This window comes from Saccharopolyspora sp. NPDC050642 (genome assembly GCF_040654735.1).
In the GTDB taxonomy this organism is placed as follows: domain Bacteria; phylum Actinomycetota; class Actinomycetes; order Mycobacteriales; family Pseudonocardiaceae; genus Saccharopolyspora; species Saccharopolyspora elongata.
The window spans coordinates 285,320-370,422 of the sequence record NZ_JBFAIN010000005.1 but is presented as its reverse complement, the minus strand read 5'-3'; the positions used below and the strand labels follow the sequence as shown (position 1 = coordinate 370,422).

The window sequence follows — 85,103 nt, the reverse complement described above, 5'->3', positions numbered from 1 at the left end:
GCTGTCCGCGCAGGCCGATTTTGACCGGCGGGTCCGTGAGATCGATGGCCGCGACCCCGACACCGGCCGTCACCTCCCGGAACCAGACATCGCGGCGCTCGCCTCGCGCACCTTCTCGTCGGCGTTCTTCCCGCCCTCGGACAGCGCCTCGGCGACGCAGTGCTTGAGGTGCTCGTCCAGCAGCCGCAGCGACACCGCCTGCAGGCCCTTGGTGGCCGCGGAGATCTGCGTCAGGATGTCGATGCAGTACTTGTCCTCCTCGATCATCCGGGCCAAGCCGCGGACCTGCCCCTCGATGCGCGCCAAGCGCTTCAGGTAGTTGTCCTTGTCCCCGGTGTATCCGTGCATCTCCGCTCCCATCGCCGCCGGTCCGGACTAGAGAGTACCCCCGACCGGTAGCAGGGCGGACGGCTCGACAGGACCGTCCACTGTGCACATCCGACCTGTTGGCCGGGTACGCGAACGATCAAGTGAATCCCGCTCGATCTTCCCGGCGGCACGTGTGCCGGGACGCCGACCTGGGTAGGGCGACTGAGTGCCGGCGAAAGCGAGATCACCGGAGGTGGTAGCAGTGGCCGCAACAGCTCGGTTGCCCAAACCGGTCAGCGAAGCCTGGCACTGGCAGCTCCAGGCCGCCTGCCGCGACGTCAAGGCGAGCAGGTTCTTCCATCCGGAGAACGAACGCGGCAGCGCCCGCGAGAACCGCGAACGGCGGGCGAAGCGCATCTGCGAGGGTTGCCCGGTCATGCGGCAGTGCCGGGCCCATGCGCTGAAGGCCCGCGAGCCCTACGGGATCTGGGGCGGCTTGGGCGAACGCGAGCGGCGGGACCTCATCGCGAGCAGCAGAGCCGCCTAGCGAGGGCGATTTCGCGCGAAATCAGCGGTCCCCCCTCGCCGATTTCGCGCGAAATCGCCGCCGGATCGACCCGGTGTTTCGGCACCGTTTCGCCCCTGGAAATTCATTTGACATTTTCCCAAATCTGCATTTAGGTCCACAATGGATATTTAGCGACCCTAACATAAATCGGTCGAAATCCGGCACCAGCCAACGAATTCCAGGACGACCACGACCGATGTAGCCCGCATCACAGCGAATTCGTCGCGACAGCGGGAACAAACGGATCGACGTGATCGCTGAAGCCCGCGTCAGATTCCCTGAAATCTTCCGCGGTGAATTCGAAAGGCAATGATGGACAACGTTGCGGTGCAGAGCCCACCGGAGGCACACCGTGCGCGCCCGGTGACCGAAGAGCCGACCGGACTCGAACGATTCCGGGTGATCCTCGTGCTGGGGGCGCTCATCGCCCTCGGCCCCCTGACCATCGACATGTACCTGCCGGCGCTGCCGGCGATCGGCAACGACCTGCAGGCCTCCGCGTCCACCGTGCAGCTCACCCTCACCGGCACGCTGCTCGGGCTCGGCTTCGGCCAGCTGCTGATCGGGCCGTTCTCCGACATCGTCGGTCGGCGGATCCCGCTGATCGCGGGCACGGCCGTGCACATCGCGGCGTCGGTGTCCTGCCTCTTCGCGCCGAACGTGGCGGTCCTGGGCGTCCTGCGCGCGCTCCAGGGCGTCGGCGCGGCGGCCACCATGGTCGTCGCGCTGGCCGTGGTGCGCGACCTGTTCACCGGTCGCACAGCGGCCACCGCGATGTCCCGCCTGATGCTGGTGATGGGTGTCGCGCCGATCCTCGCGCCGACGCTGGGCGGCGCCATCCTGCTGGCCGGGTCGTGGCGCGGCGTGTTCGGCGCGCTGGCGATCATCGGCGCGGGCCTGCTGGTCGTCGCCATCTTCGCGCTGAAGGAGACGCTGCCGCCGGAGCGCCGCCAGGTCGCGGAGTTCCGGCCGGTGCTGCGCACCTACCGGACGCTGCTCACCGACCGCGACTTCGTGCTGCTGGCGATCGTGGCGGCGCTGGCGATGTCGGCGCTGTTCTCCTACATCTCCGGCTCGTCGTTCGTGCTGCAGGAGCAGTTCGGCCTCAACCAGCAGGCGTTCGGGCTGGTCTTCGGCATCGGCGCGGTGGCGCTCATCGGGGCGTCCCAGTTCAACGTCGTGCTGCTGAACCGGTACACGCCGAAGCAGATCGTCACCGGCGCGCTGGTGGCCGCGACCGTCGCCGGCCTGGTGCTGACGGCGCTGACCACCACCGGGACCGGCGGGCTGTACGGGTTCATCGTGCCGCTGTGGCTGGTGCTGGGGGCGATGGGCTTCGTGCTGCCGAACGCCCCGGCGCTCGCGCTGTCCCGGCACGGCGAGGCCGCCGGGACCGCCGCCGCGCTGCTCGGCGCCGGGCAGTTCGGCCTCGGCGCGCTGATCGCGCCGCTGGTCGGCGTCCTCGGCAACGACGGCCCGGCGATGGCGATCACCATGACCGGCGGCGCGGCGGTCGCCCTGGTGGCCCTCGGCGTCGTGGTCAAGCTCGACCGGCGCGCCGGAGCCGCGGCGTGATCTCCGCGGCCGGCCTTGGAGACAGGACATAACGGGCGGGGTTAGCATCACGGCTGGGTGGCGGGTGGCGTCACCCAGCCGTGAGGAGGACCGGATGCCGCAGACGCCGACCGAGCCGGAGAGCATCGATCTCGAGAAGCCCAACGCGGCCCGGGTCTACGACTACTACCTCGGCGGCAACCACAACTTCGCGATCGACCGCCAGATGGCCGAGGAGGCCATCCGGATGTGGCCGGAGCTGCCGCTGATCATGCAGGCCAACCGCGCCTTCCTGCGGCGGGCCGTGCAGCACTGCGCCGAGCAGGGCATCCGCCAGTTCCTCGACCTCGGCTCGGGCATCCCGACGGTCGGCAACGTGCACGAGGTCGCCCAGCAGGCGGCGCCGGGCGCCCGCGTGGTCTACGTGGACACCGATCCGGTCGCGGTGGCCTACAGCAAGAACCTGCTGCGGGACAACCCGAACGCCTCGATCATCCGCGCGGACCTGCGCGACCCGGGCGCGGTGCTCGACTCCCCCGAGGTCGCCGACCTGCTCGACCTCAGCCAGCCGGTGGCGCTGATGATGGTCGCGGTGCTGCACTTCGTCGGCGACGAGGCCCGGCCGTACGAGATCGTCGCCAGCTACCGGGACGCTCTCGCGCCCGGCAGCTTCCTGGTCCTCTCGCACGCAGCCCCCGAGGGCCGGCCCGACGTGGCGTCGTCCCACGCCGACCTCTACCGCCAGCGCACGGCGACCCCGATGACCATGCGTCACAAGTCCGACGTCAAGGCGTTCTTCGAGGGCTTCGAGCTGCTGGAGCCGGGCGTGGTGCCGCTGCCGCTGTGGCGCCCGGCGGCCAAGGCGGACGTCGACGAACACCCGGAGCGCTTCACCGGCCTCGCCGGGGTCGGCCGCAAGCCCTGATCACGCCGGCGCCAGCACCGCTCCGCCGCGACGGCCGGTGGCGCCGCCGTCGAGCAGCGCCGGCACGCCGTTGACCAGCACCGCCGAGCAGCCCGTCGCCAGTTGCCACGGCTGCTCGAAGGTCGAGTTGTCGATGATCGCGCCGGGATCGAACACGGCGATGTCGGCGGCCTTGCCCGCCGCCAGCACGCCCCGGTCGGCCAGCCGGGCGCGGGAGGCGGGCAGGGCGGTCATCTTCCGCACCGCTTCCTCGATGGGCAGCACCCCGCGCTCGCGCACGTAGCGCCCGAGCACCCGCGCGTACGTGCCGAAGCTGCGCGGGTGCGGGCGGCCCTCGCCCTGCTCGGACAGGGTCCAGCCGTCGCTGGCCACCGACACCCACGGGTGCCGGAGCACCGTTTCGACATCCGCCTCGCTCATCGCGTGGTTCACGATCGCCACGTTCGCCGCGTGCTCCTCCAGCACCCGCAGCGCCGCCTCGGCGGGATCGGTACCCGCTCGGCGGCCGATCTCCGCGATCGACAACCCCATGTGCGGGCTTTCCGCGCCGATCGGCAGGTCGGCGATGATCACGCCTTCCGGATCGATGTCGCGGCCGAACCTCGCGCGCAGCTCGGCGGCGATGCGCTCGCGGACGGCGGCGTCGGCGAGCCGCGCCAGGAGCGCGTCCTTGCCGCCGTCGACCGCCCACGCCGACAGCCGGGACACCAGCGAGGTGCTGGAGGCGGTGTACGGGTAGACGTCGGCGGCGACGTCCACTCCCCGCTCGCGTGCCGCGTCGATGAGCGCGAGGGCTTCGACGACCTTGCCGTGGTTCTCCGGCCCCATCGCCTTGAGGTGCGAGATCTCCAGCCGCGCACCGGAAAGCTCCGCGGCCTCGATCGCTTCGCGCACCGCGTCGAGCAACGTCGCCGCCTCGTTTCGCATGTGCGTCGAGTACAGCAGGCCGGCCGATGCCGCCGCGGCGACCAGCGCGCGCACCTCGGCGGCGTCGGCGAACACCCCCGGCGCGTAGATCAGGCCGGTGGAGAAGCCCACGACTCCTTGCTGCGCGGCGGTTTTCACCAGCGCGCACATCCGCGCCAGCTCGTCTTCGTCCGGCGCGCGGTCGACGTCGCCGAGCACCGCGAGGCGCACCGCGTTGTGCCCGACCTGGAGTCCGACGTTCAGGGCGGCGCCGTCGACGATCTCGCGGAAACCGGCCGCGTCGCGCCAGTTCCAGCTCAGCGCGCGGTCGTCGATGATGCTCGCCCGGCGGATCAGGTCCGGATCGGTGAACGGGAAGGGCGAGTGCCCGCAGTTGCCGGTGATCAGCGTCGTGACGCCCTGGTGGATCTGCGTGGCGGCGCCGGGATGTCCTTCGAGGGTGTAGTCGGCGTGCGAGTGCAGGTCGATGAAGCCCGGCGCGACGACCTGCCCGGTGGCGTCGATCTCCCGCTTCCCGGCCAGCTTCGCGGTGCTGACCTCGGCGATCCGGTCGCCGACGACGCCCACGTTGCCGCGCCGTCGCGGCGCGCCGGTCCCGTCGACGACGTCGCCGCCGTTGATCACGATGTCGAACATGGAGCCTCTCCCGGTCAGCTGGTTTCGAAGTACAGGATCGCGGCGTACATCAGGCAGCACGGCACGAGCAGCGCGAAACCGGTCAGCAGCGTGTTCTTCAGGTTGGTGGAACGCGCCAGGCTCATCGCGCTGACCATGTTGGCGTTGGGGAACGGCCCGTAGGTGTCCGCCTTGGACGCGAACAGCAGCACCACGACCCAGGCGCCGGTGGTGACCCCGACGCTGGCCGCGAGCTCGCCGAAGACCTTGTCCAGCAACACCACCTGCGCCGCGGTGGCACCGGGCACGCCGACCCAGCCGAGCGCGGCGATCACCAGCGCGAACACGAACGGCGGCAGGCCCTGCAGGTCGGCGCCGTAGGTGTCGAGGACGACCTGGAACGGCTGCAGCTCGTCGATCGCGGCGAACAGCACCGCCAGCAGCCAGAACAGCAGGAACACGTTCACCAGCCGCGCCGCGCCCCGGTACATCTGGGTGGCGATCTCCACCGGCCCGAGCCCGCCGGCCAGCCCGGCCACGATGCCCAGCACCGGCAGCGCGAGCAGCGGGAACGTGGTGCCCGCGCCCGAGACGATCGCGTACGCGACGCTGGCGACCAGGACGATGCCGAACGCCGCGGTCGCACGGCCGCTGCCGCGCATCGGCTTCTCGTCGGTGGCGCCGAGATCGGCCGCGTCGTACTCGTCGCCGGTGCCCTCGGTGCGCCGCTGCATCCACGGCACGATCAGCAACCCGGCGACCAGCGACAGCACCGCCAGCGGCCCCGCCCCGTACAGCAGGTACTGCAGGTAGCCGACCTCGGCCGCGCTCATGATGGCGACGTTGGAACCGGCGAACGGCGCGAGCGCGAGGCCCGCGCAGCCGCCGATGAACATCATCGAGGCGGTCGCGGAGCGGGTGAAGCCGAGCCGGGCGACGATCGGCAGCAGCAGCGGAGCGGCGATGGCCAGCGCACCGGCGAGGGTGCCGAGGCTGGCGACGAGGATGAGGCAGGAGATCATCACGCCGAGCGTCGCGGCGGTGCGGCTGCGGTCGCCGACCACGCGCATCACGCCGCGCACGATGGTCGCCGCGATGCCGGTGGCGCGCAGGATCTCGCCGACCCCGGCGCCGAGCATGATCACCAGGCCGATCACGGTGACCTGCTCGCCGAGCGATTCGCCGAGCAGCTCGCCGACCGCGGCGGGCGTCGGCAGCATGATCAGCAGCGCGGAGATCACCGCCACGACGGTCGCCACGATGATGTCCATGCCGATGAGCGCGAGCACCGCGTAGAGCACGATCGGCACCAGCCCCCACAGCGTCGGTGCCTGCGCGAACGGTCCGACGGCCGCGGACAGCACGAGTCCGGCGATGGCACTGCAGGTGATGGTCAGGGACCGGGCGCGGGACCGTCCGGCGGGGGCGGCCGCGCCCGGCGAGGCGTCGGCACTGTCCACATTGCTCATGAGGACTGCTTTCTGTGGGTCTGGTGGCTGTGCTGGGCGATGAAGTCCTCGTCGACCTCGACGCCGAGCCCCGGGGTGGTGGGCACGGCGACGGCCCCGTGCTGCGCGACCAGCGGCGGGAACACCACGTCGCGGGCGTAGTACTTGTCGGACGCCGAAACGTCCGATGGCAGCGTGAAACCGGGCAGGCTGGACAGCGCGACGTTGGCGATGCGGCCGATGCCGAACTCGTGCATCCCGCCGCACCACACCGGCCAGCCCGCGTCGCGGGCCAGGTCGTGCGCGGCGACCGCAGTGGTCAGCCCGCCCATCCGGGACGCCTTGATGTTGAGGATGCGCCCGGCCCGCAGTGCGATCGCGGTGCGCAGATCGTCCAGGGTGTCGACGGATTCGTCAAGGCAGACGGGGGTTTCGATGCTCTCCTGCAGCTGCGCGGACGGCAGCAGCGCGCGCGGCGCGAACGGCTGCTCGATCATGGCGAGCTCGAAGTTGTCCAGCTCGCGCAGCAGCGCCCGGTGTTCCGGGATGTCGAGGTAGGCGCCGTTGGCGTCGACGTGCAGGTTCAGCGCCGGGAACGCGGCGCGGACCTGCTTCACCGGTTCGACGTCCCAGCCCGGCGCGATCTTCAGCTTCACCCGCGGATACCCGGCGTCGACCTGCCGCTGCACCTGTTCGAGCAGCTCGTCGATGGTGCGCTCGATGCCCAGCGACACCCCGGCCACCACGGTTTCCCGTTCGCCGCCAAGCGCTTTCGCGAGCGGCACGCCCCGCAACCGGCTCCACAGCGCCCATCCGGCGGCGTCGACGCCTGCGGCGGCGAAGCGGTGCCCGCGCACCTTGCCGTAGAGCTCGCCGAGCCGGGCCGGGTGTTCGACCTCGCGGCCGAGGATGGCGGGCAGCAGGTATTCGGTGGCGATCAGCCAGCTGGTCTCGACGGTGTCGGGCGCGTAGAACGGGTCGGACGGGGAGGCGATCTCGCCCCAGCCCACCGCGCCGGTCTCGTCGGTGAGCCGCACCAGGACGTGCTCCAGGTGGTCCTTGCGGTGCGAGCTGGTCTGGAAGCTGTGCTTCAGCGGAAGCCGAACGCGGTGCAGCGTCGCGCTGTCGATCTTCACGGGTTCTCCGATTCGGGGTTGTCGGCCTCGTCCAGGTAGATGCCCAGGGAACGGGAGAAGCGGTCCCGCTCGCCGAGGCGGCGCTGGGCGCCCTTGGCGCTCGCGGTGGTCAGGGTGGCCAGCACGTGCGCGACGGCGGCGACGGCGGTCGGCGAGTCCGAATAGGACGCGCTCTCGGTGGGCACGACGATCACCGCGTCGGCAACGGCGGACAGCGGCGCGTCCTCGGCGTCGGTGACCACCACCAGCGCACCGCCGGCGGCGGCGAACTGGCGGGCCACCTCGACGCTTTCGCGGCGGTAGCGGCGCAGCGAGAAGACGACCAGCACGTCGCTGGAGCGCACCTCGGTCAGCACGTCGATGGCCTGCACGATCCGGCCGTCGATGGTGGTCACGTTCGACAGCGACGCGCCCAGGTCGGCGGCCAGCAGGCACGCGTAGCCGAAGGACTTGCCCGCGCCCAGGATGAACCGGCGGCGGGCGCCGACCACCAGCGCGGCGGCCCGCTCCACCGATCCGTCGTGGCCGATCGACGCCATCGCCGCGTCCAGCGACCGGATCTCCTGCTCGACGACGCGCTGTTGCAGGACGGCCGCCGAGCGGCGCTGCACCCGCGCGTCGAAGCGCTGGCGGGGGCTGGCGAGGTCGCGGTTGGCGTTGCGGGCGGTCACGTTCGGCTCCGATCGTCGGTCGGTGGGGCGAACCAGTAAACCGAGGTCTCCGCCGAGACCTGGCGGCAGGACCGGGCGACGAGCCCCCGTGCCAGGAACTCGTGGAAACCCGCGCGCACCGCGGCACGCACCTCGGCGTCCTCGGCCGGGTCCAGCAGCGTCGGATCGGTCGGCAGCGCGAGCCAGCCGTGCGCGCCCCGCTGCTGCCGGCGGCCCCAGTCGGCGCGGGTGGCGGACGGGTTCGGGCCGGTCGCCGCGGCCGGGGTGGGCGGCCGTTCGAGATCCCACTCGACGACCACCCGGTCCGAGCGCTCGTGCAGGTAGAAGTCGTCGACGTACCAGCGGCCGAGCGCGCCGAGGACGTCCAGGTTGAAGTGCGCGTTGCGGGAGATCAGCGGGTCGTAGGACCAGCGCATGAAGCGCATGCCGGTGTCGCGCGCGACGGCCGCCTGCGCCAGCTTCAGCCGGCGGCCCAGCCCGAGGCCCTGGCTCTCCGGCGCGACGACCGCTGCCTGCGAGTAGTGGTACATGCCTTCTCCGTCACCGCCTCGCATCCCGTAGGCGAAGCCGAGCAAGGTGCCGTCGGCGGCGACGGCGCCGACGGCGGAGCCGCCGTTGCGCAGCAGCCCGGTCAACAGCGGCGGGCTCAGCCCGACGTCGGGATTCTGGTAACCGAAGACGCGCCGGTACAGCGCGGCGGCCTGCCGCTGCAGCTCGGCGGTGTCCAGGTTCTGCACGACGAAGTCGCCGGCCAGGACAGCCGATTCCGGTCCGCGCCCCACGACTCCTCCTCGCCCGCCGCATCGGGATGAACACCCGCTGCAACCGAACATATGAAACGTAACCCGGACAACATGAGCCGCTAAATCCGTTTTGTCAACAGGGTTGCCTCGCCGGAGTTCGGGTTATACGTTCCGTATCCGTGACTGATGCGTTGATCGATGCCCGGCCCGCCGACGCCGCGCGGATGCGCGACCGGCTGCACCGCTACGTCCGGCTGGAGACGCCGAGCGGGCAGGCGCCCGCGCTCGACGCCCTGCTCGACCTCCTGGAGCAGCGCTACGCCGAGCTCGGCGCCCGCACCGAACGACGCGCGCACGCCACCGGCGCGAACCTGCTCGCGCACTTCCCCGGCACCGGCGGCAGGCAGGGCGAGCGGCCGATCCTGTGCCTGGGCCACCACGACACGGTGTGGCCGGCCGGCACGCTCGACGGGGCGGTGCCGTGGCTGGAGCGCGACGGCCGGATCCACGGGCCGGGCGTCTACGACATGAAGGGCGGGCTCGTCGTCTTCGAAACCGCCGTGGAGATGATCGCCCGGGCAGACCACCGGCCGATCACGATGATCGTGGTGGCCGACGAGGAGGTCGGGTCGCCATCGGCCCGCGAACTGATCGCCGAGCACTGCGCGAACGCGGTGGCGGCGCTCGGCTTCGAGCCGCCGCACCCGGATGGCGCGGTGAAGACCGCCCGCTGGGGCAGCACCCGCGCGCGCATCAGCGTGACCGGCCGGGAATCGCACGCGGCGCTGGCGCCGGAGGACGGCGCGTCGGCGATCGAGGAGCTGATCGACCAGTTGCTGGCCGTGCGCCGGATCGCGGCGGCGCACCCGGACATGCTGTGCAACGTCGGCACCATCGCCGGCGGCGGCCGGACCAACGTGGTCCCGGGAGAGGCGTGGTGCGAGATCGGCATGCGCTTCACCGACACCTCGACCGAACGCGCCGTGCTGGCGGCCCTGCGCGACCTGAGCCCGATCCGCCCCGGCACCACCGTCGCCGCGGACATCCTCACCAGCCGTCCGGTGTGGACGGATCCGGGGCCCGGCGAACTCGCCGAAACGCTGGCCCGCGCGGCACGAGCGGTCGGGCAGGAGGCCGCGGGCCGCCCGGCCTCGGGAGCGGCGGACACCAACCTGACGGGATCCCTCGGCGTTCCCAGCCTCGACGGCCTCGGCCCGGTCGGCCGCGGCGCCCACGCCCCGGACGAGCAGATCGTCGCGGCCTCCCTACCCGAACGAGCGGCCCTCGTGGCATCACTCCTCACCCACCTGTGACTCGTGGGGTGCCAGTTTCAATTGAAACTGGCACCCCACGAGGGTCGTGCCCCGCCAGGTGGTCGTTTCGCAGTTCGAGGTCAGTGGCCGCGGAACACCGCCGATCGCTTCTCCAGGAACGCCGCTACGCCTTCCCGTGCGTCATCGGTGGTGTAGAGCCAGGACAACACCTGCTGCTCGCGGGTCAGCGCGGCGGCCAACCCGGTCTCCAGCCCGTCGTCGACCAGCCGCTTGCCCTCCCGCACCGCCAGCGGCGCCTGCCCGGCGATCGTCGTGGCGAGCTCGACCGCGCGCGGGACCAGCTCGTCCGGCTCCACCAACCCCGTGAGCAATCCGAGGCGTTGCGCCTCGTCAGGCTTCATCCGTCGACCGGTGAGCACGAGTTCCTTCGTGACGCGCGCCCCGACCGCCCGGGCCAGCCGCACCGTGCCGCCACCACCGGGCAGCAGGCCGAGCGACACCTCCGGCAACCCGAACCGGGCCGCGGTGGAAGCGACGATGAAGTCGCAGCACAGCGCCACCTCGAAGCCGCCACCGAGCGCGTAGCCGTTGACCGCCGCGATCGTCGGCTGCGGCAGCGCGGCGAGCTGGTCGAACACGCCGCGCGAGAGCTTCTGGTAGTCGTCGAAGGCGGTGCGGCCGACGCCGGAGTACTCGTTGATGTCCGCCCCGGCGATGAACCCGCGCCCGGTGCCGGTGAGCACCAGCACCCGCACCTCGTCGTCCGAGCGCAGGCGCACGAGGTACTCCCCCAGCGCCTCGACCATGCCGCGCGACAGCGCGCCGAGCGCGCTTTCCCGGTCGATGCGCAGCACGGCGACGCCGTCCTGCCGCGTTTCCACCAGGTTCTCGTGCACCTTCATGCCACGGCTCCGTCCGCGCGCAGCCGCTCGATCTGCTCGGCGCTGAGCACCTCGCCGAGGACGTCGCTGGTGTGCTCCCCCACCGCCGGCGGCGCGTAGCGCAGCTGCCACGGCGTCTCGGACAGCCGGATCGGGCAGCCGATCAGCTCGATGTCCCCGGCCTTCGCGTGCCGGGTGCGCACGATCAGGTCCGAGCCGTCCGCCCGCAGCTCGTCCACCGCTTCCTTCGTGCTGCGCACCCGCGCGCACCACACGCCCGCGGGCAGCAGCGCGTCCAGCCAGTCCTGCGTGGGCCGCTGCGCGGTGCGGGCTTCCAGGATCCGCTTCACCTCGTCGCGGTCCGCCCACGCGTCCAGCTCCGCGACCTGCGGCGCGCCGGACAGCGGGCCGACCACGTCCAGCGGCGCCATCGCCACGGCCAGCCAGCCGTCCGCGGTGCGGTAGATCCCGAACGGCGCATCCAGCCACGCCTGGCCGACGCCTTCGGTCGAGCGCTCGAACTCCGCGCCCTGGTTGACCATCGACGAGATCTCCTGGCACTGCAAGGAGATCGCCGTCGAGTACAGGTCCACCTCGACGCGCTGGCCGACGCCGTGGCGCAGCCGGGCCACCAGGGCGGCGAGGATGCCGTTGGCCAGGTTCAGCGCGGTGGCCGCGTCCACGATCGCGGTGCCGGCCGGGGTCGGCGGGTCGCCCGCCCGGCCGCCGTTGGCCGCGAGCCCGGACATCGACTGGATCAGCAGGTCCTGGCCGGGCCGGTTCTCCCTGGCGTAGCGGGTGTCCTGGCCCCAGCCGGAGCCGGAGCAGTAGATGATGTCCGGCTTCACCCGGCGGAAGTCCTCGAAGCCGAGGCCCCGGCGGGCCAGCACGCCGGGCCGGAAGTTCTCCACCACCACGTCGCAGGTCCCGCCGATCTCCAGCAGCGCGTCGCGCACCGCATCGGAGCGCAGGTCCACCGCCACCGACCGCTTGTTGCGGTTCATCGCCAGGAACGCCGCCGAGTCGCCGCCGACGAGCTCGCCCTGCATGTGCAGGCCGCGCTCCCATTCGCCGTCGAGCCGCTCGACCTTGATGACGTCGGCGCCGAGGTCGGCCAGCAGCTGGGTGCCGTAAGGACCGAGCATCATCTGGGTGAAGTCGAGGACGCGGATCCCCTGCAATGCCTGCTCCGGCATGACTTTCGCACCTGCCTTTCGGTTTCGGGGTCAGCTGAAGGCGGCGCGGAGCCGCTTGCGGTCGGGCTTGCCGGTGCTGGTCTGCGGCAGCTCGGGCAGGAACACGACGCGCCGGGGTTTCTTGTACCCGGCGAGCCGACTCGCACAGGCCCGCCGAACGTCCTCTTCGGACACTTCGCTGCCCGGCCTGCGGACGACGGCGGCGGAAACGGCCTCGCCCCAGCGGGCGTCCGGCACGCCGAGCACGGCGACCTCGGCGACGCCGTCCAGCGCGGCGATGGCCTGCTCGACCTCCGCCGGGTGGACGTTGAAGCCGCCGGTCACGATCAGCTCGCTGCGCCGCCCGGCCAGGTGGACGCGTCCGGCGGCGTCGAGGTGGCCGAGGTCGCCGGTGCGGAACCAGCCGTCCCGCAGCGGCTCGCCGCCCCAGTAGCCGGGCATGATCTGCGGCCCGCGAACGGCGATCTCACCATCCACGATGGACAGTTCGACCGAGTCCACCGGCCGTCCGATGGAGGAGAGCACCTGCGGGTCACCGGTGGCGTGGTCGGCCGCGGAGAGCACGGTCAGCGGCGCGAGCGCTTCGCTCAGCCCGTAGAACTGGTACAGCACCGTCCCAAGCGCCTGCTGCGCGCGGCGCATCGCCGGGACCGAGATCGGGGCCGCGCCGTAGACGACGGCGCGCAGGCTCGTCGGCCGGTCGACGACCTCGGCGAGCCGTTCGAGCATGGTCGGCACGAGCGTCACGGCGGTCACCCGGTGCCGCTCGATGACCTCGACCGGCCCGACCGCGTCGAACCTGGTCAGCGGCACCGCCGCCGCGCCCGCCAGGGTGTAGGCGGAGCCCACGGAGCCGCTGAAGTGGCTCATCGGCGCGACGTGCAGCACGACGTCGTCCGGCCCGATCGTCGGCAGCTCCTGCCACATCGCCTCCACCATCGCGACCCACGCCCCGCTGGTCACTCGCGCGCCCTTGGGGCGTCCCGTGCTGCCCGAGGTGTACATCAGCGCGGCGAGCTCGTCCGGGTCGCGGCGCGGCTCGAAGTCGTCGGCCGGGCCGGCGAACAGCTCCGCGCCCGGCGCGATCACCCGGTGCCCCGGCACGTCGAGCTCGGTCACGATCGCGGCGGCAGCGCAGTCTTCGGCGATCGCGGCGATCTCGGCCGGGTGCAACCGGGTGCTCACCGCGACGCGCACGAATCCGCCCAGCCACAGCGCGTGTTCCAGCGCGAGCACCTCCGGCCGGTTGTCCAGCGCGATCAGCACCCGGTCGCCCGGCCGCAGGCCGAGCCGCCGCAACGCCGTCGCCGCGGCCCGGGCCTGCGCGCCCAGGTCGCCGAAGGTCAGCGCGCCGACGGCAGGGCACGCGGCGAAGGTCCGGTGCGCGGCGGCGACCAGCTCGGCGAGCGTCGTCACGGCTCCAGCTCCGCGTACGTGGCCGCGCAGACCTCGTTGAAACGGCGCACGATCTCCCCGGCCGTCGTCCCACGCCGGACCAGCGGGTGGATCTCCTCGGCCGCCCGGCGGTGCACCACCGGGTAGGCGATGTGCCGGGGCCGCACGAAGGCCCGGTCCAGCGTCCGCAGCGTCGCGGAGTAGAACCCGCCCGACGCCGCGTCCACCGCCGGATCGGTCCATGCCGCCCGGTTGCCCGGCTGGCCGCCGGCCGCCGCGTACTCGCCGCGCTGGCACTCCGGGCTGACGACGTGCGACAGGAACCGCGCCGCCGCAACGGGTTCCGCGCACTTCGCCGAGATCGCCAGGCCGACGCCGCCGAGCAGCGATCCGGCCGGCGCACCGTCCGGCGACGGGATGTCGGCGAAGCGGACCACGTGGTCTCGCGCGTAGTTCACGTAGCCGAACACCATCGGCGAGTAGGCCACGTCGCCGGCGGACATCGCGGTCAGCGCCTCGATCGGGTCGAGGTCCAGCGACCGCGCGTCGACCAGCGCCAGCAGGCCCAGCAGCCGCTCGGCCGCGGGCACCGCCACCTCCGGGTCGAGCCCGGCCCGGTCCAGCCAGCCGCTCCCCCCGATCTGCGAGCACAGCGTCAGCAGGCCGCAGAGCAGGTGCGTCGGGTTCGCGGGCAGCACCGCCCGGTGCCGGGGCAGCTCCTGCAGGCAGGCCGTCACGTCCTCCCAGGACGTCGGCACCGCGTCGAGCACTTCCGGGCGGTAGGCCGAAACCTGGGCCGCGGCGTCCATCGCCACCGCCCACTGGCTGCCCGCCCAGGCGTAGCTCGCGAAGCTCGGACCGGTGCTGTTCTCCCGCTGCTGCGCCAGGAACGACTCCGGAAGCAGTTCTTCCAGCGGCACCAAGGCGGCATTGGCGTGCGCCTGACCGACGTACGGGTGGTCCATCGCGATCAGGTCGTACCGGGCGGCCAGCTCGACGATCGGCACGTCCTCGAACTCCCGCAGAGACCGCGAGTCCCAGCTGATCCGCACCCCGGGATGCCGCCGCTCGTACGCGGCCGAAACCTCCCGCAGGCAGCCGACGCCGCGCTGGTGGCCCCACGCCATGCCGTGCAACACCGTCATCGAGCGGCCTCCTCGGTTCGAGGACCTCATCGTCCCGATCTCCTCAGGGCGTCCGGAATGGTCGGTAAATCGGTTTACCTTGCCGGTATGCTTACCTCCGTGTCCGAGAGCTGTCAACCCGCCGATCCGCCGACACCGGTCACCGGCCGGGCCAAGATGAGCGATGTGGCCCGGATCGCCGGCGTCAGCCAGGCGGTGGTCTCACGCCTGCTCCGAGGCGACGAAACGCTGCGGATCAGGGAGGAGACGCGCAACCGCGTCCTGGAGGTGGCGGCGCAGCTGCGGTACACGCCCAACGAGGTCGCGCGGGCGCTGCGCCGCGCTGAGTCGGGCATCCTCGGGATGGCGGTGCACGACACCAGCAACCCGGTGTACAGCGAGATCATGGCGGGCGCGCAAGAGGAGGCCAGTGCCTCCGGCTACGCCCTGCTGCTCGCGGACGCCGACGAACTGGCCCGCAGCGACCGGACCTTCGAGCGCATCGTGCGGGGCAACCGCATCGACGGCCTCCTCCTGCAGCGCGGCAGCAGCACGGCGGACGAGACGATCGCCAAGATCGCGGCCACCCGGCTCCCCCTGTTGCTGGTCAACGACCGCACGCGCGGCGAGATCGGCAGCGTGGCGCTGGACGACGACGACGCGACGTACCTCGCGACACGGCACTTGGTCGAGCTCGGGCACACCTCGATCGCGCATCTCAAGCTGGGCAACCCGAAGGCCCGATCCGAAGCGCGCACGCGTGGCTGGCGGCGAGCGCTGCACGAGGCCGGACTACCGGATGGCCCGCAGCTGCGAGGCGGCCACACGCCCGAGGAGGGTGCAGCGGCGCTGCCCCGCCTGCTGGCCAGCGGAACGGCGCCGACGGGCGTCGTGGTGAGCAACGTGCTGGCGGCAGTGGGCGCCATGACGGCGGCGCGCGAAGCGGGCCTGCGAATCCCGGAAGACCTGTCCATTGTGGCCGTGCACGACGTGTTCTTCGCCCGGCACCTGTCGCCGCCGCTGACGGTGGTCCGCCTCCCGCTGCGCGAACTGGGCCGCCGCTCGGTGGCGGCGATCCTCCGCCAGCTCGAAGGAGCCCCGGCCCGCCACGAGATCATCACGGAACTGGCCCCGGAACTCATCGTCCGAGGCTCGACCGCGAGCAGGAAACAACGGAATCGCGACTAGCCACGGTCGGAGCTTGGTCCTCTCGGCCTCTGCAAGCGCCCTCCACCGCGGGCTGTCAGTAGAGGTAAACGTCTACGAGGAACGCCGCGACCCCCGCGAGCAGTGTCAGTGCTGCGGCCGTGCGTGCTGGGAGCGACCCGAGCGGCCCCAGTCCGAGCAGAAGCGCGGTCGCGGCGATCGCGAACACCCCAGAGCCGGTGTCCTGCCAACTGGCCGGGATTGCGCGCACAGGAGCATCGACGAAGAACTGGTGCGCACTGGTGGCATGCAGGATCGCGTTCCACGCGAAGGGGCCGATGAACGCCCCCGCAGCAGCGCCGAGCGCGGCACGCACACGTACCTCACGGGCCGCGAGAAAGACCGCGATACCTGCGAGCAGAGCGGAAAGGATGGCCCCGTAGGCGATGGTCGTCCAGGCAAGCATGGCTCCCCCTCGAACCTGCATTTGAACGGAACGCCGCAAAGCGCTCAGTACCAGCTTGGCCGAGGAGATGAGCGGTGTCGATGCGCAGCAACACCGGCTGGCCGCAGGGTCGTGAGTGGTTTGGGCCGCTATGGCGGACCAAAGTGCTCACGACTCTGCGATAGTCGGCCTTGTGATCGATTTGCTCGGCCATCGGGATCCCGCTCAGCGGCATGAGGCTCGGCTGCTCTGGGCCAGCCGGCCCGCGCTGTACCTGCTGCTCCGGCTCTCCTCTCGGGGCGGGCCGATCCGGCGGGTGCCCCGGCTCGGTTGGGTGGTCAACGATCCCGTCGTCGCTCGCCGGATCCTCAACGACGGCGCGCACTTCACGCTGCTCGGCGAGGGTGGCGTCGGGCATCTCTGGGCCCAGGTTCTCGGCGACTACGTCTACCGCATCTTCGACGGTCCCGGGCACGCCGACCTTCGCTCGCGGGCTCGCGACCTGTTCACCGACGCCACCGCCCGTCCGCTGGTGCGGCGGGTCTTCGATCCGGCGTTGCAGCCCGCCGTGGAGCGGCTTCGGGCCGGTGAAGTCGTCGATCTCGCCGACCTGTCCCGGGTGCTGGTCGGGCGGATGATGGCCGATCTGCTCGGGCTCGACCTGCCCCCGGAGGACGAGCACTACCGCGCCGTGTTCGGCACCGGGGAGCGGCTGGCGAAGCTCGCGCTGGGCAGTGCCGCGTCGACCGAGCTGCCGCCGGAGGTCGTCGCGCAGGCCAAGCCGATCATCGCCGACCTCACCCGCAATGTACCCACGGCGTTCGCCGAGGCTCCCGCCGAGACGCTGCTGGGCCGCTGCCGGGAACTGGGCCTGTCGCTGGAGGAGACCTCGGGGATCGCCGCGCTGCTCATGGTCGCCGGCACCGAAACGGCCGCCACCGCGATGGCCCGCACTGTCGCGCTGCTGCACGACACCGGCCAGCAGCACCGGTTGCGCGAGTCGCCCGAGCTGTTGCCCGACGCCGTGCGGGAGGGCCTGCGGGTGACCACGCCCGCGCCGCTGATCGGGCGCAGCGTCAGCACCGACGTGACCGTGGACGGGGCCGCGATGCGGGCCGGTGAGCGCGTGATGCTGTTGACCTACGTCGCCAACAACCGGGTCGGGCGCTTCGACATCGACCGGCCCTACGTGCCCGAGACCCGGCAGCTCTGGTTCGGCGCCGGGCGGCACCTCTGCCTCGGTGCCGCGCTGGCCCGGGCGGAGATTTCCCACCTGCTGCAGGCGATCCTGGACGCCGGGCCGATCCGGGTGGTGTCCCGGCGGCCCGCTCGCGGCGTGCTGATCCCGTCCTACGCCGAGCTCGGCATCACCACCGCGCCGCCCCGGTGAACGACGTCGGCTCCGGCCGGTAGCCGAGGTCGCGGCGCGCCGCGGTGATGTCCAGGGTGCGCTCGAACCCGAGGTGGCTCACCGCGTAGCGGCTCAGCTGGGCCAGCCTCGGCGGCCGCCAGGTGTTCTCGGCGATGGCCGCGAGGTTCCAGGCCAGCCGCACCGGGAGGTGGCGGACGCGCACCCGGAGGCCGCGCTCGCGGAACATCTCCCGCAGCGCGTCCTCCAGGGCCACCGGCTCGGCGTCGGCGATGTTGTAGGTGCCGGGTTTTCCGGTGCAGGCCAGCAGGACCGCGTTGGTGAGGTTGTCGATCGATGTCAGCGAATGCCGCGTGCGGCCGTCGCCGACGATCATCAGGTTGCGTCCCCGGATCGCGTCGAGCAGCCGCGGCAGCAGCGTCGTGTCGCCGGGCCCGTACACGGCGTGCGGGCGCAGCACGACGGTGTTGGGCCGGTAGGTGAGCAGGCGTTCGGCGGCGGCCTTGGATTCGCCGTAGGCGTTGAGGTACCGCGCGACCGGCGCCGCCGTCTCGTCGGCATCGACCGTCGCGGTGAACGGGTCGTAGACGCTCGCGGTCGAGATGTGCACCAGGCGCGCGCCTGGGAAGGTGTCCGCCACGTGCCGCGTACCGTCCACATTGGTCCGCCACATCTCCGCCGACGCCGTCTCGTCGGCGACCGCCGCGGCCGCGTGCACGACCGCGTCGACCTCGGGCGGGTCCGCGAGCGGGCCGCTCGCGATGTCCCAGTGGCGCACGCCCGGCCGCCTGCCGAAGGCGTGCACCTCCCAGCCTTCGGCAACTGCGGCGCGGCACACGGCGGCGCCGACGAATCCGGTCGCGCCGGTCACCGCGATCCTCATCCGGCCACCATCTTCCGCAGCGCGTCCCGGTCCAGCTTCCGGGTCCGCCCGGACACCGGGAGCTCCGGCACCACCACGACCTCGTCCGGCAGCGCCGCCGCGTCGATGAGCCGCGGCAGCTCCGCCCGCACCGATTCCGCCAGTCCCGGCCGCGTTCCGGCCACGACGAGCACGATCCGCTCGTCGCCGATCTCGTCCGGCACCCCGATCATCGCCGCGCCCTCGACGCTCGGCAGCGCGGCGATCGACGGCTCGTAGAGCCCGGGGTACACGTTGGTCTTGCCGCGCAGGATCATGTCCTTCTTCCGGCCGACCAGCACGATCGAGCCGTTCTCGATGCGCGCGAGGTCGCCCGTCGCGTGCTCGGTCAACGGCGGCTGCCCGAGATATCCGCGGCACATGTTCGGCCCGGAGACGAACAGCTCGCCGTCGTCGGCGACGCGCGCGCGGACCCCGGGCAGCGGCTTGCCGAGCAGGTCGCCGTCGTGCGCGAGCTTCTCCTCTGCAGTGGCCACCGCGATGGGCAGGACCTCGGTCATGCCGTAGATCGCCAGGAACTCGGTGCCGGGAAGCGCGGCTTCGGCCCGCCGCAGCAGCGGCGGCAGCACCGGGGCCGCACCGAGCCACACCTGGCGCAGCGAGCCCGGCAGCGCCACCTCCCCGCGCTCGGCGGCGTCGAGCAGTGCGGCCAGATCCGCCGGGACGAAGAAGGTGTGCGTGGCTTCCGAAAGTCCGCTCGCCACCGAGGAAAGGTCCGCGGTGGGTGAGAAGCCGAAGCGCGGCATCGTCCAATGTGCACCGGCCACGAGGCTCGGCAATCCGAGCAGGAACTGGTCGGTGTGCACCCGCGCGCCGGGCGCGAGCGCGCAGCACGTGGCCAGCACTTCCAGGGCTGCACCGAGCGAACCCCGGGTGTGCACAACGGCTTTCGGGTCGCTCGTGGTTCCGGCCGTGAACACCACGACGGCGTCCTGGTCCGGCGCGGGAGACCAGTCCGCCCACGGTTCGGCCGGTTTGGCCAGCGCTTTCGCCGACACGGCGCGCAGCGGGACGCCGGGCAGCCACGGCCCGGACCGCACGTGCCGGACCGGCAGCGCCGAGTAGTCCGGCAGCAGCACGCCGCGACGCCGGGCCAGCGCCCGGCCTGGCCCGGGCGCGCTCGCCGCGTACAGCAGCGATTCCGCGGCCGCCCACGCGGGCCGGGCCATGTCGAGCCTGCTGGTGAACAGCTCCGGACCGGAACCCGGGTCTATGAACACGACGGTGCCGCCCGCCGCCACGGTCCCCAGGGCCAGCACGACGGCCTCCGGCCCGGGGCGGACCGAGAACAGCATCCGGTCGCCGGGACGAAAACCCTTGTCGTGCAGTCGATCCGCGGTCGCCGTGACGCGCCGGGACAGGTCCGCGTACGTCAGCGGTCGGCCCGACGGCCCGGTGAGCGCCGGTGCGTCGCCGTACCGGCGGCCGGCGTCGAGGACTTGTGCGAGCAGGTCAGCCACGGCGCACCACCAGGCTCCGGTAGGCGGGGATCAGCACTCGGCGGGCGACCTTCCGGTCCACGACGGCCGCGCCACCCGCGGCGAGCACGGTGTCCAGCACCGTCCGGATCTCCGCGCCGGCCAACGGCATTCCGAGGCAGAAGTGGGGGCCCGCCCCGAACCACAGCCGCTGCACCTCCGGCGGGTGCGGGCGATCGGGGTCGAAGCCGCCGAGGCCCTTGGCGGCGGAGATCGTCGCGATCACCACCCGGTCCCCCGGCCGCACCCGCACGTCGCCGATCGTGCGCTCGGCGGCGACGCTGCGCAGCATCACCGGCGACGGCACGGTGAACCGCAGGGCCTCCGACACCACGTCGTCGGCGCGCTCCGGCTCGGCGACCAGGCGGGGCAGCCAGCCGGTGTCGTGCGCCAGGGCGATCAGCCGCGGCACGTAGGAGACGAGCGTTTCGGTGCCGGTGAGCACGAAGGCCGCTACCGCGCCCAAAGCCTCCTGCTCGGACAGGCCGAGCTCGCGCATCTGGCCCGGAACCGACTCCGGGTCGCCGTGCGCGAACGCCTCGGCGGCGGGTCCGGTCAGCTCCGACAAGGCCTTCCGCCCGCGCGCCACCTGCGCCGGGGTGAGCCGCGAACGCCCCAGCCGCACCATCGACGTCACCGCCGTCGCCGCGGCGAAGGCCCGGGCGAAGTCCGCCCGGTCGGCCCGCAGGCCGACGAGCTCGCAGATCACCGCGCCGGCCAGGTCGCGCACCACGGGCACCAGGTCCACGGCGCGTCCCGCGGCCAGCTCCGCGCGCAGCGCCGCCATCGGCTCCGCCGCCACGCGCGCGCACAGCTGGTCGACGAAGCGCGGCGTGAACAGCCCGGACAGCTTCCGGCGCAGCCGGGCGTGGTCGTCGCCTTCCATGTTCAGCAGCACCGACGGCCCCACCACCGGCGTCCACAGGTCCGCCGGGGAACCCGGCCCGGTCTTGGTGAAGCCCTCGGTGTCGGTGAGCACCTGTCGGGCCGGCGCGGCTTCGCTGACCACCACGCCGACGCGCGGCACCCGCACCACCGGCCCGATCCGCCCGATGCCGCGCACCAGCGGGTACGCCAGCGGGTGCGCGCCGAGCTGCACCCGCCGCTCCCACCTCGCGGCGGTCACCTGATGTCCACCAGCTCCGGCCGGTAGCGGTGATCCGCGTACCAGGCGAGGGTTTTCAGCAGCCCCCAGGCACGCACCCGCCGCACCGAGCCGCGCACCACGACGTCGCGCCGCAGGCCGTAGTCGGCGGTGAGCAGCCGCACGGCGTTGACCAGGGCGCGGTCCTCGTGCACGTCTTCGATCTTGGTGCGCGGGAATCCGCCGGCCTGCAAGTAGAGCTCGCCGGTGATGGCCATGTTGCAGCCCGGCGCCATCACGTACGGGCCCCGGTAGCGCGGATCGCGGTTGCCGGGCCGGATCTTGCCGAACGCGCCGGCCACCTCGACGGCGCCGACCAGCAGCGACCGCTGCCAGGCGGGCACGCCCTCGTCGGTGCGCGGCAGCAGTTGCCCGGCCACCATGCGCAACCCCGACGCGAACGCCGCGTTGATCCGCCGGGTCCAGTCCGGCGCGGGCAGGCAGTCGGCGTCGGTGCGGGCCAGCCGGACCGCGCCCCGCTCCACCGCGAAGCGCATGCCGGTGTCCGCGGCCGCCCCCGTGCCCTTCTCCGGCTCGTGCACCAGGTGGACCCACGGGCGCGTCCGGCCGAAGTCCGCGACGACGGCCGCCGTCGCGTCCGTCGACCCGTTGTCCACCACGACCAGGTCGAAGTCCGAATCCCGTTGCACGTCAAGCGCTTCCAGCGTCGCCGTGATGCCGTTCGCCTCGTTGTAGGCGGGCACCACCACCCACAGCCCGCTCACAGCCGGATCACCACGATTCCCAGGCTGACCCCGCCGGCCATGCCCACCAGCGCCACCAGATCCCCCGGCCCGCAGCGGCCGAGCTGCTGCGCGACGGCCAGCTGCAGCGGCAGGCTGGCGGAGGCGACGTTGCCGTGCTCGCAGATCGTCACCACCAGCTTGTCAGCGGGCACCCCGGCCCGCTCGGCGAAGACGTCCAGGTACGGCAGGGAAACCTGGTGCACGCACACGACGGCGAAGTCCTGCCAGCCGAGCCCGAGCCGCGCCAGCGTCTCGTCCAGCACGCCGGTGCCCAGCCGCAGGAACGCCGACTTCAGCCGACCGCCGTCCATCGCGAAGTAGCTGTACTCGGGATCGCGCGGATGCGCCGATCCTCCGCACGGCAGCGTTCCGACGTCCCACTGCGACGAATCGGCGCTGAACCCGCTGCCGAGCACCCCGGCGGGCCCGTCCGTCAGCAGCATCGCGGCACCCGCGTCGGAGAGCGTGTAGCCGGGGAAGGCGCGCAGGAACGTCCCGATGTCGGGCACGTTCCACCGGATCGCCCGGGACGGCGACTCGCCGCTGACCAGCAGCACCCGCCGGTACCGGCCCGCGCCGATCAGCGCGTCGGCGACCTCGATGCCGTTGAGCACGCTGTTGCAGGCGTTCTTGACGTCCATCACCGGGCAGCGCAGGCCCAGCTTGGCGGCCACGATGTGCGCGGTGGCGGGCTCGACCATGTCCTGGCTGGCCGAGGCGAACAGCAGCAGGTCGACGTCGTCGGCCGAGGTGCCGGTCTCGGCGAGCAGCTTGCGCGCCGCGGCCGCGGCCAGGTCGGAGGCCTGCTCCTCGTCGCCGAGCACGTGCCGCGACTCGATGCCGGTCAGCCGCCGGATGATCCCGGCCGGTGGCACGAACGCCGCGCTCTCCGCCGCGATCCGCCGCTCCACCGCCGCGGTGCCGACCTCCCGCTCCGGCAGGTGCACGGCAACCCCGGCCAAGTGCGCACTCATGAAGTCGGTCCTTCCCTAAACCCGGGCGACCGTATAACGCCGAGCGCGCATCGCTCCTGAGTAGGGCTACTCAACTCCGTCGGGTGACGCCTCGGCTACGACGTGGAGATCGGGACCGTCGGTGCCCGCTGGCAGGATGCGCACCCTGAGCGCAGTCCCCAGATCGACGAGGACCCGACCATGCCCGAACCCTCATCCGTACGCCTCAACCACGTCGAGCGGGGCGCCGGAACCCCGGTGCTGGCCCTGCACGGCTGGGGGCCCGACCACCGCCTGGTGCTCGGCTGCCTGGAGCCGGTCTTCGCCGACCGCGCGGGATACCGGCGGCTGTACCCGGACCTGCCCGGCATGGGCAAGACGCCCGCACCCGTCTCCTTCGCGAGCTCCGACGATCTGCTCGCCGCCGTGCAGGACTTCGTGGACGACACCATCGGCGACGCGCCGTTCCTGCTGGTCGGCGAGTCCTACGGCGGATACCTCGCCCGCGCGCTCACCCGGTCCCGCCCCGGGCAGGTGCTCGGCCTGGCGTTGATCTGCCCGGTGGGCACCAAGCTGGAGCACGCCGAACGCACGGTGCCCGAACACCAGGTGCTCCGCCCCGATCCGGCACTGCTCGACTCGCTGGACGACGAGCTCGCCGAGCTGGTCCGGGACAACGTGGTCGTGCACACGCCGGAAACGGTGCGCCGGTTCCGCGAGGAGATCCTGACCGGCGTCGACCTCCTCGACACCGAGGCGATCGCCCGCATCCGGCTGCGCTGGGAGCTCACCGAAGACCCCGAGGGCGACGCGCCGTTCGACCGCCCGGCGCTGGTCCTCACCGGACGGCAGGACGGCGCGGTCGGCTACCTCGATCAGTTCGCGCTGCTCCCGCATTACCCGCGGGCGACGTTCGCCGCGGTCGACGTGGCCGGGCACAACCTCCAGATCGACCAGCCCGAGCTGTTCAACGCGCTGATGTGGAACTGGCTCGACCGCGTCGCCGCCGAATCCTGAGCGGGTCCACCGGGCGGGCGACACGCCGAACGTAGACTCGTGGCCAGGAATGGTCTCGCGGAGGTGGATGGGGCATGTGGGAGCGGCTGTCACCGGGGTCGGTCGCCAACCAGGTCGAGCAGCAGATCACGCAAGCGATCGAATCGGGCCGGTACAGCCCGGGCGACCGGCTTCCGCCGGAGCGCGAGTTCGCCGAGCTGCTCGGGGTGAGCCGGCCGACGGTGCGCGAGGCGATCGGCGCGCTGAAGGCCAGGGGCGTGCTGCGGGTCGTGCACGGCCGCGGCGTCTTCATCGCCGAGCCCGAGACCGCCCGGGAACTCCGCGAGGCCCTGGCCACGCAACGGCATTCGATCAGCGAGCTGTTCGCGATGCGCGAGGTGCTCGAAGTCCCCGCCGCGGGCTGGGCCGCCGAGCGGCAGGATGCCGAGGCGCTGCAACGGGTTTCGAGCGTCCTGCAGAGCATGGTCGAGGCCACCGAGCAGGTGCCGCGCGACTTCGAGCGCCTGCAGCAGCTCGACGAGGCGTTCCACCTGGCCATCGTGGAAGCGGCCGGCAACAAGTTCCTGCAGCAGACCCTCGGCGTCCTGCAGCAGATCCTGCACCAGGGCATGCAGACCACGTTGATGGTGCCCGGCAGGGTCGAGGCGGCGCGCGAAGACCACCAGCGGATCCTCGACGCGCTGCTCGCGGGCGATTCCGAAGCGGCCCGCCAAGCCGCCCTGCACCACGTGCACTCAGCCCGCGCGACCGCCATGCAGCGCTTGGAGGAACGCGCCGAGAGCGAAGCGTCGACGGTGTCCTAGCTCGCGAACGGTCACTCGCGACAGGCTTCGGGGGCCGGTGGGGCCGCCCGGGCGCGATCCAGCAGGCTGTGCACTCCGGCCACGATGTCGGCGTCGCGATCGGCGAGCCAGGTCAGCATCGCGTGGTCGGCGCTGTCCAGGTCGACGCCGTTGAGCGGGGCCCGCAACAGCGCCAGGTTCACCGCGGTTCGGCGGGACCGGGCGTCCCGCAATCCTTTCACCTCGTCCCGCACCCACGGCCGGTCGGCGACCTGGACCAGTCGGCGTCCGCTCGCGCCGGTCGGCCACGCATCCAGCGAATTGTTCACGACACCGTCCATGGCAGACTCTCCCGCGCGATTCGATCCGGCCACATTTCCGTGAGTACCACCGCTTCCGGAGGGTTCAAGGGGCGAAAGTCCCGCCGACCGGGTGCACTCCAGACCGCGGTGATGCTGCCGCTTTCGCGCGCCGCTGACCACACCCCGGCCCAGCAAGATCCGGAACGCTCCTGTTCATGGCGCGACTCCTGTGACCAAGGACCACCCATGTGGGTGATGTTGAAGGGTGCTGAACATCCGTTGCAGCGCTTAGACTTCCGCCCCGTGACTGCAGTACCGCACTCCTCGACCGAGGCAGCCCTGCGCGACGCGGTGGACACAGCACTGATCGACCTACTCACCGCGCAGCACAATCCCGCCGACCGAGCCCACCGCGAGCTGGCCCGCGCGGTCGGTCTCCTCGACCAGCACCCGCACATCGAGATCCCCGCCGACGCCGCGAACGCGGTCCGCACCGCCGCCGATCGCCTGGCCCAGGGATCTCGCGACGACGCCCGCACCGCCCTGGTGACCGCCCGCAGCCAACTCGCCGCCCCAGGCTCCCGCCTGAACTCCCGCAACACCGGCTGAACCGCGGATCCGGCGCGGCATCCCCGTGATCCCGCACGGGTCGTTCGACTCTGCCCGTCTCCGGGCGGCCCTGGCAGCGTTGCCGTCGAGGAGTCGACATGCGACCGAGGAGTCGACATGCGACGGTTTCCCGCTGTTTTCGATCTCGTACCGGACCAGGTCGCGCAGGTCGTCCAGCTGGCCGGCCTCGCCCCCTCGCCGCGCAACAGCCAGCCGTGGCGGTTCCGCGTGCTGCCACACGTCATCGAACTGCACGCCGGTCCCTCCCACCAGCTGCCTGCCGATGATCCCGCGGCCCACGACCTGCGGCTGGCCTGCGGCGCTGCGCTGCTGAACCTCCGGCTCGCGCTGGCGCACGCCGGCGTCCGGCCGGTTGTGACGCTGCTGCCGCAGCTGTCGTCCCCGAGCGTGCTGGCGGAGATCCGCAGCGGCGGCCACCAGCGCCCCGATGCCGAGCAAATCGCGCTGTACGAGGCGATTCCGGAACGCCGCACGCAGCGGCGCCCGCTCCAGCCGACCGCCGTCGCGGCCTCGACCCAGCACGCCCTCCGGGTCGCGGCACGCGCCGAAGGCGCCTGGCTGCACCTCGTCCGGACCGCCGAGCACGACGAGCTGGCGGGCTTGCTGCGCCGGCTGCCGGCCGACGCCGAACCCGCGCCACTGCTGGCCGTGCTCTGCACACCGGGCAGCGGTGCGAAGAGCGAACTCGAAGCCGGGCAGGCCTGGCAGCGGGTGTGGCTGACCGCCACCGCGCGCGGGTTGGCCGCCACGCCGCTGCCGCTCACCGAAGGCCAGGGCATCCGCGACGCCCTGAGCCGGCTGCTCGGCGACGCGCCCCATCCGCAGGCATGGCTGCTGATCGGCTACGGCGAGCCGGCTCCGGCGACGCCGCGCCGGGACCCCGGCGAACTGCTCATCGACGCGGTCCCGAACTCCGGCCACGGCTGACCGTCACCGCGGAACCGGTTCGGGCCGCGGCAGTTCGTCGCGGCGCACCCCCTGTCTGAGCCGGTCGGCCAGTTCGTCCAGGAACCAGTCCAGCACCGACTCCGCCGCCTCTACGTCGGCGATCGCGCCCCGGCCCAATGCCTCCTTGCGCGCCCGCCCGGCAATCCGGATCTCCTCGCACAACTGCTCGTACGGGAGGTCGCTGCACCTCGTAAGCAGATCCATTTAAGACCACTCCCGTGGCCATCGAGCGACCGGGAACCCGCGCATGGCGCGAATCCCCGATCCCTCGCCCCCATTTTTTGGTCCCCGAATCGGATCGGGGAAGTCTGCCGATCGACATCTTCGTGCGCACGTGCCCAAACCATATCGCCCGGCGCCAAGTTTTTCCTCACCCATTCGGGGAAATGTTGGAAATTCACCAGCTCGTCGCAGCCAGCGGTCACAAATTGACGACGCCGACCGGAGCCGGCACCGCGGGCCGGGCCGGCGGCATAGGCTGCGGACCGGAACTTGATCATGGCAGGCCACTCGGCAAGGAGTCACGAGGATGACCACCGAAACCTCCGAGCTCTACATCAGCGACGAGTTCACCCCGCTCCGCCAACGGCTGGCCGAGCTCGGCCCGCTGCTGGCCGACCACGCCGACCGCAGCGACGAATCCGGCCGCCTCGCCGACGAGGTGGTGCGGGCCCTGCACGACTCCGGCGTGCTGAAGACCGGCATCCCGCGAGAACTCGGCGGCTACGAGTTCTCGCCCACCCAGCAACTGGAAACGGTCAGACAACTGTCCTATCTGGACGCTTCGGTGGCCTGGACGTGCATGGCGCTGCAACTGGTGACCGGCACGACCGCGGCCTACGTCGCCCCCGACGCCGCGGCGGAGCTGTTCCCCGACGTCGACGGCGGCCGGTTCGCGTTGATAGCAGGGCAGGGCACCCGGCTCGGCACCGCGAAGCGGGTCGACGGCGGCTTCCGAGTCAGCGGCAGCTGGCAGTTCGCCTCCGGCATCGCGCTCGCCAGCCACATCCACGCCGGGGCCTGGTGCGCGGAAACCGAGCAGGCGCTGATCTGCACCTTCCCGAAGGAGCAGGCGACGCTGATCGACAACTGGGACGTGCTGGGCCTGCGCGCCACCGGGAGCATCGACTACACCTGCGAAGACGTCTTCGTGCCCGAGACGCACGCCTTCGACCCCGCCACCACGCGGGCCCACCACGGCGGCGCGGTCTACCGCATCGGCCTGGCCACCCTGTCCGGGATCTCGCACACCGGCTGGGCGATCGGCGTCGGCCGCCGGCTGCTCGACGAGCTCAAGGCCCTGGCCGCCGAGAAGACCGGTGCCCCGAACGCCGCGGTCGACACCCAGCAGTTCCACGCGGAGTACGCGACCGCGGAGAGCAGGCTGCGTTCCGCCCAGGCGTGGGCGAGGCAGGTCTGGGCCGACGTCGAGCAGACCCTGGCGAGCGGCGAAATGCCCAGCACCGAACAGGAAACCCTGGCCCGGCTGGCGCTGAACAACGCGACCTGGTCCGCCCACGCGGTCGGGCAGGCGGTCCACAAGTGGGCGGGCACCGCGGCGCTGCGGCGCGGCCCGATCCAGCGGTTCCACCGGGACCTGGGCACCGGCACCCAGCACGTCACCTCCGGCGCCGTCGTCCTGCAGAACTGCGGCAGGTCGCTCAGCGGCCTGGCCCCGGGAGCCCGCTGGAACTTCCTGACCCTGGAGCCCTGAGCCCCAGCGGTGGGGTGACCCCGGGCGGCGAACGGTTGCGGACTCAACTTGTCCGGGCAACCATCGCCGGGTGGCCCGGGGGTAGGTGATGCGGTGGCCTGCTCCTCCGGAGGGATTTTGGGGAGGCCGAAGAAGCAGGCCACCGGCGGGCGATCGCGGCACCGCGGCTGCATTGGGGGGAGGACCGCGATCACTCCGGGCCAAGGTATGCCCGCGCGGCGCGCGCGGCGCGCCAGGCGTGCGGTCGCGCGTGGCGACGGCCGGAGAACGCCCCCTCACTCGTGCGGGGCGTTCTCCGGCCGGATGCGGCCGCCCGCGCTCCTCGGCGCAAAGCGCTGAGCTGCTCAAATTGATCGATCCGTGCCCAGCGCGCCGCGCCGGATCCCGGTCCGGCCGGCCGTCGCCGCCGAGGCCCGCCCGGCGGCGGCGAACGGCGTTGGCCCAGCGCAGCCCGGTCCTGTCACTCGACCGGGTAGTTCTCACGGGCAGTAGCCCGATCGGACTAGCGGCGGAGCCGGGATCAGAACATCCAGGGCATCTCCTCGTGACCGAAGTCGTGGAAGTCGCCGAACCGCCCGGAGTAGAACGCCAGACCGGCGCCCTCCCGGCAGCGGAGGTTCCGCACGAGCCCGTAGAAGACCCGGTGATCGCCGACGTCGTGCGCGCTGTGCACGTCGCACTCGGCCTGCACCAGGGCGTCCTTGATCATCGGCAGCCCGAACTCGCCGTGCTCGCAGTCCATTCCCTCGAACCGCGCGCCACCGCGGGTGGCGAAGCGGCGGGCGATGGCCTCCTGGCGGGCCCCGAGGATCGAGACGGCGAACCGCCCGGTCCCGGTGACCATGTCGGTGGTCCGCGAGCCCTCGGTGAGCGAGATCAGCAGGATCGCCGGGTCCAGGCAGATCGACGTCAGCGAGCTGATCGTCATGCCGCAGGCCTGGTCCCCGGCCCCGCTGGTCACGATCGCCACCCCGGTGGTGAAGCGGCCCATGCTGGTGCGCATGTCGACCGCGTTCGCCGCTTGGAAAGCTGGCAGGGACATGGCGGACCTACTTGTCGTAGTAGCGGACTTCGAAGGTGACGACGCCCTCGTCGGTGCGCCAGGGGCCGTGCGGCATCCCCGGCGGGCGGCAGGCGTACTGGCCAGCGGAGAACGTCTCGCCGAGCGTCAGGTCGGTGAACGAGCCCTCCAGGATGTACACCTCCTCCCAGAAGTCGTGCTTCTGCACGCCCATCGGGGTCGAGTCGGCGCCGGGCTCGTAGCGCAGGATCCGGGTGGCCACGCCGGACTCCGGGTCCTTGGCGAGGATCCGCTCGGTGATCTTCGGGTCGTCGCCGGGGCAGACCGTGAAGTCGACGTCGCTGACGGGGAAGAACTCGTACTCGGGCTTAGCCATGCTGACCTCTCACACCGTTTCGATCTTGTAGGAACCCAGGAACCGCTCGACGTCCTCGAGCGCCTGCTCGTAGCCGTAGTTCCGGTAGCTGTAAACGCCTTTGACCACGAACGGCGCCCCGGCGTAGAACATCTCGTACTGCTGGTGCCGCCCGGCGAACTCGGATCCGACGATGTCCCAGGCCAGCTTGAAGAGCTTCACGCGCTCTTCCGAGGCCACGCCCGGGGACTGCACGTAGTGCTCGATGTCGGCGGCGGTCACCGGGCTCGTGAGGTCGCGGACGCTCGACGGCAGCTGCAGCACGCCGCCGCCGACGAGGTCGCGGAGGATCGCCAGCACCCGCGGGTAGATCTCGGACTGCAACCCCATCGAGCCGTAGAGCGCGCGCTTGCCCGGCAACCACTGCCCGGCTTCGTCGGGAGCGGCGGTGTACTCGGCGGCGAGCACGGCCGATTCGACGCCGGAGACGAGCGCGCCCAGCTCGCCCAGCTTCTCCTGCACGCTGGGGATCTTGTCCACGCCGTTGACCTGCGTGACGCGGCGGGCGACGCCGGCGATGAACTTCAGCTTGGTGGCGAACCGGATCTGGGCCTGCCAGTTGCCGAGCGCGTGCGCGCCGGTGTCGAAGAACTGGCGGCGCACCCCGGTGGTGTCCCGGTTGACGAAGACGCGCTCCCACGGGATCAGCACGTCGTCGAACACGACCAGCGCGTCCGGTTCGTCGTAGCGGCTGGTGAGGGGGTAGTCGAACGAGCTCGTCGCGGCGGGCGCGTACGGGCGGCGGCAGTACAGCTTGAGCCCCGGCGCGGCGGTGGGGACCACGAAGCCGACGGCGAAGTCCTGGTCGTCGGGCCCGAGCGGCTTGATGCAGGACACGAAGATCTCGTCGGCGATCGCCGCGCCGGTGGCGAGCATCTGCGAGCCGCGGACGACGATGCCCTCCTCGGTTTCCCGCACGACGCCGACCTGCAGGTACTCGCCGTCCCAGCCCGACGCCGTGGTGGCGCGGGAGACCTGCGGCGGGATGATCGCGTAGGAGACGTAGAGGTCCTCCTCCAGCAGCCGCCGGTGGAAGGCTGCGACGTTGGCGGAGAAGTCGCGGTCAACGGAGGCGAAGACCTCGGGGTGGGCGGCGAAGGAGGCGAGGAAGGTGCCGACGTGGTCGGGGCTGCGTCCGACCCAGCCGTGGGTGTGCCTCGCCCAGGTCTCGATCGCCTCCCGGCGCAGGCGGAGTTCCTCCTGGCTGCGGGGAATCCCGAAGGCGCGGTTGGCCGTCGCGCCCGTTTCCGGTGCGGTGTACTGCATTCCGTTCGCCGGGTCGGCGGCGATGTCGAAGAGTTCGGCGACGGTGCGGGCCACCGGCGCGAAGGCCGGGTGGGTGGCGACGTCGACCTGCTCGCCGTCGACGAGCACCACGCGCCCGTCGCGCAGCGATGCCAGGTAGTCGGCTCCGGTGCGCATGATCAGTTCCTTCCAGTCGTGCGGTAGGTGTGGGTGAGCTTTCGGCCGTCGGGCAGCGCGAGTTCGAGATCCCACCGGTCGCCGGGGGTGAACTCGCCGCGCAGCAGCGGCAGGGTGCCGGCGAAGCAGATCAGGTCGCCGTCGTCGTCCCCGTGCCGTTCGGCGTAGATGCCGAGCAGCTCGCGCGGGGTGCGCAGGTTCGCGAGCGTGCCGTCCTGGTAGAGCTCGCCGTCGACCCAGCTGCGGGCCCGGCAGGCGTCCCAGTCGAAGTCCGCCCAGTCCGGGATCTCGGCGACGACCGGCCCGATCGGCTTGGGGCAGGCGCGCTTGGAGTCGCCGACGTCGACGGTCTCCAGCGCCCGGTCCGTGTGGTCGGACCCGATGCCGAGGAAGTACTTCCCGCCGTGCCGCAGGATGACGGGCTCCACCTCGCCGGACGTGTTGGTGGCGGTGATCGGGGTGCTCGCCGCGGTGGAGATGGTGTCCGCCGCGACGCGGTAGAACATCGGGACCTGTTCGGGCGGCGCGACGCCGATCGCGGCGAGCTCGTCGATGTGGTGCCGCACGGCCTTCTCGTCCCGTCCGGTGTACCCGGCGACCAGGGCGTGGAAGTCCCGGAACCGCAGTGGTTCGCCGGATTCCAGCCGGTCCAGGACCAGGACGTCCGTGGAGGCGTCAAGCATGGGGTGACCTTTCCGTTGCATGGCGAGGAGTTCTGGTGATCGGCCCGGTGCCGGGCGATCAGCGCGCGGGCTGCGTCATCGAGTGCAGCGTCGTTCGCAGGTGGTCGCGCACCGCCCGGACCGCGGACTCGGCATCCCCGGCGGCCAGCGCGTCGGCAATGGCGCGGTGCTCGATCAGCACCTGCTTCTTGCGGGCCTGGTCGGCCATGACGATGCGCACGCCCATGCGCATCTGCCGTTCCCGCAGCGAGCCGTAGAAGTCGTTCATCAAGGGGTTCCCCGCCGCGCGCATGATCGTCGTGTGGAACTCCAGGTCGTGCGCGATGAAATCGACCGGGTCGGCGTCCTGCCCCTGGTCCTGCAGGATCCGGTACAGCTTGTCCGGGACCGCTCCGGGTCGCGGCGCGACCTCGTTGACCGACCACTCCTCGACGACGCGGCGGGCCTGCATGACCGCCTCGACGTCGCTGTCCGACAGCGCCGGGATGAACGCTCCCTTGCGCGGCACCCGCCGGATGAAGCCCTCGGCCTGCAACCGGAGCAGGGCCTCCCGGACGGGGGTGCGCGAGATGCCGGACGCCTCCGCGACCTGCGCCTCGGTCAGGAACATCTCCTCGTCGCGGGGCAGCGTGATGATGGTGTTCTTGAGCCACTCGTAGGCCAGCTCGGGTGCCGTGGCCGCGGTGGTCCTCGTCGTGCTCATGAGATTTCCTCCGCCAGGTTCAGCGAACGCGCGCCGCCGGATCTCCCTGCGCCGGCTCGGTCGCGCCGATCGCGGCGAGGTCGACCGACCGGGTTTCGGTGGCGATCAGCGACGCGCCGAGCGAGATGGCGCCCATCACCGCCAGGTAGGCGCCGATGGCGTAGCCGGTGCCGAACGCCGAGTGGAGGGCGATCGCGATGATCGGCGCCAGGGAGCCGGCCAGGACCGACGCGAGGTTGTAGGCCAGCGAGACGCCCGAGTACCGGACCTCGGTCGGGAAGAGCTCCGAGAAGAAGGCGCCGATGACCGCGCTGTAGGCGCTGAAGATCAGCAGACCGCCGACGACGGCGGCGATGACGGCCGCCGGATTCCTGGTGTCCAGCAAGGCGAAGAAGGCGAACGCCCAGCCGATGGTGGCGATCGACGCTCCGATGTAGACGGGGCGGCGGCCGACGCGGTCGGCGAGGATCGCGAACAGCGGGATCGCCGGTAGCGCGACGACCATGCCCACCATCACGGCGTTGAGCCCGGTTGAGCGGTCCATCCCCTGGATCTGCGTGACGTAGGTGATGACGAACAGCGAGAAGATGTAGAACCCGGCGTTCTCCCCGAACCTGGTGAAGGCGGCCAGCAGGATCTGCCGCCAGTAGCCGCGCACGGCCACGCCCAGGGGCATCGGCTTGGGCTCGTCCGCCGCCTGCACGCGCTTCTGCTCGAACAGCGGGGTTTCCGCGACGTAGAGCCGCAGCACCAGGCCGATCACGACCAGCAGGGCCGACAGCCCGAACGCGATGCGCCAACCCCACGACAGGAACGCGTCCTCCGGCAGGATCCCGCTGAGGATGGCGAGAACGCCGGCGGCGAGGAGATTTCCCAGCGGCGGGCCCAGATTCGGCCACGCGGACCAGAAGGCGCGGCGCGTCGAGTCCCCGTGCTCGGACACGAGCAGCACCGCGCCGCCCCATTCGCCGCCGAGGGCGACGCCCTGCACCAGGCGGAGGACGACGAGGATGATCGGTGCCGCTACGCCGATCGACTCGTACGACGGCAAGAACGCGATGAGGAACGTCGAGACGCCCATCAGCATCAGGCTGGCGATCAGCGTCGCGCGGCGCCCCTTCACGTCGCCGTAGTGCCCGAGGATCGCCGCGCCGAGCGGGCGGGCGACGAACCCGACGGCGTACGTGGCGAACGCCAGCAGCGTGCCCACCATCGGGTCTTCCGCGGGGAAGAAGAGCTTGTTGAAGACCAGCGCGGCAGCCGTGCCGTAGAGGAAGAAGTCGTACCACTCGACGGCCGTGCCGGCGAGGCTCGATCCGGCGATCACGGGGAGGCTGGTGTGCGTTCTTCGGCTGCTAGAATTTCTGCTGGCAGTTGCCATAGTCGACTCCTGGGTCGAACCGTCGCGATCTGACGTGCTGCGCATCGCCCGTCTACCTGGCCGTAGACGAATTCGACGAGTGCGCAGATGGTGCTGCCCGGCTCGGTGGTTGTTGGCGCAACCGCCGAGCCTTCTTGCTTCACGCCTCGATTTCCGGCTGTGAAGCCCCTCACTTGAACAAGCGGTGTACTAGTTGTATACGACGGTTTCGCGGTCCGCAAGACTCGTCGACGACTTTTATTCCGTGTGCGTCCTAAGGCTCCCGAGAGGGTATAGTCCGCACACGTCCTTGTACAGGGATGACGGCGGAAGAGGGCCCGTCAGCGCACTTCCAGGGTCCGCGCGTCGAGGAGCCGCCGGGTGTGCGCGTCGAGGGCGGCCGCCTGCTCCAGGTCGACCTCCCGGAAGGTCACCGCGTCGCGGCCCGGCCGGAGCTGGCCGACCTTCCACAGCGACGCGGACGCCACCGTGGCGATCACCGCGAACCCGCCCGACGTGTGGCTGTCCGGGCCCAGGATGGTGAGCACGTCGCCGTAGGCCAGGATCCCGCCGAGCGGGTAGCTCCCGTCGAGGATGTTCGACGGATGGCCGCCGGCGATGTCCCCGCCGGCGCGCGCCCACTGGAACCGGTGCGGGTTGAACCGCACGGCCACGCGATCGGAGCTCAGGTCGCAGCGCCACGCCGTCCCGAGGAACTCGGCGAAGTCCTCCGCCGTCAGGAAGTCCGGGTCGGCGTGCGGGCCGCGGAGGACCTCGATCTCCCAGCTGTCCGAGTAGACCGGCCGCAGCGAGGCCGGCACCCGGCGGCGGCGCTGCGGATCCCCGTCGGGCGCGCCGATCCGCAGGATGTCGGCCCGTTCGAGCGCCCGGCCGTCGTGGCCGCCGATCCCGGCCACCAGGAAGGTCGACTTCGACCCGAACACCGCGGGGACGACGATGCCGCCCGCGATGGCGAGGTACAGCCGGTACCCGGCGCCGCGGATGACGCCGCAGCCGAGCTGATCGCCCGCCCGCACCGGCACCGACTCCCACATGGGGATCGGCTCGCCGTTGAGCGAGACGTCCGCCTCCGGGCCGCACACCGCGATGGTGCCGGCGCACAGCAGGCTCGCCTGGAAGCGGCCGAGGGGGATCTCCAGCGCCGCCGCGCCCGGGCGGTTGCCGACCAGGATGTTCGCCAGGCGGAACGCCAGGTGGTCGACCGGGCCGGACGGGAAGAAGCCCAGCGACTGCCTGCCGAGCCGGCCGGGGTGGTCCTGGACGGTCGTCTGCAGGCCCGGCTCCACGACCTCCAGCGCCTGGGTGGCCGCGTCCTCCGCGCGCGGGGTCACGGGATCTTGACCAGCTCGTGGGCCGCCTGGCGAGCCGCGCGGCGGCGCTCGGTCTCCGCCGCCACCCGCTCGTCCCTGGCGGTGGTGAAGTGCTCCGCCACGGCGTACTCGCCGGGCTCGATGTCGTAGTCGTACCGCCCTTCGAACACCTGCCTGCGCAGTTCGATCAGCTCGGCTTCGCTGGTGCGGAAGAAGGAGATCCGGTCGCAGGGGTAGACGAGGATGGGGTCGATCCGGTGCGCGCGAGGGCGCCGGGTCAGCGCGCTGATCGGGAGCGTCCGGCCGAAGATCTGGTAGGAGCCCGCTGATTCGATCGGGTGTATGACGAGGCACGGCCCGCCGAGAGCGACGGCGCCTTCCGGGGTCCAGCCCCGCGCCGGGTTGTACTTCGGCGCGGACACCTCGGACCGGGGATCCAGCGGCAGCAGCGACGGCAGCCCCGGGTAGAACCCGGTGAAGGCGTTCCACCACTCGGTTTCCAGGATCCGCGCGTAGAAGCTCTCGCGGTCCGGCAGGCCGTTGCACGCCACGATGTAGTCGATGTTGTTGCCGTCGACCACGTTCGGCGCCTCCGGCCGGGTGCTGATCCGGTAGCGGTTCACCGCCTCCCGCGACGCCGAATCGTCGAACGCGATCGGCAACCGCAGCCGACGGCTCGGCAGCACGAGCGACGCGGGCGCGGGCAGGTCCTGGTGGCACGCCTCCAGTTCGGCGACGACACCGGCCTGATCGATCACCGACGGCTCGTAGTGGACGAGGAGGGACCGGAGGCCGGGCACCACTTCGAGGAGCCCGCGCACCGGGTGCGTGTTCAGGCGCCGGGCCGCGGCGTGCACGAAGAAGTTGACCCCGAGGTCGACGGGGAACTGCTGCCCGTACTCGATCAAGACGCCGCGATCACCGGCGGTCCGGTAGGTCGCGCGCAGTCCGCTGGTGCGCAGTTCGGCGGTCGCGATTATCGCTGCCATGAACGACGGCCTCCCGAAATCCCTTGCCTGCTGGGGTGGCTAGCCAGTCTCCACATGCCTGCCGGTGAACGCGATGCACACTTTGTACAGAGATCCGGAGCCCCTTGTCCAGCCCGGCTCATCACCGCTTCCGCCGTGCTAACGTCCGCTGCTCCAGCAGGCCCGCCGCCGGATCCCGGCCCGGCGGGGCGCTCTCCCGCTGCCGAAAGCACTGTTCACTCCCCCATTTTCGGCGCCGACCCGCGCGAAGTCCGATCAGGAGGCACGATGCCGACGTTGACGGTCCAGGCACTCGTCGATAGGTCGGACCTCAACCTGACCGTGGTGGCGGGCGCGGCCGCACCCGCGATGCGGAAGGCGTTGACGTGGGCGCTCATCAGCGAGCTGCCGGACCCTTCGTCCTATGTCGACGGTGGCGAACTGGTGTTGACAACGGGCTCGCGGATCCCGCAGGGTGTGGAGGCCCGGAAGCAGTACATCGACCGGCTGGCCGCGGCGGGCGCCGTCGCGCTCGGATTCGGCACCACCTCCTACTACTCGGACGTGCCCGCGGATCTCGTGGCGGCCGCGGAGGAAGCGGGCCTCCCGCTGCTCTCCGTCCCGGCCGAGACCCGCTTCGGGGCCATCAGCCGCTTCGTGGCCGCCCGCATCTCCGACGAGCGACAGAAGGAGCTGCAGTACGCGGTCGCCGCGCAACGCGACCTCACGCGCGCCTCGCTGTCGCCGTACGCGGCGCGCGCGATGGTCGAGCGGCTGGCGAAGGCCACCCACAGCTGGGTGCTGCTGCTCGACCAGGACGGCGGGCTGCGCGCCGGGGTGCCGGCCGCGCGCATGCACCTGGCCCGGATCCGCATCGACCTGCCCCGGCTGCGGGAGCAGGGCAGCTCGTCGAGCCTGAGCATGACGGTCGCGGGCGAATCCGTGGTGCTGTTCCCGCTGACCGTCCGCGAACGCATCCGGGGCTACCTGGCGGTGGGCCGGTCGACGCAGTTCAGCCGGGCCGAGCAGTCGGTGCTCGCGACGGCCGTGTCCCTGCTGTGCGCAGACCTGCACAGCGCCTGGGGAATCCTCGACAGCCAGCGGCGGCAGCGCCGGGCGGTGTTCCAGACCGCGGTCGCGGGGAACGCCGAGCTGGCGTCGTCGATCGCCGAAGCGCTCGACGCCGACTTCCCCGCGGGGAACCTCCGGGTCGCGCTCCTGGGCGCGCCGACCGGGTACGAGACCGAGCTGCTCGAACACGCGGAGAACGACCACGGGCTGCGCAGCCTGTGCGCGCTGGTCACCGAGTGGGAACGCGGCCGGGTCGTCGTCGTCATGCCGCCCGCCGAAGGCGACATCCGCACGCTGGAGTCGCTGCTGCGCCGGATCCCGCACGCGCGGGGCGCGGTCAGCGATCCGACGCCGCCGCACGAGCTCCCCGAAGCGTGGAAGCAGGTTCGCTCCGTGTTCACCAGCGCGTCGGGCACCGCTGGGAAGCTGGCGCTCGCCAGCGACGTGGTGACGGCCGGCGTGCTGCGGCACCTGAACAACGCCGAGGCGCGCGGCTGGGCGGAAGCGCTGCTGGCGCCGCTGAGCGACAAGGCCCGGAACTCGAAGATCGACCTGCGGCACACGTTGCGGACGTTCCTCGCGAACAACGGGCAGTCGGACGCGTCGGCCTCCGCCCTCGGCATCCACCGCCACACGCTGCGGCACCGGATGGGCAAGGTCGCCGAGGCGCTGGGCCGCGACATCGACGACCCGACGACGCGGGCGGAGCTGTGGCTCGCGCTGCAGCTCGACGACCAGCTCTGACCAGCACCGACCGGTTCCGGCGCTCCAACCTGGCGAGGTTCGCGCGGGCGTTGTCCAGAATGCGCACTGCCTCCCGAGGCGGCGGCCGAACAAGATCTGAGGCGCAAGTCACGCCGAGATCGGCACGGTGAGCCAGGAGGCACCAATGGGCACGTCGCTGCATCCCCCGCAGCTGATCACGAACTCCCGGACCCTCTACCTGGTGTGGGTTCCGGCGGATCCGGACGCCGTCGCGACACTCGTCCCCGAGGGCCTCACCCCCGCCGGCGACCGCTCCTGCTACATCAACCAGTACGTGGTCGACGGTCCCGACCAGACCTCGGCCGTCGGCGCGGAGACCTTCGGGTCGTACTCGCTGACCTACCTCGGCGCCAACCTGTCCGGCCTGGACACCGAGGCCGGGGTGCCGGGCCGCTGGTGGACCCACTACTACAACAGCTCCGACGTGATGACCCGCTACGCCCGCGAGCACGGCGTGCCCACCGGCGAGAGCGGCCGCACCGTGCTGGCGCTCGACGACGACGTCCTCGTCGCGACCACCCACGTCGGCGGCAGGCCGGTCATCCGCACCACGGCGCGGGTGCGGGTGGGCACGCCCCAGCGGGTCGCCGGGCAGCTGCGCTACATCACGCGGCGCGACGAGGAGTTCGTCAGCGGGCGGTACCCGTACGTCGCCGACGTCGCCGAGGAGTTCGAGGTGCTGTCGATGGAGTTCCTCGCCCCGGACCACCCGACCTACCTGCTGCGGCCGGCCGATCCGCTGACGGTCACGTTCGGCTTCTACGCACCTTCCATGACGTTCTGCTACCCCGGCGGCGAAGGGCCGCTGGGCTCCGAGCACGGCAGTTGATCCAGCCAGAAAACCCCTGCACGGCAACGAATCGCTGAGGAGCGACCTATGGCGCTGCTGGAACGCGCGCAGTGGTACGACATCGCGCGCAACACCGAGTGGACCCCGCGGTACGTGACGGTGGACGAGCTCTTCCCGCCGGAGCTCAGCGGCGGCGAGGGCCTGCCCGACGAGGTGTGGTCCACCTACGACGAGCCCTACAAGATCAGCTACCGCGAGTACGTGGACGTCCAGCGGCAGAAGGACGCGGGCGCCTACTCGGTGAAGGCCGCGCTGGAACGGGCCGACCTGTACAACAAGGCCGACCCCGGCTGGATCTCCATCCTCAAGGAGCACTACGCCGCGGTGGCGCTCGTCGAGTACGGCGCCTCGTTCCAGGAAGCGCGCTTCGTGCGCTGGTCCAAGGCGCCGGGCATGCGCAACATGGCCACCTTCGGGATGCTCGACGAGATCCGCCACGGCCAGATCCAGCTGTTCTTCCCGCACGAGTACGTGAACAAGGACCGCCAGTTCGAGTGGTCGCACGCGGCCATGTTCACCGACAACTGGGTCACGCTCGGCGCGCGGCACTTCTTCGACGACGTGATGATGACCCGCGACGCCCTGTCCACGTCGATCTTCGCCAACTTCGCGTTCGAGACGGGCTTCACGAACCTGCAGTTCATCGGCCTGTCCGGGGACGCGGCGAACGCGGGCGACTTCACCTTCGCCAAGCTCATCCAGAGCATCCAGTCCGACGAGGCCCGGCACGCGCAGCTCGGCACCCCGCTGCTGCAGATGCTGATCGAGAACGGGCAGAAGGCCGAGGCGCAGAAGAAGATCGACATCGCCTTCTGGCGCTCCTACCGGCTGTTCACCATCCTCTCCGGCATCCCGATGGACTACTACGTGCCGCTGGACGTGCGTGGCGAGTCCTTCAAGGAGTTCATGCAGGAGTGGATCGTCACGCAGTTCATGCGATCCCTGGAGGACCTGGGCCTGTCCAAGCCCTGGTACTGGGACATCTTCCTGCGCGACATCTCCGAGCACCACCACGGCCAGCACCTCGGCACCTACTCGTGGCGCCCCACCCTCTGGTGGAACCCGGCCGCCGGTGTCAGCCCCGACGAGCGGGACTGGCTGGAGCAGAAGTACCCCGGCTGGAACGACACCTTCGGCAAGGTGTGGGACGTCCTGATCGACAACTTCGCCAACGGCCGCACCGAGAAGACGGTGCCGGGCACCCTGCCGGTCATCTGCAACGTCTCCCAGCTGCCGATCGTCGGCACCCCTTCCCAGACGCTGCGCGACATCTCGATCGTCCACGAAGGACGCCGCTACCACTTCGCGTCCGAAGTGGACAGGTGGATCTTCGAGGACGACCCGGAGCGCTACCGCCACCACAAGAACCTCGTCGACCGGTTCCTCGGCGGCGACATCCAGCCCGCCGACCTCGGGGGCGTCCTGGAGTACATGGGGCTGGGCACCGTCGGCCCCGGCGGCGATGACGCGCACGGCTTCGCCTGGGTCGACACCTACCGCAACAAGCTCTCCAACGTCGGCTGACCGGCGCATCGAGGAGGTCCAGTCATGGCAGTCATCCCGTTGGCGGCGAACTTCGCCGGCGACTTCGTCATCAAGCTCCTCCCGGTCGACTCCGGGAACACGATGGACGAGGTGGCCGCGGCCGCCGCCGCGAACTCGGTCGGCATCCACGTCGCCGATCAGCCGGGCCGCGTGCTGCGCGTCCGCAAGCAGGGCGCCGAAGCTCCGTACGGACGCGACACCACGGTCGCCGACGCGGCGCTCGAACCGACCGAGTGCATCGAAATCTACTTCGAGTGAGGAACCCCCGATGAGCGACACCGATCCCATCGTCGACCCCGTCGGCCCGGTCCTCCAGTCCGGCGAGGTGGCCCGCGCGGTCGCCGACGCCGCGGTGATCGACAACCCCGGGCGCCGCGTGGACATCCGGGACCGCGGCTCCTACGTCCGCATCGAGGTCGAGGGCGGCGAGTGCTTGCTGCACCGCGCCACGATCGCCGAGGAGCTCGGCCGGCCCTTCAAGATGTCCGAACTCGAACTGATCATGCCGTCGTTCGTCGGCCGGATCGACACCGGCAGCGACGTCTACCGCTTCTTCCACACCTTCGAGCAGGCGACGAGCCCCAAGCCCGGGGAGGCCCACGCATGAGCGCACCGATGAAACCACTCAAGACCTGGGGCCACCTGGCGGCCCGGCGCCGCAAGCCCAGCGAGTACGAGATCGTCTCCACGAAGCTGCTGTGGCACACCCGGGACGCCGAGCAGCCCTGGGACGTCGGGCACACCGGCTTCATGGCCGACTTCTATCGGAAGTACCGCAACCAGAGCCCGATCACCCACCAGGACTGGGACGGCTTCCGCGACCCCGACGAGCTGGTCTACCGCACCTACAACATCCTGCAGGACGGCCAGGAGACCTACGTCGAAGGTTTGCTCGACCAGCACAACTCCGAGGGCCACGACAAGGGGCTCACCCCGGAGTGGACCGCCGCGCTCGTGCAGCTCTACACGCCGAGCCGCTACCTGCTGCACACCATCCAGATGGCCAGCGCGTACCTGGTGCACATGGCGCCGGCCAGCACGATCGCGAACTGCGCCGCGTTCCAGGCGGCCGACTCGCTGCGCTGGCTGTCCAATGTGGCCTACCGGACGGCGGAGCTCGGGCTGGCGCACCCCAGCATCGGGTTCGGCGACCGCGAGCGGGAGCTCTGGGAGGAACTGCCCGTCTGGCAGGGCTTCCGCGAGCTCATGGAGCGGCAGCTCACCACGTTCGACTGGGCCGAGGCCTTCGTCGCGCTCAACGTCGTCGCCAAGCCGGCTTTCGACGAGGTGGTGCTCAGGCAGCTCGGCCTCAGCGCGCGCCGGCACGGGGACACGCTGCACGCGCTGCTGGCGGAGGCCGCGCTGCGCGACAGCGAGCGCTCGCGCCGGTGGACCTCGGCGCTGGTCGCGCACATGTCCGAGGTCGACACCAACCTGCCGCAGCTCACCGAGTGGGTCGCGAGGTGGCAGCCGCTGGCGGACGCCGCGATCCGGGCGTACGGCGAGGAGATCCCGGAGAACGCCGAGGCGGCCGACAACGCCATCGGCGCGGTGAAGGCGTTCCAGCGACAGCTCGGACTGGGCAGCTGACAACGATGGAGACCCTTGTGGAGCACCAGATCTCGGTGGCGGGCACCGACATCGGCTTCGGCTGCGCGGAGGGCGACACGCTGCTGCGTTCCGCCCTCCGCGCGGGGCTCTCGCTCAGCTACGAGTGCAACAGCGGTTCCTGCGGGAGCTGCCGCTACGAGCTCGTGGAAGGCGAGATGCGCGACCGCCGCCCCGACGCGCCCGGCCTCAGCGACCGGGATCGCCGGAAGGGCCGCCGCCTCGCCTGCCAGAGCGAACCGCTGTCCGCGTGCTCGGTGCGCATCGGGGTGGGCGCGGAGCCCGCGATCCACCGCCCGGTGCGGCAGACCGCGCAGCTGCGCGAGGTCCGGCCGCTCACCCACGACATGTCCGAGTTCGTCTTCGCCACCCCGCGGCCGGCGGCGTTCAGCCCCGGGCAGTACGCCATGATCACGCTGCCGGACGGGCGGGTCGAGCGCGCCTATTCGATGAGCAACGTCGGGAACTGCCACGGGAACTGGCGCTTCGTCGTCAAGCGCTCCCCCGGCGGCGCGGCGACGTCCGTCCTCTTCGAGCTGGAGGCGGGCGCGACGGTCGGGCTCGACGGCCCGTACGGCAATGCCCACCTGCGCGACGACGACCGGCCGATCGCGTGCGTCGGCGGCGGCTCCGGGATCGGCGCGATGATCAGCATCGTCCTCGGGGTGGCGGCGCTGTCCGACGCGGGCGACCGGACCGTCCACCTGTTCATCGGCGGCCGGACGGCCGACGACGTCGTCGTGCCGCCCGCCCTGGAACTCGCCGCGCGCCGCATCGGCGCGCTGCACATCCACACGGCGATGTCCGAAAAGGACAGTCTGCCCCGGGGGACCGGCAACGCGTTCCGGGGATTCGTCCACGAGGCGGTCGTCGCCGAAATCGGGAGCGCCGTCGCGGACTTCACCTTCTACGCGGCCGGCCCTCCGGCCATGACGGACGCGCTGGCGAGAGCGCTGGTCCTCGAACGAGGCGTGGACGCGGACCGGCTCCACTTCGACCGGTTCTGCTGAGAAGGAGGCTGGAGACTCATGGGATTCGTACGGGTGTGCAGCCTGGACGACGTCTGGGAAGGCGAGATGGAGGCCTTCGACGTGGGCGACAAGGAAGTGCTGATCGCGCACCTCGACGGCGGCGACGTCGTCGCCACCCAGGCGATCTGCCCGCACCAGCAGATCGAGCTGGTCGAAGGGGAGCTCGACAAGGCGACCCTGACCTGCAAGGCGCACCTCTGGCGGTTCGACCTGACGAGCTGCGAAGGCATCAACCCGGGCCACGCGCGCCTGGCCCGCTACCCGGTCAAGGTCGACGGCGACGACGTCTACGTCGACCCGGACGGCGACACCCCGAAGGTCGCCCATTCCTGAAAGTCCGGCAGGTGGGCTGCCGCTTCAACGACGAGACCCGGGTTCTGAAGGGAACGAGGAACGAACGATGGTTGCCATCAACTGCGACATGGGCGAGGCCTACAGCATCTACCGGTGCGGCGACGACGAGGGCATCATGCCCTACATCACCGTCGCGAACGTCGCCTGCGGATTCCACGCGGCCGACCCCGTCGTGATGCGGAAGACCGTCGCGCTGGCCAAGGAGCACTCCGTCAAGGTCGGGGCGCACCCGTCCTTCCCCGACCGCGACGGGTTCGGCCGCCGCGAGATGAAGATGGGCCGCGACGAGCTCACCGCGTCCGTCATCTACCAGGTCGGCGCGCTGGCCGCCTTCCTGGCGGCGGAGGACATGCCCCTGAACCACATCAAGCCGCACGGCGCGCTGTACGGGCTGGCCTCCCGCGACGAGGAGGTCGCGGGCGCCATCGCGGACGCCGCCGAGGTCTTCGGCGTCCCGCTCATGGGCATGGCGAACACCATGCACGAAAAGGTGTGGGGAGCGCGTGACGCGGGCTTCATCGCCGAGTACTACACCGATCTCGACTACCGCGACGACGGCTCGCTGATCATCACCCGCGAGCACGCCGCCTACGACCCGGCCCTCGCCGCGGAGCGCTCGGTGCGCGCCGTCACCGAGAACGTCGCGACTTCCGCGAGCGGCAAGGACATCCCGATGCGGGCGGACTGCATCTGCATCCACTCCGACACCCCGGGCGCCGTGGACCTCGCGAAGGCGGTCCACGAAGCCCTCAAGCCCTACCTCACCTGAGCGAACCGGCGGCGGTCCCGCGCGGGGCCGCCGCCTCCCGACCGGACGAACCAACGATTGCGAGGTGCGCAGATGGCTCGGCACGACGTGGTGTCGCCCATTCCCGGCGTCTTCTACCGCAGGCCCGATCCCAACACCCCCGAGTACGTCGAAGTCGGCCAGCAGGTCGCGGCCGAGGACACCATCGGTCTGGTGGAGATCATGAAGTCGTTCCACCAGGTGCCCGCCGGCGTCGCCGGAACGGTCGTCGAGGTCGTCGCCGAGAGCGAGTCCGTGGTCGACGCCGGGCAGTCGCTCGTGGTCATCGAGGTCGACGGATGAAGCGCCTGCTCATCGCGAACCGAGGCGAGATCGCCGTGCGGATCATCCGCGCCGCCCGCGATCTCGGGATCGAGACGGTGGCGGTGGCCAGCGACGCCGACACCGAGGCCAAGCACGCCCGGCTCGCCGACTCGGTCGTCCACATCGGACCCCCGCAGGCGAGCAAGAGCTACCTCGTCACCGACGCCGTCGTCGCGGCGGCGCGCGAGGCCGGTGCCGACGCCGTGCACCCCGGGTACGGCTTCCTGTCCGAGCGCGCGGACTTCGCCGCCGCCGTCGCCGACGCGGGGCTGACGTTCGTCGGCCCCGAGGCGTCGGTGATCGAGCAGATGGGCGACAAGGTGCGGGCCCGGCAGGTCGCCGCGGCCGCGGGCGTCCCGACGGTGCCCGGCACGCCCGACGGCATCGACGACGTGGCGGTCGCGGTGAAGGCCGCCGCCGAGATCGGGTATCCGGTGATGCTGAAGGCCGCTGCGGGGGGCGGCGGCCGCGGCATCCGCGTCGTCTCCGACGCGGCCGAGCTGGCGACCGCGTTCCCGGCGGCTTCGCGGGAGGCCGCCAGCGCCTTCGGCGACGGGCGCATGTACCTCGAACGCTTCGTGCGCAGCGCCCGGCACGTCGAGGTGCAGGTGCTCGGTGACGGCGAGCGGGCCATCCACCTGTTCGAGCGGGAGTGCTCGCTGCAGCGGCGGCGGCAGAAGGTGATCGAGGAGGCCACCTCGCCCGGCATCGACGAAGGCATCCGCCGGGCGATGACCGAGGCCGCGGTGCGGCTGTGCGAGCAGGTCGGCTACCGCAGCGCGGGAACCTGCGAGTTCCTCGTCGACGACGACACCGGCGAGTTCTTCTTCATCGAGATGAACACCCGGATCCAGGTCGAGCACCCGGTCACCGAGCTGATCACCGGCATCGACCTGGTCGCGCAGCAGCTGCGCATCGCCGCGGGCGAACCGCTGGGCCTGGCCCAGGCCGACGTCGAGAAGCGCGGCCACGCCATCGAGTTCCGGATCTGCGCCGAAGACCCCGAGCGCGGGTTCATGCCCTGCCCCGGCCGCATCGCGCACGTCGAGCTGCCCGGCGGCCCGTGGGTGCGCACGGACACCTGGCTGGCCCCCGGAAGCCAGGTGTCCCCGTTCTACGACTCGCTGGTGGCGAAGCTCATCGTGTGGGGCGAGGACCGGATCTCGGCGCTGCGGCGGGCGAGGCGCGCTCTCGGCGAGTTCGTCGTCGACGGCGTGCCCACCACCACGACGCTGCTGACCGAGATCATCGACCAGCCGTGGTTCGCCGCTGCGCGGTTCGACACCGGCACGCTCGAAACCTGGCTGGAGCAGCGCGCGAACCCGAGCCCGACGGGAGCGACGACATGACCGCCGACACCACCGCGAGGTATAGCTGGGGCGGGGACGAGCACATCTTCGTCGAACTCGCCGAGTCGATGAGCCTGCCCGCGAGCATCCGGGCCATGGCCATCACCACGTCGCTGCGGGAGAACCGGCCGGACGGGATCCTGGAGATCTGCCCGGCCAACGCCTCCTACCAGGTCCGCTACGACCCGGACGTGATCGAGCCGCGCGCGCTCCTGAAGCACCTGCAGGACATCGAGCGGGAGATCGGCGACGCCGGCGACTTCAGCCTCGCCACCCGGGTGGTCGAAATCCCCGTCCTCTACCAGGATCCGTGGACCACCGAGACGCTGATGCGCTTCCGGGACCGCCACCAGGACCCGGACGCCACCGACATCGAGTACGCGGCCCGCATCAACGGCCTCGCCGGGCCCGAGGAGTTCATCCAGGCGCATTCGGGCTCGCCGTGGTTCACCTCGATGGTCGGCTTCGTGACCGGCCTGCCGTTCATGTTCCAGATGGTTCCCCGGCAGCGGCAGCTGGTCGTCCCGAAGTACCTGCGCCCCCGGACCGACACCCCGAAGCAGACGGTCGGCCACGGCGGCTGCTTCGGCTGCATCTACTCGGTCCGCGGCGCGGGCGGGTACCAGATGTTCGGCGTCACGCCGGCGCCGATCTACGACCCCGCCCAGACGATGCCGGACTTCGACGACTTCATGGTCTACTTCCGCCCCGGCGACATCGTGAAGTTCTCGCCGATCGACCGGGACCGCTACGACGACCACGTGAAGGAGGTCGAGGCCGGGGAGTACCGGATCCGGTCGCGGCCGGTCGACTTCGGCCCGAAGGCCTTCCTCGACGACCCGGACGGCTTCAACGCCCGCCTGCTGGAGGTGCTCCGTGCCGATTGAAGTGCGCACACCAGGCCTGTCCACCACCGTGCAGGACGCGGGGCGCAACGGCTACTACGACGTCGGGATCCCGCCCTCGGGCGCGCTCGACCAGTTCTCCTTCGCCGCCGCCAACCACCTCGTCGGCAACCCGGCGTCGGCGGCGGTCCTCGAATGCGCCTACCTGGGGCCGGAACTGCGCTTCACCGAACCCGCGATGATCGCGGTGACCGGCGCGCAGCTGCCGCCGCGGATCAACGGCGAGGAACGCCCGCTGTGGGAATCCTTCGAGGTCGCCGCGGGAGACGTGCTGAACTTCGACTTCGTCGCGGCCGGGGCCCGGGCCTACGTCGCGGTGGCCGGCGGCATCGACGTGCCGCCCGTCCTGGGCAGCCGGTCCACCCACGCGGTCGGCGGCCTCGGCGGGTTGGGGGGCAGGCCGCTGGCGAAGGACGACGTGCTGGCGATCGGCGAAGCCCGGCGGGGCACGGCCGGGCGGGTGCTGCCCGCGGAGCTGCGGCCGGAGCTGAGCAAGGAGGTCGAGGTCCGGGTGGTGATGGGCCTCTACGACCACATCCTCGCGCCCGCCGGGCGCGAGAACTTCCTGACCACCACCTGGACCCTCACGCCGGTGGCCGACCGGGTCGGCTTCCGCTACGCGGGTTCCGAGCTGGAGCTCGTCGAGCGCACGCCGCCGTTCGGCGCGGGTCAGGACCCGTCGAACATCGTCGACGCCCCCTACCCGATCGGCTCGATCCAGGTCCCCGGCGGCGTGGAGCCGATCATCCTGCACCGGGACGCCGTCTCCGGCGGCGGCTACATGATGGTCGCCACCGTGATCAGCGGCGATCTCGACGTGGTCGCCCAGTCCGCGCCCAACACCCGGACCAGGTTCGTCGAGGTCGGCCTCGACGAGGCCTTGGACGCCCGCCGCGCGTACCGGGCGCGAGCCCGGCGCGTGGCCGACCTGTTCAGCTGAAAACCCTCAACCCCAGGAGGAATCCCATGCCGCACGTTCGGATCGACTGGTTCCAGGGCCGCACCGCCGAGCAGAAGCGGGAGCTCGCCGAGGTGTTGACCCGCGAGATCTGCCGGATCGGCCGCTGCGAGCCCGACGCGGTCGGGATCGTGTTCACCGATGTGGACAAGGAGAACTGGGCCCGCGCCGGCAAGCTCTTCGCCGACGGCTGACCGCCCGCGACGACAGGAGAAGGAGTCATGGCAACGCTGCGCGCGCACGCCCTGATCGACTGCGCCGCCGATGCGGTCTGGAAGGTGGTGAGCGACGCCGCCGGCATCAGCCGGTGGTTCCCGGCGATCACGTCGTCCACAGGGGACGGTTCGCACCGGACCGTCACGCTGGACAGCGGGGTGCGGCTGCACGAGGAGATCGTGACCGCCGACCCGGAGCTGCGCCGCTTCCAGTACCGGGTCGTCGGCGGCGATCTCGAGGTGTCGCACCACCTCGGCACCGTCGACGTCATCGACCTCGGCGGGACGTCGCTCGTCGTCTACAGCACCGAGATCGAACCGGACCCGCTGGCCGAGGCGTTCGGCCCGGCCATCGCCGAAGCCGTCGAGAACCTGCCGGCCTTCGTCCGCTGAGCCCGGGGCGCTCCGCTGCGGCGGAGCGCCCCGGCTCGTCCGGTCAGGCCGCGCGGAAGCCGTAACCGGCCCAGTTCTCGATGACCTTCGCCCGCACGTCTTCCGGGAACGAGTGCCGGAACGACGCGGTGATGCCCTTGTGCCGGCCCGCGAACTGCTCGGGCAGCAGGCAGGAGACCACCGACTTGCCGCGCACCTCCGCCGGGGTGAGGTGCGGGACCATCGGGATGCCCGGCGCCTGCGGGTAGACGTACTCGCCGGTCCCCGGGTGGTAGCGGGTGGCCAGGTGGGTCTCCACGCCCAGCTCACCCAGCACCTCCAGGGGCGCGCCGGAGGCGCCGGTCAGCGCAACCACGAGCTTCATGTCACCCTCGAAATCGATCAGTCACGGAAAGTTATTCCGCGTACGTCCTATTTTGGCCAGGATATAGTCCGTCCGCGTCCTTGTTCAAGCGGAGGAGAACGAACGGTGCCGACCGAGGCAGACCTCGCCGAAACCCTGGCCACCGCCATCGGCGGGCTCGGCCCCCTGGCTCGCCGGCTGAACCAGGTGCACACCCGGCTGTGGCACGAGCAGGTGGACCGCGACCTCACCGGACCCCAGTTCACCGTGCTCAGCCTGCTGCACATGCACGGCGACCTGGACCAGGGGGCGCTGGGCGTCTTGGCCCACCTGGACAAGTCCACGGCGGCGCCGCTGCTGGACCGGCTGGAACGGCGGGGCCTGGTGGAGACCGCCAAGGACGACGCGGACAAGCGGCGCAAACTGGTGCGCCTCACCGACGACGGCCGGGAACTGGCAGGTCGGCTGGCCCCGGCGGTCATCGCGGTGAGTGACCAGATGCTGTCGACGCTGACGGACGAGGAGCGCGAGCAGTTCCTCGCCCTGCTGCACCGCATGGTCCAGCCCCCGGCCGACCAGTAACCGAGGCTCAGGCCCCGACCCGGCCGGCCGGCTCGCCCCCGATCATCCCGGCCATCGCGAGGATGGCGACCAGCGGCTCCAGCACCCGGACCGGCTCGAACCCGCGCGCGAACCGCTCCTCCCCCGGCGCGGCCTCGCTGCCGCTGGCCGACACGAAGTGCAGGGTGCACCGGTCGAAGACGCTGAACGGCGCGAGCGCGGCGTGGTCGCCGCGGCCGTGCAGGAACGCGAAGGCCGAGCTGCTCTCCACGTGCAGCAGCACCGGATCGACCGATGCGAGGGCGGCGTTGCGGTGCCGCAGCCAGTGGTCGATCGGCGGGAGGTAGCGCAGCCGGTCCGCCTTGGTCGCGACGATCGCCGCGGGCAGCCGCTCGAACCCCGGGATCGCCCGGAGCCGGGCCAGCGACATCTCGAACGCCTGGTTGCCGACGCGCTCGGGCACGGGTTCCAGCCCGTGCACGAAGATCAGGGCGCCGGTGCCGATCAGGAACCGCGCGAGCCGGGAATCGCCGACCGCCTGCAGGTCCTCGCCCGCCACGTCGAAGAGCACCAGCGGCCGACTGCCTCCCGGCCCGCTGATCAGCAGGATCTCCGCCGGATCGGTCAGGCCCTCCGGCGTGCCCGGCAGCCGCTCACCGCGTTCGGCCGCCGCCAGGACCTGCTTCCGGTAGCGGTCGTGGCGGTGCAGGTCCAGCGCGGTCGCCGTCAGCCCGTAGGGCGTCAGGCCGCCGCGGTCGACGACCTCCCGCAGCATCGCGGCCAGTAGGTGCGTCTTCCCCGCCGATGGGCGGCCGATCAGCGCCACGACCAGCGGCGGACCATGGTCGAAGTACGTCGCGGGCAGGAAGTGCTCGGCGACGTCGTCGGACGGGTTAGGGCAGCGGCGGTAGGCGCTGAGGCTGCGGAAGTGCCGCTTCTGCGGGTCGAGCGAGGACGAGTCGTCCTTGACGAACCCGCCGTCCTCGTGGCGCCACAGCTCGTCGTCGGGCAGCGGCGGCGGATAGGAGTCGAGGCACACCGGGCAGCGGACGAGCACCGGCTGGTCGTCCACTTCGGACTTCGAAGTGCGCCGCCAGGGCAGCCAGGATCGCGCCGGGGCGTCCCGCTCCGCCTGCGCCGCGATCCGTTCCCGCTTGCGCCGCAACAGGTTCTTGTACGCCTCGACGCCCGGGACGAGGGCGCTGCCGGGCGCGAGGACCGGGACGTCCGTCGGCTCGCGGAGCCTGGTCAGCAGGTCCGCCGGCGTCGGGCGGAAGTCCGGCGGGTTGACGAAAACCCCGTCGAGCAGCGCGCTCACCGCGCCGCCGTCCACGGAGAGGTCCGGGGCCCCGCGCCCGGTGTGCGGGTGCACGGTGCGCCAGAGGGCCAGCCCGGCGTCCCAGACGTCGTCGCGGACATCGACGGGCCGGTCGTCGGCCGACCGGCGCTGCTCGCCGATCCCGGCGGCGTGCTCGAAGTCGACGAGTTGCACCGTCCGGGTCGCGGAATCCCACCGCAGCGCACCGAGATCCACCCGCCCGTGGGCCATCCCGGCCACGGCGGCGAGGTGCAGCGCGCGCAGCAGGCCGACCTGCAGCCGGTAGCGGTGCTGCGGCGCGAGCTCGGGCAACAGCCCCTCGACGGGCTCGCCCCGGTAGGGCTCGACGAGGACGAACGGCTCGGCGCCGTCCACGTCGTAGTACCACAGCCTCGGCAGCTCGGGCGGGTAGCCGTCGCGCGGGAACGTCAGGGCGAAGCGGTGCAGCGCCCGGATCTCGCGGTCCAGCGGGCCGAGCAGGTCCGGATAGCCGGAATCGTTGCGGGGCAGCCACTTCTGCAGCAGCCGCGGACCGCCGTCCACGGACACCACGCGGGTCGGCAGGCCGCCGCCGGAGACGCCGGCATCGCCGACCACCGTCAGCCGCAGGGTGCGCGACGTGCCGTCGACGGCGCGGCACCTGACCTCCGTCGTCACTGGAACACCCCCTCTCGGAGCGGGACGAGCCGCAGGGTGCCCGCGATCTCGGCGTCCCCGGTCCACGTGACGGCAGGCCACGGATCCCCGTGCCTGCCACCACGAACCGCCGCGGGCGCGAACCGCACGAGCTCCGCGCGGTCGGCCAGCGCGCTGACCGCGCCGAGCTGCCGGGCGTGGCACAGCTGCGTCATCTCTGCGTCGACGTCGCAGCGGAGCGCGTCGCCGACCGGCGAGCCGTCCCACAGCCGGGCGGCGAGTTCCGCCCGATGGGCGCGTTCGCGGGCGAAGGGCGGCGGCACGAGCAACCCGTACCGCCCCAGGTGTTCGCGGTAGACGGCGAGCAGCCGCTCGGCCTCCCGCGCGTGTTCCTCGCGCGCCGCGGGCCGATCGGCCTCGATCCCGGCCCAGCACGGGCGGATCGCGGCGATCGCCAGGTCGACCAGATCGGTGACGACGACCTCGCACGCCTCCTGGTGGATGTCGCGGTCCGGCGGGCCGTCCGAGCCGTTCTCCCCGGGCTTCCCGGGAGGACCGAGCAGGTCGGCCGCGCGCTCGGCGAGCGCGTCCCGGACCGCCGTCAGGCCGATCGAGACCTGGCGCAGCCCTTCGGCGAACAGCACGCGCCGCGCCGAGGGCCGCCACTCGGCCCGGATCACGCCGTCGACCAGCTGCGCGGCCCGGGCCAGCCGGTCCCGGACGCCGTCGAAGTCGAGCTCGCGCCGCCACCGCCGCACCGACCGCCGCCAGCCGACCCCCATCGTCCAGGCCGACAGCAGCACCGAGAGCACTGCCGCGACCAGACCGAAGACGCCCGGAATTCCCGTGCCTGCAACGAGGAAGACCAGCAGCCAGCCGCCGAACACCGGCAACCCCCAGAACAACGCGGCGGGCGGCGCGGCTTCGGCGAAGCCCTGCTCGCCGGCGGCGGTCGGCTGCCGCGCCTGCAGCAGCAGACCGGCGGCGAACCAGGCCAGGGCCAGCAGCGGGACGAAGAACGCGGCGACGACGCCCAGCGCGGAGGTGCCCAGCGCCGCCAGGCCACCGGCCACCGCGGCCAGCGGCGCCGCCAGCGAAAGCGACGGCCACGTCGCGAGCCGCGGCGCGGGACCGGCGAGCGGCGCGAGGTCCGCCAACTCGGCGATGGCCGCCGCGCAACCCTGCGGTTCCTGGCCGACCCGCCCGGCGTCGAGGTCCGGCAGCAGGCACGCCATCGACCGGTACCGCCCGAGCCATTCCTCGACGAGCCGCCGCGTGCGGTCGCGGATGTCGCGCGGTCGCGCCGGAGCCGGTCCGCGCACCCCGAGCCGCGTGACGACGTCCCGGTCGACGCGCTGTCCCCGCAGGTTCTCGTCGATGCGCTGCAACTGCTGGGTCGCCTTGTCGTGGAAGTCCTGCACCTCCGCCCGCGCCTCGGCGAGGGCCGGCCCGACGACCGGTCTCGGGCGCCGCTTCGGCAACGGGGCGAGGAAGTGGTCGACGCGGGTCAGCGCGTGGTCGGCCGCGTTGAGCGCCGTGACCGCGCGGGCGTGCGCACCGGCCAGCTCGGCGCCGGGAACCAGGACGTCCTCGGCGGCATCGACCTCGATGGTTTCGCGCACCGCGGCGCGGAATTCGTCGCGCGGCAGCTCCCGGGAACCGACCCGGCCCGCGTCCGGATCGGTGAACCAGGCGATGGCCTCCTCCTGCGCCCGGCGCAGCTCGGCGTCGTGCAGGCTGGTCCGCTCCAGGGCCATGCCCGCGCTGGCCGTGCTGTAGGGCAGGGCGCTGACGGCCTTCACGACGGCGGCGAAGACCGCCGGGTCGATGAGGGCGTCGATCAGCTGTCCCAGGCCGGAATGCTCGGTTCGGGCGACCGCGCGCACGAGAGGATCCGCCGGTCGCCACCGGATCCCCTCCGCGTGGCCGATCCAGACGGTCGCCGCGCGCTCGACGGGAGCCAGCGACGGCGCCGTCCGGATGCGCACCGCGCCGTCGGAGTTCCCGCCGTCGACGGCGACGCAGAGCACACCCGAAACCGCCGGATTCCCGAGCAGCGCCTGGTAGAAGTCGTCGTGGTCGGCGGCCTTCTCCGCGTCGTCGAGCACCAGCACCGCGCCTTCGGCCCGCTCCGCGTCGCACTCGCCGTCGCGCAGGTCGACGACGAGGACGGGGTCGTCGCGGCGGGCGGTCACCGGTCGCCCGCCGGGGACTGGTAGTCGAAGTACTCGGTCATGTCCCGCAGGTTCGCGAACGGCGCCTGCACGCCGCGGAACGGCAGTTCCACCGCGGCGGGCAGGGTCCGCGTCCAGAACTCCTCGATCAGGTCGAGCTGCTCGCCCGCGCCGATGCCGGGCCGGTTGCGGATCTCGTCGAGCAGCTGCGCCTCCTTCTCCGGAAGTTGTTGGAACGCGGCGAAGAGCGGCGACGGCGGCGCGGGGTCGCGGTCCACGTTGCGCGGCTTGGTCGCCATGAGCTCCGCGGCGAGGGCGCGACTGTTGTCGCTGCCATTGCCGAGTACCCACTCCTCGTAGGCCTGCAGCAGACTCCCCCACGACGAGAGTTCCCGGAACGGCGTCAGCTCCAGGGTCAGCGGCGTGGCATCGGCGTGCCCGGTGTGGATCCGGATCCGCTGCGGGCTGCGGTCCTGACCGGACGGGTCCACCTCCACGTCGCCGTTCCACATCGCGTTGAGGAGGCTCTGCAGGATCAGCGCGCGGTCGGTCCGGGTGGAGACCAGGTAGCCCGGGGTCCTGCCGAGCCGCTGCCGCCAGGACAACCGGTCGTCGGCCCGCTCGTAGCGCCGGGCCTCGGCCGCCAGCTGGACCGCCTCGCGCACCTCGGGCACCTCGGTGATGCCCATGCAGCTGCGGAAGAAGAAGACGACCAGCGAATCGGACTCGTTCGGCCGGAACTCGATCGACGGCGCGTACTCGGACGGCAGCAGGTCGCTTCGCAGGAACGTCTCCACGTCGCTGTCGGGAGCGCTGCCGGGGTAGGAGATGAGCACCTTCAGCTTGCCCTCCCCGGCGGGCTCGTACCCCTTGGGAACCAGCCCGGCGAGTTGCTTGCGGAAGTGCGCGACGGCGTCGTCGTCGATGGTCCGGTCGGCGCGGCCGACTGACGCCATCAGCAGATCCCGGATCGACGGGACGAGAGCCCGCTCGCCACCGCCGGGCCGGAAGCACTCCGAGACGGCGCCGCGAATCCGTTGCCGAACCAGGTGAACCGCCGCGTCGGGCCGCTCCCGGCCGACGCGGAAGGCGGCGGACCAACCGTCCTCGCCGAGGATCAGCCCGACGATGTCGGCCGCCGTGGGGTTCGCGCCGAGCCGGTCGCGGAAGCGGTCGATCAGGGCGGCGCGAACCCGGCCGTAGAAGCCCTCCAGCCCGCCTTTGCCCGGCGGCTTCAGGTAGGACACCCCGAGCCGGCGCGCGTCGAGGTGCGCGGCGCGCTCGGAGAACTGCCGACCGTCGGCGGCTATGTGATCCGCGAACTCGTCGGTGATGGCCGCGAGCTGATCGCAGAACGAGCGCCAGCGCGGCTCCCAGACCCGCTCGTTCTTGCGCCACGCATCGTGCCACTGCTGCCGGACCCGCCACCGGTACCAGGCGTCCTGGTCCTCGACCGCCTCCTGGACGGCCGGATCCGTCCAGCGCAGCCGCCGCAGGGCGCGCCGCCGCTGCACGCTCTCGGGCTGCGGCGGGTGCAGCCCGAACTCGCCCGGCGAACGCCGGGACTCCTTGCGGTCGTTGAGGACCTTCTCGAACCCGCCTCGGTCGAGCTTCTCGGCGTAGCCCGGATCGCCTCGCACGACGCGCCGCAGCCGGAACGGGTCGACCGTGCGCGACAGCTCCTCCGCGGCCTTGATCGGGTCGAAGTCCCGGGCCACCCGGCCGAGGTGCGGTCCGAGCAGGCGCTCGTTGCGCTCCAGGCTCTCCTGCATGGTCCGCGCCCGGGCGTTCAGCGCCTGGATGATCGAGTCGTAGCCGACCGGGACGTCCTCCACGTCGGCGAAGGGCTCCAGCGGCGCGCAAGCCAGGAAGCCCTCCAGCCCGGAGGAGACGTCGAGGCGCTCGATGAGGTCGCGGTTCTGCACCCCGGCTCCGGTGGGCGGCTGCCGCATGTCCCGCACCGCCTCGGCGAGGAGCCGGGAGCTGACCACGTCCGCCAGCACCGCGATCGGAATGCTCAGCGAGGCGACCGCGGACGTCGACACACCACGCCGTCCGATACCGGTCTCGGCCAACGCCGAGCGGCCGACCGTGTCGTTGATGAAATGCGCGGCGAAGGACTGCTCTCCCTCGGAGCCGGCGCCGATCAGGGTGGTGACCAGCGAAACCATCGAGCGGACCAGGTCCTCGCCGCCCACACCGTTCTTGGGGCTGCCGAACAGGAATGCGGTCTGCACGGTGGCGGGCTGCAGGCTGACCGGGCGCGGCTCGCCCGGGAACCAGACCGACAGCGGGCCCCGGTCCTGGGCACCGCCGACCTCGTCGCCGGCGTCCTGCGCGTTCTGGTCGTCGATCAGCCGGAACAGGTCGACGAGCGCGGTGGCGGAATTGAGCACGGCGGCCCGGCCGCCGCCCATTCCCTCCTTGAACGCGGACGGCAAGAGCACCAACGGGTAGATGTTGGCCTTGATGCCCGCCTGCCGCAGGTGCTCACCGATCAGGTGCAGGTAGTCGTAGAAGATGCCGCTGCCGGTGCCGCCTGCCACCGAGAAGGCGACGAACACGTCGACGGTGCTGCCCAGCTTCCCGCCCAGCTCGTACAGCGCCGCGCCGGAGGCGCTGATCCGCTGCATCGCCGCGGTCACGCCGTGCAGCACGGCGGCGGGCCCGTTGCCCTGGCGCATCGTCTCGAACAACACGGCCCGGCCGACCGTCGGCAGCTGGCCGGCGCCCGCGCTCAGCGGCGCCACCCGCGGGTCGGTGTCCGGCCCGGGCAGCCAGTCGATCTGCCCGTCCAGGGTGATCCGCATGGCCTGGGCGAGTTGCGCGCTGTTGTGGTGGTTCGGCGGCACGAGGTTCGCGATGAGGTGCGTGGTGTGCTGCGCGGCGGCGTGGTGGTCGGAGCTGGGCACCACGTTCGGCAGCACCTTGCTCAGCTCGTCGATGCTGAGGTCCGCGTAGGCGAACTGGAGGCAGGACGGCAGCTGGTAGGGCAGGTAGTCGTGCCCGCGCATGCGCGCGACGAGCTCGGTGCCGTCGGGGCCGCAGAGCGACTCGCGAAGCACCCGCTCCAGCTCGCGGCCGACGCGGCATCCGGTGCCCCCGAGGCCGAGGAACAGCATCGGCTGGTGGATCTTCATGGTGAGGTCCTCACTTCAGAGGTCGTATGGGTCGTAGGACCGCTTCGGTCTCGCCGGAGTTCCACTGTGGACTGTCTTCCCCCGGGAAGGTTTCGCCTTGCGGCGCCGGGCAGGCCGGTCGTGGACGACCAGTTCCACGCCGTCGGCCAGTTCGAGCGAACCGCCCGGGGAGAGGCCGAGCGGTTGCCCCGCCGGGCCGGTCAGCACCGGCCCGCCCGCGGCCCGCCGCACCCGGTAGCGGTCCCCGCCGGAACCGCCGGTGATGCGGGTGTCCGCGGCGCTTTCGCCGCGATGGACGCCGAAGCGGAACTCGGCCCCGTGCTGGTGCGCCTTGACCGAGTTGCCGGTGGGCTGCCCGTGGCGACGCAGCTCGACCCGGATCCCGCGGACGTCGCGCTCGGCGTTGCGACGCCGCCTCCGCAGCAGGACCGTCCCGACCGCCGCGACGACCGCGGCGAAGAGCAGGATCCATAGCCACCAAAGGGTTTCCACCAGCGTCGGCGGTGCCACCACTTCGCGCTCGAACACCGGCTCGCGCAGCACCTCGCCGGTGGCCTCGTCCACCAGCCGGATGCGGCCCTGGTTCGAGCCCAGCGCCGTCGCCGGGTCGAAGGTGAGGGTGAAGCCCAGCCGCTGCGAGCCCGCCGCCGGCGGCACCACCAGCTTCTCCGGCGAGGCCCGCACCAGCGCGCCCTGGCTGAGGTCGGTCACCTCGAACCGGAGCGTCCGGGGCTGACCGGTCGCGTTGTTGACGTCGACGCTGCCGTTCAGCGAGGTTCCGGCGACGACTTCGCCGCCCGCGCCATCGAGGTTCAGCACGGTCCGCACTCCTCCCGATCCGGACGAGACCCGGGTGGGCATGATCTGGTGGTCACCGCTCACGCCGACCCCGGTGATGCCGGCGGCGAAGTCGAGCCGCCCCGTCGCGGTCGCGGGCACGACGATCCGGCCCCGGTACTCGCCGTCACCGTCCTCATCGGACAGTTCGACCGGCGGGAGCGGCGCGAACCCCTCACCGCTGAGTCCGGCGGTCAACGCCAGGCCCGTCAGCTGCGCCGGGTCCTTGATCGCGGTCCGGGCGCCGCGCACCTGCATGAAGAACTCCACCGTCGACCCCGGGGCGGGGTTCTGCGGCGTGAAGTACGGCATCGCGCGGACCGCGCCCTGGAACACCGTCGTGGCGCCGACTTCTTGCGGCGGCACGCCCGGCGGCGAGGTCAGCCGCACGGTCCAGCGGCCCGGGACCGGGTTGCGGATCCGCAACGCCTCGGCCTCGGCGTCCTGGCCGCTCAGCTCGAAGTAGGAGCCGCCAGGGTCCCCGGTGGCCGCCAGTTCGACCTTCGCGCCGTTCGGGTCGAGGTAGTCGACCCGGATCCGCCAGTCGCGCTTGAACACCAGGATGGTGCCTTCGCTGGCGATCGCCGGGACCTCCACCTGCAGGTCCACGGTCCCGCCGGAAGGCAGCTGCCCAGGAACCGGCTCCCCGACGCTCGTACAGCGGGCAGCGCTGGACGCCCGCCCGATGGCGCCCCACAGGTCCGCGGATTCCTTGATCACCGTCGCGTGCGGCTTCTCGGTGCGCAGCCCGCAGCTGTGCCCCGCGGCCCCGGTGGCGAACTGATCGAGCTGTGCGGGGTCGGCCTGGCCGAACCCCAGCGGCCACACGCTGACCCCGGCCTGCTTCAGCAGATCCAGCACGCCGCGCAGCCGGAACCGCGCCTCGGCGTTGCGCTCGTCGGCGGTAGTGCCGTAGCCGGGGCTGTCGCTCACGTCCAGCACGCCGTCGGTCAACAGGTAAACGATCTTGGGCTGGTCTTCCCCGCCCGGCGCGCTGAGGGTGCTCAGCGCCTGGCGCAGGGCCTCGACGTGGTCGGTGCCGTTGCCCTCGGCCGGGGTGCGCCGGTGGATCCCGCCGACGCATTCGGCGAGGGACTGCCGGTTCTGCGGCGAATCCGTCCTCGTCGGCGCGCAGATCGGGTCGACCGCCGACCGGCCGGGCTCGTTCGCGCTGCCGAACCCGAACACCGAAACGGTGGAGTCCCGGGCCGGCTCGCCCTGGACGATCACCCGCGCCGCGTCGCGCTCGGCCGCGACGTCCTGCTCCTCCAGGCTCCCGGACTGATCGACCAGCAGCACGATCTGCACCGGCTTCAGCGCGGGCGGCGCGTCCTGCGCCGACGCGGGCGGCATCGCGGTCAGCGGCATCGCGCTGGCCAGCAGTGCCGCTGCTCCGGCGATCCACCGCCCGGTTGCCGATCGCAATTCACGCATCCCCTCTCCCGAGGTGTCGAAGGACCGCGTCCCACCAGCGGGAAAGCGGCTCGTGCCAAACCTTCTGGTGCCCGACATCGCCGTAGAGCGTCCACACCGCCCAGCGCGCCGGATGCCCACCCGGGCCCACGTGGTGCTTTTCGTGTTCCTCTTGCAGTGCAAGAAAAAGCGCTATGTCGCGCGGGCGGCGGCAGAGGTTCTTCTCGAAGCTGTTCAGCACCCGGGCGGCGACGTCGTCGAGCGCGTCCCAGCGCGCAGCCACCACGGAGGACGCTCCGGACAGGAACGCGGCGCGGACGAAGCCGGTGCGCTCGTCGCGCCCGATGCGCTCGGCCATCCCGGACTCGCACGCGCCCAGCATCAGCGTGCCGGTGCCACCCAGGTTCATGGCCTGGAACTCGCGGGCGCTCAGCTCGCCGGATTCCCCTTCCGGCGCCAGGAAGAGGATCGATTCCGGCGCGGAATCCGGCTGGAACACGCCGTGTCCGTCGATGCGGACCTGGCGGTACCCGCCGGAGGCCAACGCCTCGCGAAGGGCCTCCGGGGTCGCCGAAGCCCGGTCCAGCACCTTGCGGCCGAGTACCTCCTCGGCCGGTTCGAGCGCCTGCTCATCGACGGTGTCGGGGTCTGCCGCATTCGGTTGCACCAGAAGCATCTGACGGCCTCGCGTGCCCCGCTGCCCGCGAGCACGCCGACGCAGCGGCCGCCTGATGGACAGGCACGGAAGGTCGGACAGCGCGTACTCGGCGCCGAGCAGCTTCCCGGACTCCCCGGGGCAGGGCAGCAGCGCGAACGGAACCTCCGCGAGATCACCACCGGCGACCACCGCGATCCGCTCGACGTGCTCGGGCAACTTCCCGAGCCGGCCGATCCCGAGCAGCCCCTCGACCGCGTTCAACTTCTGACCGAGAAAGGACGTCTCGGCCCTTCCGCGCTTGCGCAGCCGCCCTTCGAGCCGGACGCCGTCGCGCCAGCAGTCCTTCAGCGCGTCGATCGCGTTCGCGAGGCCGATCTTGGTCCTGCCGGGTTCTCCCGAGACCAACGTGTGCCGCACGTGCAACCCGAACGGCCCGCTGCGCCAGATGAACGCGTGGTGGACCCCGTCCGGGGTGGCGTGCAGCATCCAGATCAGCTGCTTGCGGGGAAGCCCGCGCACCGCCCGGCGGATCCAGCGCCACGCCCCGGCCAAGTCGCCGGTACCGGGCAGGTCCCGCACCGGCGGCTCCTCGCCGGGCAGGATCCGGGGCAGGATCGCCGAACCCCTGGCGGCCTCCATCGCGATGACCGCCGCGGCCACCGCGTACTCCTCGCCGCGCTCGATCGCGCGGTCCGCCGCCTCGACCCGCTTGTCGAACTCCGTCGGGTTCGCCAGCAGCATCCGGATCCGGTTCTCGTCGTCCTCCTGCTTCGCCGCCAGCCCTTCCTCCAGCCCGTGCGCCTCGGCCCAGGCCGCCGCCGACCTCGCCAGGTGCTGCTCCCGGTGGGCGGCGTCCAGCTCGCGGAGCAGGTCGTGGGCGTCGCCTGTGCGCCGCAGCGCGCTGATCCGGTCCACCACCGGCGCGTCCTGCGTCTCGGCGCTCTCCTGGAAGTGGCGGACCGCCTGCGCGGCGGTGGTCGGATCGTGGTCGAGCTTGGCGGTCGCGAAGGCGATTTCGCCCGCGGCGAGGTTCCATTCGGCGACGTGCCACCCGGCAGGCTCGGGCGGCGCCTGCTCGGCGAGCAGCAACTGCTCCGCCTCGTCGAGCCGCTGCTTGGCCTCGACGCGCCGTTCGGCTTCGCCGGTTTCGGCGAGCCGCCAGGCGGTTTCGGCATAAGCTCGGGCGGCTTGCAGCAGGTGTCCGCCCATTCCGATCACGCTGTAGCCATCGGCAGTCGGATCGAGCCGTTGCGCGGCGCTCCGGTTCTCCACCGGCCGCGCGGATTGCTCGGCTGCCGCGTAGAGCTCCGACATCAGCCCGTCGTCCACGGGTGCGTGCAGCAGGCGCAGCAGCCGGACCTTCGCGAAGAGGAAGGGAAAACGCATCGACGGGTCCGGCAGGTCGTCGAGCGCGGGTGCCAGCTCCGCGAGCGCCTTCTCGTACCACCCGCCCATTCGCAGCGCTTCCGAGCGAACCATCCTGGCCTGCGGCGAATCGTCGTCGCCGCGCACGGGTTCCGGCACGGCGCCGCGTTGCAGTTCGACCGCCCTGATGTCGAGCTCCACCGCGGCCACGGCTGCTTCGTCACCCAGTTCCGCGAACGCCGCGCGAGCCTCGCCTAGGTGGTCCAGCGCTCTGCCGGTGTCCTGTCGCTGCGCGGCGGCAAGGCCCCGGAGCCGGTGCAGCTGGGCTTCGTCCGCGCCGCGCATCGGCCGCCCGGCCGCGACCCGCTCGATCTCGGCGCCGATCCACGAGTCGTCGCCCAGCGCCAGTCGCGTCTCGGCGCACAGCAGCCGAAGCTGGAGGTTTTCCCAATCCCGGCCCAGGTGTTCCTCGCAGCGCTCCAGCGCGGTCGTGCTGTCGCCGAGGATGCGGAGCCGGCTCACGTGCTGCATGGCGAGCGTGGTCATCAACTCCGCCGACTCCTCGGCGGCGAGCCGGACCGCCTCCCGGTACGCCAGGTCCATCGCTCGCGCATCGCGCCGTGCGAACGCCTTCCGCGCCGCTTCGATCTCCCGGGCCAACGGCGTCCCGTAGCCCACTGCGTACTTCCTCGGCCTGGTCATGAGGCGCATTCCTCCGCAAGCTTCGGCGGAATCCCGTCGTCCTGCCGGCACTGCGTGACGAGCACGACCTGGAAAGCGGGCCTGATGAAGACCGGGGACCGACCGAACGGCCCGGATCCCCAGTCCCCGCCGGCACCGGGCGGCAGGCCGAACGCGATGTCCTGATCGGGGTCGGGCGGAGCGCTGACGGAGCCCATGCCGAGCAACGACCAGGCCCGCTCATCCTCGGGGACCGGGACCAAGCCGGCTCGCACGGCGGCGTCCGCCTGCTCGAAGGGCAGCGCGATCGGCTGCGCGATCTGAACGCTCACCAGATCATCGGGCTCGATCGCCCTGATCTGGTGCGTCGGCCGGTCGGTCGCGGCGTAGACGGTCGCGGTGTCGGGCACCTGCCGCTGCAGCTCGCCGTACGTCATGGTGAACGAATCCGGCACGGCCGCCAGCCGCGACAGGTCGACGCCGGACAGCTGCGCGGGCCGGTCGACGCCGAGGTAGGAGTGGCCGGGCAGCTCCACGACGAGACCCGACGGCGGCGGCTCGGTGGTCTTGGTGACCCAACCCTCGTTGAAGCGGAACCCGGTCCCGCCCGGCGCGGGGTACGCGAAGAGGAAGCCGGGCGAGTTCTCCAGCCCGTGTTCCGGGGCCTCGCGATCGCGCTTGACCAACTCGCGGAAACGGCCGAGCATGCCGAGGTTCACGGCGACCTCGGTCTGCCGCACCCGGCCGACCTCCGGATGCAGCACGGCCACCGACGCGACCGGCTGTCCCTGCATGCCGACCTCGGTCGAGGTGCCGTGGTCGTCGGACCGGTACCGGGCCTCGAAGCTGCGCGGGCCGTCCTCACCCCGGAGCCGCGCCTCACCGAACGGGATCTCCCGGCGCGGCGGGCCTTCGGTCGCCACCGAGGCGCCGTCCGGACCGCGCCGGACGACCCGCGTCAACCCCTCCGGCGACCCTTCGTCGCCGAGCTGCCTGATCCGGGCGGTTCCGGTGGCCGGGTCGACGTTGGTGGCGGCGGGGTCGATGGGCTCGGCCCGCCGCAACCCGGGCGGCAGCGGGTTGTCGGCCGGCATCCCGCGCCGCTTCAGGGCTCCGCCGAGCGAGACCCCACCGTACACATTGGACAATCCGCAGTCGGGGAACGCGGCCGACGGAACGGTCAGCACGGACTCCGGCCGACCGGGCAGCGACACGGAGGCGGGCCGCGCGCGCTCGCGCAGTTCGCCGTTCTGCTCGTGCCAGTCCGCGAACCGCAGGTCGGAGCGGATCTCCTCGTCCGGCAGCACCGGCAGGCCGTGCCCGCTCTCGGAAAGCCAGTCGAGCGCCCCGGACCAGCGCATCAGCTCTTCGAGCCGCCAGAACTCGGGTTCGTAGTCGGCGATCTCCGCGTAGTGCCGATCCCACCAGGCCGAGGCGCGGCCCATGCGGTGGGTGGGTTCGACCTCCCGCCCGTCGGGCCCGTTCGACCGCACGAACAGCCGGGTCGCCTGAGCGCCGACGTCGATGGCCTCGGTCCGGTAGCCGAACGCACCGTCGGCCTGCCCCAGCCACAACCGAGCGGATTCCCGCGGCGGCGAACGCTCCCCCACCGGCGGGCAAAGCCCGGGCGGGGTAGGCACTTCCGGGTTCGGCACGAACCCGGGAACCGCCCCGGAGGGCACCCCGGTGCCCACGCCGGCCACCCAGTCCTTCATCACCAGGTCGGAGTAGAAGGCCGTCATGCCGACCTCGGTGCCGGCGATTCCCCCGTCGTAGCGGGCCTCGTTGACGGCCGGGATCCCGCGCAGCACCTTGTACAGCGCCCAGAGCTGGGTCCGGTCCGCGGGCAGGCCCCGCGCGCGCAACTCATCGGCGGACGGACCGCCGCCGAACAGGTGCTCTTCGGCAAGCCGGGCGAGCTCGGGATCCAGGTTCCCGCCGGCGACCTGACCGACCAGCCCGGGCGCCAGCTCGGGAATCGCGGCGCGGATCTCGTCAACGCCCGAAATCTCCTTGGGATCCAAGGAGAATCCCGGCCCCGATCCGCTCTCCGGTCGATAGCCGCGCTGGAGCACGGAGACGTCCTCCAGGGTGACGTCACCATCGGGCAGGTCCGGCCAGTCCCACCCGGCCGCCCAGACCTGGCCGCCCCGCACCTCCAGCCGCGAGAGGTGATTGGTGTCGGCCAGGAAGTCCTCCAAGCCCGCCCGCTGGTCGACCGGCGCCTCGCGGTATCCGTTGGCCGCGCGGAACTCCCCGGTGGGGATCTTGTCCTGAGCGCGCAGCTCGACTTTTTGGTTCTCCGGGCGAATCCGGTACTGGTGCACCTGCACGTCGACCGGATCGGAACCCGCGTCGACGCGGTGCTGGTCGAGGAGGCGGCCCAGGGTTCGGGCCGAGTGCGGATCGTCCGCCGGGGCGAGCAGGTGCAGCGTCCGGCCGTCGAACAGCGAGCGGCCGGGGCCGACGGGCTGCTCGACGAGCCCGTCGAACAACGGATCCCGCAGCGGCGTCGTGTCGTGCATGGCATCGACGATGCGGTCCTGGTCCATGCCCAGCGACGACGCCAGCGCGAGCCTGGCCCAGTCGCGGATCTGCTCGTCGGCCTCGGCCGGATCGAGCCCGGCCAGCCAGGGCGCGGCCTTCGAGTACGAGACGAGGTGAACGTCCTCCACCTCCGATCCCGCCGAGGAGCAGGCGTCGGTCACCAGCAGCGCGAGCACCATCAGCCACCCGGTGGCGGCGGTGCGCCACCGTCGGCGGGTCGGTTCGGTCATGGCTGCCTTCCGTGATCTGCGGTCCGCAACGGCCTGTGATCGTGCACTGACGGACGGGGAGGGGTCCCCGGCGTCGCGTCGCAAGATGGACTCCGTTCGGGGGCGCGTCCGCCGCGGTCGAAGGCGCCGCCCGTTCCGGTCGTCCGTCATGGGTTGTCGTCAGAGCCACCACGCATGGCGTCTCTCCTTTCCGGTCCGGTCCGGCACGGTCCGCGGGGCGGCCGGGTTCGGCCTTCCCGGGCCGGACGACCGGATGGCGAGCCGTCGCGGCGCGGCGGACACACGGCGAGCACGGAGGAAGCTCATGAGCGTCGTCACCTGGGACGGTCACCTGCGGATCGACCACGTCCCGGAGCGCGGCACGGTCGCCGTAACGCTGCTGACCACCGAGCCCGCCTCGGAGGTGGAATTGCGCAGCGGACTCGTCGCCGGGTTCGCGACCTCCGACCCGGAAGGGCCGCCGACGTTCGTCTCGGTCGCGTTGCGGGACGACGGAATTCCGGACGACGTGGCGGAATTGCTGGGGCCGCGCGTGTCGGCGGCGGTCGCCGACGCGGTCGCCACGGGCGGTCGCGGCGGCTGGCTCGAACTCGACCTCGGCGAGGTGGACGGCCTCGCCGAGTCCTGGGCGCCGTACCGGGCGGCGGCGCTGAGCTCGGCGATCCCGGCGCCCCGGGGCACGTTGGGCGCCTGGGCGGGCGAGCTGTGGACGCGGCTCGACCTGGCGGGCTGGGCCGACGCCCTGCGGGGCCCGGGCCTGCAGTTCAGATCCGGGAGAACCGGTGGCGAACGCGAGCCGGTCCAGGCGACCTGGCGGTTGCCCGACGAGCTCGCCGCCGCCGTCGGGGTGGATCCCGAGGTCACGTGGGAGATTCGACCGCGCGCTGGGGGTGCGGTCGAAATCGACCTGGGCGTTCGTCCCGCCGGAGGCCGGGCGAACGCCGTGCTCCAGGCGAGCCTGGACGACGGCTCGCAGCAGTGGCAGACGTTCGAGCCGGACCCGTCCGGCGTCCTGCGCGCCAGGCTCATCGTGCCCGGCGATCCGGTGGGCGTGCGGTTCCGCTCCGAGAGCCGGAGGTCGGCATGATTTCCCGCGACGAGCTGGTGGCGGCCGCCATCGAGGTGCTCAGCACGATCTACGCGAGCGACCTGCACACGCTGGCCGACAAGTTCGGTTCGCAGTCGGCGCTGCTCGACGCGGCCGTCGACCGGGCCTGGAAGGTGGCCGGGAAGCTGGAGAAAACCCCTGCTCCGGTCGGCTCGGGCGAGTGCGGCGTGCTCGTCGCGTCGTGCCTGACGTGGGGCCGCTGGCATTCCGGCGTGCACGGCAGCACCGGCAACGCGGTGGCGAAGTTCCGCCGCTACCGCAGGTTTCCCGTTCTGCCGTACGACATCCTGGTCCGGGTGGGCCGGGCCGACTCCGACGACGACCGCACCATCGCGCTGCTGGCCCGCACCGTGCGCGTCCTGCGGCTGATGGCCGACGTCCGCCCGGTCGGCGAACCGGAGCTGCTGCTCAACGTGGTCGTGCCGGCGATCGTCGAGGCGCTCGTGGAAACCCCCGGGCAGCAGGAGGTTCCCGACTCCGACGCGGCGGGCGTCGTCCTCGACGTGCTGGAGCACGGGGCCCGGCTCAAGGCCGAGTACCGGGCGGCGGGGCTACCGACCCCGAGCGCGGGAAACACGCTGCCGGTCAACGGGAACGCCGATTTCCTGATCCTCCTCGCCGCGTACCGGGTCGCCATCGCGGCGCGCCGTGGCCTGCTCGGCGCCGACCCGCTCGGCGAGTTGGCGAAAGCGGTGCCCGAGCTGGCGGGCATCCTGAACAAGGCGATGACGCGGCCCGCGGGTTCCGCGACGCGACGCGGGCCCGACGAAGCCGATGCGATGGTGGCGATCGACCAGTTCGCGGTGCACCTCGGCAGCGCCGGGCCCGGCGGCCGCGCGGCGGTCAAGCGCGTCGGCGCCGTGCACCGCGTGCTGAACCACCGGCTCCGCCTCGACGAGAACTCCGACCAGGTGCCGGTCGACGACCTCGACCAGCGGCCGTCGCCAGGAGCACCGGATCACGGCGACCGGCTCTCGGACGTCGAGCAGCTGGCCGCGTGGTTCATCGCGAACCTGTTCGCGGGCGCGGAACCCGCCGCCCGGGACCCGCTGCTGGCGTGGCTGCGCAGCAAGCACGGCGAATACCCGAAGACCGGGAGCCTCCCGGTGCTCGTGCGCAGGCTGCGAGTCGCGACCGACCGGCTCACCCGCATCGCGCAGGAGGAACCCGACGAGCTCGCGACCGCGCGACCGCCCTGGCCGCAGGGGATCACCCCGGGCCAGTTCAAGGACCTGACCGCAGAACTGGCCGCAGCGGCCGACCCGTCCGCCGTCGACGGCTGCACCCTGCCCGGCGTCCACCGGTTCGCGCTGGCCGCCTTCCCTCCACTGTGGTCGGACCGGCCGCCCGTCGTCAAAGCGCTCATCGGCAAGCTGGTGGCGGAGCTGACCCCGGGCGACAAGGCGGAGAGCACCGCCAAGGCCCGTGCCAAGGCCGCGATCATCGTCGGGCACGGGGCGCGGGCCCCGATGCAGTTCGTGGAGCGATCCACGCGGCCCCAGAACGAACCGTGCTGCCCGGGCACCGGCCGAACGGGCTCGCCCAGAGAACCCGTTGCGGCGGACGAGGTCTGCGCGCACCGGCCGTGGGGCGAGACCGGCCTGGTGGAGAACTACCGCTCGCTCGGCGCAGCCGCGGACATCGCGCCGGACGCGGCACGGCGGCAGCTGGAGCGCTACCAAGGCCCCTGGTCCGAGCTGCTGCTCCGGTAATCGCCCTGCCGGGCAACGGCTTTCAGCCGATGGCGTCGAGGCGGCGCCGGAGGTCAGCCAGCAGTTCGTAATGGCTGTAGCTGGCCACGTCGCCGTCGGTGACCCGCCGCACCCAGCCCTCGGCCACCGCGAGCAACCGCCCGGCCCGCTCGGCCTCACCGGCTTCCGCCACCCCGGTCTCGACGGCCGCGAGCAGCGCGGGCACGGCGAGCAGGCAGAAGTGCGCCGCGGGTTCGGTCGCCCGGGCCAGCAGATCGGCGGTCTCCCGGTCGTCGAGCGCCTGGCGGATCCAGCCGTACCCGCGCTCCGCCCAACCGGCGGCCTTCTCGTGCTGCCCGGCCTCGGCAGCGCGCCTGCTCAGGGTCGTCGTCGCCCGGGTCGCCACCTGCAGCGACTGCCGCAGCGGCAGGAAGCTCTGCGTCCGCTTCCAGTACAGCTCGCGGGCGGGGATGACGGTGCCGGCGAACAGCTCGACGGCGGCGAGCAGATCGCTCTCGTCGTCGGGGTGGGAGGCCAGGTAGGACGCGTAGTTGTGCAGGTGGTGCCCGACGGCCAGCCGGGAGTCCGGGTCGCCGGACCAGTCGCGGGTGATCTGCAGGATGCCCCGGTAGGCGGCCCAGGTGCGGCGCAGCCAGTCGTCGAGTTCCGCGGGCGGCGGCAGCTTCGCGTCGGGGTCGGCGGCGTTGGTCCGCCGCACGACGTTGATCTCGACGTTGGCCGACGAGATCGCCTCGGCCGCGGCGCCCCGATCCACGACGCCTTCCTCGGCCAGCTCGATGCACCGCTCGACCTGAGCCATCAACTCCTCGACCGCGCCACCCAGTTCGTTGCGCCGGTCGTGGCGCATCGTGTGCACGGTCATGTCGGCGGCGCGGCAGCGTGCGAGGACCGCCAGCGGATCGCCGGGCTCCAGGCACTCGGTCGCGAGCGCCGCCACGTCCGCGAGCAGCGGCACGATCGCCGCCCTGGTCCGCTCCCGCTCCTCGGCGTCGAACTGCACCTGCCGCAGCACGGTGAGCAGCCCGATCAGCACCGCCCGCCGCGCGAGCACCGGGAGCCCGGCCAGCTCGGCCGCCGCCGGGATGCGCGGCAGCACTCCCGGCCCGCTGCCCGGGTCGAGCAGGTGTCCGACCTGTTCGACGTAGCGGTCGACCTGCTCGGTGGGCGGCACGAGCGCCTCCACGACGAGCTGGCCGGGACGGCGTTCGCTCAGCCACAGGTGGCTGGAACTGCGCTGCGTTCCGATGGCCATGAGCTCGCGCAGCAGCCGGTCCACCACCTCGCCGGGCACGTCCGCGCCGAGCAGCCGCGCGGTGCGGTCGGCCAGTTCGAGGTCGCGGGGCCGCGACGAGGTGCCCGCGCCGCCATCGACGTGCGGCCCGCCGACCTCGCAGCGGGTGAGCGGCAGCTCGGCGGAACCGCCGGCGAGCGGCAGGAACCAGTCGACGAGCAGCTCGCGCTGGATGGTGCGGGCCCGGATCGCCGCGGCGACCAGGGCCGGTTGCGTCCGGAAGGCTTCGAGGACCAGCGCGGCCCACGCGGCGAGGCGCGATCGGGCTGGCAGCTCCGATCCGTCGGCGGCGACGAGCAGTCCCATCCCGGACTCGACCGCGCGGACGACCGGGTCCAGCAGCCGGTTCGTCGCGGTGAGCACGACCGCCGCCTTCGTGTCGGGCCCGAAGCGGTTCAGCGTGGCGTTCGGGATCTCGTTCGGCAGCGACCCGCCCGGGCCGGTCACGGCGACGCGGTCGACGATGGCCCACGAGCCGGGTTCCGCGGCCGGGGCCCCGGCCGCGCGGCCGCGGGCCCGCAACGGGGCTCCGCGCGCGATCTCCGACAGCGTGATCTTGTTGTAGTCGGACACCCAGGTCCGGGGGCCGAACGGGCCGTTCTCCCACGGCACGCCGAACAGCGGCGCGAGCTTGCGCGCGAGTCTCGCCGGGACGATCTCGGACCTCGCCTCCGGGATATCCGGCACCTCGGCGGGCAGCAGGCCCATTCACCCCTCCTCGACTCACGCGACATCCGCATCGTATGTCGGCCCATTTTAATCGAAAAAACCCGTGACGAGACTTTTTGTGTTCTCGTAAAATTACGAGACATGACGACAGTGCTTCCAGACCTTCGCCCCGGCGGCGGCCGGTCGCAGCAGGCGGTCGGCATGCCCGAGCTGCTGGAGGTGATCTGGCACGAGACGCGCGCGAGCCGCGCGGCGATCCACCGCGCCCGGCCCGATACCCGCTGCGACCTGCGGATCAGCGCTTCCGCCCCGGACCGGGAGCTGATCGGCACGATCCTGCTGGACGGCGACTGCGCCTGCCGCGACCTCCTCGTCGACATGCTCGTGGAATGCGACCGGCACCTGTCCGACCGGGCGGGCCGGCTCGGGAACCCGCTGGGTGCCGCGCGCGTGCACGTGCGCAAGCGGGCCGTGCACGACTGGATCCGGCGGCGCCGGACCGAGGTCGGCGCGCAGGCCCGGGTCGACCGGATCCGCACGTCGGTGCTGGCGCTCGGCCTGCCCGACGAGTTCCACCGCGCCCTGCTGGAATACCTGGCCGACGAGGCGGGCGTGATGGCGCCGCTGGACAGCGAGGACGCCCTGCACCGCAGGCTCGCCACCCGCTGCGCGGCCGAGTTCGGCGGCGCGGCGGAGCACTACCGCGCACGGGTCGCGGCCGGCATCACCCTCGTCGAGCGGCACTGCCGCTCCGGCACCCGGGTCAACGCGGGCACCGCCGCCGAGCCGGACAAGGTGACCTGGTGGGAGCGCTACATCGAGCGCCCGATGGGCCGCAGGCCGCGACGCACCGACAAGCCGCTCGCCACCGCCGCCCCGGAGTGCGGCGACGGAACGCACCAGCTGCCCGAGCCCGCCAGTGCCGACGCCGCGGACTTGGACGCGCAGGTCGTCGCGGTCCTGGTCGCCGCCCTCCGCCGCCAGCCCGTCACCCCCGACGCGGCGCTGCGCGCCGGGCTCGACGACCTGGTCTCGCAGGGCCTGCTGCCGCAGCGGTGCGCCGTCGAGCTGTGCTCCGACTGCAACCGCTTCGCCTTGGCGGCCAAGGAATTGTCCGCGCTGCGCTGACGCTTCGCCCCCTTCCTGAATCATTCGAACGGCGAAAGGGGCGAAGATGCACCGAGGTCTGCCGCGGCTCTCCCGGCGGGAGGGCGGAAGGACCGTTCAGGGGCGGAGAGCGGTGGTCGTCCTGACGTTCACCGGGAACATCGGCACGATCTCCGCGGCGATCGGCGCGGCGGCGAACACGCCGATGCTGGTGCAGGTGCTGCTGGCACTGGCATTCGCCGCAGCAGTGGGACTGCTCGCCCACGGAGCGGTCCGCGGCCGGCACCGCGCCGGACCGGCGGCGCGTCGCGTCCTGCACCTGCGCATCGGGCGCGGCCGCGACGATCTGCCCGAATGACCCGCGGAACCCTTGTCCGGCAACACGATTCGTCCCCTTGCGAGGCCGGGACGGCCCGGCGGGCTACGGTTGCTCGCCCGGGCCGGCACCCGGAACGTCGCGCCGCAGGATCACGATCCCGCGGTCCAGGTCGACGTCCTTGCTCGGCGGCGCGCCCTGGGCTTCGTCGTCGCGCATCATCGACATCGAGTCCCGGTGGTCCAGCTCCATCCGCTTCGTCCCGTAGAGGAAGGCCGTGATCTCGTCGACGTAAGCGCCGGACAGCGGGGTGCCGGAGCGCTTCCGGCGCCGCTTCTGCAGCAGCTCGTACCCCCCGACCGCGACGACCAGCAGCACGCCGCCCGGGATGGTCCACAACAGCGCTGCCTCCACCGAGTCCACGCAACGCGAACGATCCGGCAACGGCCCGTGTTCCCGCCGGTCGATCAGCTGTCCGCGAGATGTGCTGCCAGTTCGAGGTTCGCCACGGCCTCGGCGGGGGTGCGCCGGCCGTGCCCGCAGGCCGCCGCGACCCCAGCGACGCGCTGACCGAGCGCAGCCTCCGCCAGCGACAGCGCTTTCTCGGACAACTCGGGTTGCCGCTCGTCCACGCAACCGGCGATCACCTCGATGCCGCGAACGAGCCCGCGGAGCGGGGCGTAGGCGGCGGTGCCCGCCAGCGGCGGCTGGTCGCCGTGGGCCATCGGGATGTGGACGGCGGGCATCCGGCGGCCGAAGACGCGCAGGCGCGCGGCCAGCGCGTTGATCACCAGCACCGCCGGCCCGAGGTCCTCGGGGCCGAACAGCGACACGTGCCCGAGATCGCCGTGGCAGAGGTGCAACGTCCACCGCGCGCTGCTCGGCGCCGAAACGATCACGCGCGCGAGCTGGAACGCCAGCAGGTGCACGAGCACCGGCCGCACCCGTTCCGGCGCGCGGTGCAGGGCGTAGAGGACCGCCGGGGATTCCAGCTGCAGCGCCACTTCGTCCGTCCCGTGGCGCTGCGCGACGGCGGCCACCTCGGCGGAGATCATCCGCTCGAAGAGCGGGAAGTACCGCAGCACCCGCGTCGGGGCGCCGAACGTGAACAGCGCGAGGTCCAGCGGCGACGGCACGCTGACCTGCACCGGCGGCAGCGGCCCGGGACCGGTGTCCAGCTCCCGCCGGGACGCGACCGCCGGGGAGACCTCCGCCAGGCGGCCCAGCTCGACGTCCTCGACCGTCAGCCGGTGCCCCTGCCGCACCCGGTAGAGCGGCATGTCCGCGTAGCTCGCGCACTCGCCCGACCGGACCACCTCGAACGCGGGCACCTGCGCCCGCGACATCAGGAAGCGGACGATCCAGCGCGGATCGGCGTCGCACGGCACCGCGCTCAGCCGGGCACCGGCGGAGTGGTCGAGCACCCACCGCATCCGCGCCCGCGGGTCGGGATCGAGGCCGTTCGGCAGCGAGCCCACCAGGTGCACGAGGCGCGGCGGGGCGGTTCGCAGGCCGGCGGCGGCACGGGCCTGCGGTGCGGGATCGAGTCGCGAAGTCATCTGGGACCTCCGTGCGTTCTGCGCGGCGAGCGGCCGGCTCGGGAATGGTGATCGGCGACGATTGGCCGTTGCGGCTGTGGCACGGCGCCCGGTTCACGACCGGGAGTGCCTCGAAGGTCAACGGGAACGCCCGGTCCGGCACCGCTTGCGAACGACCGGCTTCCGGCGAATCGTTGTGGTGGAACGATTCGATGATCGCATCGCGCCGCCCCGGATGTCAGGCGCCGCCGGGGGAACCGGCCGCAAACCATCCGGTCCGGTGACGGGCGCATCGGCACCGAGCACTCGACGAACGGGCGACGCACCACAGTGGACTGATCAACTTCAGCATCTACAGTGGACGACCGAGCCCCCGGACCGAAAGGCGGCTGGCGATGGGACTGATCGAGGCGGTCGGCCTGGTGCTGCACCCCGCGCGGCGCTGCCCCGACGTGATCGGGACGATCGCGACCTGGGCGCGTGCCAGGGACATCGAGATGCTCGGCACCCCGGCGGAAGTCGCCGGCTACGATCGGCCGATCACCGCCCTGCCGCCCGCGCAGCTGGCCCGGCGCGCGAACCTCCTCGTCAGCCTCGGCGGCGACGGCACCATGCTCCGGGCCCTGCGGCTCGGCTGCGAGCACCGGATCCCGGTGCTCGGCGTGAACCTCGGGCGGCTCGGCTTCCTCGCCGAGATCGACGTGCCCGAGCTGGACGAGGCGCTGTGCGCCATCGACGAGGACCGGTTCACCGTCGAGACCCGCTCCGGGCTGCGGATCAGCACCGCCGACCGCGAGGTGGTCGCGTTCAACGACATCGCGCTGGTGCGGGTGCCCGGCCACGGCATGGCCCTGGTCGAGGTGCAGGTGGAGGGGCACCCCTTCGTCGACTACGCCGCGGACGCCGTCGTCGTCGCCACGCCCACCGGCTCGACCGCCTACAGCTTCTCCGCCGGCGGCCCGATCATCTCCCCCGACGTCGAAGGCCTGCTGGTCACGCCGGTGGCGCCGCACTCGGTCTTCAACCGCGCGCTCTTCCTGTCGCACCGGGAGAAGCTCGCGCTGCGCGTCCTGCCCACCAGCAGCGAGCTGGGCGTGGAGGTGGACGGGCAGCTGGTCGCGCACCGGTCGGCGGGCACGGTCCTGGACATCACCGTCGAACCCGCCGCCGCCCGGGTGGTGCGGCTCGGCCGCACCACGTACTACCAGCGCGTGCAGCGCAAGCTCCACCTCACCGGCTCGGCGGCCGAAGCCACCTGAGCACCGGTCAGGACCTGGCCTTCCGGGCCTTCTGGTTGGCGTGCTTGCGGGCCGCGAAGCGGTGCGCCTCGTCGAGCAACCGCCGCACCTCGTCGGCGGTCTCCGGCCCCGGGTTCACCACGCACACCCAGTGCTGGGAGGCGTAGTGCGGGTGCGGCATCACCTGGTCTCGCGCCGCGTAGTCGAACCCCGTGACGAGCACGCCGCTTTCGTCGCGGGTCGTGGGCGCCGGGCCGAACCTCTTCGTGTACGAGTCCTTGGTCAGGCCGATGTTGATCCGGTACGCGCCCGGGTGGTCGAGGCCGGAGACCGCCTCGTAGTGGTCGCCGGTCACGATCGTCGCGAACGGCAGCCAGCGGTCGTCGGCGAGATCGCCGTCCGGGTCGTGGACGAAGAACGCGTCCCCGGCGTGCTCGACGGCTCGGACCCCGTCGAAGGTCTCCTCGATGTATCGCTTCGCGGCGGTGGCGTCCACCGGCAACCTCCTCGTTCTCACCGGTCTCGGTCCTTCAAGTTTCTCATTGAAGATGCTTGTGAAACTTTTCCGAGAAATCTCCGGCGAATCCGGAGCTCGACGCCGGAGAACCTTCAAATCGCTGTTCAAACCCGCGGGTGCCGGACCGGGCCGCGCAGGCCGGTGGTAGTTGTTGCTCATGCACGCACCGGAAGTGATGCTGGGGATCGACGTGGGGACGACGGCCGTCAAGGTCGCCGCCTTCGGCCTGGACGGGACGCCGGTCGCCGCGCACACCGCGGGCTACCCGATCGCCCGGCCGCGGCCGGGCTGGGCCGAGCAGGACCCGCTCGACTGGTGGCGCGGTTGCGAGGCCGGCATCCACGCCGTCCTCGCCGGGCTCCCGGCGGGCGCGGTGCGGTCCGTCGGCGTCGTCAGCCAGGTGAACACCCACGTCTTCGCCGACGAACAGCTGCGCCCGCTGGCGCCGGCGATCATCTGGCAGGACCAGCGCTGCGCCGAGATCGCCCGCGAGCTCGACGCGCGGTTCACCCCGGCGGAGAAGACCCGGATCTGGGGCGGGCCGATCGTGCTCGACGCGTCGTTCGCCGGGGCCCGCGCGGAGTGGTTCGCGCGCGCCGAACCGGCGACGTGGGCCCGCACCCGGTGGGTGCTCAGCCCCAAGGACTTCGTGATCGCGAAGCTCACCGGCCGGCTGGCGACCGACCAGCTCTCCGGGGTCCGCGTGGCCGGCTCCGCCGGGTACCTCCCGGAAGCCGTGGGGGTCGTCGACGGGCTCGCCGAGAAGCTGCCGGAGATCCTCGAACCCGAGGCCCCGGTCGGTCGCGCGACCCATCCCGCGCTGGGCGCGGCCGAGGTCGCGGTCGCCACGATGGACGCGTTCAGCGCCGTCTTCGGCAGCCGCACGACCGAGGCCGGGCGCGGCATGGTGCTGTGCGGGACATCGCTGGTGGTCGCCGGCGCGTCGCACGAGTCGGTGCCGGTCGGGGAAGTCGTCACGTTCCCGCCGCGGAACGGGCTTTTCGTGCACGCGGGGCCGACGCAGGCCGCGGGCGACGCGCTGCGCTGGTGGGGAGAGGTCGCGGGCCTGCGCATCGAGGAGGTGCTCGACGCCGCGGCGACCGGAACCCCGGGAGTGGTCTTCACGCCGCACCTGATGGGCGAGCGCGCCCCGCTGTGGGATTCCGACGTGCGGGGCAGCTTCTTCGGGCTGAGCTCGGCGACGTCGACGGCCGACATGTCCCTCGCGGTCCTGCAGGGCGTGGCGATGTCCGGCAGGCACGTGCTCGACGCGGTGGAGCGGGCCTGCGGAAACCCGCTGTCGTCCCTGACCTTCTCCGGCGGCGGCGCGCGAAGCGACCTGTGGACGCAGATCCACGCGGACGTCTTCCAGCGCCCCGTCGAACGGCTCCGGGTGCACGACACTGCCGTGCTCGGCGCGGCCCTGCTCGGCGCCGTCGCCGCGGGCATCTACCCGGACATCGAGACCGCGGCCGCCGGAACCGTCGCGGTGGACCGCGTCTTCGATCCCGCACCCGGTGCCGACCGCCTGGCTCCCCTGTACGAGGCCTACCGCGGCTCGCACGCGGCCCTGCGCGATCTCCACGGTCACCTCGCGGAATGGCGAGCCGCGAACGCCTGAGGACCGGGCCTGTCACGACTCGGGGCGCTCCCACGTCCTATCGGCGAAAGCACCCGTCCCGCGATCGAACAGGGAGCGAACATGATCGAACCGTGGTGGCCGCTGGCCGTGCTGGCCGTCGTCCAGTTCGGTGATGCACTCCTGTGCATCAAGCCCGTCGCCTTCGTCCGCCAGTGCCTCGTCGACGTCGGCTTCCCCGAGCGGTTCTGGTGGCTGCTCCCGACGCTGAAGGTCGCGGCCACCGCGGGGCTGGTCATCGGCATCTGGTTCCGCCCGCTGGCGATCCTGACCTGCGCGGCCCTGGTGCTGTACTTCCTGATCGCGTTCACCTCGCACGTCCGCGCGAAGGACTTCGGCCGGAACCTGTTCCTCAACTGCACCGGCATGCTCGTCGCCTGCGGCGCGGCCCTGGTCTTCAGCATCGTCGCCTGACCACACCCGGGGCCGGCGCGGATCGACCACCGATCCGCGCCGGCGCGGAGTTGCGCGGCCCCGGCACCGGAAAAGCGTTGCCGCGCAACCGGATCACCGGGCGGCTCAGGCCCGTCGAAGCGCGTCCGCGTCCTCGAAGGTGAGCGCCTGGTAGATCGCGGAGAGGAGCTTGAACGCCTCGCCGTGGCCGGTGCTCCCACCGCACGGCGCGCCCTCGTCCTCGCTGTCGGCGCCGGTGGAAGGGCGGACGGACGTGGCCACGGACGCGATGATGCTGTTGCAGAGCGTCGCGAGCCTCTTGTGCTGCTCCTCCGGCGAGAGGGAAGCGAGCGCGCCGAAGAGCGCCTTGGTCGCCTCCCCGGGGCCGAGGCCGCTCTCGTGTTCGGGGAATCGGATGTTGAACAGCGGAACTTCCTCGCCGGACCGGAGCTTCGCCGGGTCCGGCTCCACCCGGAGCTGGCCGACGAGCTCGGTGAGCGTGATGCTCCCCGCCTCCACCGTCTCCCCCACGCTCGTTCGCAGAGCTTCCTCCAGGTTCGGAAGCTTGGGCGCCATCTCTTGCTCCTCGGGTAACGGCCTTCGCGGATCGGGTGCGCACACCCGGTCCGACCGTACGAACGCGGCGCCGGCCACGCAGGCCGAATGCGGACGCATTCCCTCCTCTGCCGGTGAAGATCACCGGCACGTTTGATGATCAGCACCGCGGGCCAACCACGGGAGGTGGACGGTTCGGAGCGCGGCGATGTCGCGGGGAAGGTTCCGCGCGGCCTGCGCATCGCCGCCGCCGTGGGGTGGCGGCTGCTGGTGCTGGTCGCCGTCGCCTGGGCGCTGTGGCAGATCTTCAGCCTGCTCTACGGCGAAGTCATGTCGGTGGCGGTGGCGGCGCTGCTGGCCGCGCTGATGTCGCCGGCGGTGCGCTGGCTGGTCCGCAGAGGACTGAACCGCACGCTCGCGACCACCGTGGTGCTCGTCGGCGGGCTCGCCGCGCTCGGCGCCGTGCTGGCCGTGGTGATCAACACGCTGGTCGCGGGGCTGGCCGGGCTGAGCGAGCAGCTCGTGGCCAGCTTCGAGCAGATCCACATCTGGCTGATCCGGGGGCCGCTGAGCCTGAGCCAGCAGGAGCTCAACCAGGTCTTCCAACAGCTTTCGGAGGCACTGCGGATCGACCGCGGCGGCCTGCCGACGACCGCGCTGGCGACCACCGGCACCTTGCTGCGGTTCCTCGCCGGCGTGCTGCTCGGCCTGTTCACCCTGTTCTTCTTCCTCCGCGACGGCGACTCGATCTGGCGGTTCCTGGTGCGCGTCACGATGCCGCGCGCGATCCGGTTCCGGGTGCGCACCGCGGGCCGGGACGGGTTCACCACGCTCGGGGCCTACGTCCGCGCGACCGCGACGGTGGCCTTCATCGATGCCGCCACGATCGGCATCGGCGCCACCGCGCTGGGCGTGCCGCTGCCGTTCGTGCTCGCCGTGCTGATCTTCCTCGGCGCCTTCGTGCCTTACATCGGCGCGGTCGTCACCGGTGGCCTGGCGGTGCTGGTCGCGCTGGCCGCCAACGGCGTGATCACCGCGCTGATCCTGCTCGCCGTGGTCGTCTGCGTGATGCAGCTGGAAGGGCACGTGCTGCAGCCGCTGCTGCTCGGGCACGCCGTGCGGCTGCACCCGCTGGCCGTCGTGCTCAGCGTGACCGCCGGTTTCACCCTCGCCGGCGTCGGCGGCGCAGTCCTGGCGGTGCCGCTGGTCGCCACGGCGAACACCGTCATCCGCGCCCTTCACGAACATGCGCGGACATCCCCGGAACACGGCGGCAACGGCCACCACCAGCCGTGACGCAGGAATGATCACCGCGCGGAACGGGTACTGCCGGTGCACGCCCGAAGTTGTGTGGAGGGACGCCGAACGATGCATACCGAACCCGTGCACGCGCCGGACCTGTCGCAACGATCCACCGCGCGGCTCGTCCGCGACGTCGGCGAGCAGCTCGCGCGCCTGGTCCGCACCGAAGTGCGGCTGGCGCAGATCGAGTTGCGCAGCAAGGGCAAGCAGGCCGGCATGGGGGCGGCGCTGATCAGCGCCGGGGGCGTGCTGGGACTGCTCGGCGGCGCCATGCTCATCGCGACCGTGGTGCTCGCGCTGGACATCGTGCTCCCGGCCTGGCTCGCCGCCCTCATCGTGGCGGTCGCGCTGCTGGCGATCGCGGGTGTCGCGGCGCTGGTGGGGCGATCGCGGCTGAAGCGCTCTTCGGGCGCGCTGCCGGAATCCCTGGAGTCGATCAAGCAGGACTACCGCGATCTGGGCAAGGCGCTCAAGCGATGACCGGACGTCGCGAGGAGGAGCAGGAGCGCGCCGGACTCCAGGCCGAGCACGACCTGACCCTCCACGAACTGGGCAACACGCTCGACGAGCTCGTGCGCCGCGCGGACATCCGCGGCCGGTCGAAACGGGCCCTGAGCGATGCCGTCGCGTGCGCGGGCGACCGCGCGGCTCGACTGGCGCGCGGACCCGCGAAGCCCTTGCTGGCGATCGCACTCGTCGCCGGGGGCGTGATCGCCTACGCGATGACCAGGATGCTCCGCAGACCGGGGCGGTAGTGCCGGGTCAGATTCGGACGACGTCGGCGGAGACGAGGCCGGTCGTGCCGAGCTGGCGCCGCGGCCGCCGGGTCCCCCACGGGCCGCGGATCGCGATCCGGTCGCTCGGCACCGGGCAGGCGCGGCGGCCTTCGACCGGCCGGTGAAGCACGACGTCGTTGCCGGACGTGGCGTGACTGGGCACAATCCTCACCCCGAGAATGGTGGTTTCGGCTCAAGAACGCAGCGGTCGGACAGGCGCTGCTTTAACCATTGTGCAACACGAGGCCGTTGTGGTAACGCCCGGCCCGCACACCCGACGCCATCAGGTGTTATGGACACGGAGAGCTACCGCGCGCAGCGGTCGCCGGAAGGCGGTTCGATGAAGATCGTTTCGTTGGAGACCTTTTCGGTCGCGCCCCGCTGGCTGTTCCTGGCCGTGCGCACCGACGAGGGCATCACCGGCTGGGGCGAGCCGGTCGTGGAGGGCCGCTCCGCGACCGTCGCCACCGCCGTCGAGGAACTCTCCGACCACCTCCTCGGCCAGGACCCGTTCCGCATCGAGGACCACTGGCAGGTCATGACCAGGGGCGGCTTCTACCGGGGCGGGCCCATCCTGTCCAGCGCGGTGGCCGGCATCGACCAGGCGCTGTGGGACATCAAGGGCAAGGCGCTCGGCGTGCCCGTCCACGAGCTGCTCGGCGGCGCGGTCCGCGACCGCGTCCGCACCTACTCGTGGATCGCCGGCGACGAGCCGGACCGGGTCGCCGACCACGCCCGGGAACGCATGCAGGAGGGCTTCGACGCGGTCAAGATGAACGGCACCGGCAGGGTGCGCGCGCTGGAGTCCAAGGCCGAGCTCGACCTCCTGGTGGGGCGCGTCGCCGCGGTGCGGGAGGCGATCGGCGACCGCGCCGACATCGCCATCGACTTCCACGGCCGGGTCTCCCCCGCGCTCGCCCGCGAGGCCTGCCGACTGCTGGAACCGCTGCACCCGCTGTTCGTGGAAGAACCGATCGTGCCGGAGCTGACCGCCGACTTCGGGCGGATCTGCGCGTCCACCACCGTGCCGATCGCCACCGGCGAGCGGCTGTACTCGCGGTGGGACTTCCGCGACGTGCTCGGCTCGGGCATCGCGGTCGCGCAGCCGGACCTGTCGCACGCGGGCGGGATCTCCGAGGTCCGCCGGATCGCGGCGATGGCGGAGGCGCACGGCGTGTCCCTGGCCCCGCACTGCCCGCTGGGGCCGATCGCGTTCGCGGCATCGCTGCAGATCGACTTCGCCTGCCCGAACGCGCTGATCCAGGAGACCAGCCTCGGCATCCACTACAACACCGGCTCGGACCTGCTGGACTACCTCGTCGACGCGAGCGTCTTCGACTTCCACGACAGCCACGTCGACCGGCTCACCGGACCGGGCCTGGGCATCGAGGTCGACGAGGCGGCGGTGCGCCGAGCCGCGGAAATCGGACAGCGCTGGCGAAACCCGTTGTGGCGCAACGAAGATGGCTCCCTGGCGGAGTGGTGATCGACCAGACCGACAAGCCTTTTGCATTGCCGCAGAATCCGAAAAACCGAATCATCCTCAGTGGACTGAACAACTCGCTCTCCCCGGAACGCGGACGGTCACGATGCCCCGACCGCGCCCTTTTCAGCGTCTGGGGGACACCGCACGCAGCCCGAACGGGGCACGATCGACCACAGCCCGGTACACGGCGGCCGGGGGTGACACACATTGGGGGCGCAGGCCCTGCTGGACACCCGGATGCAAGGCAAGTTCCCAGTCGCACCACCCCTTTCAAGCAATGAGGAGATTGAGAATGCGCACCACCGCCAAGCTCGCCCTTGCCGCCGCCGCGTCCACCGGCCTCCTGCTGGGCGCCCAGGGGCTCGCCAGCGCCGACGAGAACCCCTTGTGGCAGCAGCCCCAGCAGCAGGAGCAGCAGCAGCCGCAGCAACAGCAGCAGCCGCAGCAGGAGAACGCCTGGAACGACAACAACCAGGACTCCGGTTGGGGCGCCCAGAACAACGCCCAGCAGGACATCAGCCCGTCGGCTTGGGCGCTGTGGGGTGCCTGGGGGCAGTGACCTCGGCGTGATCACGACCTGATTCGCACCGGAAAACCTTCGAGGGGCGCCGCGCACCGGCGCCCCTCGAAGGCTGTCAGGAGAGGGAAACCGTTGTCAGGCGGTCGACTCCACCTCGCGGACCAGGTCGATCGCGCGGCCCAGCGTGGTCAGGCGTTCGTCGAGGGTCTCGCCCGCAGGGTAGAGCCGGACGGTGTCCACGCCGGCGTCCTGCCAGACCCGCAGCCGGTCGCGGACCATCTCCTCGGTGCCGATCAGCGTCGTGCCGAGCACCATCTCGTCGGTGACCAGCGCCGCCGCGCCGTCGCGGTCACCGGCCTGCCACCGCTGGCGGACCTGCGCAGCCGCCTCCGCCCAGCCCTGGCGGCTGTATGCGTTGTTGTAGAAGTTCGTGCTGGACGAGCCCATCCCGCCCAGGGAGAAGGCCAGCTTCTTCTTGCGGTCGACCAGCATTCCGCGCAGTTCGTCCGCGTCCGTGGCGAAGGCGACCTCCGCTCCCTGGCAGACGTCGAGATCGGCCCGGGTCCGCCCGGCCTCGGCCAGGCCCGCGTCCAGGTGCGCGAAGTAGGCCTCGGCCGCGCCTTCGGGCACGAAGCTGGTGCCCAGCCACCCTTCGGCGATCCGGCCGGTCAGCCGGAGCATCCCGGGCGACAGCGTCGCCAGGTAGATCGGGATGTCGTGCTCCGCCCGCGCCGACAGGCGCATCGGCCGCGCATCGCCGCCGGGCAGCGGGATCTGGAACTGGCCACCGGAGAAGGAGATCTTCTCGCCGGAGAGCGCCGCCCGGATGACCTCCACGGTCTCGCGCATCCGGGCCATCGGCTTCGCGAACGGCACCCCGTGCAGACCCTCGATCACCTGCGGGCCCGACGGGCCCAGGCCCAGCAAGAACCGCCCCGCAGACAGCTGCGACAGGGTGATCGCCGCCTGCGCGATGGCCACCGGGGTCCGGGTGCCGAGCTGGATGATCCCCGAGCCGAGCAGCAGACGTTCGGTGCGCGCCGCCAGGTAACCCAGCGTCGACGGCGCGTCGGAACCCCACGCCTCCGCCACCCAGACGATGTCCAGGCCGAGCTTCTCCGCCTCCACCGCGAACTCGACCGGCTCCGACCAGTCGGCGCCGCCCGATGCCTCGATCGAAGTGGCCGTGCGCATCAGGCGTCCACCTTCCCCTCGGCGAGTTCCTTGATCGCGGCGAGGTTCGTGGCGATGGCGGTCTCGAACTCCCGCAGCCGCACGAATACGATCTTCTGCTCCTTCTCCGGCATCTTGTCGATCGCCAGCGACAGCCCGGACCGGCCGGGGCCCAGCCGCACCCACTGCCGCAGCACCGCGCCGCCGTCGGCGGACTCGACGGTGAACCGCCAGGTCGCACTCGGGTCGTCCGGATCCGCCACCGCCCAAGCGAAGACCCGCGACGGCTCGAACTCGACGATGTGGGAGGTCGTCGACCACTCGCCGAGCGCGTCGTGCTTGTTGTGGCCGACGAACTTGGCGCCCAGCGCCGGGCCAGTCGCCCCGTCCGCCCACTCCACCGACTGCAACTCCGCGCTCAGCCGCGGCATCAGCTCGATGTCGGACACCAGCTCCCACACCCGATCCGGCGGGGCGTCGATCCGCGTCCGCAGCTCCACCGTCGGTCCGTCCGCATACCTCGCGCCCGTCCACTCCACCGGCCGACCTCCTCGTCGCTTCGACCCCTACCAGTGCGTTGACCACGAGAGTTGCTTAACAAGACTCTCGTGTCAAGGGTCACGAACGCGCTTCGGCGACGTCGTTTAGCGCGCGAACCGGCGCTGGACGTCCGGCCGCTCGGCGAGCTTGGGCGGATACCCCGGCCCCAGCCGCTTGCTCGTCTCCGCGGACTTCAACGGATCGCCGCACGCCGAGCACACCACCTCGGCGTGGCAGTCGTGGCCGCAGCGGTCGTGGTGCATGGTCACCGGCGGGCCTTCCTCGCCCGCGAGCCACTTGTCGCCCCACCGCGACATCGCGGCGAGGACGCCGAAGAAATCGCGCCCCTTCTCGGTCAGCACGTAGTCGTAGCGCACCGGGAAGCTGTCGTACTGCCGCTTCTCCAGCAGCCCTTCGTCCACCAGCCGCCGCAACCGCTCCGAAAGCGTGTTCCGGGCGATGCCCAGTTCCTGCTGGAACTCGTCGAACCGCTTGATCCCGTAGAACGCCTCGCGCAGCACCAGCGGAGTCCACCAGTCGCCCAGCAGATCCATCGTCCGCGCGATCGAGCACGGCCACCGTGCGAAGGAGGTGCGCCTCATGCCTGCGAGCCTACAAGTCTCACGACGCAACTCACCGACTGAGCGCGCCTGTCAGCGCAGCGCGGTCACGTCCAGGTCGGCCAGGAAGCGGTACGGCCGGTGGTCCAGCAGATCGCCGAACCGCTTGCGCAGCCGGGACATCTCCGCGCGCACCGTGATCGTCCGGGTCCGGTCCCCGAACAGCTGCTCGGCGAGCTCGGCGGCGGTCCGGCCCGCCCGGTTCTCGGCCAGGTCGAGCAGGATCTCCGCGTGGCGCCCGCTGAGCCGGTACGTCCAGCTCCCGGACGTCCGGTGCACGGTCAGCGCGGGGCGACCCGACCGCCGCACGTCGACCACCACGCGGGCCGCCGACGGCGCGTCCGGCTCACAGGGGCGCAGCAGGAGTCCCTCCGGCAGCGGTTCGAGCGAGCAGGCGCCGAACGCCGGCAGCCACGCCTCCTGCGCATCCAGCCGATCCGGCAGCGCGATGCGGTCCAGCGGCGGCAGGCCGGTCGAGGCGGCCACCCAACCGTTCGGATCGACCACCAGGGCCTGCCCGTCGATCTTCGCCAGCAGCGGCGCGGCCACGGCGCGCAGCCGGTCCAGGCGGGTGCGGTGCGCATCGCGCAACTTCGCCTCCGCCAGCCCGGCCACCGCTCGGACCAGCGCGAGGGTGCTGGGGTGCATGGTGCCGGCCGGCCCGCTGACGTCCACCGCGCCGAGCAGCCGCCCGTCGCGCGGGTCGCGGATCGGCGCGGCCGCGCAGGTCCACGCGTGGTGGCTGCGCACGTAGTGCTCGGCCGACTGGACCTGCACCGGCACGCCCTCGACCAGCGCTGTGCCGATGGCGTTCGTGCCCACCGCGTTCTCCAGCCAGCACGCGCCCTCGACGAACCCGAGGCGGTCGGCCCGGCGGAACACCCCCGGCTGCCCGTCCCGCCACAGGACTCGTCCCTCGACGTCGACGACGACCACGATGTGCCCGGCGCTCTCGGCCGCCGGGACCAGGCCGCTGCGCAGCACCAGCAGCGCGTCATCGGTGATGCCGCAGGCGACTCGGCGGCGCTCGACCTCACCTGCGGACACCGGCCGGCTCTCCACGCCGTGGTCCGGGTCGATGCCCTGGCTGCGCGCGCGGCGCCAGGACCGGACGATCAGCTGCCGCGGCGAAACCTCCGGGCGGCGACCGCTCACCACGGCGTCGTGCGCGCGGGCGACCGCGCGGGCGTACTGCCGCGAATCCGCCCCCACGGGGAGTGCGGTCTCGTCGAGGCGATGGGTCCGCATGGCCAACTCCTGTCGCTCCCGCAACAACGCTGTGTCGCCCGCATCACGTCGCCACAGGAGACGACCGGGCCGGGCAGGTGCGCAAGGGTTGCACAGGGTTGCATCAGGCGTCGGGGCCTTCCGCCCCCCGCGCGATCGATCCACAGAGGACCGAGCTTTGCCGAGAAGATCGTTGCCACTTCGCGAAATCCCACGCGATGCAACCTGCTGCAACGCTGGTCGGCGCTTCCCGAAGCCGCCTACGTTTGCCGACCAAGAGCCACGGCGGGTCTGCACATCGCCAGGTCGCCGGACCGCACGCGGAAGAGGAGCGAGATGGCCTTGAACAAGCAAGAGCTGCTGCGCGCTTATCGAAAGATGTCCGAGATCCGCGCGTTCGAGGACCGCCTGCACGAGGAGAACGCCACCGGCGACATCCCCGGTTTCATCCACCTGTACTCCGGGCAAGAGGCGATCGCCGTCGGTGTGTGCGAGAACCTGCGGGACACCGACTACATCGGCTCCACGCACCGCGGCCACGGGCACTGCATCGCCAAGGGCTGCGACATCCACGGGATGATGGCGGAGATCTTCGGCAAGGACGACGGCTTGTGCCACGGCAAGGGCGGATCGATGCACATCGCCGACCTGTCGGTCGGCATGCTCGGCGCCAACGCGATCGTCGGCGGCGCGCCTTCGCTGGCGATCGGCGCCGCGTTGAGCGCCAAGACGCTGCGCAACGGCGGTATCGCCGCGTCGTTCACCGGTGACGGCGGCTCGAACCAGGGCACCACCTTCGAGGCCATGAACATGGCGGTGGTCCTCCGGCTGCCGATCATCTTCGTCATCGAGAACAACGGGTTCGGCGAGGCCACCGGCACCGACTACGCGGTCGGCGCACCGGACATCGCCGCCCGGGCGGCCGCGTTCGGCATGCCCGCGGTGAAGGTCGACGGAACGGACTTCTTCGAAGTCCACGAGGCCACCCGGCAGGCCGCCGAGCGGGCCCGCGACGGAGGCGGGCCGACCACCATCGAGGCCCGGGCGAACCGC

83 protein-coding genes (1 of these 83 cut by a window edge) are annotated in these 85,103 nt (G+C 71.9%); 40 read left to right on the top strand and 43 right to left on the bottom strand.

Annotated elements, in window-relative coordinates:
• Window positions 1-69 precede the first annotated feature (69 nt).
• A complete protein-coding gene (locus AB0H93_RS12220; protein ID WP_358571425.1) occupies window positions 70-348 on the bottom strand; it encodes a metal-sensitive transcriptional regulator in 279 nt (92 codons plus the stop codon).
• A 223-nt stretch (window positions 349-571) separates the two neighbouring features.
• On the opposite strand from AB0H93_RS12220, the gene AB0H93_RS12215 reads away from it, so the two are divergent.
• From AB0H93_RS12215 to AB0H93_RS12205, 3 genes are all read left to right on the top strand, one after another.
• A complete protein-coding gene (locus AB0H93_RS12215; RefSeq protein WP_358571423.1) occupies window positions 572-856 on the top strand; it encodes a WhiB family transcriptional regulator in 285 nt (94 codons plus the stop codon).
• Between the two features lie 384 nt (window positions 857-1,240).
• A complete protein-coding gene (locus AB0H93_RS12210) occupies window positions 1,241-2,452 on the top strand; it encodes a multidrug effflux MFS transporter (protein ID WP_358571421.1) in 1,212 nt (403 codons plus the stop codon).
• 94 nt (window positions 2,453-2,546) lie between these two features.
• Entirely contained in the window at window positions 2,547-3,356 is an 810-nt protein-coding gene (locus AB0H93_RS12205) for an SAM-dependent methyltransferase (protein ID WP_358571419.1), read from the top strand.
• Here AB0H93_RS12205 and AB0H93_RS12200 read toward each other — a convergent pair whose 3' ends face one another.
• The 5 genes from AB0H93_RS12200 to AB0H93_RS12180 are packed head-to-tail and all read right to left on the bottom strand — an operon-like array spanning window position 3,357 to window position 8,935.
• A complete protein-coding gene (locus AB0H93_RS12200) occupies window positions 3,357-4,919 on the bottom strand; it encodes a D-aminoacylase (protein ID WP_358571417.1) in 1,563 nt (520 codons plus the stop codon).
• A gap of 14 nt (window positions 4,920-4,933) precedes the next feature.
• Window positions 4,934-6,367 carry a Na+/H+ antiporter NhaC family protein gene (locus AB0H93_RS12195; RefSeq protein WP_358571415.1) on the bottom strand — a complete coding sequence of 478 codons (1,434 nt, stop codon included), beginning with the start codon at window positions 6,365-6,367 and terminating at the stop codon, window positions 4,934-4,936.
• Window positions 6,364-7,482 carry an o-succinylbenzoate synthase gene (menC, locus tag AB0H93_RS12190; RefSeq protein WP_358571413.1) on the bottom strand — a complete coding sequence of 373 codons (1,119 nt, stop codon included), beginning with the start codon at window positions 7,480-7,482 and terminating at the stop codon, window positions 6,364-6,366. Before menC ends, AB0H93_RS12195 begins: the two co-directional genes overlap by 4 nt.
• Complete coding sequence (locus AB0H93_RS12185; RefSeq protein ID WP_132480858.1) at window positions 7,479-8,153, bottom strand: SIS domain-containing protein; 675 nt, start codon at window positions 8,151-8,153, stop codon at window positions 7,479-7,481. Before AB0H93_RS12185 ends, menC begins: the two co-directional genes overlap by 4 nt.
• Window positions 8,150-8,935, bottom strand: coding sequence for a hypothetical protein (locus AB0H93_RS12180; protein ID WP_358571411.1), 786 nt, complete (start codon window positions 8,933-8,935; stop codon window positions 8,150-8,152). The genes AB0H93_RS12185 and AB0H93_RS12180 overlap by 4 nt, the downstream gene beginning before the upstream one ends.
• Window positions 8,936-9,075: 140 nt before the next feature.
• Here AB0H93_RS12180 and AB0H93_RS12175 point away from each other — a divergent pair, with 140 nt between their 5' ends.
• Window positions 9,076-10,209, top strand: a complete 1,134-nt coding sequence (locus AB0H93_RS12175) for a M20/M25/M40 family metallo-hydrolase (RefSeq protein WP_358571409.1) — start codon at window positions 9,076-9,078, stop codon at window positions 10,207-10,209.
• A gap of 80 nt (window positions 10,210-10,289) precedes the next feature.
• Here AB0H93_RS12175 and AB0H93_RS12170 read toward each other — a convergent pair whose 3' ends face one another.
• Genes AB0H93_RS12170 through AB0H93_RS12155 form a run of 4 tightly spaced genes read right to left on the bottom strand, consistent with a single transcriptional unit; the run spans window position 10,290 to window position 14,787 of the window.
• Window positions 10,290-11,072, bottom strand: coding sequence for an enoyl-CoA hydratase/isomerase family protein (locus AB0H93_RS12170; protein ID WP_358571407.1), 783 nt, complete (start codon window positions 11,070-11,072; stop codon window positions 10,290-10,292).
• Window positions 11,069-12,247 carry a CoA transferase gene (locus AB0H93_RS12165; RefSeq protein ID WP_358571405.1) on the bottom strand — a complete coding sequence of 393 codons (1,179 nt, stop codon included), beginning with the start codon at window positions 12,245-12,247 and terminating at the stop codon, window positions 11,069-11,071. Before AB0H93_RS12165 ends, AB0H93_RS12170 begins: the two co-directional genes overlap by 4 nt.
• A gap of 30 nt (window positions 12,248-12,277) precedes the next feature.
• A complete protein-coding gene (locus AB0H93_RS12160; RefSeq protein ID WP_358571403.1) occupies window positions 12,278-13,663 on the bottom strand; it encodes an AMP-binding protein in 1,386 nt (461 codons plus the stop codon).
• Window positions 13,660-14,787, bottom strand: coding sequence for an extracellular solute-binding protein (locus AB0H93_RS12155; RefSeq protein ID WP_358571401.1), 1,128 nt, complete (start codon window positions 14,785-14,787; stop codon window positions 13,660-13,662). Before AB0H93_RS12155 ends, AB0H93_RS12160 begins: the two co-directional genes overlap by 4 nt.
• 99 nt (window positions 14,788-14,886) lie before the next feature.
• On the opposite strand from AB0H93_RS12155, the gene AB0H93_RS12150 reads away from it, so the two are divergent.
• Window positions 14,887-15,954, top strand: coding sequence for a LacI family DNA-binding transcriptional regulator (locus AB0H93_RS12150; RefSeq protein ID WP_358571399.1), 1,068 nt, complete (start codon window positions 14,887-14,889; stop codon window positions 15,952-15,954).
• 55 nt (window positions 15,955-16,009) lie between these two features.
• On the opposite strand, the gene AB0H93_RS12145 is transcribed toward AB0H93_RS12150, so the two are convergent.
• Window positions 16,010-16,378 carry a hypothetical protein gene (locus AB0H93_RS12145; RefSeq protein ID WP_358571397.1) on the bottom strand — a complete coding sequence of 123 codons (369 nt, stop codon included), beginning with the start codon at window positions 16,376-16,378 and terminating at the stop codon, window positions 16,010-16,012.
• A 172-nt stretch (window positions 16,379-16,550) separates the two neighbouring features.
• Here AB0H93_RS12145 and AB0H93_RS12140 point away from each other — a divergent pair, with 172 nt between their 5' ends.
• Window positions 16,551-17,747, top strand: a complete 1,197-nt coding sequence (locus AB0H93_RS12140) for a cytochrome P450 (protein WP_358571395.1) — start codon at window positions 16,551-16,553, stop codon at window positions 17,745-17,747.
• On the opposite strand, the gene AB0H93_RS12135 is transcribed toward AB0H93_RS12140, so the two are convergent.
• From AB0H93_RS12135 to AB0H93_RS12115, 5 genes are read right to left on the bottom strand one after another with little or no spacing between them, the layout of a single operon-like run.
• Window positions 17,725-18,609 (bottom strand): NAD(P)-dependent oxidoreductase, encoded by an 885-nt coding sequence (locus tag AB0H93_RS12135; RefSeq protein ID WP_358571393.1) that lies wholly within the window; start codon window positions 18,607-18,609, stop codon window positions 17,725-17,727. The genes AB0H93_RS12140 and AB0H93_RS12135 overlap by 23 nt on opposite strands.
• Window positions 18,606-20,108, bottom strand: coding sequence for a class I adenylate-forming enzyme family protein (locus AB0H93_RS12130; protein WP_358571391.1), 1,503 nt, complete (start codon window positions 20,106-20,108; stop codon window positions 18,606-18,608). The genes AB0H93_RS12135 and AB0H93_RS12130 overlap by 4 nt, the downstream gene beginning before the upstream one ends.
• Window positions 20,101-21,252, bottom strand: coding sequence for a cytochrome P450 (locus AB0H93_RS12125; RefSeq protein ID WP_358571389.1), 1,152 nt, complete (start codon window positions 21,250-21,252; stop codon window positions 20,101-20,103). Before AB0H93_RS12125 ends, AB0H93_RS12130 begins: the two co-directional genes overlap by 8 nt.
• A complete protein-coding gene (locus AB0H93_RS12120) occupies window positions 21,249-21,995 on the bottom strand; it encodes a glycosyltransferase family A protein (RefSeq protein WP_358571387.1) in 747 nt (248 codons plus the stop codon). The genes AB0H93_RS12125 and AB0H93_RS12120 overlap by 4 nt, the downstream gene beginning before the upstream one ends.
• Window positions 21,992-22,990 (bottom strand): ketoacyl-ACP synthase III, encoded by a 999-nt coding sequence (locus AB0H93_RS12115; RefSeq protein WP_358571385.1) that lies wholly within the window; start codon window positions 22,988-22,990, stop codon window positions 21,992-21,994. The genes AB0H93_RS12120 and AB0H93_RS12115 overlap by 4 nt, the downstream gene beginning before the upstream one ends.
• Before the next feature lie 180 nt (window positions 22,991-23,170).
• Here AB0H93_RS12115 and AB0H93_RS12110 point away from each other — a divergent pair, with 180 nt between their 5' ends.
• Both AB0H93_RS12110 and AB0H93_RS12105 read left to right on the top strand, forming a co-directional pair.
• A complete protein-coding gene (locus tag AB0H93_RS12110) occupies window positions 23,171-23,986 on the top strand; it encodes an alpha/beta hydrolase (RefSeq protein ID WP_358571383.1) in 816 nt (271 codons plus the stop codon).
• 74 nt (window positions 23,987-24,060) lie between these two features.
• Window positions 24,061-24,789, top strand: a complete 729-nt coding sequence (locus AB0H93_RS12105; protein ID WP_358571381.1) for a FadR/GntR family transcriptional regulator — start codon at window positions 24,061-24,063, stop codon at window positions 24,787-24,789.
• A gap of 11 nt (window positions 24,790-24,800) precedes the next feature.
• On the opposite strand, the gene AB0H93_RS12100 is transcribed toward AB0H93_RS12105, so the two are convergent.
• Complete coding sequence (locus tag AB0H93_RS12100) at window positions 24,801-25,109, bottom strand: hypothetical protein (protein WP_358571379.1); 309 nt, start codon at window positions 25,107-25,109, stop codon at window positions 24,801-24,803.
• A gap of 264 nt (window positions 25,110-25,373) precedes the next feature.
• On the opposite strand from AB0H93_RS12100, the gene AB0H93_RS12095 reads away from it, so the two are divergent.
• Together AB0H93_RS12095 and AB0H93_RS12090 are read left to right on the top strand one after the other, a co-directional pair.
• Window positions 25,374-25,679 carry a hypothetical protein gene (locus AB0H93_RS12095; RefSeq protein ID WP_132480810.1) on the top strand — a complete coding sequence of 102 codons (306 nt, stop codon included), beginning with the start codon at window positions 25,374-25,376 and terminating at the stop codon, window positions 25,677-25,679.
• A 117-nt stretch (window positions 25,680-25,796) separates the two neighbouring features.
• A complete protein-coding gene (locus AB0H93_RS12090) occupies window positions 25,797-26,627 on the top strand; it encodes a nitroreductase (RefSeq protein WP_358571377.1) in 831 nt (276 codons plus the stop codon).
• A 3-nt stretch (window positions 26,628-26,630) separates the two neighbouring features.
• Here the strand turns inward: AB0H93_RS12090 and AB0H93_RS12085 are convergent, their stop codons facing one another.
• Window positions 26,631-26,852: a hypothetical protein gene (locus AB0H93_RS12085; protein ID WP_358571375.1), complete on the bottom strand. Its 222-nt coding sequence runs from the start codon at window positions 26,850-26,852 to the stop codon at window positions 26,631-26,633.
• Between the two features lie 325 nt (window positions 26,853-27,177).
• Between AB0H93_RS12085 and AB0H93_RS12080 the strand changes: the two genes are divergently transcribed.
• Window positions 27,178-28,362: an acyl-CoA dehydrogenase family protein gene (locus tag AB0H93_RS12080; RefSeq protein WP_358571373.1), complete on the top strand. Its 1,185-nt coding sequence runs from the start codon at window positions 27,178-27,180 to the stop codon at window positions 28,360-28,362.
• Window positions 28,363-28,882: 520 nt separating this feature from the next.
• Here the strand turns inward: AB0H93_RS12080 and AB0H93_RS12075 are convergent.
• The 8 genes from AB0H93_RS12075 to AB0H93_RS12040 form a co-directional block, all read right to left on the bottom strand.
• Complete coding sequence (locus tag AB0H93_RS12075) at window positions 28,883-29,404, bottom strand: flavin reductase family protein (RefSeq protein WP_358571371.1); 522 nt, start codon at window positions 29,402-29,404, stop codon at window positions 28,883-28,885.
• Between the two features lie 7 nt (window positions 29,405-29,411).
• Window positions 29,412-29,759, bottom strand: a complete 348-nt coding sequence (locus AB0H93_RS12070) for a cupin domain-containing protein (RefSeq protein ID WP_358571369.1) — start codon at window positions 29,757-29,759, stop codon at window positions 29,412-29,414.
• 9 nt (window positions 29,760-29,768) lie between these two features.
• Window positions 29,769-31,220: a 4-hydroxyphenylacetate 3-hydroxylase N-terminal domain-containing protein gene (locus AB0H93_RS12065; protein WP_358571367.1), complete on the bottom strand. Its 1,452-nt coding sequence runs from the start codon at window positions 31,218-31,220 to the stop codon at window positions 29,769-29,771.
• 2 nt (window positions 31,221-31,222) lie between these two features.
• Complete coding sequence (locus AB0H93_RS12060; protein WP_358571365.1) at window positions 31,223-31,903, bottom strand: DUF2848 domain-containing protein; 681 nt, start codon at window positions 31,901-31,903, stop codon at window positions 31,223-31,225.
• 58 nt (window positions 31,904-31,961) lie between these two features.
• Window positions 31,962-32,606 (bottom strand): GntR family transcriptional regulator, encoded by a 645-nt coding sequence (locus AB0H93_RS12055; protein ID WP_358571363.1) that lies wholly within the window; start codon window positions 32,604-32,606, stop codon window positions 31,962-31,964.
• Window positions 32,607-32,625: 19 nt separating this feature from the next.
• Window positions 32,626-33,933 carry an MFS transporter gene (locus AB0H93_RS12050; RefSeq protein ID WP_358571361.1) on the bottom strand — a complete coding sequence of 436 codons (1,308 nt, stop codon included), beginning with the start codon at window positions 33,931-33,933 and terminating at the stop codon, window positions 32,626-32,628.
• 374 nt (window positions 33,934-34,307) lie between these two features.
• Complete coding sequence (locus AB0H93_RS12045; RefSeq protein WP_358571359.1) at window positions 34,308-35,318, bottom strand: hypothetical protein; 1,011 nt, start codon at window positions 35,316-35,318, stop codon at window positions 34,308-34,310.
• Window positions 35,315-36,286 (bottom strand): carboxyltransferase domain-containing protein, encoded by a 972-nt coding sequence (locus AB0H93_RS12040; RefSeq protein WP_358571357.1) that lies wholly within the window; start codon window positions 36,284-36,286, stop codon window positions 35,315-35,317. The genes AB0H93_RS12045 and AB0H93_RS12040 overlap by 4 nt, the downstream gene beginning before the upstream one ends.
• A gap of 267 nt (window positions 36,287-36,553) precedes the next feature.
• Here AB0H93_RS12040 and AB0H93_RS12035 point away from each other — a divergent pair, with 267 nt between their 5' ends.
• From AB0H93_RS12035 to AB0H93_RS11965, 15 genes are all read left to right on the top strand, one after another.
• The gene (locus tag AB0H93_RS12035; protein WP_358571355.1) at window positions 36,554-38,080 is read left to right on the top strand and encodes a PucR family transcriptional regulator; all 1,527 of its coding nucleotides are present in this window, start codon (window positions 36,554-36,556) and stop codon (window positions 38,078-38,080) included.
• A 145-nt stretch (window positions 38,081-38,225) separates the two neighbouring features.
• On the top strand, window positions 38,226-38,930 hold the full coding sequence (locus tag AB0H93_RS12030) for a hypothetical protein (protein WP_358571353.1): 705 nt from the start codon (window positions 38,226-38,228) through the stop codon (window positions 38,928-38,930).
• A gap of 48 nt (window positions 38,931-38,978) precedes the next feature.
• Complete coding sequence (locus AB0H93_RS12025) at window positions 38,979-40,475, top strand: YHS domain-containing protein (RefSeq protein ID WP_358571351.1); 1,497 nt, start codon at window positions 38,979-38,981, stop codon at window positions 40,473-40,475.
• 24 nt (window positions 40,476-40,499) lie between these two features.
• A complete protein-coding gene (locus AB0H93_RS12020; RefSeq protein WP_358571349.1) occupies window positions 40,500-40,754 on the top strand; it encodes a toluene-4-monooxygenase system B family protein in 255 nt (84 codons plus the stop codon).
• A 10-nt stretch (window positions 40,755-40,764) separates the two neighbouring features.
• Complete coding sequence (locus tag AB0H93_RS12015; RefSeq protein WP_358571347.1) at window positions 40,765-41,103, top strand: MmoB/DmpM family protein; 339 nt, start codon at window positions 40,765-40,767, stop codon at window positions 41,101-41,103.
• A complete protein-coding gene (locus AB0H93_RS12010; RefSeq protein WP_358571345.1) occupies window positions 41,100-42,086 on the top strand; it encodes a toluene monooxygenase in 987 nt (328 codons plus the stop codon). Before AB0H93_RS12015 ends, AB0H93_RS12010 begins: the two co-directional genes overlap by 4 nt.
• 5 nt (window positions 42,087-42,091) lie before the next feature.
• The gene (locus AB0H93_RS12005) at window positions 42,092-43,114 is read left to right on the top strand and encodes a 2Fe-2S iron-sulfur cluster binding domain-containing protein (protein WP_358571343.1); all 1,023 of its coding nucleotides are present in this window, start codon (window positions 42,092-42,094) and stop codon (window positions 43,112-43,114) included.
• Between the two features lie 18 nt (window positions 43,115-43,132).
• Window positions 43,133-43,468, top strand: a complete 336-nt coding sequence (locus AB0H93_RS12000) for a Rieske 2Fe-2S domain-containing protein (RefSeq protein WP_358571341.1) — start codon at window positions 43,133-43,135, stop codon at window positions 43,466-43,468.
• A 67-nt stretch (window positions 43,469-43,535) separates the two neighbouring features.
• Window positions 43,536-44,258 carry a LamB/YcsF family protein gene (locus tag AB0H93_RS11995; protein ID WP_358571339.1) on the top strand — a complete coding sequence of 241 codons (723 nt, stop codon included), beginning with the start codon at window positions 43,536-43,538 and terminating at the stop codon, window positions 44,256-44,258.
• 72 nt (window positions 44,259-44,330) lie between these two features.
• Window positions 44,331-44,579, top strand: a complete 249-nt coding sequence (locus AB0H93_RS11990) for an acetyl-CoA carboxylase (RefSeq protein WP_358571337.1) — start codon at window positions 44,331-44,333, stop codon at window positions 44,577-44,579.
• Window positions 44,576-45,949: an acetyl-CoA carboxylase biotin carboxylase subunit gene (locus AB0H93_RS11985; protein ID WP_358571335.1), complete on the top strand. Its 1,374-nt coding sequence runs from the start codon at window positions 44,576-44,578 to the stop codon at window positions 45,947-45,949. Before AB0H93_RS11990 ends, AB0H93_RS11985 begins: the two co-directional genes overlap by 4 nt.
• Complete coding sequence (locus tag AB0H93_RS11980) at window positions 45,946-46,836, top strand: carboxyltransferase domain-containing protein (protein ID WP_358571333.1); 891 nt, start codon at window positions 45,946-45,948, stop codon at window positions 46,834-46,836. Before AB0H93_RS11985 ends, AB0H93_RS11980 begins: the two co-directional genes overlap by 4 nt.
• Complete coding sequence (locus tag AB0H93_RS11975) at window positions 46,826-47,794, top strand: biotin-dependent carboxyltransferase family protein (protein WP_358571331.1); 969 nt, start codon at window positions 46,826-46,828, stop codon at window positions 47,792-47,794. Before AB0H93_RS11980 ends, AB0H93_RS11975 begins: the two co-directional genes overlap by 11 nt.
• Window positions 47,795-47,820: 26 nt before the next feature.
• Window positions 47,821-48,006 (top strand): tautomerase family protein, encoded by a 186-nt coding sequence (locus AB0H93_RS11970; protein WP_093260026.1) that lies wholly within the window; start codon window positions 47,821-47,823, stop codon window positions 48,004-48,006.
• A gap of 27 nt (window positions 48,007-48,033) precedes the next feature.
• On the top strand, window positions 48,034-48,420 hold the full coding sequence (locus AB0H93_RS11965) for an SRPBCC family protein (RefSeq protein WP_358571329.1): 387 nt from the start codon (window positions 48,034-48,036) through the stop codon (window positions 48,418-48,420).
• A 43-nt stretch (window positions 48,421-48,463) separates the two neighbouring features.
• On the opposite strand, the gene AB0H93_RS11960 is transcribed toward AB0H93_RS11965, so the two are convergent.
• Window positions 48,464-48,784 (bottom strand): hypothetical protein, encoded by a 321-nt coding sequence (locus AB0H93_RS11960; RefSeq protein WP_358571327.1) that lies wholly within the window; start codon window positions 48,782-48,784, stop codon window positions 48,464-48,466.
• A gap of 105 nt (window positions 48,785-48,889) precedes the next feature.
• Between AB0H93_RS11960 and AB0H93_RS11955 the strand changes: the two genes are divergently transcribed.
• The gene (locus AB0H93_RS11955; RefSeq protein WP_358571325.1) at window positions 48,890-49,345 is read left to right on the top strand and encodes a MarR family transcriptional regulator; all 456 of its coding nucleotides are present in this window, start codon (window positions 48,890-48,892) and stop codon (window positions 49,343-49,345) included.
• Between the two features lie 7 nt (window positions 49,346-49,352).
• Here AB0H93_RS11955 and AB0H93_RS11950 read toward each other — a convergent pair whose 3' ends face one another.
• Genes AB0H93_RS11950 through AB0H93_RS11925 form a run of 6 tightly spaced genes read right to left on the bottom strand, consistent with a single transcriptional unit; the run spans window position 49,353 to window position 64,323 of the window.
• On the bottom strand, window positions 49,353-51,299 hold the full coding sequence (locus tag AB0H93_RS11950) for a hypothetical protein (protein ID WP_358571322.1): 1,947 nt from the start codon (window positions 51,297-51,299) through the stop codon (window positions 49,353-49,355).
• Window positions 51,296-53,473 (bottom strand): hypothetical protein, encoded by a 2,178-nt coding sequence (locus AB0H93_RS11945; protein ID WP_358571319.1) that lies wholly within the window; start codon window positions 53,471-53,473, stop codon window positions 51,296-51,298. Before AB0H93_RS11945 ends, AB0H93_RS11950 begins: the two co-directional genes overlap by 4 nt.
• The gene (locus tag AB0H93_RS11940) at window positions 53,470-56,592 is read right to left on the bottom strand and encodes a tubulin-like doman-containing protein (protein ID WP_358571316.1); all 3,123 of its coding nucleotides are present in this window, start codon (window positions 56,590-56,592) and stop codon (window positions 53,470-53,472) included. The genes AB0H93_RS11945 and AB0H93_RS11940 overlap by 4 nt, the downstream gene beginning before the upstream one ends.
• 15 nt (window positions 56,593-56,607) lie before the next feature.
• The gene (locus tag AB0H93_RS11935) at window positions 56,608-58,863 is read right to left on the bottom strand and encodes a vWA domain-containing protein (RefSeq protein ID WP_358571313.1); all 2,256 of its coding nucleotides are present in this window, start codon (window positions 58,861-58,863) and stop codon (window positions 56,608-56,610) included.
• Window positions 58,856-61,567: a CHAT domain-containing protein gene (locus AB0H93_RS11930; RefSeq protein ID WP_358571310.1), complete on the bottom strand. Its 2,712-nt coding sequence runs from the start codon at window positions 61,565-61,567 to the stop codon at window positions 58,856-58,858. Before AB0H93_RS11930 ends, AB0H93_RS11935 begins: the two co-directional genes overlap by 8 nt.
• Entirely contained in the window at window positions 61,564-64,323 is a 2,760-nt protein-coding gene (locus tag AB0H93_RS11925) for a hypothetical protein (RefSeq protein WP_358571307.1), read from the bottom strand. The genes AB0H93_RS11930 and AB0H93_RS11925 overlap by 4 nt, the downstream gene beginning before the upstream one ends.
• Before the next feature lie 304 nt (window positions 64,324-64,627).
• Here AB0H93_RS11925 and AB0H93_RS11920 point away from each other — a divergent pair, with 304 nt between their 5' ends.
• On the top strand, window positions 64,628-65,410 hold the full coding sequence (locus AB0H93_RS11920; RefSeq protein ID WP_358571304.1) for a hypothetical protein: 783 nt from the start codon (window positions 64,628-64,630) through the stop codon (window positions 65,408-65,410).
• Complete coding sequence (locus AB0H93_RS11915; RefSeq protein WP_358571301.1) at window positions 65,407-67,143, top strand: hypothetical protein; 1,737 nt, start codon at window positions 65,407-65,409, stop codon at window positions 67,141-67,143. The genes AB0H93_RS11920 and AB0H93_RS11915 overlap by 4 nt, the downstream gene beginning before the upstream one ends.
• A gap of 22 nt (window positions 67,144-67,165) precedes the next feature.
• On the opposite strand, the gene AB0H93_RS11910 is transcribed toward AB0H93_RS11915, so the two are convergent.
• Window positions 67,166-69,142 carry a hypothetical protein gene (locus AB0H93_RS11910; RefSeq protein ID WP_358571298.1) on the bottom strand — a complete coding sequence of 659 codons (1,977 nt, stop codon included), beginning with the start codon at window positions 69,140-69,142 and terminating at the stop codon, window positions 67,166-67,168.
• 102 nt (window positions 69,143-69,244) lie between these two features.
• On the opposite strand from AB0H93_RS11910, the gene AB0H93_RS11905 reads away from it, so the two are divergent.
• A complete protein-coding gene (locus AB0H93_RS11905) occupies window positions 69,245-70,231 on the top strand; it encodes a hypothetical protein (RefSeq protein WP_358571295.1) in 987 nt (328 codons plus the stop codon).
• Between the two features lie 112 nt (window positions 70,232-70,343).
• On the top strand, window positions 70,344-70,568 hold the full coding sequence (locus tag AB0H93_RS11900) for a hypothetical protein (protein WP_358571292.1): 225 nt from the start codon (window positions 70,344-70,346) through the stop codon (window positions 70,566-70,568).
• Between the two features lie 63 nt (window positions 70,569-70,631).
• On the opposite strand, the gene AB0H93_RS11895 is transcribed toward AB0H93_RS11900, so the two are convergent.
• Both AB0H93_RS11895 and AB0H93_RS11890 read right to left on the bottom strand, forming a co-directional pair.
• Window positions 70,632-70,949 carry a DUF6191 domain-containing protein gene (locus AB0H93_RS11895; RefSeq protein ID WP_358571289.1) on the bottom strand — a complete coding sequence of 106 codons (318 nt, stop codon included), beginning with the start codon at window positions 70,947-70,949 and terminating at the stop codon, window positions 70,632-70,634.
• 44 nt (window positions 70,950-70,993) lie between these two features.
• Window positions 70,994-72,085, bottom strand: a complete 1,092-nt coding sequence (locus AB0H93_RS11890; protein ID WP_358571286.1) for a hypothetical protein — start codon at window positions 72,083-72,085, stop codon at window positions 70,994-70,996.
• A 374-nt stretch (window positions 72,086-72,459) separates the two neighbouring features.
• Here AB0H93_RS11890 and AB0H93_RS11885 point away from each other — a divergent pair, with 374 nt between their 5' ends.
• Window positions 72,460-73,323: an NAD(+)/NADH kinase gene (locus tag AB0H93_RS11885; RefSeq protein WP_358571283.1), complete on the top strand. Its 864-nt coding sequence runs from the start codon at window positions 72,460-72,462 to the stop codon at window positions 73,321-73,323.
• Window positions 73,324-73,330: 7 nt separating this feature from the next.
• Here the strand turns inward: AB0H93_RS11885 and AB0H93_RS11880 are convergent, their stop codons facing one another.
• Entirely contained in the window at window positions 73,331-73,798 is a 468-nt protein-coding gene (locus AB0H93_RS11880; RefSeq protein WP_358571280.1) for a DUF6194 family protein, read from the bottom strand.
• Between the two features lie 178 nt (window positions 73,799-73,976).
• On the opposite strand from AB0H93_RS11880, the gene AB0H93_RS11875 reads away from it, so the two are divergent.
• Both AB0H93_RS11875 and AB0H93_RS11870 read left to right on the top strand, forming a co-directional pair.
• On the top strand, window positions 73,977-75,440 hold the full coding sequence (locus tag AB0H93_RS11875) for an FGGY-family carbohydrate kinase (protein ID WP_358571277.1): 1,464 nt from the start codon (window positions 73,977-73,979) through the stop codon (window positions 75,438-75,440).
• Between the two features lie 81 nt (window positions 75,441-75,521).
• Entirely contained in the window at window positions 75,522-75,872 is a 351-nt protein-coding gene (locus tag AB0H93_RS11870; protein ID WP_358571274.1) for a DoxX family protein, read from the top strand.
• 105 nt (window positions 75,873-75,977) lie between these two features.
• Here AB0H93_RS11870 and AB0H93_RS11865 read toward each other — a convergent pair whose 3' ends face one another.
• Complete coding sequence (locus tag AB0H93_RS11865) at window positions 75,978-76,427, bottom strand: hypothetical protein (RefSeq protein ID WP_358571271.1); 450 nt, start codon at window positions 76,425-76,427, stop codon at window positions 75,978-75,980.
• Between the two features lie 135 nt (window positions 76,428-76,562).
• Between AB0H93_RS11865 and AB0H93_RS11860 the strand changes: the two genes are divergently transcribed.
• The 3 genes from AB0H93_RS11860 to AB0H93_RS11850 all read left to right on the top strand — a co-directional run bounded on the left by AB0H93_RS11860 (window position 76,563) and on the right by AB0H93_RS11850 (window position 78,463).
• Window positions 76,563-77,702 (top strand): AI-2E family transporter, encoded by a 1,140-nt coding sequence (locus AB0H93_RS11860; protein WP_358571268.1) that lies wholly within the window; start codon window positions 76,563-76,565, stop codon window positions 77,700-77,702.
• Window positions 77,703-77,774: 72 nt separating this feature from the next.
• Window positions 77,775-78,188, top strand: a complete 414-nt coding sequence (locus AB0H93_RS11855; RefSeq protein WP_358571265.1) for a phage holin family protein — start codon at window positions 77,775-77,777, stop codon at window positions 78,186-78,188.
• Window positions 78,185-78,463, top strand: a complete 279-nt coding sequence (locus AB0H93_RS11850) for a hypothetical protein (RefSeq protein WP_358571262.1) — start codon at window positions 78,185-78,187, stop codon at window positions 78,461-78,463. Before AB0H93_RS11855 ends, AB0H93_RS11850 begins: the two co-directional genes overlap by 4 nt.
• Window positions 78,464-78,470: 7 nt before the next feature.
• Here AB0H93_RS11850 and AB0H93_RS11845 read toward each other — a convergent pair whose 3' ends face one another.
• Entirely contained in the window at window positions 78,471-78,656 is a 186-nt protein-coding gene (locus AB0H93_RS11845) for a hypothetical protein (RefSeq protein WP_132480729.1), read from the bottom strand.
• Window positions 78,657-78,824: 168 nt separating this feature from the next.
• Between AB0H93_RS11845 and dgoD the strand changes: the two genes are divergently transcribed.
• Window positions 78,825-79,970, top strand: coding sequence for a galactonate dehydratase (gene dgoD, locus AB0H93_RS11840; protein WP_358571457.1), 1,146 nt, complete (start codon window positions 78,825-78,827; stop codon window positions 79,968-79,970).
• Window positions 79,971-80,262: 292 nt separating this feature from the next.
• The gene (locus AB0H93_RS11835) at window positions 80,263-80,529 is read left to right on the top strand and encodes a hypothetical protein (RefSeq protein WP_358571259.1); all 267 of its coding nucleotides are present in this window, start codon (window positions 80,263-80,265) and stop codon (window positions 80,527-80,529) included.
• Window positions 80,530-80,625: 96 nt separating this feature from the next.
• Here the strand turns inward: AB0H93_RS11835 and AB0H93_RS11830 are convergent, their stop codons facing one another.
• The 4 genes from AB0H93_RS11830 to AB0H93_RS11815 all read right to left on the bottom strand — a co-directional run bounded on the left by AB0H93_RS11830 (window position 80,626) and on the right by AB0H93_RS11815 (window position 84,071).
• A complete protein-coding gene (locus AB0H93_RS11830) occupies window positions 80,626-81,684 on the bottom strand; it encodes an LLM class flavin-dependent oxidoreductase (protein ID WP_358571256.1) in 1,059 nt (352 codons plus the stop codon).
• A complete protein-coding gene (locus AB0H93_RS11825) occupies window positions 81,684-82,202 on the bottom strand; it encodes an SRPBCC family protein (RefSeq protein ID WP_358571253.1) in 519 nt (172 codons plus the stop codon). Before AB0H93_RS11825 ends, AB0H93_RS11830 begins: the two co-directional genes overlap by 1 nt.
• Window positions 82,203-82,307: 105 nt before the next feature.
• Window positions 82,308-82,805, bottom strand: a complete 498-nt coding sequence (locus AB0H93_RS11820) for a helix-turn-helix domain-containing protein (RefSeq protein WP_358571250.1) — start codon at window positions 82,803-82,805, stop codon at window positions 82,308-82,310.
• 51 nt (window positions 82,806-82,856) lie between these two features.
• Window positions 82,857-84,071, bottom strand: a complete 1,215-nt coding sequence (locus AB0H93_RS11815) for a GAF domain-containing protein (RefSeq protein WP_358571248.1) — start codon at window positions 84,069-84,071, stop codon at window positions 82,857-82,859.
• 315 nt (window positions 84,072-84,386) lie between these two features.
• On the opposite strand from AB0H93_RS11815, the gene AB0H93_RS11810 reads away from it, so the two are divergent.
• Window positions 84,387-85,103, top strand: the 5' portion of a protein-coding gene (locus tag AB0H93_RS11810) for a thiamine pyrophosphate-dependent dehydrogenase E1 component subunit alpha (RefSeq protein WP_358571245.1). 249 nt of this gene lie beyond the right edge of the window; the window shows 717 of its 966 coding nt (coding positions 1-717); its start codon is at window positions 84,387-84,389; its stop codon lies beyond the right edge, outside the window.

What these genes read in the sequence shown, in the direction of transcription:
- AB0H93_RS11970 (WP_093260026.1), top strand. Translation starts at nt 47,821, where the DNA reads ATGCCGCACGTTCGGATCGACTGGTTCCAGGGCCGCACCGCCGAGCAG.
- AB0H93_RS12030 (WP_358571353.1), top strand. Translation starts at nt 38,226, where the DNA reads ATGGGCACGTCGCTGCATCCCCCGCAGCTGATCACGAACTCCCGGACC.
- AB0H93_RS12005 (WP_358571343.1), top strand. Translation starts at nt 42,092, where the DNA reads ATGGAGACCCTTGTGGAGCACCAGATCTCGGTGGCGGGCACCGACATC.
- AB0H93_RS12055 (WP_358571363.1), bottom strand. Translation starts at nt 32,606, where the DNA reads ATGAGCACGACGAGGACCACCGCGGCCACGGCACCCGAGCTGGCCTAC.
- AB0H93_RS11985 (WP_358571335.1), top strand. Translation starts at nt 44,576, where the DNA reads ATGAAGCGCCTGCTCATCGCGAACCGAGGCGAGATCGCCGTGCGGATC.
- AB0H93_RS12165 (WP_358571405.1), bottom strand. Translation starts at nt 12,247, where the DNA reads ATGCCGGAGCAGGCATTGCAGGGGATCCGCGTCCTCGACTTCACCCAG.
- AB0H93_RS11855 (WP_358571265.1), top strand. Translation starts at nt 77,775, where the DNA reads ATGCATACCGAACCCGTGCACGCGCCGGACCTGTCGCAACGATCCACC.
- AB0H93_RS11990 (WP_358571337.1), top strand. Translation starts at nt 44,331, where the DNA reads ATGGCTCGGCACGACGTGGTGTCGCCCATTCCCGGCGTCTTCTACCGC.
- AB0H93_RS11980 (WP_358571333.1), top strand. Translation starts at nt 45,946, where the DNA reads ATGACCGCCGACACCACCGCGAGGTATAGCTGGGGCGGGGACGAGCAC.
- AB0H93_RS12040 (WP_358571357.1), bottom strand. Translation starts at nt 36,286, where the DNA reads ATGGCAGCGATAATCGCGACCGCCGAACTGCGCACCAGCGGACTGCGC.
- AB0H93_RS12195 (WP_358571415.1), bottom strand. Translation starts at nt 6,367, where the DNA reads ATGAGCAATGTGGACAGTGCCGACGCCTCGCCGGGCGCGGCCGCCCCC.
- AB0H93_RS12075 (WP_358571371.1), bottom strand. Translation starts at nt 29,404, where the DNA reads ATGTCCCTGCCAGCTTTCCAAGCGGCGAACGCGGTCGACATGCGCACC.
- AB0H93_RS11870 (WP_358571274.1), top strand. Translation starts at nt 75,522, where the DNA reads ATGATCGAACCGTGGTGGCCGCTGGCCGTGCTGGCCGTCGTCCAGTTC.
- AB0H93_RS12085 (WP_358571375.1), bottom strand. Translation starts at nt 26,852, where the DNA reads ATGGATCTGCTTACGAGGTGCAGCGACCTCCCGTACGAGCAGTTGTGC.
- AB0H93_RS12025 (WP_358571351.1), top strand. Translation starts at nt 38,979, where the DNA reads ATGGCGCTGCTGGAACGCGCGCAGTGGTACGACATCGCGCGCAACACC.
- AB0H93_RS11830 (WP_358571256.1), bottom strand. Translation starts at nt 81,684, where the DNA reads ATGCGCACGGCCACTTCGATCGAGGCATCGGGCGGCGCCGACTGGTCG.
- AB0H93_RS11925 (WP_358571307.1), bottom strand. Translation starts at nt 64,323, where the DNA reads ATGACCGAACCGACCCGCCGACGGTGGCGCACCGCCGCCACCGGGTGG.
- AB0H93_RS11860 (WP_358571268.1), top strand. Translation starts at nt 76,563, where the DNA reads ATGATCAGCACCGCGGGCCAACCACGGGAGGTGGACGGTTCGGAGCGC.
- AB0H93_RS12015 (WP_358571347.1), top strand. Translation starts at nt 40,765, where the DNA reads ATGAGCGACACCGATCCCATCGTCGACCCCGTCGGCCCGGTCCTCCAG.
- AB0H93_RS12200 (WP_358571417.1), bottom strand. Translation starts at nt 4,919, where the DNA reads ATGTTCGACATCGTGATCAACGGCGGCGACGTCGTCGACGGGACCGGC.
- AB0H93_RS11995 (WP_358571339.1), top strand. Translation starts at nt 43,536, where the DNA reads ATGGTTGCCATCAACTGCGACATGGGCGAGGCCTACAGCATCTACCGG.
- AB0H93_RS12065 (WP_358571367.1), bottom strand. Translation starts at nt 31,220, where the DNA reads ATGCGCACCGGAGCCGACTACCTGGCATCGCTGCGCGACGGGCGCGTG.
- AB0H93_RS11960 (WP_358571327.1), bottom strand. Translation starts at nt 48,784, where the DNA reads ATGAAGCTCGTGGTTGCGCTGACCGGCGCCTCCGGCGCGCCCCTGGAG.
- AB0H93_RS12000 (WP_358571341.1), top strand. Translation starts at nt 43,133, where the DNA reads ATGGGATTCGTACGGGTGTGCAGCCTGGACGACGTCTGGGAAGGCGAG.
- AB0H93_RS11885 (WP_358571283.1), top strand. Translation starts at nt 72,460, where the DNA reads ATGGGACTGATCGAGGCGGTCGGCCTGGTGCTGCACCCCGCGCGGCGC.
- AB0H93_RS12145 (WP_358571397.1), bottom strand. Translation starts at nt 16,378, where the DNA reads ATGCTTGCCTGGACGACCATCGCCTACGGGGCCATCCTTTCCGCTCTG.
- AB0H93_RS11815 (WP_358571248.1), bottom strand. Translation starts at nt 84,071, where the DNA reads ATGCGGACCCATCGCCTCGACGAGACCGCACTCCCCGTGGGGGCGGAT.
- AB0H93_RS11850 (WP_358571262.1), top strand. Translation starts at nt 78,185, where the DNA reads ATGACCGGACGTCGCGAGGAGGAGCAGGAGCGCGCCGGACTCCAGGCC.
- AB0H93_RS12060 (WP_358571365.1), bottom strand. Translation starts at nt 31,903, where the DNA reads ATGCTTGACGCCTCCACGGACGTCCTGGTCCTGGACCGGCTGGAATCC.
- AB0H93_RS12135 (WP_358571393.1), bottom strand. Translation starts at nt 18,609, where the DNA reads ATGAGGATCGCGGTGACCGGCGCGACCGGATTCGTCGGCGCCGCCGTG.
- AB0H93_RS11820 (WP_358571250.1), bottom strand. Translation starts at nt 82,805, where the DNA reads ATGAGGCGCACCTCCTTCGCACGGTGGCCGTGCTCGATCGCGCGGACG.
- AB0H93_RS12100 (WP_358571379.1), bottom strand. Translation starts at nt 25,109, where the DNA reads ATGGACGGTGTCGTGAACAATTCGCTGGATGCGTGGCCGACCGGCGCG.
- AB0H93_RS12205 (WP_358571419.1), top strand. Translation starts at nt 2,547, where the DNA reads ATGCCGCAGACGCCGACCGAGCCGGAGAGCATCGATCTCGAGAAGCCC.
- AB0H93_RS12170 (WP_358571407.1), bottom strand. Translation starts at nt 11,072, where the DNA reads ATGAAGGTGCACGAGAACCTGGTGGAAACGCGGCAGGACGGCGTCGCC.
- AB0H93_RS12070 (WP_358571369.1), bottom strand. Translation starts at nt 29,759, where the DNA reads ATGGCTAAGCCCGAGTACGAGTTCTTCCCCGTCAGCGACGTCGACTTC.
- AB0H93_RS12155 (WP_358571401.1), bottom strand. Translation starts at nt 14,787, where the DNA reads ATGACGGTGTTGCACGGCATGGCGTGGGGCCACCAGCGCGGCGTCGGC.
- AB0H93_RS11940 (WP_358571316.1), bottom strand. Translation starts at nt 56,592, where the DNA reads ATGAAGATCCACCAGCCGATGCTGTTCCTCGGCCTCGGGGGCACCGGA.
- AB0H93_RS11835 (WP_358571259.1), top strand. Translation starts at nt 80,263, where the DNA reads ATGCGCACCACCGCCAAGCTCGCCCTTGCCGCCGCCGCGTCCACCGGC.
- AB0H93_RS12035 (WP_358571355.1), top strand. Translation starts at nt 36,554, where the DNA reads ATGCCGACGTTGACGGTCCAGGCACTCGTCGATAGGTCGGACCTCAAC.
- AB0H93_RS12080 (WP_358571373.1), top strand. Translation starts at nt 27,178, where the DNA reads ATGACCACCGAAACCTCCGAGCTCTACATCAGCGACGAGTTCACCCCG.
- AB0H93_RS11920 (WP_358571304.1), top strand. Translation starts at nt 64,628, where the DNA reads ATGAGCGTCGTCACCTGGGACGGTCACCTGCGGATCGACCACGTCCCG.
- AB0H93_RS12090 (WP_358571377.1), top strand. Translation starts at nt 25,797, where the DNA reads ATGCGACGGTTTCCCGCTGTTTTCGATCTCGTACCGGACCAGGTCGCG.
- AB0H93_RS12115 (WP_358571385.1), bottom strand. Translation starts at nt 22,990, where the DNA reads ATGAGTGCGCACTTGGCCGGGGTTGCCGTGCACCTGCCGGAGCGGGAG.
- AB0H93_RS11965 (WP_358571329.1), top strand. Translation starts at nt 48,034, where the DNA reads ATGGCAACGCTGCGCGCGCACGCCCTGATCGACTGCGCCGCCGATGCG.
- AB0H93_RS11915 (WP_358571301.1), top strand. Translation starts at nt 65,407, where the DNA reads ATGATTTCCCGCGACGAGCTGGTGGCGGCCGCCATCGAGGTGCTCAGC.
- AB0H93_RS12105 (WP_358571381.1), top strand. Translation starts at nt 24,061, where the DNA reads ATGTGGGAGCGGCTGTCACCGGGGTCGGTCGCCAACCAGGTCGAGCAG.
- AB0H93_RS12110 (WP_358571383.1), top strand. Translation starts at nt 23,171, where the DNA reads ATGCCCGAACCCTCATCCGTACGCCTCAACCACGTCGAGCGGGGCGCC.
- AB0H93_RS11890 (WP_358571286.1), bottom strand. Translation starts at nt 72,085, where the DNA reads ATGACTTCGCGACTCGATCCCGCACCGCAGGCCCGTGCCGCCGCCGGC.
- AB0H93_RS11875 (WP_358571277.1), top strand. Translation starts at nt 73,977, where the DNA reads ATGCACGCACCGGAAGTGATGCTGGGGATCGACGTGGGGACGACGGCC.
- AB0H93_RS11865 (WP_358571271.1), bottom strand. Translation starts at nt 76,427, where the DNA reads ATGGCGCCCAAGCTTCCGAACCTGGAGGAAGCTCTGCGAACGAGCGTG.
- AB0H93_RS11935 (WP_358571313.1), bottom strand. Translation starts at nt 58,863, where the DNA reads ATGCGTGAATTGCGATCGGCAACCGGGCGGTGGATCGCCGGAGCAGCG.
- AB0H93_RS11905 (WP_358571295.1), top strand. Translation starts at nt 69,245, where the DNA reads ATGACGACAGTGCTTCCAGACCTTCGCCCCGGCGGCGGCCGGTCGCAG.
- AB0H93_RS12010 (WP_358571345.1), top strand. Translation starts at nt 41,100, where the DNA reads ATGAGCGCACCGATGAAACCACTCAAGACCTGGGGCCACCTGGCGGCC.
- AB0H93_RS11910 (WP_358571298.1), bottom strand. Translation starts at nt 69,142, where the DNA reads ATGGGCCTGCTGCCCGCCGAGGTGCCGGATATCCCGGAGGCGAGGTCC.
- AB0H93_RS12220 (WP_358571425.1), bottom strand. Translation starts at nt 348, where the DNA reads ATGCACGGATACACCGGGGACAAGGACAACTACCTGAAGCGCTTGGCG.
- AB0H93_RS12020 (WP_358571349.1), top strand. Translation starts at nt 40,500, where the DNA reads ATGGCAGTCATCCCGTTGGCGGCGAACTTCGCCGGCGACTTCGTCATC.
- AB0H93_RS11930 (WP_358571310.1), bottom strand. Translation starts at nt 61,567, where the DNA reads ATGACCAGGCCGAGGAAGTACGCAGTGGGCTACGGGACGCCGTTGGCC.
- dgoD (WP_358571457.1), top strand. Translation starts at nt 78,825, where the DNA reads ATGAAGATCGTTTCGTTGGAGACCTTTTCGGTCGCGCCCCGCTGGCTG.